A 104,080-nucleotide genomic window follows, 5' to 3' on the forward strand; every position below is an offset into this window, starting at 1 on the left:
AACTCAGGCCTTATCCGCTTAGTGTTTTACTGTCCAAGTTTTTGGGGTCAGTTCATTGTGCGGGGTTTTTGTCGTTTAACGCCCCGGGCAATGCCCACGCGTACCCGGCTTTAAAGCGTGGTACCATCAGCGCCTTTATTAGGCAGCTTTTAGGTCATCATTACCGTGCTTTCCAATATTCGCATTGTGCTCGTGCAAACCTTTCACCCTGGCAACATAGGCGCTGCCGCTCGCGCCATGAAAACCATGGGACTAACCAACCTGGTATTGGTTAATCCGCGAAGCTTCCCGGATGAAGAGGCCACCCGATTGGCAGCGGGCGCGACGGATGTGCTGGAAAACGCCCGTGTGGTTACTAGCCTTGAAGCAGCGGTGCAGGATTGCGTGCAAGTGATTGGTGCAAGCGCCAGATTACGCAGCCTGCCACTTCCCCACTTTGATGAGCCGGATGAAATGGCCGAACAGGTTATTTTAAACGCGGCCAATGCCCCCGTCGCACTCGTTTTTGGCCGTGAGCGTTCGGGCTTAACCAATGACGAGATTCGCTGCTGCACGCATCAAGTCAGCATACCGGCCAACCCTGAATACGGTATTTTAAACCTTTCTCAAGCCGTACAGATCCTCGCCTACGAAACCCACCGCGCTTGGCGAAAACGCGCCGGTAACGACTTTACTTACCAGCGCCCTCTTGACGCTACCCCACCCAGCCGCGAGCAGTTTGTGTATTTCCAGGACCACTTGGGCCGTTTGATGCAGCAAAGTGGTTTTCTTACCCAGCCGCATGCGCGCACCGAAGAGCAGCTTCAGGCGCTCTTTGCACGTGCCCAGCCAAGCCGAAAAGAGCTTTCTCTGTTGCGCGGGTTATTAAGCGCCTTTGAAGCTCACTTCCCGAAACAGCCATAAATGAGGCAGCCATAAGCGCTAAAACCAACAAGGGCAGCCATTGGCTGCCCTTGTTGTGACTGCTATTACCGTTTTGAGTGCTTAATGGTTGCTGTCATATAACACTATTAAAGCGTCATGGCCGCCAGCCAGCCAAAGGCGATTAATGGCAGGTTGTAATGCAGAAATGTCGGTACAACGCTATCCCAGATGTGGTCGTGTTGACCGTCCACGTTTAGGCCTGAGGTTGGCCCTAACGTCGAGTCAGATGCTGGTGAACCTGCATCGCCCAATGCCGCCGCCGTACCCACCAGTGCCACCGTTGCCATGGGGGAAAAGCCAAACTGCATCGCCAAGGGTACAAAGATCGCAGCAATAATCGGAATCGTCGAGAATGATGATCCAATGCCCAGGGTAATAAAAAGGCCTACCAGCAACATCACTAACGCTGCGACACCTCGGTTATCACCAAATATATCAAAAGCCCCCGTCACTAACGTATCGATATCGCCAGTGGATTTCATCACTTCGGCAAAACCTGACGCAGAGATCATGATAAAACCGATCAGCGCCATCATCCGCATGCCACTGGTGAACAGGTCGTCAGCTTCACGCCACTTAAAAATGCCGCCCAAGGAGAGCAAACCAATCCCGACCAGGCCACCCAAAATCATCGACCCGCTATAAAGCTGCAGGCCTAGCGCCGCCACAATAGCAACGCCAGACATTACCAACCCAAAGAGGTGAGGCTCTGCCGGTGTAGAATCCTGCTGATAAGGAGCCGCCGCCAACTCTTTATCCGCATATTCGCGATTACCGCGGTAGCTAAAGAACAGCGCCACTAATAAGCCAATGGCCATACCCCCAACAGGAATGGCCATCGCCATCGGCACCATGCCACGCGTAATCTCCAAGCCAAATGGCGTACCGGCGCTGTTTAAGTTAGCCAACAAAATATCGTTCAAGAAAATTGCGCCGAACCCAACGGGCAATAACATGTAAGGCGCGGTTAGGCCGAACGTTAATGCACAGGCAACAGCTCGACGATCCAACTTCAGACGATTCATAAGGGTAAGCAGTGGAGGAATCAGCACCGGAATAAACGCGATATGCACCGGAATCACGTTTTGCGATGCAATAGCCACTAACAATATGGCGGTGAGCAGCAGCGTTTTCACACGAGCCTGACGCGCGGCCGTCGCCTCCTTGCCCAGCATGGTAATCAATCGGTTCGCCAGCATATCGGGCAAGCCAGAACGAGAGATGGCAACCGCAAACGCACCGAGCGTTGCATAGGCTAGCGCTACTTGCGCTCCTCCGCCAACGCCGCTGTTGAAGGCCTCTAGTGTTTGGTCAAGCGTAAGCCCGCCCACCAGGCCACCCACCAGCGCACCTACAACCAATGCAAAAACAACTGAGACACGCACAAGAGACAGCACTACCATGACAAGCACGGCAAGAATAACTGCATTCATGAAGATTTCCAGACCGATGACAAGGTGATTAGGACGTGTACGAAAAACAAGCGAATGCCGGATGGCACACTCAAGAGCCACCATTTCGTACGCAGCCTAATATCGAAGGGTGCAAATTTTAGCAGATAGCGCGCTTACAAAAAGCATCCATCAGTTATTTCTCTGCTGTTGCTAATGTTTTGGCAAATAAAAGCATCTCTGTACGTTTGCTAGCCCCGCCAATGGCATCACTGGCCGTACTGCTTTTTGGCCAACTCATGGCGGACTCGGGTGCTCTGTTCGTAAACGAGCCGTTATCCCATCTTCCAATGACGCCACTGGCGCGGCACGATCCCCTGCTTGGGCGAAAAGAGCAGCGCCAAAATAAAGAAAGCGAAAGCCACCAACACGATTGAGCCACCCGATGCCACGTTAAATACTACCGAAAGCCAAAGCCCAATAACCGCAGACAATATGCCAATGGATACCGAAATCAACAGCATTATCGTGAAGCGGTCTGTCAGTAGATGTGCTGTCGCACCTGGCGTGATTAACATGGCAACGACCAGAATAATGCCGACAGTTTCAAGACTTGCAACAATCGTCAGCGTCAGCAAAAGAATGAGGCCATAGTGAATAATCTGCGTATTAAAGCCCAATGCTTGTGCCTGCTGGGGGTCGAAGGCATAGAGCAACAAGGGCCGATAAGCGAGCCATACCGTTAAAATGGCAATGATGCTGGCAACAAAGGTCAGCATTAATGCTGAGTGTTTAACGCCCAGTACATTGCCAAACAGAATGTGCATCAGATGGGTACTGGAAGCCAGTTTACTGATAATGACCACACCAAGGGCGAAGGAGGCGGTAAACATCAGCCCCATCGCAGCATCCGCTTTAATTCGTGTGTTCCTTTCAATCGCCCCGATGCCTACCGAGGTCAGCGCCCCGGTAATAAACGCCCCTACAAAGAAGGGCCAGCCAAGCAAATACGCAATGGCTACCCCCGGCAGCACAGCGTGAGAGATCGCATCACCCAGCAGCGACCAGCGCTTTAGCACGACATAACAGGAAAGCATCCCACAAATAGCGCCTACCAGCACCGAGGTGAGTAGCGCTCTTTGCATAAATGCATACTGAAAGGCGTCGGAAACGCTGTCAGGTAGCAGGTTAACTACCACCATTAACGCTGCGATTAAGCCATTTACCAGTGCATCGCTAAACGCTTCAATCATTAATATGCTATCAACCACGTAACTTACCCCTGCCCAGAACTATTGGAAGCCACTGGCATTATTTGGCGATCATTGACCGTTTGCTCAATTGAACTCACTGCAAGTTCGGCCAGTTTTGCTTCGCTTAGCATCTCTTCAGGCGTACCGGTACCCCGCACAAAGCGATTAATCAGCACGACGTGGTCCACATAGCGGCGAGCACCGGGCATATCATGTGTGACCATAATCACGGTTTTACCCGCTTCACGCTCGCGACGAAGTACCGACAAGATAAGCTTCTCGCTGGGCGGGTCAACGCCAGCCAGTGGCTCATCTAACAACAAAATGCTGGCCTGCTGCGCTAGTGCGCGTGCTAGCAACACACGTTTTTTTTGACCACCGGAAAGCGCGCCAATAGGTCGGTCAGCCAAGTCGAGCATATTGACTGCCACCAAGGCCTCGTGGACCGCTTCGCTATGCCGAGCGTGATGCCAGCGAGCTGGCAATAGCCGGCGCCATAACGCATCGCTGCGCATGTGTCCGTAGCGCCCGCCCATGACGGTGTCCCATACCGAGACAGGAAAATCCCACTCAATCGCCTCGCGCTGAGCCATATACGCGATACGCCCCGCCCGACGATGCTTTGCTATGGGCTCGTCAAAGGCTTTTACACTGCCTTGCAGCGGCTTCATGCTGCCGGTCAACACATGAAAAAGTGTCGATTTTCCGGCACCGTTAGGTCCGACAATGGCCGTCCATTTCCCAGCGGGAAATGTGAGGTGTATATCTTCCAGCACGGTTTGGCGCTGATAAGCAACGTACAGCCCAGTTACTTCAATGGCTGCCATCGTGCTCGGTAAACTGGTTGTCATGATGTACTACTCAACGGCTAAATACTGGCGCAGCAAATCGGCGTTATGCCTCAACATGGCAAAATAGTCTCCCGCCTCGCCCTCTGGCTCGCTTAACGAATCCACGTATAAAGGGCCTGCTATGGGAATCCCCGTATCTCTGGAAAGGCTACTAACGTAACGATCCGACGTTGTGCTTTCCCAAAAAAGCGCCGCAGGCTGGCGTGCGTTAATCAAGTCGATGATGCGCATTAACTGCTGCGGCGAACCTTCCGTTTCGGCGTTATTTCCCCAGATACCGTCATGTTCAAAGCCATAAGCATCGGAGAAATACAAAAATGCTGCTTCGCTTGAGAGCAAAACACGACGCTCTTTCGGAATATCGCTTAGCGTCTGTTGAAGCTCCAAGTGAAGGTCTTGAAGTTCTGCCACGACGTTATCGGCACGCGCCTGAATATCCTCTGCCTGCTCTGGCAGAAGGTCTTCCAACGCATTAGCTATCACGTGAACATAAGCCATTGCCGCACGCGGGTCTGTCCACATATGTGGGTCGACATCGCCCTGCATATCGCCAATCACAATATGCTGAGTGGGGTACTCTGAGGCTTCGGCAACGGCGACTAGCGGCACGTTGTCTTGGGTCGTCGCTTCCACCTGGCGCATCCACTGCTCTAGTTGATAGCCGTTATAAAACACAATATCGGCTTCTTCCAGGGCGGCAAAATTATTGGGCGTTAACTCCCACTCGTGCACCTCTGCATTAACAGGGCTCAGCACTGATACGTTGGCGTCGTCTCCTGCCACACGCGCCACTAAATCGCCCAATATCGTAAACGTCGCCACAACATTAATGGGCGGCGATAGCGCCTGAGCGGTGGCCGTCGTAACGCTACCCGCCGTCGCAAGCACAAAACTTATCGTCAACCATGCCTTTCGTTGACTCATGGACGCACCCCGTCATGTTGCAAATAGGATTGCTATAAAGACAACTTTAGCTCAACAAAAAAGCATTGTGCAAATAGTTTAGCCTTGGCTAACAATCATTCTACAATATGCGCTACCATGATCCATTAGAGTTTTCCATTCACCTCGATATAGTCTGCCAATGAGTGATAACGATAAGGCGCTTCCCCCTACCGCCAAAAGCTTGAAAAAAAGTTACTGCAATGACGCATTGCCGCCCATTGAAGAGCACACACGGCAATATGAAACCGTGCGTAACGCGCATGAAACCGAGCTAATCGAAGATTATGTTGAGCTGATTGGCGACCTGATTAGCCATCGGGGAGAAGCGCGCGCCGCCGACATCGCTAGCCGCATGGGGGTGAGTCAAGCAACCGTATCCAAGATGATCCGCCGCTTAAATGAGCTGGGGCTAGTGACCAGCAAGCCTTACCGCTCCCTGTTTCTAACGGCGGAAGGCCAAAAAATGGCAGAAACATCCCGGGCACGGCACGATATAGTGCTACATTTTTTACGCGCCTTGGGCGTTAATGATCATACGGCGCGCATTGATGCTGAAGGCATGGAGCACCATGTCAGCAATGAAACCCTGGCGATTATGCAGCGTTTTATTGACGAACAAACAAAGCGTTAATTACGCCCGATAGCCAGCCTGGTGCAATAACACCCCTCGCTACTCACTGCCCTTAGAGCTACTGTTTAAGAAGCACGGTGAGGAAGCTGGCTCTTGGTCGGCTCGGTCTTCTAGATCCAGCGCGCCCAGCACCGCTTCACGCAGAATTGGCAAATGTGAATGGTCCAGCTGGCGTGAGGCGGTTAATAACGTCAGTTTACCTTGCCTGGCATAACGCATCAGCGGTAGTAATGCGTCATCAGATTCCTTTAATTCCAAACGGTAGCGCGCCTGAAAAGAGGCCTCACTAATCTTGTCTTGATGGTAGTCACGCCTCAAAGATGAAGAAGGCGCAGCATCTCGGTACCAGTCCGTTAGCGCCAGCGAAGCGCGCTCTTTTCCACGCGGCCATAAACGGTCAACCAAGACGCGTGCTCCATCGTCTTCTTCAAACGCTGAATAGACGCGCTTAAGCACTATTTCGTAGTTCATATGACCTCCCTGATCAGATTTTTCACCAACACCCCATCCACCCCACCCATGCTATACAGGCTGCCAGGCAATTACCCTGCCCCATGTTAACGACATTAACGATGAGCAAAAATGATTAATAGCGCTCCCTTTCTATAATAAACGCCTTCCTTCTATTAACGAGGCCCGTAGCTGAATATTCCCCATCCTTTTGAAACACCGTACAATGCGGTGTTTAGCCCTCACTTGGCAAACTATGCACTTAACCCGCTTCACGGATTACTCTATTCGCGTTTTGATTTACCTGGCAGCCAAGGGAGAAGAGCGCGCAACAATCACGGAAATTGCCGAGACATTCTCGATCTCGCGCAATCACTTGATGAAAATTGTCCAGGAACTACATCAAAAAGAGTACCTCAAAGCCATCCGCGGCAAGCATGGCGGGCTTTGGCTAAACCGGGCACCCGAACACATCCGATTAGGGGCGTTGGTGAGAGATACCGAGCAGGAAATGGCGCTCGTCGAGTGCTTTCGAGACGATAACGCCTGCATCATTACACCCGCATGCCGCTTAAAGCCTATCCTTAACGATGCATTAGACGCCTTTTTGGGCGTTCTGGATCAATATACGCTGGCCGATTTGCTGCAAGGCCAGCACACCAGCCTGGCGTCGCTAATGAAAATCCCTGCCACCAACATGTAATTTTTTACATGCCCCCAGTCAGTAGAGCTTGACCATGTAGCCTAGCCATTTCCCCTAGCGTGGAGCATGCTGAGGCCAGAGCTACATCACCAAACAAGCGCAGGTAATGTTGCATACAGCTTCATTATTTCTACAAACCTCGGAGCCAAACATGGCCACCGCGCCCTTCTCGCCCAATCAAATCATGATCCGCAAACTAGAAAATATTTTCGTGCTTACTGGTGAAGAGAAGCAGGCGCTGATGGAACTACCGATTCACACAAAAGAAATTAAGAGCAATCAGGACATCGTTAAAGTGGGAGACCAGCCAAACCAGTGCTGCTTGATGATTGAGGGCTTTACGTGCGTCAATAAAGTATCCATTGAAGGCAAACGCCAAATCATGGCCCTCCATGTTCCTGGCGACATACCCGACCTGCAAAGCCTTCACTTGAGGGTAATAGATATTAACATTGCCTCTATCAGCCCCTGCAAGCTCGGCTTCATTCAGCATAAAGATCTGCATCAACTCTGCGAGCGCTATCCCAGGCTTGTCGCTGCTTTCTGGCGCGAGACACTTGTGTATGCCTCTATTTTCCGTGAATGGCTGTTAAATATTGGACAACGCGAGGCCTACTCCCGCATCGCGCATATTATTTGTGAATTAATGGTGCGCTTAAAGACAGTGGGCCTGACTGAGGGGAACACGTTCTATATGCCCACGACCCAAGCAGAAATAGCAGATGCGACAGGGATGACGCCCGTCCACGTAAACCGCGTTTTTCAGGCACTACGCGCAGATGGCTTGATCATCACCGAAAAAAGCCGGATGACCATACCTGACTGGGACAAGCTGCAGCAAGCTGGCGAGTTCGATCCACTCTACCTTCACCTTAAAAACGATGGGAACGCATAGCGGCAACGGCTTAGAAAAGACCGATCAAAGGCAAAGCAAAAACAAGTTGAAAGGAAAGTGCTAGGAATGTCGTTCTCAACAAAACTTGACATAAGCGCAACGCGAAAACAGACACTTATAGCCTGATTCTCAAGCAACCTGGCATAAATTCTCAACTTGATCTTGGCATAAATTCAAACGAGCGTATGCTGCCGTTTCTAAATTACGTAGTTTCATTGGCCGGGTTATTAGGGATATAGCGCTAATGAACCAAATACTCGCAATGCGCACCTTTATCCGCGTGAGCGGAAGGTACAGCGTATTACCAGGAGGCACAGAGACTAATCGCGGATATAGATGCAGTAGACAACGCGATGCGGCCTAACGGGAAGAAGACATAAGACCTGACATCAATGTTCATGAGTATGGATAATCCTCATGGCTCTTTTGTGATAAACAATAAGCCGGAAATAATTGAGGCGATTGACGACTTCAAAAGCGGACGGCTTGGTTCAATATCTGGCTAATAGTTATTTGAAGTAAGCTGACTGCCTGTGGCAGCCAGCTTCTTTGGGGCCTTATTTAGCAGGCTCTCCAGGAAAAGGAATGAACTCAGCATCGTCTCCAGGGGGGAGGCGAAAGCGGCCATTTTCGAAATCCGCTTCTATCCAAGCCTGTTTGGCGGCCTCTAGCTTTTCTCGCGAAGAGGCAACGAAGTTCCAGGATATATAACGGGGACCATTCAGGGTTTCACCGCCGAGCAGCATCAGTCGAGTGCCGGTTTCACCCGCCACAACCGTTATTGGGTCGCCTGGACGGAACACCATCATTCTGCCTGCATCAAATGACTCCCCTGCAATAATGACACTGCCGGACATGACATAAATGCCACGGTCCTCATGGCCATCCGGCAATGGGAGCTTTGCACCTGGCTGCAGTACCGCATCTGCATAAAACATTTCAGAGAAGGTTTGTACCGGTGCTCGCTCTCCCCAGGCCGTACCCAGGATCAGGCGCACTTCTTTGCCCTCGCCTTCCAACACCGGTAGCGCCTCCTCGCCATGATGCTCAAAGCTGGCAGGCTTGTCTTCATAAGCTTCAGGGAGCGCTACCCACGTCTGTATCCCCATCACCGAGTGCTTGTTCTGACGAGTGATAGCCCTGGTGCGCTCCGAATGGGTGACCCCATTGCCCGCCACCATCCAATTAACCGCGCCAGGACGGATTATTTGGTTAGTGCCCAGGCTATCACGGTGCTGAAATTCACCCTGATATAGATAAGTCACCGTGGCTAGCCCAATATGGGGGTGTGGGCGAACATCAATGCCTTCATCCTTAAGAAATTCAACGGGTCCCATCTGATCAAAAAAAATGAACGGCCCCACCATCTGCCGTTTCGGGGCAGGCAGTGCGCGGCGCACCTCAAAACCACCCAGATCTCTAGCCCGGGGAACAATCAGTGTTTCTATGTCATTCAAACTACCGGCAGATGGGCATTTGGGCTCTAAATCAGGCATCCAACTCATAGGTTTTCTCCAGAAATGAGAGACAAGAAAATTTGACGCGTACCTTAGAACAACACATCGTGCCACTCCGAGTGGCGTGCAAACTGTGCTTTCGCAAATGGGCATAACGGCATGATTTTCTTACCCGCAGAACGGGCATCTCCCACCGCTTGAGACACTAACGCAGCACCCACTTTTTGTCCGCGCATGACATCAGGCACTTCGGTGCTATCAATGATAATCATCGCATCACCTGCTTTCGAATAGGTCATTTCTGCTTTAGCACCATTGAGCTCGACCCTATAGTAGCCCTTGGTATCGCTGGTTTCATGTTCAATGGTAAATGAGGCTTCAGGTGCACCGGACATTGCCTTCTCCTTTCTGTATTACACGCTAAACAGCTCAGCATTTGTTTCTATAGTACTTAAGAGCATTACTCAGCTTAGTACTTATGCCTTTGAAGTACTTATGCCTTTGAAGTACTTAGCCCTTTGAATACGACCCTATGCTCTGCCTGCATTAGGATGATTAAAAGTCAGGAAATGGCGCACGACCGGGCCTCCCTCCCCTTGGTGGATCGGCCAGCGAGCGTACGCCGTCCCAGCGCAGTTTAAGGTTGTAGTTCAAGCCGCCGCGCGCATAAGGGCGGCCAGAGCCGCCCCATAACGGCCTAAATTTCAGCGTGAACGGGAGCCAGTGTAGGGCCGTGCTTTACCCGCTCATCGGCCTTATGCACCATGGTGTAGGCGTAATCAACACCCATGCCATAAGCGCCGGAATACTCTTGCACCACAGCCATCACCTCGTCGTAGGTATCCCTGTTTTTCCAGTCACGCTGCCACTCTAGCAAAACCTGCTGCCAGGTTACCGGCACTACCCCTGCCTGGATCATCCGCTGCATCGAGTAATCATGGGCCGCTAGGCTGGTGCCACCGGAAGCGTCAGCCACCATATAGATTTCGTACCCGGCATCGTGCATCGCCGAGAGGGCGAACGTGGTATTGCAGACTTCCGTCCAAAGACCCGAAACGATGACTTTGTTTCGCCCGTTTTGCTTGAGCGAATCGCGTACTTTTTGGTCATCCCAGGAGTTCATCGACGTACGTTCGAGGATGGGAGCATCAGGGAACACTTCCAGCAGTTCAGGGTAAGTGTGACCCGAAAAGCTTTCGGTCTCGACGGTTGTAATGATCGTCGGGATGCCGAACACTTTCGCGGCCTTGGCCAAGCCAACGACATTGTTCTTCAGCGCTTGGCGGTCAATCGACTGCACACCAAAAGCCATCTGCGGCTGTTGGTCGATGAAGATCAACTGTGAATTGCTGGGCGTAAGGACTTCAAGCTTAGGGTTCTGCATTAGGTTCACCTTTGACAAATAGGATGGATGTCGTGAAACGGCTATTAACTATCGCAATCCACCCCTGCTTATGATTGGACGACAATCTTGGCTTGGGATGATTGTGTGATACGTGTGCCCTGCAGCATCCTATCCGGCGAGTGGCCGATGCCCCCCAGCATTTGAGGGGCTGAACGATCTCGGCAAAAGCACCAACCAGCCTATCCCTAAGTCGTTACTCCGCACCCACGGTAAAGGGGGCTGTTTCCTCAGGTGTTTTCACAGTCCACGAGCCAGACTGCCGGAACGAACTGGCAGAAGCATAGGTATCTTCCATGAACTGGAAATACGTCATCTTTCCGTCACGGACCTTAGCGTGGATGGAAAACGGTGATGTGAACACATGGTCTAGCTCTAAGGACCGATAAGTGAACCTACCGAAAATCGCGACGTCCTCGCCGGAGGCAATTTGATCAGTGATGGTAAAGTCTTCAGTCTCCCAGTAATCCGCGAGCTGTAAGAATAAGCCGCTGAAGGCCCTCGGGCCATAGTTTGTGCCGGTCCAAGGTATGATTTTCTGGAGTTCCGGATTGTCAACGTTCAGAGAAATGTAGGTTGCGTCTGGAGCGACCAATCTCTCTGCAGCAGCTTCAACTTTATCAGGCGCGGTATTGGACAGGAATTCCATGACAACCGAAAGTGAGGCTTCAGACTGCGCGTCACTAATCGACTGAGCTGCGGCAGGGGTGACAGTTAAAATGGACGTGGCGGTCATACTAGCGGTGAGCGCAATTATTGCAGCAAGCGACTTAGCTTGAGTAATCGTGTTCATGAGTTTTCTCCGGATTTAGAGGTGCTATTGCTCTTCAGCGTCGGTTGATCAATAGACTGCACACCGAAAGTCCTGTGCGGCTGTTGGTCGATGAAGATCAACTGTGAATGGGTTCCGCGATGCCCGAACAGCATTAGACAGTGATGAGAATTCTAGCGAGCGCTGTCGTGCTCTACGTCGCCGATTCTGCTGAGACGGTGCCGATCTTGCGATTTGATGCGTGGAAGTCCTGTTAGCCGCAACTGCACAACATGTGCTGGATACCTTTGTAGAATTGCGCGCGGTTCCGAGACAGCGCCTCGCGAAATTCGTCGAAAACCTCCATCGGAATACCATCAGGGTTCGTGTCGGACTTGACCATCACGGGGGAACGGTGCCGATCAGCACGGCCTTGGCTACACGGCCGAACTCGGCCTAGGCGACATAGCGAGCGACCTCTTCCCCGCCGGTTGAATGGCCGATAACAGGGAAGTGTCAGTACGACGGTAGGCATCCTCGTAATAGATCGGCGAGGGGGTCAGCAGCACCCATCAGATCTTCGAAGAGATCAAAAGGACGCTACCGCACTGCTATTGACCGCAAGATCGGCAACTGAACCGCAGCTTCCGCGCCGCACTCCGTTTAAACGCTTGCTAGATTAATCAGGCTGAAACCATGTGGCACTAAGGCCGATCTGGCTGCGCTGCGCAACGCTTTTTTCGAGAGGGTACTGAAGATGACCAAAACACTACCGGTCGCAACACCGACGACTCCTTCCGTTTCCAGCGGAAACACACAGTTCACGCAAGAGGCTCCCGGCGCAGACCTGATCGTATTCAATGCGAATATTTTCACCGGCAATCTCGCACAGCCCGAAGCGTCTGCGTTCGCGGTCAAGAAAGGTCGCATCTATTCGGTCGGCATCGATACTGACATTCTTGGTCTGAAAAACGCCAGCACCCAGATCATCGACGCTGGCGGTCGCAGACTGATCCCGAGCATAAATGATGCCCATATGCACCTCCTGAATGAAGCCAACTACACCTACAATGTCAGGTGGGACGGGGTGCCTACGCTTAACCGAGCGCTGTCCATGCTGAGCGAGCAGGCAGAACGAACGCCAGAGGGGCATTGGGTCAAGGTGATTGGAGGCTGGTCACCCTACCAGTTCGAAGAAAATCGCTTCCCCACCATGGAGGAGCTACGCGAGGCGGTGCCTAACCGCCCTCTGCAAGTGCAATACGCCTACAACCACGCCTTTATGAATGAATTAGCGATGGAGGCATTGGGCGTGGGGACGGATCGCTTCCCTGACCTCCAGGTCATTGAGTTTGAGCAGGACGACAAGGGAAATTACACAGGTGTTTTGCATGGCGACACGTTCGGCTTTGTAGCCTTGGAAGCGCTGGTGCCCCAGCCTACGTTCGAGGAACAACTGAGCTCGTTGATCTACACAGTCCACGGTTTGAACCGTTTCGGCGTGACCTCGGTGTTTGATTGTGGCAGCAGGGGCTATCCCGACGCCCATGTCACAGCAGAAATGCTCATGCGCGAAAATCGTTTCAATCTGCGCCTGTCCTTCGTGGACATGCAATGGGGCAGTTCCAGCATGGTCGATGCAGAAATTAATGCCATTACGGCAATCTCACCTATGAGTCCCGGACAAAGCCTGAACCCATCCATGGCACACGGCCATGTATTTCGAGGCGCCAAGGCACTGGATACGGAAGTGCATGATCACGAGAATTTCGACCTCCCGGCAGTCCTTCTCGATCCGGAACGGATTCATCGGCACGTCGAGCAGGATATTGCCAAACTGGTTCAGCGGCGAATTCCGTTCCGCATGCATATCAGTTACAACGAAAACATCACGCCGTTCCTTGATGCCATGGAGAAGATGAACGAAACCACACCGCTAGATGGCCTGAAGTGGAGCATCGAGCACGCCGAAACGATCAGCCCTGAGAATATTATAAGAGTCAAAAACCTTGGCGGCGGAATTGCCCTTGATCCCAAAATGGCGATGCACGGCGATGCTTTCATCAAGACCTACAGCCGGGAGAAAGCTCTGGAAACGCCACGTCTTCGTGCGCTCGTCGATAGTAGGATCCCCCTGGCCATGACGACCGACGGGTTCCGTGCCAGCTCATTCAACCCTTGGGTCGCTGTCAGTTGGGTGGTCTCGGGAAAAGCGGTTTCCGGCACTGAAGTTCTTGCTGAACACAATCGTCTTTCCCGTGTCGAGGCGTTGAACCTGTTTACTCGGGGTGCTGCGTGGTTTACAGACGCAGAGGCCGAAATGGGCAGGATTGCCCCAGGCAACCTGGCTGACTTCGCTCTGCTGGACAGGGATTACTTCAGCGTGCCGGAAGATGAGATCAAGCACGTAACCTCCGTCCTGACGGTCTTGGACGGCCGGGTGGTGTTTGGAGCCGAAGACTTCAGTACCCTCGCACCGGTCCTGCCCGACATTCTGCCTGACTGGTCTCCCATCAAATATTACGGGGGCTACTACGGGGCCAAGTGAATTGCTCACCACGCCCAACAGATGGCGCCTTGGCCGCCTTCCTCTCCGATATCTGAAAGCCGTTTTTCCCGAGCCCGAATGCGGGCCTTCTACACTCATCTCAAAAAAAGGAATGAAGCATGCCTAATCTCAAGGGCAAGCGCGCGCTCGTCACTGGCGGATCCCGCGGCATCGGTGCAGCGATTGCGCTGGCATTGGCCGAAAGCGGCGCGGACGTCGCGATCACGTATCAAAACTCGACCAAGCGCGCGGACAGCGTCGTCACTTCGATCACGAAACTGGGCCGCCGTGGATTTTCCATTCAGGCCGACAGTGCCGATCCGGAAGCCATCAAACGGGCCGTCAGCGAAGCTGTCGAAACGCTTGGCGGCCTCGACATTCTGGTTAATAGTGCAGCCGTCGGACTTGCCGGACCGGTCGCGCAAGTCGACCTTGCGGAATTCCAGATGATGATGGACGTGAACGTGCGCGGACCGTTTGTTGCCGCACAGGCCGCCATACCGCACTTGCCCAAAGGTGGTCGCATCATCTCAATCGGGTCGGCCTTGGCAGAAAGCGTCCCTTTTCCAGGTGTAACGGCTTACGCGATGTCGAAGTCTGCGCTGCTCTCTTTTACGCGCGGCCTGTCGCGCGAACTTGGCCCGCAAGGCATTACGGTAAATCTTGTTCTACCAGGATCGACCAATACCGAGGCGAACCCGGCCGATGGTGAAGGTGCTGATTTCCAGCGAAGCCTTTCTTCGATCGGGCGCTATGCTGAGCCGCGAGAAATTGCGGACGCGGTCGTGTTTCTTGCAAGCCCTTCCGCAAACATGGTGACAGGTAGCACCCTTACCGTGGACGGAGGCGCGAACGCCTAGGTCGGTCGGGCAAAAATCTCGACAGAGTCTACCGTCGAACGGCCCGACGGTAGTCTGTTGGGCTCATGTGCCGATACTTGATAAAAATCCGAGCGAGAACCTGATTCGACGAGTACCCGACATCTTGGGCGATCTCAGTAACCGAAAGATCCGTCAGCTCTAGGAGTTCACAGGCTTTCTCCACTCTAAGTCGCGTCAGGTAGGCACGTGGCGGAACACCGACGCTCTGCTTGAACATGCGTGCGAAATGAAAAGGTGAGAGCCTCGCCTCAGCTGCCAACTCGTTGAGGCAGATATCTTCCGAAAGCCGCGTCCGCATCAATTCCAGACAACGCTTCTCTGCCCACGGGGCAAGACCACCGCTTGCCGACTCGAACGGAGTCCCGCCCTTGCGGCACAGCTCGGCCATGATTTCGCAGCCTGCAGCCTGAGCCAGCAGACGCGACGGCGTGCCCTCCTCATCACATAAAAGCCACAGACTCCGGAGCGCTGACTGGATGGCCAGCGAGTGAAACGGCCCTCCGTAGAGCTGCAGGCATTCCATGGAGAGTCGCCCGTCGGTGGCTTCATCGAGCACTTTCTGCCAGTGAGCTACAGGAAAGGACAAGCTACGAAGCTGATGACTGGAGTCGACCACCGCCTTATTAGCAAAGCTCGGCGCAGAGAGATAGAAAAAGCCCTTTTCACTCGCGACATTGTAATACCCGCCTCCCGAGTCGCCGCTAACACGACTGCCACCAAGCAGATCCTGATACAGGACAAGTTCCGGTAGAGCTGGGCGAGACATATCTCCGGCTGGGCGAGCCACCTCAAGCAGATCAAGGATACCGCCTGGGGATTTTCTTGTACGTACATAGGACGCTTCTTGGCCCTCGCGGTACCACTTGGAGAAAGACGAATTGGCAGGTACATTCATCGTAATGTCCTTTGAAATGGTCGCGCCGACTCGCGCAAAGAGGTTTCGACCCGCCATGCACCTCATATATCGCTCAAGCGCTATTAACCGTACCCGGCGCTACCATAGTAGACCACTTTTCTGCATATTATATTATGCAATGAACACTGCAAAGCTGCCCATATCCATCAGAAGAGGCCCCTATTCCGTGCCGACGGCATAGCTCCTTGATGGGCAGTCACGCTCCTGCTTCGCTCAGAAAACCCTGATCTGTTCTTCGCTGAAATGCTTCATGGCCAATCGCCTTACACAAGGATTGGACACTACAGTGTCGCGCTAACGCCCAGTGGCCCTCCAACCGGATTCGCGTGCAATCTATCGGGCGTTTGTACAAGCCAGCGCGGTTCAGTTTGTTTATCTTGCCTCCAAAGCCTTATGCGCGCCCTTCGATTGATACCCTGAGAACGCTCAAAGAACCGTCCTAAGGATATCGTTGGCAAAAATGAAAATAATGTTGGGCCAATAACTTTCTTCAAGCATACCGAGGAAGCCCAGCTCCGTTTATGCACTGGTCGATTCTATTATTTGGCACGACTACATCGCTTCTTCCCTTTGCATCGTCTGCCTTAATCCACGCATTTATTCGGTGACTGGTACTAATGGAAATTAACCCCATACTCATCAGGCTTGGCATTTTACCTCTTGTTCCCAGAGATCCTGCGGAACCTCACCGAGGGGCAACACCGCTTGAGCTGCTATTTGATCTGGTTTCGGTCATTGCGGTCGCCTCCGCTGCGTCAGGTCTTCATCATGCCATTTTAGCTTTCCACATAACGGAGGGCGTGCTGAAGTTCTCAGCGTCTTTCTTTGCCATTTGGTGGGCGTGGATGAACTTCACTTGGTACGCCTCTGCTTATGACAACAATGACAGTCTGCATAGAGTATTAACAATAGTGGCGATGGCAGGCTCGCTTATTATGGCCGCAGGTATCGATAGATTCTTTCAGACAAATAACATAGACATGATCGTCGCAGGTTTTGTCGTAATGCGCCTTGCAATGGTTTGCTTTTGGTTGAGGGCGGCAAGGCATGATCCGGAGCGTCGACTGACGGCCTACCGGTATGCAGTCGGCATCGCAATTGTTCAGGTTTATTGGGTGGGATTGATGCTCGCCCAGCCGATAGCAGTCAATCTATTGGTAGGTTTTTATGCTGTCGGTGCCTTGTTCGAATTAATAGTTCCGGCATACGCGGAGAGCAACAACACCACTCCTTGGCATCGACGTCATCTCATTGAAAGGTATGGCTTGCTAAATATTATTGTGCTGGGTGAAACACTTCTGGCTGGCAGCCTAGCCATTCAACGAGTTGCAAGCGACAACATGGGCAAGGAATTAATTGGCATTGCCATCTCTTCTTTGGTCCTGGTGTTTGCACTGTGGTGGGTTTATTTCTCACAAAAAGAGCACGTTGCACACCCACGTTTGTCGCTAGCATTGCTATGGGGGTACGGCCATCTATTGATCTATATGTCTGGGGCAGCCGTTGGTGTGGGTGTCGCGGTACTGATAGAGGTGGTCACCGGCTATTCAAGTTTATCCACATCAGTGGGTTTATACACCATAGCCGTTGCTATCAGTGGATATTTGTTCGGACTTTGGGTGATAAGAGAACGATTTGAACTGGAAGGAGCTGGGCGCTACATATTGTTATTAACAGCAATCGTGCTTCTTTTCTCCCCTCTAATACTACCCATCGAGGGCATCGCTGCGTTACTGGTTATTGGCGTTGCAATTCGAAATCAATACGCATGCAAATCCGTCAAGCAAGAAACCCCTCATGGAATTTGAGCAATGAACTCTTGCACCCACCATAGCTGCCTTAACCGTGGTGGATAAATGACACACATCACAAAGCCTGAAGCTCAACCAGACCACGCCCTCACGGACGTAAGAATAATTGCCCCCATGACTATCGCACGCATCACGGAGAACCACCATGAATGATAAAGCAGCAGAATCTGTACCCAGTGTGCATTACAACGACGGCAGATCGATCATTATTAAGCATACCGTCCGCCCGGAATTCAGAGAACGTTATGAGACTTGGTTAAAGCAAATAATTGCCGCAGCAGCTGAATTTCCGGGTCATTCAGGTGTTCACATACTTCGCCCCTCGGAAGGGAATGACACCTTTGAAATTGCCGTGCGATTTACCAGCAACTCCGCCGCAGAAGCATGGCTGAGCTCAAACATCCGAAAGGAGTTGTTATCATCCATTGTTTCCGCGCTCGCTTCTGATGAACAACTGGAAATCAAAAGTGGAATTGATTTCTGGTTCACACCCCCGGCCTCGAAAGCTAAGCAGCCGACTAGATGGAAACAATGGCTCATAACGACCGCTGTGATATGGCCTCTAACTATCATAGTTCCAGCGTTGTATCAGCCGCTATTCAACATAATTCCTGAGATATCCGTGTGGGGTGTTCGCCATGGAATTACCGCCGCGACCATCGTTGCACTCGTCGTCTACTTAATCATGCCGAGGGTAGTTCGCCTCGTGGCCGGCTGGCTGTTCCGCTAGGGCTTTGGCCGAACCCAAGGACGGGTCTAGATAATCCGCAGGGGGATTTTCAGTATGTAACTTTCGCCAGGTTTGCGGAGACAAGCCGGTTTCGCGCCTGAACACGCGGCAAAAGTGGGACTGGTCGCAAAATCCGTGGCTAAGCGCAATATCGCTCAAGGAATGTATTGAACATAGCATGTATTGCCGCGCTGCCTCCACACGCTTGGTGGTCACATACATTAGCGGAGTCATTCCGGTCGTCTGTTTGAACACATGCGAAAAATGACTTACGCTCAAACCCAGCAATAAAGCAAGTTCGGTCGTCCGTATGCACTGGTCGAGATGTTCATTTATGAATTCGTCAATACGCGATATCTGCCAGCGTGCCAATCCTCCCCTATTTCTATGCGGCGAAGGCCCACCCTGACTGTCGATTGCCAGCAAAGCGATCGCCTCATTAAGATACGTCGAAGCGATGTCGGAATTATGGTGAAGGGCTCGCTCCGTTTCCATCAGCAACGTCAACAGTTGCTTAGCCTGTTTTAAGCGGTCAGAACCACTGAAGGCGGTGTTGTCCAATGAGTAACCTGTGCTAACACTCCCGTTCATAGCTCTCGCTCCTTGGCCGGGGTCAGAACTTGGTGGCGTGCTCAGCTCGCTACCATGGGATACCCAGGTTAGCAGTGTGGCCGAGCCCGACACAGCCCTAAACAGGGGAGCATTTACCAACACTAAAGTGGGGGGCGAACTATTTATTGCGGAAGCTCGATGATCCCTCGCTGGAGGCCAATAGTGACCGCATGCGTCCGATTATAGGCTCCCAGCTTATCCATGATATTTCTCAGATGCCCTTTGACGGTATCTTCACCTATTGCTAATGCAACAGCCGTCTCCTTGTTCGACAACCCTTCGGCGACATGTTGCAGCACCTGAACCTCACGGCGAGTGAGACCGTCCTGATCAATATGGGCCGCCAACTCCGCCGCAATCTCCGGCGGAAAGCGTTGTTTGCCCGCGGCCAGATTGCGTATGGTTTCAATCAGTTCATGGCGTAGCGTGCTTTTCAAAAGATAGCCTCTCGCCCCCGCCTTGATTGCTTGTAACGCCCTTACATCGCCTCGGTAGGTGGTGAGTACAGCGATACATGCTTGCGGAAACTCCGACATGATAGCGCTAATGGCACCAAGGCCGTTGAGCTCAGGCATCTGAACATCCATGAGCGTAACGTCTGGCTGAGAAGCTCGGTATAGCCGGATCGCCTCCAGCCCATTGGAGGCTTCGCCGACCACGCTGATGTCCTCGTAACCGCCCACTACCGCCGAAATTCCCTCGCGTATCAGCGCATGGTCATCCACGATCAACACGGTGATGGGTTTCTTGTGAACAACCATAGCTTTATCCTGCACTGCTGGAGCGGTTTTGTTTACTATAGACTGCATGTTCATAGGCAACGGAGCCAGGTAGCGAAAGGCTGACCCGCGTACCGTTTCTGGCATTGCTGATGATCGCAAGCGTTGCGCCAATTCTCTCGGCGCGCTCATACATGCCCCTCAGACCGCCATGTTCAGGCCGGCCCTGCATTCTCTGGTAAAGTGGTTCAATGCCCATCCCGTCATCAACAACCAACATTTCAAACGTGCCCGCAGCGTATTTGAAGCTAACGGCAACCTGACTCGCCTGGGCATGACGAAGTGCATTTAAAACCGCTTCTCTGCCCACCTGATAGAAAGCATCGCGAACGTCATTCCGCAGCGGCACCGGTTCACCCATATTGCTAGCGCTGTAGGCAACTGAAGACGGAGGGCCTACATCCAGCGGTAACGCTTGAAATGCAACGGCCAGATCTTCCGTGGGTGCCATCTGGCCGCGTAGACCTGTGATCCTGTCGCGGCCCTCAGCAATCACCTGTTCGGCCCGGTCCAGCGCCCGCTCCATCGATTGATGAGCACGAGATTCTCTAGGCAGACTGTCGGCGACCGCCTGAAAGCTAAGCATCATCCCCTGCACGCTTTGCAGCAACGTGTCATGCAGCTCGCGCGCGATGCGCTCGCGCTCCTGAAAGCGCTCTTCCAGGCGTGTCCGGAGGGCTGCCTTTTCACGTCGCGTATAAAGGCGGGACATCCAGAGCGCGAGCGCCAGCAACGTTCCTGAAAAGACCAGCAGGAATCCTGGGCGCAGATAGAAAACCTGAGGAATGACGACCGCTAAAGCCGCATCAGGAAGAATGAAACTCTCATTCTCGCCAAGCGCACGAACCTGAAATTCGTAATTACCCGGGCGCAGGCGTGGAAACACCGCTTGCCTGGAGCGCCCAGCGTCGACCCATTCAGCATCATGACCATTGAGCCGGTATTGAAAGCGCATCGTCTCTGGTGCGGCGAGGTTCAATGCTGAATAGGTAATAATCAGCTTTTTCGGAACAGCTGATAACCGAACGGTGGCGGCGGAGATATCAAGTTCGGCTCCATCGGCTGTCAGCGACTTGATCATGACGACGGGAGATTGTGCCATACCCCTTAGTTGGTAAGGATCAACACGGACGACCCCGCTTTCGGTAGCGAACCATAGCAAACCTTCGGGCGTGTAGGCCGCAGTGGGCAATGGTAATACCTTGTATGGATCCATGGGTAGCTGACCAATGTGATCATGCGAGCTGTACAAGAGCGTGTCGCCATCGGCTATTACCCGCTCGATCTCTTCTGCTGGCAGTTTGAAGATACCTCCGCGACTGTGTACCCAGATATCCATCCCGGATTCGCTGGCATTTTTCTCAGCCGGTACAGCGACTAACCCGTAGATACTCTGAAATGGCCCAGCAGCTGGCAGATCCAGCCGATGAAAGCGTCCATCCTTGAGATACGCCAAGCCGTGCTGGCCACCTACCCAAGTGCGCCCAGGCAAATGCAGCATGGCGGTCACATGTCCGATATTCAGCCCTTCCTCATCACCCCAGCGTTCGATTTCCTGATCATCGAAGGACACTAGAAGATTATCCCGGTAGCCGAACCACAGCTTGCCCGCCAGGTCTCGGGAGGCGCTGACAGGCATCACCTGCCGTTCAGAATCACTGACTGACTCAATGTATCGCCATTGTTGATCAGCCCAGACGAAAAGCCCCACTCGGTTGACGGAGACCCATATATCGCCATCCTTCCCTACCGTCATCGCCCTTACGGCAGCCTCGCTGGCGGATTCAACAGGTAATGGTGCGATGCGCATCGGTCCGTCATCTGTAAGCGAGAAAATCCCCCGGTCCCCGCCAATCAACAAGCCGTGTTGCTGACTGTTTACCAATGTGGTGATCGGCATGTCCAACTCAAAAGTGGAACGGCTGTCGCCCCGGAGACCCATCAGTTGGCCGTTGCCGGAGCCGATCCATAATGAACCATCACCGCTCACTGCCAATGCGTGACTGCCCGCCTCGACAGGCAGAGCAAGGGGAGGCATTGTTGTACGCTTGAGTCGATCCAGGCCCGCATCAGTACCCACCCAAAGGGTGCCATCACGGTCGATAAGCTGCGCCAATATATTATCGGAGCTGAGTCCATCGTGAGTGGTGTATGAAGTGATTGTATCCTGATCCTCGGCAGAGCTGGGCCGCTGCCCGGCAGCCAGGTAATGCACGCCAGATCCCAGGGTGCCCAGCCAAGCGTCGCCCTGCTCGTCCAGAACGATACTCACCGAGCGTGATGCCGGTATCTCTTCCACTTTAATGCCGACATGGCCTGTTTTTTTCAGACGCAATAGGTGGTTTCTGGCACGATCCGTTATCCATATATCACCTGCAGAGGAAGATACTATTTCACTGATCGATTGGCTCTTGATGCCAATCTCCGTGAACGCCGATGCCCCAGGGGGAAGCATATATATTGCCTCTTCACTCGCAGCCCAAACATAACCATCTGCATCCACGTGCACCGCTCGGGCATGGCGGTCGAGAAAGCCCGTTTCCTTGCCAGCCAAATGCCAACCCGTGCCATCATGACGGGCAAGCCCACCACCCGTCGCGGCCCATACATGCCCTTGCGGGTCCTCGGCCATGTCGTACACCACCCCGCCCGGAAGGCCTGGGTCAACCGGTTGAATCACACCGTTCGTGCTGATTAAACGGGCTCCACCGGCACGAAAACCCACCCACAGGCCGTCGGTAGTGCTTAGAAGCGCCGAGACCACGCCCAGCGGCTCACCGTCAGCAGGCTCGAATTTCTCGAAGTCAAAACCATCGAAGCGATACAAGGAATCATGAGTTCCCAGCCACAGGTACCCATCAGCGGTTTGCGCAAGCGCTCCTACAGAACTGGGGCCCTGGTCGCTGGTAGTCCAACGACGATGGTCCATTTCGTCCGAGATGCGCGCCGCTGCACTTGAGCACGCAAGGTAGCCAAGCACGAGATTCAGCAACAAAATTACGAAAGTTCGCAAGGAATGTACCTAAAGCATGCGTCTTTGTATTGAGTACTACAGTCGGTGGGCGGCATCAAAACCAGCCCAATTGTTGCTGAAGCCATTCAATGATTCGGTCAGCGACGCGCTCCCAACCCAGCTGCGTAATAAGCAGATGCCCATATCCGGGAAACGAGATGTAATCTGTCGGCGCCAACGACTGTCTCTGATAGCAATAATTAGCTAAAACCACAGAACTGGCAACCATACGATCGTCGCCACCGGAAATCAGTAATAAGGGCCCGCGCTCTTGGTCGAAGAGCAACCTGCTACCCACCCCTAATGCTACCGTAGTCATCAGTATTTGCGGGACTCTACCAACAAACTTTTCATATAACGGGTCGGTTGTCTGCCGGGATGCCGGATGCCCTACGCGGCGAGAGAATTGCGCAGGCGTCATGCGCAGAAAACGCATGCCCTCGAGCCGCTCAGCTCTCGCCGTAAGTATCTGCAGTAGCGAACGAATACCAGGGAAGACGCACTGGGGTGGACGCGGGGCGATTGCGATACCAGCCACCCCCAGACCACGGTCCAGCAAAAGCTGAACGATCAACCCGCCCATCGCATGGCCAATCAGAATAGGCGGCACCGGGAAGGCTGCAATCTGCTTCGCGTAAAAATCCACGAGACGCCCAAGGGACGATGACCTAACATCTTTACCATGCAGAACTCGGTACCAGCCTTGCTCGCCGGGCGCTGGCAGCGACAGGACACTGCAGGCGTAGCCGCAAGCCTTGAAATGGCGCTGAAACTTGTCCCATACCGTCGGGATCAGCCAATCGCCTTGAATAAAACAGATATGGTAGCCCACGATCGACAATCAGTGGCCTGCTACGTGCATTGAATGATGCTTCATCGTTCTTCGGGGCTTATCGGTCAATAGACTGCACACCAAAAGCCATTTGCAGCTGTTGGTCGATAAGGATCAGTTGGGAGTTACTGGGGATCAGGACTTCAAGCCTAGCGTTCTGCATTGGGTTCACCTTATACAAATGTGATGGGTGTCGTGAAACGTCAGTTCACTGTCGCAAAGTCCCGCCGCTGACTCTTGGATAACTGCCTGAGATTGGGACAAGAGTGTGATGATCGACGCCCGACTAACTGCTCAAGCGTCGTAGAAGTTTCAGCTACGAATAAAAGCCAGCAAATCTGCGTTGAACTGGTCGGCATTAATCTGGGCAAGCCCATGTGAACCGTCGGGGTATACTTTCAGAATGGCGTCGTTGACGATCCCAGCAGCCAATTCAGCAGAAGTGGCGATCAGGACAATCTGATCATCGTCACCGTGGATAAACAATACCGGCTTGTTAAAGGCGCACCTTATGGTCGGCGAATTACCAGGTTGCGGATTTCGGTCATATCTTCCATCGCGAAACGCACGCCTTCGCGGCCCAGGCCCGAATCCTTGACGCCACCATAGGGCATGTTGTCGACGCGGTAACTAGGCACGTCGTTGATTACCACGCCCCCAACATCGAGATGATCCCAGGCATCGAACATCTTGAACAAGTCGCGGGTAAAGACGCCCGCCTGCAGCCCGAATTTAGAGGCATTGACCTCGGCGAGTGCAGCATTGAAATCAGTGAAGCGTGACAGCACAGCGACCGGGCCGAATGCCTCTTCAGTGACGATCTTGGTATCGGCAGGCACGGCTTCGAGCAGGGTGGCATCGAGCATCGCACCATCACGGTTGCCACCACAGAGCAGCGTACCACCAGCGGCGACGGCCTCATTGACCCAGGTTTCGAGCCGCGTCGCTTCCTTGACATGAATCATCGGGCCGATGAACGTGTCGCGCTGCTTGGGGTCGCCCGCCACCAGTGTCTTTGTCTTGGCGACCAGCATATCGCGGAAACGGTCGTAGACATCGGCATGGATGATGATGCGCTGCACCCCGATACAGCTCTGCCCTGACTGGTAGAAGGCGCCGAAAATGACACGCTCGAGCGCATCGTCGAGATTGGCATCCGCATCAACGATCACCGCGGCGTTGCCGCCAAGCTCGAGCACCACCTTCTTCTTGCCGCAGCGTGCCTTGAGGTCCCAACCGACATCGGGCGATCCGGTAAAGGAGAGCAACTTGAGCCGGTCGTCGGTGGTGAACAGATCGGCGCCGTCGCGGCTGGCGGGCAGGATCGAGAATGCGCCTTTGGGCAGGTCGGTCTCGGCAAGCACTTCACCGATGATGATCGCGCCCAAAGGGGTCCGGCTTGCCGGCTTCATCACGAACGGACAGCCCACCGCGAGCGCTGGGGCGATCTTATGCGCGGCCAGGTTGAGCGGGAAGTTGAACGGAGAGATGAACGAACAAGGCCCAATGGGCACGCGCTTCCACATGCTCTGATAGCCCTTGGCGCGCGGCGAGATATCGAGCGGCTGAACCTCGCCGGTCATCCGCACCGACTCCTCGGCGGCGATACGGAAGGTATCGATCAGCCGGCTGACCTCCCCCTCGCTGTCCTTAATCGGCTTGCCTGCCTCGACGCATAGTGCGTACGCGAGCTCGTCGAACCGCTCGGTGAAGCGAGCGACGCAATGGGCAAGCACCGCCTGGCGCTCATAGCTCGCCATACGCGCCATTGGTTCTGCCGCCTCGACCGCCCCCGCGATCGCCGCATCGATCGTCGCGGCATCGGCCCGCGCGACGCGAAACGCGACCTCGCCGGTGAACTTGTCGGTCACGGCGAGATCGGCGTTAGGCTGCTGCGCCACGTTGTTGAGATAGAGCGGATAGACGGACTTGAGCTTGGTCATTCGAAACTCCCGAACCGCATCCCGCTTTCCGGCGAAGCCGGGGAACGGGACAACGATTACAATTCTTTCGACAGCGTCTTGATGTCGACGTTAAGGATCTGGTCGTTCTCCGAATAGTCTACCGGGCACTCGATCAGATGGACGCCCAGCGTATCGCGGGTATGCGCGAGCAACTGCGTGAGATGCTCGGCGCTTTTGGCACGATGGCCGAACGCGCCATAGCTTTCCGCGTACTTGACGAAATCAGGGTTGCCATAGGTCAACCCCCAGTCCCTGAAGCCCATGTCCGCCTGCTTCCAACGGATCATGCCGTAGCTGTTGTCGTTGACGATCAGCACGGTGAGGTTGAGCTTCAAACGAACGGCGGTCTCCATTTCCTGGCTGTTCATCATGAAGCCGCCATCGCCGCAGATCGCCATCACCTTACGATCAGGATAGACCATCGCCGAGGCCATGGCCGAGGGCAGGCCTGCGCCCATCGTGGCGAGCGCATTGTCGAGCAGTACAGTATTGGGGCGGTAAGCCGTATAGCCGCGTGCGAACCAGATCTTGTACACCCCGTTGTCGAGACAGATGATGCCATCTTCGGGCATCGCCGCACGGACCTGTTCGACCAGATAGGGCGGAGAGATGGGGAAGCGTGTATCGTCCGAGATCGACGCGGTGTGCGCGATCTCACCCTTGCGCGCCGCCAGCATCGCGTCGAACCTCCAATCGCCGCTGGGGACGATGTCCTGCTTGATCTGCCAGATCGTGTTGGCAATATCTCCGACAACCTCGATCTGCGGGAAGTAGACCGGATCGACCTCGGCGGTCTTGGACGAGATATGGATCACCTGTGTGCCGCCCGGCTGCATGAAGAACGGCGGTTTTTCGATCACGTCATGGCCGATATTGACGATCAAGTCGGCGGCCTCGACGGCGCGGTGGACAAAGTCGCCTGCCGATAGGGCCGCGCAGCCGACAAAACTGGGGTGACGTTCGTCGATCACGCCCTTCCCAAGCTGAGTGGTAAGGAACGGAATGCCGGTCTTCTCGATAAACTGAAGCAGCATCCGACAGGTCATGGTGCGGTTAGCACCAGCACCGATCACCAGGATCGGCGATTTAGCGTTTTCCAGCGCATGCAGCGCAGCGCGGATCGACTTCACATCGGCAGTGGGCCGCCGTACGTGGCTGCGCTTGAGCGGCACTGATTCGGTCTTCTCGTCGGCGACATCCTCGGGAAACTCGATATGCGTCGCGCCGGGTTTCTCCTCTTCGGCGAGCCGGAACGCCTCACGCACCCGACTGGGAATGTTGTCGGCGCTGGCGAGTTGATGGGTGAACTTGGTCAATGGTTTCATCATGTCGACCACATCGAGGATCTGGAAGCGGCCTTGCTTCGACTTCTTGATCGGCTTTTGCCCGGTGACCATCAGGATCGGCATACCGCCAAGCTGTGCATAAGCGGCGGCGGTGACTAAATTCGTCGCGCCTGGCCCTAGCGTCGCCATGCACACCCCGGTTTTGCCGGTATGTCGACCATAAGTTGCAGCCATGAAGCCTGCCCCTTGTTCGTGCCGAGTAAGGATCAGTTGAATCTTGGTCGAGCGGCTGAGGCTGTCGAGCATGTCGAGATTCTCCTCGCCAGGGACCCCGAAAATATACTCCACCTCTTCTTCTTCCAGGCACTGGATAAACAGATCGGATGCTTTGGTCATGATAGAACTCTCCTGCTGCCGCCCAGGTTGCGACCGTAGTCTTGAACATTGGTGACTGTCACGCCGTTCTTCTCCTGCCAGTTGACCGCGAAAAGACGGTTGCCGAGTGGCACGACCTGAATATCAACGATCTGGGTCCGGGCTAACTCCCCTTCCTTGGTCTCGAACCTCAATTGGATGACACTCAATACGCCACTCGGCTTTCTCGCAACGTGCCAATGAAGAGCCTCGCCATCCTCGCTCAGATCATCCTGCGTTGTTGGGCACCGGTGTGTTGAGCAACTGTTGCTCCCACAGGAACGCGATACCGCTACCGCCGCTATGCTGCTTCATAACATCGATCATCCCTTCAAGGCTGCCAGTTCGGGCCCAATCACGCTGCCACTCGGCCGCCACCGCCAACCAGGTCATCACGTTCACGCCGGCCCCAATCATGCGCTGGATGGCAACCTCATGGGCCTCGACTGAGACGGCGCCAGACGCATCAGTGACTACCGTCACGTCCCAGCCTTCTCCAGCGGCTTGGATGGCTGGCATGGCGACGCATATTTCGGTCCACAGCCCGGCGATGATCAGCTGCTTTCGGCCTGTCGCCTTGACCACGTCCACCACCTTCGGGTCCTCCCAGGTATTGATGAATGTCCGATCGATTACCTCCTGGTCAGGGAACACGTCGGTGATCTGAGGGAAAATCACGCCACCCTGAGCAGCCAGCACGCTCGTCAGAATGGTGGGCACGTTGAACGCCTTGGCTGCCTTTGCGAGGCCCGTTGAGTTGTTGATCACCATCAGTGGCTCGTGGCTGTTCAAGTTCGCCAGCTGAAACGGCTGGTGGTCGATGAGTACGAGTACCGAGTCTTCGGGACGAAGAAGCGAAGCAAGGCCGTTACGGAAAGTCATGGGGTTATCCTCTTTAGTGTCATTGTAGACGAACCTGGCTCTTCGATAGATATGTGCCAGTGACTGAGCCGCCTCACCTTACGCCGTGGACGGGTGGTTCGTGGAATGCCCGTACACTGTCGCAAAGCACCGCCGCTTTTTATTGGATGACTGCCTGAAATTGGGATGACTGTGTGATCGGCAAAGACTCCTGCTCAATACAAGAAGAGAAAGACCCGCCGCGAAATCTTTCTGGAGCGGATGGACAAGCTGATCCCTTGGACGCTACTGGATTCCAATTATCTCCTCGATTATTTTTCGGGGGGTATTTCGCCACTTCTTCGGCAGCGCTGACCCAGGCCCATGGCATCAGCGCGTATTCTGGGGAGTCTCGGCATGATGTTCGCGCCGTACCGCGGCCTCTCCCACGAGGATCTCAGCTAAGTAAGGGTAGGCAGCCCAGGCAGGCAGAGTTGAAGCCGGAGGATTAGGAGATACAAGGCATGGGTCTGCGAGGAATCGCAGGCCCATGTCTTGAGGTGGGGAAGCAGTAAGTTAGAGTCAATAACCATGAGCTTAGAAGGCTTCTGTGACAACAGATTCCCAATAGTTTCGCAAACGGAAAAATATCTTACGAAACATATTGATGCATAACACTCAATGCGGTCTTGCAGCCATCTCTCAAGGTAATCTTGTCAGATACAAGAGGCATAAGTGGTATCAATTAACTGCTTCGATTGCGCTCTAGGGCGTTACGATAGATCGCCAGCAAGCGATAGAAACCGTGAACGAATTTGCCATAGGGCATGGTGATGAAGAGCGCCATTACTACGCCTAAATGTATCACCAGCATAACTCCCATGGCTGAAGTCTCACGTAGAAGCATTAGGGACAGGCCTGTTAAGCCGGTCAGCCATAGCAGCACTATGAAAGCCACATCCATTCCCATCTGACGCACATCAGCAGTGTCTTGATCACGCACCAGCTTGAGGTACAAAAGCCCCGCCGGGCCTATCAAAAGGCCGATGCCGCCCAAGGTACCGAACAGCTTGGGAAGACTGATAAAATCGTAGGGCGCCTGCCACCCAAATACATAGTGATAGATGGTGCCGGTCACGGTCGCTGCGAAGCTAAGCATGAACCCGTAAAAGGTAAAATGGTGGAAGCGTCGCCGCCAGTGCGAATGATAGGCATCTGGGTAAGTGCAACCAGCCTCCTCCTGACCGTGCAGATGCTTGAGTGAAAAGGTTTCTTTGAGTGCCTGCCGCCAGCTTTCGGCATCGCGTAGCCCAGCAACGCCCTCGCCGCTTTCTCGCCAAAAGCGCACCATTCCCATTACTAAAGCTAGTAGTACAAATAACGATACCGAGCCGAAGGTCACCACCAGCGTGTTGTGTGGCAATAGCTCGTAGAAGTTTCCACTATGCTGTGTGGTGACTAGAGCCGACAGATCACCGTTGAGTGCAATAGCAATCAACAGTATTAGCGTCAAACCTGCTGCCAACGCCAAGGCGGTAAGCAGGCCATTGCGGTCAAACAGTCTTGCCAACGGTTGTGGCCAAGCATACTGCCGATAAGACTCTACACGAAGCTTGGCCATTGACTGCGGTACGTTAACGGCAAACTCATGGGGCGGAGCGTACTGGCAAGCGTAGTAGCACTCACCACAGTTGTGGCATAGGTTAGCCAGATACTTAAGATCCTCGGGAGTGAACGTACGACGCCTCTCCATGGCCGGAAATACCGGGCAGAACCCTTCGCAGTACCGACAGGCATTGCAAATCGTCATGTTATTGCGGGTTTCTTCGATTATTGCATCAATCTTTTGCATAATTGCCTGCCTCTGTGCCTGCGATACGACCAAATACGGTGCCGATAGTCATACCAAAGCCAGCGACATAGCCCTGGCCTAGAATATTACCGGCCATGATTTCACCGGCCAGGAAAACATTGTCAGCCAACTCGCCGTTAGCCATGTACATACGCGCCTTTTCATCGACTTTGGCACCAAGGTAGGTGAAAGTAATACCAGTACGAAGCGGGTAGCCATAAAAAGGTGGCTCGTCGATACGTTGTGCCCAATGGGTCTTTTCGGGCGTAACACCCTGTGTATGGCAATCGTCGAGCACACTGTGATCGAAGTTGCCAGGCTGTACGCCAGCATTGAAGTCATCGACAGTTTTGAGCACGGCTTCAACCGGCAGATCGAGCTTAAGTGCCAATTCCTCCAGAGTATCGGCTTGCTCGGGTGGAAAAACTGAAGGCATAAAGCGCCCCTGAGCCTTGGAGTCGGTAATTGAATAGCCCATCTGCCCCGGCTGCTTGGCGATCAGCCGACCCCAGATGGCGTAGCGCTTGGGCCAGAAGTCCTCGCCCTCGTCATAGAAGCGCTGGCCATCGCGGTTAACCACAATACCCAGGGACACACAGTCGACACGGGTGACGATACCGCCATCGTACTTGGGCGCACGTGCATCAATAGCTACCGCATGTCCTTGCGTCGGATCCCCAATCACCATGGCGCTGTTATCAATCAGGCTGCGCAGCATCTTGCCCTGGTTGAAGCGTGTTCCGCGGATCAGGAAATTACGGGAGACCTCTCCCCATGCTTCTTCCAACCACGCTTGGTTGGACTCGAAGCCACCAGAAGCAATCACTACTGACTTAGCACTCACCTTGCGTGGCGAGCCATTGTAAGTCACCAACGCATGGTCAAAGCGGTTGTCATCAAAGACCAACTGTTCGGCTTCAGCCTCGTAGAGGATTGTCACCCCAAGTCGCTCAGCTGCCTGGTAGTAGGTATTGACGAGCGCTTTACCGCCTCCCAGGAAAAAGGCGTTGGTTCGCCCCAAGTGCAGAGTGCCACCCAGCGACGGTTGAAAGCGCACACCGTAACTTTTCATCCACTCGGTGCAGGTTTCTGAGGCTCGAATCACATGCTTCGCCAAAACTTCGTTGGTGATGCCGCCGGTAACACGCCAAACGTCATCGAAGAACTCATCCTCAAGGTAGGCGTCACTGAGCACGTCGGTAGGTTCGCGATGCATGCAACGTAAGTTGCGGGTATGGATACTATTACCACCACGCCATTGACGCGGAGCACTCTCCAACAATAAAACGGTTGCGCCTTGCTCACGCGCCGACAGCGCAGCACACAACGCGGCATTGCCTCCGCCGATCACTAATACATCATGGTCAATTAGATCGGCCTCGCTAAGCCGTTCTCCAGTCGATGACAACATTGAGACTCCTCATAATTATTATTGGGAAACATGCCGACGGTAAAATCATGCACCAGATTCCAATAAATACAAATGTATCCAATAGTGTTCAAAATGACAAGCGATGTTCTTTGGCATACCATAGCCAAATGCCACTATCGCAATTAAAGGCCCTAAGCTATGTCAGCATCCACAACACGCAAGAGTGCCTCTACGGCAGACAATCCTCGCGGTGAACCGCGCAGCGAGCAGGCATATCGATATATCATCGACGCTATAAAGGAAGGCAGCCTGCCGCCGGGTACACGGATTCGTGAAGTCGACCTATCAGAACGTGTAGGACTAAGTCGCACTCCTATCCGCGAGGCACTCAATCGACTACAGCTCGAAGGGTTGGTGGCTAATGACCCAATTCGCGGCACTATCATCACTGAACTTGACCACGGCATGATCAGCGAGCTGTATGCCATGCGCGAGATGTTGGAGGGCACTGCTGCTGGCTTTGCCGCACAGCACGCTTCGGAAGTAGAAATTGCTTTTTTACGAGAGATTAGCGAACGCGATGCGCAATTAAGTGAGACCCATGATCTGGTCAAGAATAACAAGCTATTTCATAGCACCCTGTACCGCTGCGCGCACAACCGCTACCTGCTTAAAATGCTGCACTCGCTGCAAGAATCAATGATGTTGCTCGGGCGTAGCACCCTAGCCAAACCAGGCCGTTCAGAATCAGCGCGCGGTGAACATCAGGCAATCATTAACGCGCTCGAAGCACGCGATCCAGAAGCCGCCGAAAAACTGGCACGGACCCATATCCGCGAAGCCTACAAGATCCGTCTAGAGGCTTTTTTTGAGAGTTATGACAACTAAATCAGGTACGGATCGCAAAAGGATCGCGGGCTTCGTTAGACAAGTCGATCATTAAGTTTTTAATCTCAAGGTACTCATCTAAAGCATGCAGTCCGCGCTCGCGGCCAGTACCACTGGCCTTAACCCCTCCGAATGGTGCTTGTGCGGCATTTGTGCGATAGGTATTGACCCATACCCCGCCAACCTGAAGCTGTCTGGCGACGCGATGAGCCCTTGCCAAATTCTGTGTCCATAGCCCGGCGACCAACCCGTAAGCGGTGCCGTTAGCGATGGCGATGGCCTGCTCCTCCGTCTCGAAGGGAATAATCGCTAACACTGGTCCAAACACTTCTTCTTGAGCCAGTTCAGAGTCCGATGCCACATCAGAGAATACCGTCGGCTCGACGAAGTAGCCGCGACCATATACGTCGCCCTGCGGCACCCCACCGCCCGCCGCCAACTTAGCACCCTGAGTGCGGGCACGATCAATGAAGTCGAGCACTCGTCGATGTTGGGCCTTGGTCGCTACCGGGCCCATCTCGGTGGACTCATCGCGGGGGTCGCCAACCCGAATTACTCGTGCGCGTTCACACACCTGCGCCACCACTTGATCGTAGATGTCGCGCTGCACCAACAACCGAGAGCCGGCAATGCAGGTCTGACCAGCGGCGGCAAAGATTCCCGCCACCGCTCCGGTCACAGCCTGCTTAAGGTCAGCGTCGGCGAACACGATGTTGGCCGATTTACCACCTAGTTCAAGGGTCACCGGTGTCAGATGCTCGGCGGCGATCCGAGAAATTGCCTTGCCTGTGGCGGTACCTCCGGTGAAACTAATTAAATCAATACCGGAATGAGCAGTGAGCGCCGCACCGACGCTGCCGTCCCCGGTCACCACGTTAATCACACCGGGAGGAAAGCCAGCTCTTTCGCTCAGCTCGGCGAAAGCCAAGGTGGTCACGCTGGCCATCTCCGAGGGCTTAATTACAACGGTGCAACCCGCCGCCAGCGCTGGCGCCAGCTTATTAGCCAGGATAGCCATGGGCGAATTCCAAGAAGTAATCAGGGCCGCTACGCCTCGGGGCTCGCGGGTGGTGAAGTCTACGAGTTCGGCGCGATCCAGCGGGATGCTATCGCCCTGAAGCTTGTCGGCCCAGCCAGCAAAATAGCGATAATTACGCGCAGCAAAGCGCATCTGAACGCGAGTCTCGCGGATTACCTTGCCGTTGTCGGTGGTCTCAAGCTGAGCCATGCGCTCAGCATCAGACTCCAGCAGCTCGGCGAGTCGTTGCATCAATGTTGCCCTAGTCAAGCCATTAGTGTCTTTCCAGCCACCATCGAAGGCCTCTCGTGCCGCGCTTACTGCAGCATCTACATCCTCTGCGTTGGCTTGTGGAAGATCAGCCCAAGCCTGCTGATTAACCGGATTGATGGCAGGAAATGTGGCACCACCCGTGGCATCGCGCCAGGCACCACCAATGTAAAGTTGATAGCAAGTTGTCATGTGGTATTTCTCCAAGGGTAGAGGCAATCAGCGGAATGGATCGAAGAAATAGCCCACCGGCCAATGCATATTGAATGCTTCTGCAAGGCCAAACAGTGCAGCCATCAGCAGTACTGTACCGATCAGAGTCGCAAACCAGCGCATCTTGCCGACTAGGCGACAGAATGCGACGGTAAAAATCGCTGCAGAGGCAATAAGACCAATCAGATAAATCCCAAGGTAAAGCGCCGCTAGCCAGGCCAGATAGGGGGCAGTACGGCGGAACTTGGCGCCCCAGATTGGCTCAATGCCAGCATTGCCAACATGCTCACCATTCACTTTAGTGTCATCGACAGAGTGCGGTGCACGAAAGCGTCGTATGGTCAGCACTCCCTCTACAATGAGTAGAAACATCACCGCGCTCGATACCACCTGGGGCATAAGCCGCGCGTTGAATGGATAGCCAGCGGCCATGAACAGGGCCATCCCCATAAGCCCTATCAGCACCACGATAAATAGTAGTTCTTCACGCAGTCGCTGTATCATCAAGTTTCTCCCAAGCCCTTGCGTTTAGCGCACACCCCTGCTGCTACCACAGCCACCGCTAGAACTCCGATAACGATGACGATTGGATCACTGAGCCAGGACCAGCCGTAGCGGGATGCCGAGATGGTCAGATACCGCTCGATGCTCGGCGCCAGCACGAAGCCGATCAGGATCGGCGCCCGAGGCCAGTCATAGGACTTGAGCAGCCAGCCAAACATGCCAATGACAATGAAGGCGACCAAGTCACCCCACTGATTGGTGTTTTGGAAGGCACCGACCAGCATTATGATGAGCAGGAAAGGCGCGAACTTTGCGGCTGGAATAGTACTAAGGCGGGCGATAGGCCTCGATAGCAGAAAGCAAGCGAAGGCACCCACTACATTGGCCAACGCCAATGTCCAGACGATGGTTAGGGTAATCGACAAATCCGTAGTCAGCATCGAAGGGCCGGGCTGTATTCCGAGCAGGATCAAGCCTCCAAGCAGTACCGCCGTGGTACCACTGCCAGGAATGCCAAACAGCATAGTTGGGATTAGCGCGCCCCCCTCCTTGGCATTGTTGGAGCTCTCAGGAGCAATAACACCGCGGACATCACCCTTCCCGAAGCCACTCTTGTCTTTAGAGCTCTGCACCGCCTGGCCGTAAGAGAGCCAATCGACCACCGAGCCACCAAGACCAGGGATCGCCCCAACAGCCACGCCCAGGGCTGCAGAGCGGAGTACTAGCCATCGATTGCGGATGGTATCGCGCACACCGTCCTTCCAGCCGCTGGAGATTTCTTTAACTTTGGAGACAGCTCGGTTATCAGCCAAAAGATCAATGATCTCAGGCACCGCGAACAGACCCATAGCCAGTATCGACAGAGGTATCCCATCCATCAGATAAACGCTGTCACCGACGAAACGGAAAGTAACCGATGAGGGTGCTGAACCAAGCATAGCGATCATGATGCCAATAAGGGTGGCGAGAATACCGCGGAACGGGTACTTACCTGCTAGCAGGCCAACCACGCATAGGCCCAGCACAGTGAGCATAAAAAGATGGGGCGACTTAAAAGCCAGCACTACCGGACGAGCGATGGGCAAGATAGCGAACAACACTAACGCACCGATCAGGCCGCCGATCAGGGAGGCGCTGAAGGCCGCACTAAGTGCACGGCCAGCTTTGCCCTGCTGCGCCATAGGATAACCATCGAGGATGGTTGCCTGAGAGCCCGCCGAGCCAGGCACCCCAATCAGGATACTCGGAAAGGTGTCGGCGGTTGCAATCACAGCGGCCATACCGATAAGCATCGCTGTAGCAGCATGGGGATCCATACCATAGATGAACGGCAACAACAGCGACATGCCCACAACCCCCCCTAACCCGGGGAGAATACCCACAACCAACCCCACACTGATACCCAAAAGCATGAATACCAAACGGGATGGATCCAGGATCAACGACAGTGCATCAAACGAAGCGGCTAACACGGCTACGAGCTCCTATCCTGCTTTTGGTAAAGGAGGGTACCCTGCTAATAAATCAACAGCGCACCCGAGCACTTCAAGTGAGAATCTAGTAGTTCTCTAGCGTTGTAAGTTATCTCAAAGGTCAGCGTCGTAGCGTTCCTTGAAGGTCTTGCGTAGGTAGTTGAGAGCCTCCTCAGAAACATCCAAGGTTGCGCTCATAGCAGTGTAAGCATCATCACCGACCAACCACTCGTAGGGGCCATTGGCTTCTACAGAGTCAGCCATAAAGTCTTCATCTTCACGTGCTTGCTCGAAGGCGTAGCGCAGATCATTAATTGAATCCTTTGGAGCGTCGGCCTTGGCCCACAGCATCTTGATACTGCCTGCAGAGAGCACCGCCCGATAGGCATCCCAGGCAACCCCGGACGGCGCTTCGCCGTGACGCTCCTCGTATACCTCAGCGACAGTTGGCATATCAGGGAAGGCCGGATCACGCACCAACTCACCGTCAGTGTCGATAACACCTAAGCTGAATAGCGGAACCGCAGTGCCCTCCTCGACCAGCGGCTCGACGTTGGAGGTGTAGGCGCTAGTGGTCTGGAAATCGAGATTGGTTTCACCTTGTTCCAGCGCCAGCCGGGTCGGCCCACGGCTCTGATAGCCGAAAATAGCGTCATGCGGTAGGTCAAGAAGTGCGAAGGCAGCTAGTGCCATCGAGCCAATTGCCTGGGGCGATACTTCTCCGTAAATCAGCTCGTCTACTTCCCACAACTCAAGTGGATCTTCTATTCCCAAATCAGCGCTAGCATAGACCACGCCGCTTTGAGCCATGGCAACAATTGGTTCGTAGTCACGGAAGTCATAGCGCACCGCATCAGAACCATACATGAAAGGAAAAACCTGACCGGCACTTTGCAGCAATACCGTCATGCCATCGCTGGCAGTTCTCAACTGGAACTCGTTGGAGCCCTGTACACCGCCAGCCCCTGGCCGATTGATAACCTGCACACTAACGTCTTCTCCCAAATAAGGGCCGATAGTTGCAGATACATAGCGCCCCCAGGTATCTGCCCCTCCGCCAGGTGTCCAGGGTGTCAGTATCTCTAACGTCTCGCCGTCGTAAAAACCGGTAAGTTCGGCGTGGCTATTGGCTACCACCCCGGAACTCAGTCCTGCTGCAACTGCAAGTGTCAGTGCACGGCGGGTAAAACATGAGGCATTGCGTGTAGTTTTATTCATTTCTTGAGAACTCCTTTCTGGATTTACGGCTGGTGCACGCTTGGCAAAAAAACGGTACCGCCGATGCTGCTAGTTGTTGTTGTGTACTTGAGTATGCAAATGAACTCAACGATATTCAATAATAAGGAAAGTAAATTCTACTGCCTACATTGCTTTAGTCTTAGTGAGTAATTCACCAAATACAGTCATCCTGTATTACAATGTAGACTCTTGCATACAATGCGTCGACATGCCTTATATCGTCCAAGGTATCTAAAATCAGGAGCAATCGAATGGACATGGCCCTCACCGATAAAGTGGCGTTAGTGACTGGCGCCAGCCAGGGTATCGGCTTCGAAACAGCACTACTGCTCGCCGAAGAAGGCGCCAAGGTAGTACTGGTCGCCCGACGTGAAAAACCACTGCAGCTAGCTGCCGAGCGCATCAACTCACTGACCGGCCAGCGTCCGATAACCATCGTTGCCGACATTGCCAGTGCCGACGGCCCCGTTGCGGCAGTGGAGCGTACTATTGAGGCCTGCGGCGGCCTGGATATCCTGATCAACAATGCCGGAAGCAGCGCCTCTGGACCTTTTCTGGAGGCCGATGACGCCGTGTGGCAGGCCGATATTGAACTCAAGCTGATGGGCGCAATACGTGGAATTCGTGCCGCTCTACCTTACCTTGCAGACTCGTCAGCGGCGGCGATCGTCAATGTCACTACAGTGTCGGGCAAAGCACCTCCGGCCAAGACCTTACCTACTTCGGCAACCCGCGCCGCCGGTATTGCTCTGACCAAATCACTAGCCAATGAGCTCGGCGCACAAGGTATTCGCGTCAATACCGTTTGCCTGGGTAGGGTCCGTTCGGCTCAGGTCGAGCGGCGCTGGCAGCGTGAAGCACCTGAGCTCAGCTGGGAGGACTACTCGGCGCGCCAGGGCCAAGGCATTCCTCTCGGTCGACTGGGCGATGCTAAAGACGTGGCCAATGCCATTGTGTTCTTAGTCTCATCCCGCGCAGGTTACGTGACCGGCGCCAGTCTCAACGTCGACGGCGGGCGCAGCGCCACTGTCTGAATCAACGCAATTCGCCACCACTCAACAGCCAACCCCAATAACAATTGTATAGGAGGCCCGCCATGCCAAGCGTTGCCCAGACCCTAATCGACGGCCTGCGTCGCGAAGGCGTCACCCATGTATTCGGCATTCCCGGCACCCAGAACCTGGCGCTGCTCGACGTCATTCGCGAGACCCCGGAGATGCGCTTCATCCTTACCCGTCACGAGCAGGGGGCAGCCTTCATGGCTTACGGCTATGCCCGCGCCGGCCAGCGTCCGGCGGTGGTCACCGCCACAGAGGGGCCCGGCGTGACCAACATGGCCACGCCGTTTGGTGCTGCCTATCGTGGCAACGTACCGCTGATAGGCATCAACGGCCTACAAGAGGAGTGGCTGCGCGAGAAGGATGCCAGCCAGGAGATGGATCAAATCACTTTCTTCAAGCCGATCACCAAGTGGGCCTATTCAATCACCGGCCCAAATAAAGCTCAGGAGGCGCTGCGCAAGGCGTTTCGCACCGCATTGGCTGAGCCACCGGGGCCGGTTCACATTGAAGCTTCTACCGCTATTTACCGCGCTGAAGTTGAGGCAGAGACACAGTTGCCTCAGCAATATCGCGCCAGCGTGCTTCCCGAAGTTGCCGGGCAGTGTCTCGACCAGGCCGCAGCATTGCTGGCTAAGGCAGAATGCCCGGTCATCTTGGCGGGCAGCGGCGTATTACGCGAACGCGCCAGCGCCGAACTGATCGCCTTCGCCGAACAGCACAATATCCCGGTCGCGCCGCTACAGTTCAGCCCCGATGCTTTCCCCACTTCGCATCAGCTGGCCCTTGGGCCGCTAGGGCGCAATGGGTGGAATAGTGCCAACCGGGTAGTCAAGCAGGCAGATGTAGTCATCGCCGTGGGCGCACGCATGGATCTGTTCTCGACTACCTTCAAGCACGGGTTGATTCACGATGACGTTATCCTTATCCACCAAGCAGCCAGCGTCGATCCGATCGGCACGGTATTTCCGGTGGACGTCGCTGCGGTGGGAAGCACGCAGAGCTTCCTAGCCGGACTGGCGACCCGCCTTGACGGACAACGCTGGGACTGGGTCGATGTGACTGCCGAGGTAGCGCTCTGGGAAGAGGAGCGTCAGGCACTAATCGACCCCAGTGCCGAGCCGATTCAACCCCCTTTCGTCGCCGATGTGCTCAGGCGCACTTTGCCCAAGGGCGGCATAATGGTGGTCGACGCTGGCAATGCTGGTAAGCACGTCCGCCAGCACTTTGTCAGTCATGCCCCCGATACCTATATATTCATCGATAACTGGGCGGCCGTCGGCGCCGGTTTCCCCACAGCGCTGGGGGCGGCATTAGCCCGACCTAATGTGCCGGTACTGGCAGTACAAGGCGATATGGGGTTTATGTGCAATATCGGCGAACTGGAAACCGCCGTGCGCGAGAAGATCAAATTGGTGGCTGTCGTCATCAACGATCAGGGCCTTGGCAATGAACGAGCCTTTCAAGACGCCTACTACGATGGTAAGCACTTCGCTGTCGACTATCAGAACCCCGACTTCGGTGTTTTGGCCCGTGCCTTCGGCGCTCACGGGGAGAAGGTCACTCGACCCGGCGACCTAGAGGCCGCTATGCAACGCGCCTTTGCAGCGGATGGCCCCGCGGTAGTCGACGTAATGATCGACAAGCTCAATCTCGCTCCGGTGCTTTTTAAAGCCTGAGCGTCACCACCCACTACCAAGGAACGTAATGGACGACAGCCCAAGCTCAACTCCCGATAAAAGCGCTATACGCAACCTAGTAATGGTCTGTATAGGACTAACGAGTGTATTCGTCTCACAGACGATGCTGCTGATTTCAGTCCCCTTGCGCGCTCTTGAGCTTGGTGCCAATCCATCGCTAGTGGGCTTTATCCTCTCTGCACCCTATTTACTACCGCTAGTTTTCGCGATTCCGCTGGGGGGTGTGGTCTCCCGGATTGGTCCACAGAAAATGTTCTTTATTGGCGCCACTGGCATGATCCTTGGTCCCTTGCTAAGTCTCTTGTCCCCAACCTTCCTCGGGCTGCTGGCAACCCAGGTAACCATCGGCCTTACGCATGTGGTGATGGTCATCGCCGCCCAATCAGTGGTCGCCGGATTAGGCCGAGGACGAACCTTAGAGCGTTATTTTGGCTGGTACACCATGTGCCTTTCAGGCGGCCAGTTAATTGGCCCACTGTTAGCTGGATATCTGATTGATACGCTATCGACAAACTGGGTTTTTGTAGTCATCAGCGTGGTCCCGGCGATAGGTCTAGTGAGCTCCTGCTTCTTTGTGGGCAATGCTCGTAGTGGCCATGCAACACCGCGTTCACTACTTGGTTACCGCGCCCAAGCTTCGTTGCTGCGCGAAAATGTCGGTGTGCAGATGTCGCTAACCGTCACTATCGCAGTGCTATTTGCATTGGGCGCACATGGTGCTTTCTTACCGGTCTATCTTGAGGAGTTAACTTTCTCAGCCACATTGATCGGGGTACTGGTGAGTCTGCGAGCACTAACAGCGATGCTAATAAGACCCGTCATGCCACAGATTATCCAGGCACTTGGCGGGCGCGCCAGGACAATGATTGCGTCGGTGGCGGCGGTGTCCATGGGGCTAATGTGGACGGGAATGACCGGCAGTGTTTTGGCGCTGGCAGTGCTTGCCATTATGGTGGGTCTAGGATCAGGAATTTCTCAACCACTGTCGATGGTTATCCTTGCCGAACACGTACATCCCGACCAACGCTCCAGCGCACTTGGTATGAGACTCATGGGCAACCGTGGAGCCCAGGTACTGGCGCCTTTGCTGTTGGGCATAATCGCCGAGCTGGCCGGCTTCACGCTAACCTTTCTGCTTACCGGAACCTTACTGCTGGCGATGCTCGTCATTGTGGTTCGCCTCAGACCGCGCTTTGACCAGGCTGAAGCGGCCAACGCTCAACAGCACTTTTAGACTAGCGCCAACAGTCCAGCTAACTCATTACAAACCCATGATATATAAGCATAAAAAATTTTAATCCATTAAGTTAGCTTGTGCTCAATCAAGACGCATCCACAGCTTCACTGCCTTAAATAAAGCATTCAGCACTACGCACTACGAGCACTTTACTGCCGCAAATACGGGGCAGCTATCTGTCAGCCTCTTTGCCGTAAAATGCCGGATGATAGATTAAGCCATAGGAGCTATCCTCTGTTGGCAGCACGTGACCTCATTGCTTACTTTATTCAGGAGCAGCGTTTAATTAATCATGAGGGACCCAACAGCTATAGGCCGTTGTTTAGCGTCATATTTTTGAAAAATACTGACAGATTTAATCTCGACAAGCGTAGCAATACCCAACGTATTAACTAAGCGAAAATCAGGTGTGTAAGGAAGAGCCTTGGCTTCATAGCAATAAGAAAAGCCTTCGGGCTGAGCTTCATATAATAAAACATCATCCGAGTATTCAAACTGAAAGCATGCATCAAATTCCAGCGACAACTCAACGGTTAGTACGCTATGATTTTTTGCGCTGGCAAATTTGTAGAGGTTTTTGACTCGGGAGTGACGGAGCTTGCGGCGATACATGGCATCACCATTTTCGTAGTAATGTTACTAAGAAATAGTCTATACCAAGTTTAGATGAAAACGACAGAAATGGAGGCGGCCCCAAAAGCCACATCCCGGCACACGCAGCCACCACTACCGTTGCTCCCTTCCGGGCCTGGCGGGGTTTGCAGTATAGCGTTGCGGGAGGACCTAAGGGGCCACCATAGCAATACACTTGAATATCCATGTACTGCGGCGCTGATTTGGTGGCTACGCCCTGATTTGAACAGGGGACCCCATCATTATGAGTGATGTGCTCTAACCAGCTGAGCTACGTAGCCTTTCCGACATCAGCGGGTGCAGATTATGCCTATTCTCGAAACAAAAGGCAAGCCGAAAACAGGCTTACCTTTCAATGAGACAATGACAGATTTACAGAGCGGTCTGAACCGCTGGCAGTGCAGGCTCGCCATCCAGGGTCGTCACACCTTCAAGCCACGTGGCTAATAAATCGTCGTGCTCTTTTAAATAACGATTGGCGGCAACGCGAGGGTCGACCCCCTCATTCATAATGGCGCCCATTAACTGGTTTTCCATTTCCAGCGTAAACGTCATATTGCCAAGTAGTGTACCCACGTTCGGGCACGCTTCGACAAACCCGGCGCGCGTATTGGTGTGCACCGTGGCGCCACCCAAGTCAGGTCCAAAGTAATCATCCGCATCGGATAAGTAGGCCATATCAAAGTTGGTATTCATGGGATGCGGCTCCCACCCCAGAAAGACCATCCACTCTTCATTGGGGACGCGTGTTGTCAACTCTGAAAGCATGCCTGCTTCACTGGAATCCACCACCTGCCAATCGCCCAGGTCGTAGGCATTATCATCAATCATTTGCTGGATAAGCTCATTGCCATCGTTACCCGCCTCGATGCCATGCACGCGATGGTTAAATTGATCAGCGTGAGCCGCTAAATCATTCACAGAGGTAACACCTGCATCGTACACGTATTGCGGTACGGCCAGCGTGTATTTGGCGCCTTCCAAATTAACAACTAACCGCTCAACATCGCCACTCTCAATATACGGGTCGCTGATGGACGCCATAGAGGGCATCCAGTTGCCTAAAAAGACATCAAAATCATTGTTACGCATACCCGCATAGGCAATCGGTACTGATACCGTATCGACGGTTGGCTCATAGCCTAGCGCCTCCAACACTTCGCTGGCCAACGCCGTTGTCGCGGTAATATCGGTCCAGCCTACTTCGGCAAAACGCACACGCGAACACTCATCGGCTTGAGCCATCATGGGCATAGCAGCCCCCAACATAAATGCGCTTAATCCCACCACCTGGACACGTTTCATTGCGACTCCCCTTCTATTTACGTCAATGGGCATGTTTATTCCTTTAACGCCAAGCGCAGCAACATGCACCAACGTTTATTGATTGAACGTTCAATAAACAACTACTAAGATATACAGGTAATCATGACTAACCGTATGTTTCAAGGTAGGCATTCAACGTCATCAGGAGATAGCTGTGCCGAAGGTGGGAATGGAACCGATACGCCGCCAGCAGTTAATTAACGCCACAATGGCGGCCATTGACGAAGTGGGATTGGCAGAAGCAACCATTATGCGGATTGCCCGTCACGCGGGCGTCTCAGCAGGTATCATCAGTCACTACTTTGGCGGGAAAGATGGCCTTCTTGAAGCCACTATGCGCCAGATATTGACCGACCTTAGTGACGCTATTTCGGCGCGACGCAGGGCGTTGAACGAGGACTCGCCTAAAGCGCACATCAGCGCGATTATCGAAGGCAACTTCGACCGTACTCAAGTAACCGGCCCCGCTGCTAAAACATGGCTTGCCTTTTGGGCCAGCAGCATGCACAAGCCGATGCTTCAGCGCCTACAGAATGTGAACGATAGACGCCTTTACGCCAATTTATGCTATCAGTTTCGACGCGTGCTCCCCCAAATTGAGGCACGCAATGCGGCCCGCGGCCTGGCCGCCATGATTGACGGTTTATGGCTACGCGGTGCATTAACGCCCGAAGGCCTTGATGCCGAAAAAGCCCGCCATCTAGCGCTCCACTATCTTGATCAGCTCTTAGCCCATCACGAATATCAACACTCAGCACCCGCTCATTAAGCTTATAAAGGAGCCCAACATGGCCGCTCAAGACGTACAGCCTCTCTATATTGATGGTCGCCTGGTCGCTGCCACTTCAGGTACTACCTTTACCGTTACCAACCCGTTTGATGGCAGCCTGCTTGCGACAATTGGCCAAGCAAGCCAACAGGACGTTGACACAGCCGTTAAAGCGGCCCAGCGCGGCCAGCGCGAATGGGCTGCCATGACCGGCATGGAGCGCTCCCGTATTATGCAGCGTGCGGTTGCGTTGCTGCGTGAGCGCACTGACGCGCTGGCAGCGCTTGAGACCCGCAACACCGGTAAGCCGATTAGCGAAACAGCAAATGTCGACATCGTGACCGGCGCTGATGCGATTGAGTATTACGCAGGCCTGGCCCCCGCTATTGAAGGCAGCCAAATTCCACTACGCGAAAACTCCTTTGTGTATACCCGCCGCGAGCCGCTGGGCGTCATTGGTGCCATCGGCGCGTGGAACTACCCCCTTCAAATCGCCTGCTGGAAAGCCGCGCCAGCGCTGGCGGCAGGTAATGCCGTTGTCTTTAAACCCAGTGAAGTGACACCGCTGAGCGCAATTAAACTGGCTGAGATTTTTACTGAAGCTGGCCTGCCAGACGGTGTTTTCAACGTGGTGCAAGGCAATGGCGACGTAGGCGAGATGCTGACCCAACACCCAGGCATCGCCAAAGTGTCGTTTACCGGTGAAGCAGGCACCGGCAAAAAAGTGATGGCCGCAGCCGCTAGCTCATCGCTTAAAGACGTCACGATGGAACTGGGTGGAAAATCACCGCTGATCATCTTTGCCGATGCCGACCTGGACCGCGCCGCCGATGCGGCCATGATGGCCAATTTCTACTCTAGCGGCCAAATTTGCACCAACGGTACACGAGTATTTATCGAACGCAGTGTGAAAGACACATTTGAAGCCAAGCTGGTAGAGCGTGTTAAGCGCATCAAAGCCGGTGATCCCATGGATCCCAGCGTGAACTTCGGCCCGTTAGTCAGTTTTGAGCATCAAGCGAAGGTGCTTTCCTACATTGCGCTGGGTAAACAGCAAGGCGCCCGCCTGCTGATTGGTGGTGATGAGTGGAAAAGCGGCGACTGGGCCAACGGCGCTTGGGCAGCGCCTACCGTATTTACCGATTGCACAGACGACATGCGCATTGTGCAGGAAGAAATTTTCGGCCCGGTGATGTCGGTGCTGGCCTTTGATGATGAAGCTGACGTCATTCGTCGCGCCAACGACACCCGGTATGGCTTGGCAGCTGGCGTATTTAGCAAAAGTTTAAACCAGGCGCATCGCGTTATTCATCAGTTGGAAGCGGGGATTTGCTGGATTAATACGTGGGGTGAATCGCCTTCTGAAATGCCGGTTGGTGGCTATAAAGAGTCCGGCATTGGCCGTGAAAACGGTATCGAAACGCTTAACCACTATACCCAAACCAAGTCGGTGCAGATTGAGATGGGGCCTTTTGAATCCGTCTTTTAACAAGACAAACCGCCCTTTGGCAGGAGCGCTTGCGGTACCTGAAGCAAGTGCTTCTGTCATCACCGGAAAGGTTTACACCATTTTCACAAAGTGACACCCCGCTACCACCTCATCGCTCTACTCCATCAACCTTCTCCATCAACCTATGCCACTTTCAGGCTCGGTAATTTGCCATGTCTCAACCACGAGAATTTGATTACATTATTATCGGCGCGGGCTCAGCGGGAAGCGTGCTGGCTATGCGTTTAACGGAAGACAGCGACGTCCGCGTTCTCTTGTTAGAGGCCGGCGGGCCGGACTACCGGCTAGATTTTCGTACCCAAATGCCAGCAGCCCTCGCCTTTCCACTTCAGGGAAAGCGTTACAACTGGGCATTTGAAACGGACCCGGAACCGCATATGGATGGCCGCCGCATGGAGTGCGGGCGCGGGAAAGGGTTGGGCGGCTCTTCGTTGATTAATGGCATGTGCTATATCCGCGGCAATGCACTGGATTACGATAACTGGGCTCAACAGCCAGGCTTGGAAGATTGGGATTACTTAAGCTGCCTGCCCTACTTTAAAAAGTCAGAAACCCGCGACACCGGGGCCAATGACTACCACGGTGGCAGCGGCCCGGTCAGTGTCACTACTCCTAAAAACGGTAACAACCCGCTGTATCGCATCTTTATTGAAGCAGGCAAACAGGCAGGTTACTCCGAAACAGACGATGTTAACGGCTATCAGCAGGAAGGCTTTGGCCCCATGGACCGGTTCGTTACGCCCAAGGGGCGACGTGCCTCTACCGCCCGGGGTTACCTGGACACCGCTAAACAGCGCGACAACCTGACCATAGAAACCCACGCCGTTACCGACATCATTGAGTTTGACGGCAAGCGCGCTGTGGGTGTGCGCTACGAGCGCAAAGGGCAACAGCAGACCGCCCGCGCCAAGCGGGAAGTGCTGCTGTGCGGTGGTGCTATTGCGTCACCACAAATTTTGCAGCGCTCGGGCATCGGCCATCCTGAAGTGCTCGAGCCGCTAGGTATCAAGACCGTTCATGCCCTGCCGGGTGTCGGCGAAAACCTGCAAGACCATTTAGAGATGTACATTCAGTACGCGTGTAAAGAACCTATCTCACTCTACCCCGCCCTGAAATGGTACAACCAGCCCATGATAGGCGCTGAGTGGCTACTCAAGGGTACGGGCATTGGCGCCAGCAATCAGTTTGAAGCGTGTGCGTTTATTCGCAGCCGTGATGAGGAAGAGTGGCCCAACCTGCAGTATCACTTTTTACCCATCGCGATTAGCTATAATGGCAAAAGCGCGGTTCAAGCGCATGGCTTCCAAGCTCACGTGGGCTCGATGCGCTCCAAAAGCCGAGGCCGCATTCGGCTAACCTCAAAAGACCCGCACGCGGCACCCAGTATTTTGTTCAACTACATGTCGCATGAGAAAGACTGGGAAGAGTTCCGTGATGCAATTCGCTTAACGCGTAACATTATCGAACAACCCGCATTCGATAAGTACCGAGGCCATGAAATTTCTCCGGGCCCTGATGTGCAAAGCGATGAAGCGCTGGATCAGTTTATTAAGACAAACGCGGAAACGGCATATCACCCCTGTGGCAGTTGCCGTATGGGAGACGATACGCTGGCCGTGACAGATGGCCAGGGCCGCGTTCATGGCGTAGAAGGTTTAAGGGTGGTTGACGCCTCACTGTTTCCCCTAATTCCTACCGGCAACCTGAATGCGCCAACCATCATGTTGGCCGAAAAGATTGCCGACCACATCCGTGGACGTGCACCGCTGCCTCGTGCGCAGGTTACCTATTATGTAGCCAACGGCGTGCCTGCCCAACATGGGTGAATGACGTCTTCACATATGAATCCCCGTTCATCCAGGTGCCACGGCTAACTGCCGTGGCTTTTTTTTTACTAAGCTACTATTAATAAGCAGGATAAAAAGACGTAACGACTTGCGCGGGATAGCGTACGTCTGCCAATATTCAAACATCTGTTCGAATGCCTATGGTTTGCGTTCTAATCATCACTTCAAGCGTTACACACGAAAGCAAGGCTGCATTGATTGATCAGAAATCAACGTTCTGAGCCAAGGGCAATGCAGACCAGAACCGGACAGCGCCTAATAATACATGGAGACGTTCTATGCTCACCCTACTACTGATTATCCTGGCTGTGGTTGGCCTGCTGATTATTATGCGCCGCGAAGCAGGCGCCCCAGCAGCCCTGACACTGTTAGGTATATTAGGGCTTGTTGGCCTACTCTTTGACGCCGCCGTTATAGGAGTATTGCTGCTAATCGCTGCTGCGGTTGTTGCTGTGACGGGCCTTGAGACATTGCGCAAACAGTGGCTGACACCGCGGATTTTTAAAATTTTCAAAAAGGTCGCGCCAAAGGTCTCCGCCACCGAGCGCACGGCACTAGAAGCCGGTAGCGTTTCCTGGGACGGGGAGCTTTTCTCCGGCAAGCCACAGTGGAACAAGCTACTGGCCTACAAGGATGAAGGCCTGCGTGAAGATGAACAGGCCTTTCTCGATAATCAGTGCGCTAAAGCAGCTGGCATGTGTAACGCCTGGGATATTGCTCAAGAGCGTGCCGACCTGCCCCAGCAGTTATGGGACTATCTGAAAAAAGAAGGCTTCTTTGGGATGATTATTCCCAAGGAGTACGGTGGCCTGGGTTTCTCAGCAAAAGCCCAATCAATGGCATTGCAAAAACTTTCCGCCAACGAAACGTTAATGGTGACCGTTGGAGTACCCAACTCCCTCGGCCCGGGCGAGCTTCTGCTTAAATATGGTACTGAGGAACAACAAGACCACTACCTGCCCCGCTTGGCCGATGGTCGCGAAATTCCCTGCTTCGGCTTAACAGGCCCGCGGGCTGGCTCTGACGCAACGTCACTGCCTGATACCGGCATAGTATGTAAAGAAATTATTGATGGAAAAGAGACGCTAGGCCTGCGCCTAACGTTTGAAAAACGCTGGATCACGCTGGCACCCATTGCCACTGTTGTGGGTTTAGCCTTCCGTTTATTCGACCCTGAAAAGCTGTTGGGCGACGAAGAAGACCGAGGCATTACCCTGGCGCTCATACCGCGCGACACGCAAGGTATGGACATTGGCCGTCGCCATCACCCCATCGGCAGCCCGTTTATGAACGGCCCGATTAAAGGTGTGGATGTCTTTGTGCCGCTGGATACCATCATCGGCGGGCAGGAGATGATTGGCCAAGGCTGGCGCATGCTGGTTGAGTGCCTATCGATTGGTCGTTGTATCACACTGCCCTCAGGCGCGACCGGCACCGCCCGCTACGCGCTGGGCTGGAGCGGTGGCTTTACGCGTGTTCGTCGTCAGTTCAACGTACCTGTGGCCGAAATGGAAGGCGTTCAAGAGCCGTTGGCACGTATGGCAGCGATGGCTTACATCTCCCAGGCAACCGTTTATCAAACGGCTAACCTGATTGACCATGGCGAGAAACCAGCGGTTCCCTCGGCCATTCTGAAGAGCCAACTAACCGAGTTCCAACGTGTTCTGTTAAGCGATGCGATGGATGTGCATGGTGGTAAAGCGGTCACATTGGGCCCGCGTAACTATTTAGGCATTGGCTATAGCGCCAACCCGGTAGCGATTACCGTTGAAGGCGCCAACATCATGACGCGGAACCTGATGATCTTTGGTCAAGGGGCGATCCGCTGTCATCCCTATGTACTGGAAGAGCTAGCCGCTAAAGATGCCAACGACATCAATGCGTTTGATAAAGCCTTCTTCAGCCATGCAGGCCTGATTTTTGGTAATGCCGCACGTGCGTTCACCATGGGATTAGGGTTTGGTAAAGAGAGCGTTCCGTTTGATGGGCCAGCTGCGGCTTATGCGCAAGATATTGCCCGCCTCTCTGCAGGCTTTGGGCTATGTGCGGATGCCGCCATGGCCAGCCTGGGTTCCGCGCTGAAAAAACGCGAAATGCTCTCCGCCCGTTTGGGTGATGTACTCTCTAATCTGTATCTCGCATCCATGGTACTCAAACAGTGGCAAGCAGGCGACAAAGTGGAAGGCGAAGACGCCCTGCTTCATTACAGCTGCCGCTTCCTGTTGCATCGCGCAGAACAAGCCTTTGTGGAGATTTTCGACAACTTGCCTAATCGGGCAATAGGCCGTGTGCTTAACGCCGTCGTAATGCCAACCGGACGCCGTTGGGACAAGCCCCATGATGACCTGGCACGCGACATTGCCAAACGGGTTTCCACCCACAGTGCATTGCGCACCAAACTGCTTTCCAACACCTGGGATACCGACGACGGCGAACAGCCCAACCCGCTGGCGCGCTACAATGCACTGCTGGTTGATTATGACCGTGCTGAAGTCATTTATCGCACGGTTAACAAAGCCTACGCCAAAGGTGAGCTGCCTCAAACGGCCCTCCACCCTGAAGCCAGGGTGGAGGTAGCATTTGAGAAAGGCCTGATTAGTGAAGAAGAAACGGTCTTTATGCGCGAATTCGAAAAGAACGTACTGGAAATGCTAACGGTCGATGACTTTGCCTACGATGCGTTTGCAAAGGATAAAGACACGCTCATTAACCATAATGCTACGCAGGCAGCACCGATTAATCCTGAGGAAGCCCGCGTTGAGTAACACATTATAGAAACATGAGTGCCATAAACCGGCTCCACGATGGAGTCGGTTTTTTTATAGCCACTCAATGTTCGTTTTCAAACTTGAAAGATCGCAAACGATCACATATTCTTCATAAATGAAAATAACTGTGTTTTGCTTTGGTTATCAAACCTAATTTCCCATTAATGAGGCTATCATGACCCTGCGTGAACAAAACGTTAGTCAATTGACAAGTACCACCTTTGACGCGCTGGTGATTGGTGGCGGTATTAATGGCGCGGCCAGCGCGGCTGCGCTGGCGGGCAAAGGTGCCAAGGTTGCCTTGATTGACCGTGGCGACTTTGCGGGCAGCACCAGCATGCAATCCTCCAACCTGGTTTGGGGAGGCATCAAATATATGGAAAGCAATGACTTTGGCTTGGTGCGTAAACTCTGTAAGAGCCGCAATCATCTGATCAAGAGCTACCCTTCCACGGTTGAAGAAATACGCTTTCTCACCACGATTACTAAAGGCTTTCGGCACTCCCCTCGCTATCTCTGGGCAGGCACCTGGCTTTATTGGTTAATGGGTAATGGATTTACCAAAAAACCCCGCCTGCTTTCGCCAAAAAACATCAAGCAAGAAGAGTCGATCATTAATGTCGATACATCGGTGGGCGGCTTTGAGTATTCGGATGCCTACCTGCACGACAATGATGCCCGGTTTGTGTTTAATTTTATCCGCCACGCACTCGATTTCGGCGCGACAGCCGCCAACTATGTGGAGTCGCTGGGCGCTGAGCGCAAAGACGGCATTTGGGTAACGAAAGCCCGCAATACAATGGATGGCAGCACCTTTGAGATACGTGCCAAGGTATTGATTAACGCGGCAGGCCCATGGGTTGATCATCACAACAAACTGACCAACCAGCAGACATCGCACCAGCACCTTTACTCAAAGGGCATCCACTTAATCGTGCCGCAGTTAACACAATCAAAGCGGGTACTGGCGTTTTTTGCCGATGATGGACGGCTTTTCTTTGTTATACCCATGGGTAATCGTACCTGTATCGGCACCACCGATACCCACATGGACCACCCTAATGCGGTGGTGACCGATGAAGACGTAAGCTTCGTGCTGGAGAACATCAACAAGCGCTTAACGCTTGAGAAGCCCCTGACGCCTAGCGATATTATTTCAACACGCTGTGGTGTGCGCCCCTTGGCCATTGAGGCCAACCAGGGCAGTGACCGAGACTTCCTGCAGCTTTCACGCAAACACATTATTGATACACATGACGATACGGCACATATCAGTATCTTTGGTGGCAAGCTCACCGACTGTTTAAACGTCGGTGATGAAATTGCGGATGCGGTAACCCAGCTAGGCGTGACGTTAACCAAACCCAAGTTCCAATGGTACGGCGAACCTTCTGATTCTGTTAAGCAGCAATTTATGGCTCAGGCCGAGCGTATCGGCCTTGACGCGATGACGCCCAGCACCTCTTCAGAGCTACTGACAAAACGCCTGTGGCGCCGCTACGCGAATAAAGCGTTTGCAATGCTTGAAAAAATCGAAGCAGACCATGACCAGGCCGCCTTGCTTATTGAAGGTACCGAATATATTCGCGTTGAGCTTGAACACGCCCGCGATTATGAAATGATCACTGAACTGGAAGACTTCCTACGGCGCCGGGCCAAAATATCGCTAGTGGTGCATCATGATCAGCTACGCCACTCGGAAGGGCTTAAAGAGGCTTGCCGGATGCTTTTCGGTGACCAGGCCGATGAACGATTTAATGCCTACTTTGAAAATAATTCTGGCGAGGCGATTCAACAAGCAATGGCAGATGCTTAGTGCTTGCTCAAAGCATGTCATCACAAGTACGTCATCAAAAAACACATAGTCAGAAGTACTTATCCAAACGTAGTTAGCCTACGTTCATAGCCAGACCACTGTGATAAAAAAAGCCCTCTTAAAAAATGTTTAAGAGGGCTTTGTGTGCGTCAATATAAGCGTTTAACGCCTTACTCCTCGTTGGCAACCTGCAGCTGCGAGTCGCCTGCCAACACTTCATCCCAGGCTTCATCTAGCGTACAGCCAGACCGACTATCGAGCGTATCGATCACTTCTACGGCACATTGAAGCGACCTAGGGCTATCTTTAAGAGCAAGTACCAGCTTAGCCAGATCCTGCTTGCTAAATGTACTGGCAATCTGGTCAGCTTGCTGGCTTAGTTCAATACAGTTCATATTCAGTACCTCATGGTATGGTCATCCGCTGCCGGTCTCACAAAGGGCTTTCGCTGATAAAGGCAGCCGCCCTATACGTATGGTGACATTGCTACTCATGCCAGGTCGGATAAGCACCTGGTTCGGTGACTGCGAACGGTCAAAAAAACAGATAAGATCTTCACTCTTTAGCGCCTGCTGTATGCACGCACAAAGGTTATATGGCAAGGCATAGTGCGATGTGTCGGGGTAACGAGGCATCACTCCATCCCATGCCCTGACTATGGTCCATGAACGATTAACCAACAATGCATCATTGGACGCACGCCCCGTTGTAGCTTGACGACATCGGCCGCTGCCCATGGTTAAACGTGTTAAAAGCTTACAACAAGAAGAGAATCAAGAAGTGCACGCAGCCACCTTGCGATGGCTACGTGATGGCCTTATTCGCCGGAACGTACGCGCGACACGGCATCCAGCCAGCCTTGGTACAGCTGCTCGCGAGGCGCATCCTCCATGGTCGGCATAAAGCTCTTTTCACAGTTCCAGAGCTGTTCAATTTCTTCCAAAGAGTCATACCAGCCTAAACGTAAGCCTGCCAGGTACGCTGCTCCCAGTGCAGTGGTTTCTAAAATAGTGGGACGATCCACCTCAACATCCAGCATGTCGGACAAAAACTGCATCAGCCAGCTGTTTTTAACCATGCCGCCATCCACACGCAGTTTGCTTGGTGTGGCGTCCATATCGTCGTTCATGCAGTGCTGTAAATCGCGGGTTTGGTAACAGACTGCCTGCAAGCCTGCCGCAACGATTTCTGCAATACCGGTGTCCCGTGTCAGGCCAAAGATTGCTCCCCGCGCTTTAGGGTCCCAGTGCGGCGCCCCAAGCCCCGTAAATGCAGGTACCAAATAGACGCTATGGCCCAGTCGGGTCTCCTTGGCAAGCGCCTCGGTTTCAGCCGCATCCGCAAACAGGTTCAAGCCATCCCGCAGCCACTGTACGGTTGCACCTGCAACAAAAATGCTGCCTTCCAGCGCATAGGTGGGCTTACCGTTAAGCCGATAGCCGATGGTGGTCAACAAGCGATTACGCGAAAGCGCAGGTGTGTCACCGGTGTTTACAATCATAAAGCAGCCGGTGCCGTAGGTGCTTTTTCCCATCCCCGGCGTAAAACATGCCTGCCCTACTAGCGCTGCCTGCTGATCGCCCGCCACACCAGCTATCGGTAGCTCAGCCCCTAACCACTCTGCCTCCATCATGCCGAAATCATCGCTGGAGTCTTTCACACTGGGCAGCAGGTTGGCAGGTATGTTGAACAGCGCCAGCAAATCCTCATCCCATTGCTGGGTGTGTATGTTAAAGAGCGCCGTGCGTGAGGCATTGGTGGCATCGGTGACATGCTGCTTACCGTTTGTCAGCCGCCAAATCAGAAAGCTATCTACGGTTCCAAATGCCAGTTCGCCACGCTCAGCGCGTTCACGGGCACCCTCCACGTTCTCAAGCAACCATGCCAGTTTCGTCGCCGAAAAGTAGGGATCAATTAACAGGCCGGTTTTTGCTTGAACGCTATCGGTATGCCCAGCTTCACGCAGCGTTTGGCAGGTATCAGACGTTCGCCGATCCTGCCATACAATCGCGTTATAAAGTGGCTTACCTGTTGCGCGGTCCCACAACAGCGTGGTTTCGCGCTGATTGGTAATACCCACACCCGCCACTTGACCTGCAGAAACACTGGCCTTCACCAGCACTTCTTTGCAGGTCGCAACTACTGATTCCCAAATATCTTCAGGATCATGCTCAATCCAGCCATCACGGGGAAAGTGCTGGGTAAACTCTTGCTGGGCAACGGCCGCAATTTCCCCTTGTCGGTTAAACAAGATGGCACGGGAGCTGGTGGTACCTTGATCAATAGAAAGTAGATAACGGGACATTAGATGTTCGCTTTGAGGTGAATATTTTCGCTTTATTATGAATAAGGCTACGCTAAGCCTTATTGATGCTCAAGTACGAAAATACCCCTACAAAGCAGCCTTGGCCCGTTTAGGCGATATAGAGCGCCACATCATATTGGGTAAGCAACTGCTGGATAGACTCGGGAGGCTTGCGGTCAGTGAACAACGCATCCAGCTGGGAAAGATTCCCTTGACGTACCACAGGGTTGCGATGGAACTTGGAGTAATCCGCAGCTAGATACACGCGTCGCGAATTAGCAATGATCGCTTGGGCCACACGTACTTCCTGGTAATCGAACTCCAACAAAGAGCCATCTTCATCAATACCGCTGATACCAATAATACCGTAGTCGACCTTAAACTGATTAATAAAGTCGATGGTTGCTTCACCGATGATGCCGCCATCCCGAGAGCGCACTTGGCCGCCCGCAATGATGACGTTAAAGTCTTCTTTATGCTGCAAAATAGCGGCGACGTTCAGGTTGTTGGTGATCACTTCCAACCCTTGATGCTCTAGCAATGCCTGGGCAATGATTTCATTGCTGGTACCAATATTGATAAACAGCGATGAGTGATTAGGAATATGCTGTGCCAGACAATGAGCAATACGCTCTTTCTCTTCAAGATGCAGTGTTTTACGGGTGCTATAGGCCGTATTAACGGTGCTTGACTCAATGCCCACGCCACCATGTACCCGCCTCACTCTGCCCTCGTTCGCCAACGTGTTGAGATCGCGCCGAATCGTTTGAGGCGTTACTGCGAAATGATCAGTCAGTTGCTCAATGCTCATATAACCGTGCTGACGAACCAGCTCGACAATCGCATCCTGACGGTATTGTTGATTCATAGGCTTAGCCTGTTCACTTTTGTTTATCGCCAAGCGTAATAGGATAACAAAATCTGATAGCCCTGATCCACACGACGAAACTCAACAAAGCTCGGTGGCCAACGGAGGGCCACCGAGCACTATCTCTTGCTGTCGTTACTTACAGCGGCCATACCCACAAAATAACCGGCAGGGCAACCACCAGCACAATGATCGAAAGCGGCAAGCCTAGCTTCCAATAATCACCAAACCGATAGCCGCCTGGCCCCAGCACCAGTGTATTGGACTGATGGCCGATGGGGGTTAAAAACGCGCATGAAGCACTCACCGCGACCACCATTAAAAACGGATCAAGAGAGGCATTAAAGCCTTGGGCTAAACTGGCGGAAATCGGTGCCATTAACAATGCGGCGGCGGCATTATTGACCACATTTGAAAGTAGCATGGTGAGCACGAAAAGGCCGATTAAGGAAATAAAGATGGGCCACTGCGCGCCAAAGCTAAGCAAGGCATTCGCCACAATCGTAGCCCCACCGCTGGTTTCCAAAGCCTCCCCTACGGGTATCATGGCGGCTAACAGTACAATCACAGGGCCATCAATGGCCTGATAGCCATCCCGCAGCGGTAATACCCCAATTAATAGCGAAATAAGCGCGGCACAGCCCATTGCGACCGCTGCGGGCAGAAGGTCCAGCAACATCGCGACAATGGCCAGCGCAAAAATCCCGATTGAGATAACCAACTTACGCGGCTGGCCTAACTGCAGCTCTCGATTAGCCAACGGCAAACAGCCTAAGGTAGAAAGGCTATCGCTAATTTCGTTCTCGCTGCCCTGAAGCAGTAGTACATCGCCGGTTTGAAAACGAATATCTCGCAAGCGCTGTTTCAAACGACTACCGTCACGAGCAACTGCCACCAGATGTAGACCAAACTGTTGATTTAATCGCAGCTGTCGGACACTGCGATTATTCATCATCGAATCATTACGCACGACGGCTTCGATCAGTTGCAGCCCTTCGGTATCCACCGGCTGCCGGCCCTCACTGCTGTCTGCTTCGCCCTCATCCTCTTTTGAGGCATCTTCATCCTTCTCCTCAGGCTCCGCAACCGCACTCAACCCTACTTTATCTTCAAGCAGCTTTAGATCATCCGGGCCCGCCTCAAGCAGTAAAATATCGCCCTCTTGCAAGATTCCGTGAAAGGAGTAGCCCGCCCGGCGATTATCATCGCGCACTACGGCCAATACAGGAATGGTTTCCTCAAGTTCATCGCGTAACTGCGGCAGCGTTAAGCCGTTGGCTTTAGAGTCCTTGGTAACGTTAAGCTCTACCAGATAATTGGCGGTATCAAACATCTCTTCAGCTGACGACTTCGCATTGCGTTTAGGCGTTAAGCGCCAGCCAATTAACACGATAAACGCAAGACCTACGACGGCCACCGCAACCCCGACAGGGGAAAAGCTGAACATGCCAAAATTTTCTCCGGTCACACTGCCACGGTAGCTGGAGATAATAATATTGGGCGGTGTGCCAATCAGGGTGGTTAAGCCCCCCAACAACGAACCAAACGCGAGCGGCATTAAAAGTAGTGAAGGAGACGTGTTATGTTCGCGGGCAAGCCGCATGGCAACGGGTAGCAATAGCGCTAACGCCCCCACATTATTCATAATGCCGGACAACACCACCACGGTTCCTACTAGCGCTAAAAGCTGGAGCATCAGCCGGTCACCCACCTTGAGCACTTGGTTGGAGATAATATCCACTACGCCAGAACGCTCAAAACCACGGCTTAACACCAGTACGGCAGCCACCGTAATAACGGCTGGATGACCAAACCCGGCAAACGCTGAATCAGCCGGAACAAGCCCTAGCATAACTGATGCAAAAAGCGCCGTTAATGCCACTAAATCATAGCGGAAACGTCCCCATACGAACGCTACCAACGTTAATCCCAGCACGATGAATATCAGTGTACTGGGTGCTAAGCCGATTGCTTCCATCGCCATGCCACCTACCTCATTGTAACGCTTTTGGATCAGAGCAAGGCGAACTCACTACCCTACCTGCTTAACCCTACCTACCGACTTGTTTCTCCGAACCTTAACCCATGTAAACAGTCGGGTAACCTTCCTACATTAGACGGTATCTATACAACCGTATAGGGTACGCAAACGCCTTAACGTGACAAGGTGCTACCTCATCGCTGGCCGCTTACTTGTGTGCGACGCGAAGGCTGAACTTGGCTGCGCGAGTCGCTAAGATGCTTCTTTGAAGTTTGGCTTTAACCTACTGGAGATCCTATGGATTTATGTCATCGCTTACGCGAAGCTGCCCAGCCTCACTGGAACGCCTCGGTTAATCATCGCTTTGTTGACCAGTTACTGGCCGGAGAAGTCGAGGATGCTGTGTTCGCCCGCTATCTGGTCCAGGATTTTCGCTTCTGCGATAGCTTTGTGCGCTTATTGGGTGCTGCCGTTTGCGTCGCCGACGACCCGGAAGCACGCCTGACCCACGCACGTCAGCTATCGGTACTGGCGGGAAGCGAATACCGCTATTTTATTGATTCGTTTAATGCCTTAAACATTCCCGAATACCAGTGGAAAACCCCGGAGCTGACTGAACCGACACAGGCGTTTATCAGCTTGATGGAAAAAGCCTGCATGTCGCAGGACTACGCCTACATTTTGGTCGTGCTGGTCGTGGCAGAGTGGCTTTATCTTGAATGGGCTCAGCGCGCTTATGACCCACTTCCTACACGAGCAGAACATCGCGACTGGATCGTATTACACAACGAGCCCGACTTTGTTCGCTGGGTTGGCTTTTTATGCAATGAGCTTAATCGGGTGGGCGCCACGCGCGATTTTGCTGAGCTTAGTCAGCCATTTATAGAAGCCAGCCAAATTGAGCAACGGTTTTTTGATATGGCATTTGAGACCGTTGTTTAAGCGATAAAACGTTTAAGGATTAAATCGTCAAAAGCCTGAAACAACAAAAGCCGCATTTGCGGCTTTTGTTACTCACTACCGATCAGGGCAGCAGTACGGTTGAACCGGTTGTTTTACGGCTCTGAAGTGCATCCTGGGCTTTACCCGCATCGGCCAGCGGATAGCGGTTGGCAACATCAATTTTGATTTTGCCACTCTCGATCATGCTAAAGAAATCTTTGCACATCATTTCCAGACGCTCGCGCGTGTCGGCATAACCGTTCAGGCTGGGGCGGGTAACAAATAGCGACCCTTTCTGATTCAAAATTCCAATATTAACGCCATCAACCGGGCCGGAGGCATTACCGAAGCTGACCATTAACGCGCGGGGCTTCAGGCAGTTTAACGACATTTCCCACGTGTCCTTGCCCACAGAATCATAAACCACATCGCACATTTCGCCGTTAGTAAGCTCACGGATGCGTTCAACGACATCTTCTTCGGTGTAATTAATGGTCGCCCATGCGCCATTTGCCAGAGCCAAGTCGGATTTCTCTTTAGAGCTAACTGTACCAATCAACTTCACACCTAACGCCTTGGCCCACTGGCAGGCAATCGAGCCTACACCACCCGCCGCGGCATGGAACAAGATGGTCTCGCCGCCTTTGAGTTCATACGTTTGACGTAACAGATACTGCACGGTTAAGCCTTTAAGCATGCTCGCCGCGGCGGTTTCAAAATCGATAAAGTCAGGCAGTTTGACGACTTTTTCAGCCGGCAGCGTATGATGCGCCGCATAAGCGCCTAACGGGCCTTGCGCATAGGCAACGCGGTCCCCAACACTTAGATGAGTAACCCCTTCGCCAACCGCATCGACAATCCCCGCGCCTTCGGTACCCAAGCCCGCAGGTAGCGACGGTGCTGGGTAAAGGCCGGTACGAAAATAAATATCAATAAAGTTGAGGCCAACGGCTTTATTGGCAACCCGCACTTCACCCGACTTCGGCGCTGCCGGAGTAACCGTCGCTAATTCAAGCACCTCGGAACCGCCGGTACGGGCAAACTCGATACGCTGAGACATATAAACTCCTTGTACTCTATTTTGATAAACAGACATTTTGTAAACGAGCTAGCGGCTATCCAAACGCTTTAGGCATCAGAAATCAAGCCGTTAGTCCTAAGCGAGCGGCATTCGCTGCGATTGACCTGACACGCTGATGTCACTTGCGCATGCTAGACTGATTTTACTTAATCTGTGACGCCTTATGGATGTGCGATGACCCACCCTGCTATTACCCTCCCTACCCTAATTGCTCACCGCGGCTATTCCGCCGCCGCCCCTGAAAACACGCTAGCCGCCGTACGAGCCGCGCATGAGGCAGGTGCCCGCTGGGTTGAGCTGGATGTTCAATTACTGGGCGACGGTACCCCCGTGATTTGGCATGACGCGGAAGTGGACCGTTGCTCTGATGGGCGGGGGAACCTCAATACGCTCACTTGGCCACAGGCCAAAGTTCTGGATGTAGGCAGTTGGTTTGGCGATGCCTTTGCGGATGAAAAAATGGCAAGCCTGGAGGCTATGCTGGCGCTGCTCAATGAGCTGGAGATGGGCGTCAATATGGAAATAAAAGTCAATAAAGGCCGCGACCCAATCGAACTGGTTAATCGCGTACTACCAGAAATGCTCGATGCTCTATCGCCAGAACGCCTGATTGTATCTTCGTTTGATGTAGATGCACTTAAACACTGCCGCACATTGGCACCAAAAGAAGAACTCGCGCTGGGAGTCTTGTTTGGCAACACGCCCAGGGAGTGGCGCGCCCTCTGCGAGGCGGTTGATGCGTTCAGCATTCACCCCCACTGGCCACGTTTAAAGCGCGACCAGGCCGATGCCATGCACCAGGCGGGCTATCAACTTTTGTGTTACACCGCGAATGACCCAAGCGCTTTTAATAACCGCTGGGAATGGGGTATTGCTAGCGTGATTACCGACGAACCTGCTATTTTTAAACGTTTTTTGGATAACCAGCGTTCAAAATAGAGTCATCAGGGGGATGTCATGAAATACAAGGGGGGTTCATGAAATACATAGGTGCACACGTTAGCGCAGCGGGCGGAGCCGACCAGGCCGTGCAACGTGCGGTGGAAATAGGCGCTAATGCCTTTGCGCTATTCACTAAAAACCAGCGCCAGTGGAAAGGCAAGCCGTTAACCGATAAGGCAATTGAGGCCTTTAAAGCCGCCTGTCGCCAGCATGGCTTTGGCCCAGAGCAAATTCTTCCCCACGATAGCTACCTGATTAACCTGGGGCACCCGGAAGCCGAGGGGCTTGAGAAATCCCGTGCGGCTTTTTTGGATGAAATGCAGCGCTGCGAACAACTAGGCCTGACGCTACTTAACTTTCACCCCGGCAGCCATCTAAACAAAATCAGCGAGGCGGATTGCTTAAAACGTATTGCGGAATCGGTTAACGAAGCGCTGGTACATACCCAAGGCGTGGCGGCCGTTATCGAGAATACTGCCGGGCAAGGCACTAACCTTGGCTGGCACTTCGAGCACTTGGCGGAAATCATTCGCCATGTTGATGACAAGTCACGCGTTGGCGTATGTATCGACACCTGCCATGCGTTTGCGGCGGGGTATGATTTACGAACCGCCGAAGCGACACAGGCAACCTTAAATGAGCTTGGCAGCATCGTAGGCTTTGAGTATTTGCGCGGCATGCATTTAAACGATGCAAAAAGTGCGTTTGCCAGCCGGGTTGACCGCCACCACAGTTTGGGAAAAGGCAATATTGGCCTGCCTGCCTTTACCACCATCATGCAGGATGCCCGCATTGATGGAATCCCGATGATTTTAGAAACCGTAGAGCCTGACATCTGGCCTGAAGAGATCAGCTGGCTGCGCACTCAAGCAGAAGAAGCCGCCCCCGGCAAATAGTGAATCACATCATGAAAGCGTAAGCGCGTGGCCGTGGCATTACGCATTGCGTGGGGGCGGTCAGCAAAAAAGCGCAGCCCCTCGCCTACCTTTAGCGTTTGCCAACGGTCATCAAGGCGCAGCTCCATCTCTCCTTCCACAACCACAATATGTTCTACCACGCCCTCAGCATGCGGCGCTGACTCGCTGATCGCGCCGGGCGCCAGCTCAATCATGAACATTTCAAAGCCCAACAATGGATCATAAGGGAAAATCAGCCGTGCCTGCATGCCTGCACTGTCATCTCCCCATACCGACTCACCGCTATCCCGGCGTAGCTCGCCCTGAACCGGTTTTTGGCTGTCGAATAGGGTAGAAAATGACACTCGAAAGCCACTGGCGATTTTCCACAACGTTGATACGGTCGGGCTCGACTCACCGCGCTCAATTTGCCCTAACATGGCTTTGCTTACGCCTGTTTCACCCGCCGTGCGGTCCAGGCTCCAGCCATGTTTATTACGTAACTGCTTAACCGTGCTGGCTATATGTTCAGCAATGGTGTGAACTTCATTCGCCATAGGGCTCCCCTTTAACACCATAAAAGAAGTTTACTGACTCACTCGTCAAAGCGACACACGCATTTAATCGGCACCGCGATGAGTGTCTGTCCGTGCTGATAATTACTTTCACTTCGCCAGCCCTTTGGGTCGGTATGTTCTGCTGTTTTTTAGCCACGTATCGCCGCTCAAACTCATGAGCAAGGGTTCCTTAAACTGCGCATATCTCTTTAGGGTAAGGCCTTCTTAATGGCGTTGTGCGCTATAGCGCACGGTGGTAGCCTACACAACTGTGCGCTATAACGCACATTTAATAATAAGCGTTAGCGAGGAGATACCATGGAGGCGCCATCCAGCGAAGGGCATGCCACCTCGCCACGGCCACACTACTCGGCCTGGCGGGACGTTAGCCTATCAACGGTGACGGCTGGGTTTGTTGCCGTCGTCATTGGCTATACCAGTTCAGCAGCGATTATTTTTCAAGCCGCAGAGGCTAGCGGCGCATCCGCAGCGCAAATCAGCTCTTGGCTTTGGGCATTGGGCATGGGTATGGGCGTTACCTCCTTCGGGCTTTCGCTGCGTTACCGCATGCCCCTGCTAACCGCTTGGTCGACGCCAGGCGCCGCCTTTCTGGCCACTAGTTTGCCGGGTATTCCGCTTGATGAAGCCATTGGCGCTTTTCTATTCTCAGCGCTGCTTATTACACTATGCGGCGTAACGGGGCTGTTTGATCGTTTAATGCGCTATATACCAAGCGCGATAGCGGCCGCCATGTTGGCCGGCATTCTGCTGCGCTTTGGGTTGGGGCTGTTTAACGTGATCGAGACACAGTGGCTAATCCCACTCGTTATGCTGGCCGCCTGGATAGCAGGTCGCCGCTTATGGCCCACCCTTGCGGTACCCGGCGTGCTCGTCACCGGGCTTGGGCTTGCATTTGTGCAGGGGCAAATCAATTTAAACGATATTCCACTCACCCCGGCCATGCCCGTTTTTACTGCGCCTGCATTTTCCTTAACGACCCTGATTGGCGTGGGTATTCCACTTTTTATTATTACCATGGCGACCCAAAATCTACCGGGCGTGGCGGTATTACGCGCTGCAGGCTATCAGCCAAACAGCTCACCGCTTATCAGCTGGACAGGCGGCGCAAGCCTGCTGCTTGCGCCATTTGGTGGCTTTGCGCTCAATATGGCGGCGATCAGTGCCGCTGTCTGCATAGGCCCTGATGCCCACGCAGACCCACGGCGCCGCTACACGGCAGGCATGGCCGCCGGCATTTTTTATACCATTATGGGGATTTTTGGCGCTACGGTAACCGGCGTGTTTAACGCCCTACCCAACGTACTGGTGATTGCCCTGGCGGGTATCGCCCTGCTTGGCACACTGGCAGGCGGGCTAGCCAGTGCCTTTGCCGATAGCCGACATCGTGATGCCGCCATCGTCACTTTCTTGTTGACCGGTTCAGGCATTACGCTACTGGGTATTGCTGGGCCATTTTGGGGGTTAATCGCGGGTTTAATCACCTTAAAGCTGACGACGCCCAATCAATAACTAATAACCAACAACCAATAAAAAACGAGATCCCCAAGCAGGCTTACAGAGCAGCCCATGGGATCTCGTTTTTTCAATGAAGGTCTGTTGATGCAGGCCTTTAAACGTTACATCGTCGCCAGACGCTCTTCATCCATCACACCCGACATCCGCACCATTGCCAGCGCTTCTTCAAGGTTGCTCATTTCTTCAATCATCACCAGCTCGCTTTCCAGGCTAACCGGCTGGCCCGCCTTGTCGGACAACAACTTTTCCAGTGATGCCAGATTTAAGTCACGATCAAGGTGTAGAACATCGACAGAAGCGCTGTTATTGCTGGGCAGATAGATTGTGCCATTTGAAAAGTCGACCGCGTAGGCAATAACACCGGGAACAATGAAAAACAGAAGACCCACACCGTTGGCAATGGCCACTACCGGGTCAATTTGGCCGCTTAATTGGCCTTTCCGCTCTGGATGAAACAGGGTACCGCAACCAGTCAATGCAATAATGGAGGCGCCCACAACGGCTCCCGATAACCAACGGCGTACAGTTTGCTTCATCAAGATTCTCTCAAAAATTCAAAAAAGCGCGCAGGCAAAAAGATACCTTTAAAAGATAGCTTTACAGGAAAACTGCCCGCGAGCACATGTGAAAACGCGTTCATATTAACACAAACAGCCACCTGGATAACGGGCATGCTGGCGGCACTATTTTGCCGCGCTAACCGCTAAGCCGTACAATAGCCTCATTCAACGCTAAACCAGCGGCTTTTATACTATTAAGGAATGTTATCTCCCATGCGCGCCAGCCAATTATTAATCGCTACGTTAAAAGAAACCCCGGCCGACGCCGAAGTCATTAGCCATCAGTTAATGTTGCGTGCCGGGATGATTCGCCGCCTGACCTCTGGCCTGTACACCTGGCTTCCGCTGGGTCTGCGTACACTGCGTAAAGTAGAAGCGATTGTTCGCGAAGAAATGAACCGTGCCGGTGGTCAGGAAGTACTGATGCCCGCCGTTCAGCCGGCAGAACTATGGCAGGAGTCTGGTCGCTGGGAGCAGTACGGCCCTGAGTTACTACGCGTAAAAGACCGCCATGATCGTGACTACTGCGTAGGCCCGACCCATGAAGAAGTCATTACGGACCTGGTGCGCAAAGAGATAGCAAGCTATAAGCAGCTGCCGGTTAACTTCTACCAGATCCAAACCAAATTCCGTGATGAGATCCGCCCACGCTTTGGAGTGATGCGTTCGCGCGAGTTCATCATGAAAGATGCCTACTCTTTCCATTTGGATGAAGCGTCGCTGAAAGAGACATACCAGGCCATGTACGACGCCTACACGCGAATCTTTACCCGTTTGGGGCTGGACTTCCGCCCGGTGATTGCGGATAACGGCTCTATCGGTGGCACCGGCTCTCACGAATTCCATGTACTGGCAAGCTCCGGCGAAGACGATATCGTGTTCTCGAATGCCTCTGACTACGCCGCCAACATGGAAAAAGCCGAAGCCTTACCGGCACCGTTAGGTAGCGATATACAGCGCGCAGCACCCAGTGAAGAAATGCGCATTGTAGAGACGCCAAACGCCAAAACCATCGCAGCACTGGTTGAGCAGTTTAAGCTCCCTATCGAAAAAACCGTAAAAACATTGATGGTTCATGCTGCTGAAGGCGGTTTGATTACGCTGTTGGTGCGCGGCGACCACGAGCTTAATGAAGTCAAGGCAGAAAACCTTCCTCAGGTAGCGACGCCGCTCACCATGGCAAACGAAGAAGAAATTCGTGCTGCTGTAGGCGCGGGGCCTGGCTCACTAGGCCCTATCGGCCTTAAAATGCCGGTCATCATTGACCGCAGCGTTGCCTTGATGAGTGACTTTGGCGCGGGCGCGAATATTGATGGCAAGCACTACTTTGGCATTAACTGGGAGCGGGATGTTGCCCTGCCCCAGGTCGCCGATTTACGCAAAGTGGTTGAAGGCGACCCGTCACCGGATGGTGAAGGCACGCTGTCGATCAAGCGCGGCATTGAAGTCGGCCACGTGTTCCAGCTAGGTCAAAAATACTCTGAAGCCATGAACGCGAGCGTGCTGGGCGACAACGGCAAAACCAGCCATCCGTGGATGGGCTGCTACGGCATTGGCATTACTCGTGTGGTGGCAGCAGCGATTGAACAAAACCACGACGAGTCCGGTATTATTTGGCCTAACGCAATTGCTCCTTTCCAGGTCGCGCTGGTGCCCATGAATGCGCATAAATCCCAGCGCGTTCGCGAAGAGTCAGAGCATCTTTACCAAGCGTTAACAGCCGCAGGCCTGGACGTACTGCTTGATGACCGCGATACACGCCCAGGCGTTAAGTTTGCTGATTTGGAACTGATGGGCGTTCCGCACCGCTTGGTGATTGGTGACCGTAGCCTGGATAACGGCGAGCTTGAATACAAGGGCCGTCGTGACAGTGAAGCGACCATGATTCCAGCAGATGACATTGTCGATTTCCTGCTCGAAAAAGCCAGCGCGCACCCCACAGCTCAGTAAAGCAGCATCTCGTCCCGCCGCCGTGTCTTAACACGGCGGTGATCCTCGCGACTTAACAACCGCTCAGGCTTAACAACGCTTGTACGTACTCACCGTTATGTCGCAGACAAAAAAAACCGGCCCAGTGGGCCGGTAAAAAGGAAGTTTACTTCTTAAAGTAAACCCCCTCCCCTGACGCAAGGCTTAGCAGGCATTTGCTTTCGTGGCACGTTGCATCAACAACGGGCGTCGCCACGCGCCTACTAACCAAGAAAATGAGTGCCAACACTCGCATTTTGGTCACTGACACACCGCTTGGGACTCCCCAGTCTAAAGCGGCTTATGTGCGCTAACTGGTCATCATCTTATCGAGCCGCAGTATATCAGTCACTGATCTGGGTCAAATTTTAAGAAGGTGCCACGAACCTTTTTGAATCATTTTAATACAGCCTTTAAACATCCACGATGAGACGGGCTTAACGCAGCTCAACTTAAAGCACTTTACGATCCTCTACCTTGGCATGCTCGGTTCCCGGCGGAAGCGGATGCCCTTTTGCCAGTTCAGCCCGCGTTGCTTCACGCTGCTCCAGAATTTTTACCTGGTAGCTCAGCGTACGCCCTGCCAGCGGATGATTGGTATCTACGGTAACTCGGTCTCCTGCCACGCTCACTACCGTTACAATTTGCGGCCCGGCCTCGCCTTCGGTTTGAAAGCGGCTGCCCGGCGTTAAGTCGGCGTTACCAAACGAGCCACGGCCGACTTCTTGTACCAGGCCTTCATTGCGCAGGCCATAGGCCTCTTCAGGTAAAAGCATCACCGTTACTTCATCACCGGCCTTTAGGCCAGCTAATGCCCGCTCAAGCCCAAGCACGATATTGTCGTGGCCATGCAGATACTCAAGGGGCTTATTGCGGGCCCGTGAATCATCCAATACCTGCTCACTTTTATCGCTTAAAACATCGCTAAGCACATAGTGCAACGTAACGACCTGATGTGCCGTGATCGACATGGAAAACTCCTCTCCGGTAAGCTATCGACATTGTCATAAACATTGATGCAGTTTATCACTTGGCTTAAGCCAACGTCTTTTCTGGAGTTGAACGATATGCCCACCCCTTTACCCCGGCGTAGCTGGCTAGCCGCGCTGGCGATTTACTTTAGGGCACCTGTTATTACCATGCTGTTTCTGGGGTTTTCCGCTGGCTTACCGTTCTTACTGGTTTTTTCTACGCTGTCTGCCTGGCTACGTAGCGACGGGATTGACGTCGCCGCCATCGGCTTTTTCGCGTGGATAGGAATGCTCTACTCGATCAAGTTTTTCTGGGCACCCGTGGTAGACAGGCTCGCCCTGCCAATCCTCACACGCATGTTCGGGCAGCGACGAGGCTGGATGCTGCTGGCCCAAGCGATGATTGCAGCGGGGCTTGTGGGTCTTGCAGGCGTTAATCCCCAAGGTAATCTTGGAGTGGTAGCCGCATTTGCGCTATTGGTGGCGTTTGGCTCAGCCACCCAGGATATTGCGATTGATGCCTACCGCATTGAGTCCGCCGATGACGACGTACAGGCCGCCATGGCATCTACCTACATTATTGGCTACCGGGGTGGCCTGCTGGCCGCAGGCGCCGGGGCGCTCTATGTAGCGTCATCCATTTCCTGGGACGTGGCCTATTTAACCATGGCGGCGTTGGTGGGCGTGGGTGTACTCACCGTGCTGATTCGCCCCGAGCCCAAGCGGGCGTCCCTCTCGGTGCAGTTAATTCATGAACCCAAAGTACGTGCGTTTATTCGCGCTAGCCGTGGCCAACCTAAAGCGCTACGCCGCATGGGCGCCTGGTTTATCGGCGCCATCGTATGCCCCTTTACCGATTTCTTTCGTCGTTATGGGGTAAAAGCGCTCGGCATTCTGGTATTCATTGCAGTGTTTAGAATAAGCGATCTTGCCATGGCGTCGATGGCTAACCCGCTTTACATCGATCTTGGCTTTTCACTAGCAACGATTGCCAATGTGACCAATATCTTCGGTATTGCCATGAGTATTGGCGGCGGTCTTCTGGGCGGGTTATTGGTCGCACGTTACGGTATTGGGCCGGTGCTGATACTAGGGGCCGTTGCCGCCACCTTCACCAATTTGCTGTTCTCGGTACTTGCATTGATCGGCAATCAGGTACCCATGCTGGTGGTCACCATCATCGGCGATAACCTGGCCAATGGCTTGGCAAGCGCCGTGTTTATTGCGTTTCTCTCTACGCTCACATCGCGTGCATATACGGCAACGCAGTACGCGTTGTTTTCATCATTGATGACGCTACCGGGGAAGTTTTTAAGCGGCTTTGGCGGGCTAGTGGTTAGCGCCCAAGGGTATGTCACGTTCTTTATAGTGGCTACGCTGCTGGGGTTACCCGCCATTCTGCTGGCTATCTGGATTAGCCGTGACAAGCAGTTGGTGCCCGCCCCACAGCCGCGCTGAGCGGCTGTGGAAAGAGTAAGCTTTCGTGCATAAGAAGAGGGTTAGCGGTGGCTATCCAGCCACTCAAGCGCACCTGGCGTGGTACGCCACTGATCACGCATCAGCGTACGGTACTGCCACGCCTCAGCACGTGAACCTGGGTCCACCTGGCCATCGGCATAGGGTGTCGCTGGGCGCGGTTTTTCCGCACAGATCATCTCAAGCGCGTGACGATTATGAGCGGTGACGTCGCCAAGCGCCTCCTCGGCCGCCTCATGCTCGTTTAAGCGATAAAGCGCCAACGTGCGTCCCATTAGTAACCCAAGCACCAGTGAGCCATCATCGTCTTCCGACTCCTCAGTGAGTGCCAGCGCTTCCTGGTTGCGGTCATCGCGCAGTAGCTGGTCAAGCACCAACTCTTTAAGGCCCAGGCTATCTTCCTGGTCGATGGATAACAACTCTTCAGCCAGCTCTCGTGAATGCTGGCGTGCACCGCGCTCCATGCCGACCACTAGCGCCAACCCTGTACGCAGCAGCATGGCATTATCAGCATCATCCCAGCACAGGCTGCCGTTACCTGCGGCTCGGGCTTGTTCCAGCCAACGTGAAAGACGCACCGCCAGCGGCTCCAGCAGGCTTGGCGCCATCCACGGAAGGCTTCCAAAACGGCTGGTAAGCGCGAGGGTGACATCCTGAACGACCTGAGGCGCATCCAGCCACTCAGGGTGCGCGCAGAGCGCTGACATCCACTCCTCTGCATTGCCCCACGGGTCATCGCGAAAGCCCAGCGCCACATCTTCATCGACCATTACCTGGAACTGCTCATGCCAAGCGGCGAACAGGGTCGCTTCACGGGCGGTGGTCACATAATGCAAATGCCCGCTTTCCGAGTCGGTGCTAATATCAAGCTTGGGCGCTGTAGGAAGTACAGCAAGCAGTGCTTGCAGGGATACCAGCGGCGTGGCCAGGTCCTCTTCAGCGCTTAACAGCTGATCCGCAAGCGTCGCCCCGGGGTTATCAGCAAGTGCTGCAAGAAAATCCAACTGCTCTTCGTCAAGATCACCCTGGCGCACCAGGCGCCGATACCAGAAATTAGCCCGCTCTTTGGCTTCTTCTTCATGGCCTTCATGAAGCAGCAACATCGCCTCAATATAAGCAAGCGTGGGCGAATCAGGCAGGGCCTGCTGGGCTTTGACAAAGGCTGCCCGGGCGCTGTCCAAATCATCATTATCCAAATGCATTAAACAGAGCCGCTCAAGGGCAACACCGCGTAAAAACAGCGGCCCGCGCTCCATCACTTCATCTAGTAGGTCTGCCCGTTTGCGGGTAAAGCCACGCTCCTGATAGATATCCAGCAGGATTTCAAAGGCGGGCTCGGCCTGCTCTGGCAGCCGCGACCAGTCACTGCCATCAAACAGTGACTCTAGAATCTGCATCGCCCGGCCCGTTTGGCCGCTTTCTGCGGCAATCAGCCCGGCTTCCAGCAGTGCCTGCGGCGGCGCCTGACGGCTCTCCAATGCAGACTTCAGCGTGGCGCCCTTCCATTCACGCAGCGACAACATCCACATCATCTGCTCTGGAATGTCGGTGGGGAAATCAACGCGATAACAGCACTGCTTATACTTGCGCCCAGAGTCGCACCAGCACGCCTCGTTACGCCCTGGCGTTGCCAGCGGTTCACTGGCAAAATCCAGCCTGGCCAACGGCGTTTGTGACCATAAAATAGGGGCCAGCGCTTGGGCGGTGGCGACATCACCGTTAAATGACTTGGCGCCCTCATCGCGTGCCCAGGTCATAAAATCGGGGTAGTGTTCTTGCTGCCTGATTGCCGAGAGTGCCCTGGAGGCAAATCCCAGCAGCTGATCGACCCATACCGCTAGCATTGCCGTCTCCACTGTGTTTAAAAGCGCAATAGCTTACCATGAAGGTGCACATGGCCGCAGCGGTAAACTCTTTATCGTCGGGCTACGCACTCAAACAGCGCCGCGGTCCGTACGTGCATATCCAGTCGCGCTTTTAAACGCACCAGATTCCAGTAGTGGCCATTCAGCGCTCGGGAGAGTAGCAGCGTATCCGCAGGGGGCTGCAAGCGGTCCATCGCCGCCCACACTTTGGGCGACAGTTCACGCAGGCGGCGGTGCACGCGCACATCGCTGAAATCCTGCTCACCCGGCTCAAACAGTGGAGAGACACTTTCAGCAGTCTCGCGGTAAAGCGCCAACGGTGCGCCTTGGCCTTGGCGGCCGCCCAAATTGACGAGTGCGTCATCCATGGCCATGGGGTCATGATCAAGCGTGGCGCTGAGCAAATGCATCATCGCCTCAATACGTGCTTCGGGCACAGCAATCACAGCACCAAAATCGTAAATAATCAGCCGACCTTGCTCATCTGCCGCAAAATTACCTGCATGCGGGTCAGCATGCAGTTCACCGTGGGTAAACAGCTCCTGGGTAATCCAGTCGGCAAGCGTGGTGGCTACCTTCTGGCGCACTGTATCATCGGCGCCTTCCAGCTCACGTAGCGGCGTACCTGGCACGTAAGACATGGCCAGAACATGCTGGCCCGAAAGCTCAAACAGCGGCTTGGGTATGATGATTCGCGAATCGCTCTGATAACGCTCTCGGTACCGCGCCAAGGCATTTGCTTCCGCCTGATAATCCAGCTCATCGCGAAGCCCCGCCGCCAGCTCTTCAAACAGCGCATCCAGGCGCGCCTGAGGTACCTTGAACCAACGCCCCAACCCGATAATGCGGCGCACCTGTTTTAAATCACTTTCCAGCACGTCCGCCAAACCGGGGTACTGCACTTTCAGCACCACCGTTTCGCCCTCAAGGGTGACCGCCTTGTGCACCTGACCCATGGAAGCGCTGGCAAAAGGCCGCTCCTCAATTCCGGTAAAATACTCATGGATATCGCCGTACTGAAGCACCAAGGCTTCATGGATACGCGGCCAAGGCATTGGCTCTGCCTGGCGCTGCAAGCGCGCCAGCTCATCGGCTAAATCTGGCGGCAGCAGGTCGTCCCACTGCGACATCATTTGGGCAAGCTTCATTGCTGGGCCTTTAAGCTCGGAAAGCCCTTCGAACAGCGCCTCACCTAACGCACGCCAATCCGCCTGGCCGCCCAAGCGCGTTTTAAGCAGCGCACCGCCCGTGCGTGCACCCAGGCCCATTAACCTGCGTGTTCTACCGCGTTCGCGCATATCAATCCCCTCTGCCCTGCCCTATAAGTCACCGCTACTGTTACCATAGGCGCATTTCGAACAGACGTTAAGGCCACGCTTCGCATGCGCTTGATTATTGCCGAAAAACCCAGCCTTGCCCGGGCTATTGCTGAAGCGCTGCCGGGAAGTCCCAAACGCCAGGAAGGCGCTATTGTGTGCGGTGATACCACCGTGACCTGGTGTTTGGGTCACCTGCTTGAGCAGTCCCCACCCGAGGCCTACGACCCCGCCGATAAACAGTGGCGTCTGGACCGTTTGCCCATCGTGCCCGGCATCTGGAAGTTGGCACCGCGTTATAAAGCGCGTGGGCAGCTAGCGGTGATTCGCAAGTTAATCAAGCAGGCCACTGATGTTGTTCATGCTGGCGATCCGGATCGCGAAGGCCAACTACTGGTGCAGGAAGTGATCGAGCACTTGAAGTACCGCGGCCCGGTTCAACGCCTGTTGATCAGCGATTTGAACCGCCCAGCGGTGAGCCGTGCCCTCGCAAAACTGCGCTCCAATCAAGAATTCCAGCCACTTTTTCAGGCAGCGCAAGCGCGTTCACGCGCTGACTGGCTATATGGCATCAACTTGACTCGTGCCTGGACGCTCACCGGCCGCCAGGCGGGCCACGATGGTGTGCTTTCCGTTGGCCGCGTGCAAACCCCGGTACTTGGGCTGATTGTGCGTCGAGATAACGCCATTCGAGATTTCAAGCCGCACTCGTTCTATCCGCTCTGGGTGGACTTACAGGTTGAAAAAGGCCAGCTACGCGCCTGGTGGGCGCCCCAGGAAAACCAGCCGCTGGACGATCAAGGCCGCTTGATTGACCGCACGCCTGCCGATGCGCTGGCCGCCCAATTGCCGGGTGCTACCGGCCAGCTCACCAAGCTCGACCAGCAGGAAAAACGCCAAGCACCGCCGCTGCCCTACTCGCTTTCCGCACTTCAGGTAGATGCCGCCCGACGCTTTGGGCTTTCCGCACAAATGGTGCTGGATATTTGCCAGCGCCTTTACGAGCAGCACAAGCTGATCACCTACCCGCGCTCCGACTGTCGCTATCTGCCCGAAGAGCACTTGGCCCTTGCCCAGCGCAGCTTAACCGGCGCCTGCCAAAATGATGACACGCTCAGCCAGTGGCTAAACGGTGCCGATTTCTCACTGCGCTCCAAAGCCTGGAACGACAAGCAGGTAGGCGCCCACCACGCATTGGCGCCTACCGGCAAGCCTGCTGATTTCAGTCAGCTCTCGGCCACCGAAGGCCACGTGTTTCGGTTGGTGGTGCGCAACGTGATGGCCCAGTTCTATCGCCCTTTGCGCACCTTTGAAGTGAAAGCCGAGTTCACCCTGTTAAACGAGGCGTTCCGTGCCCGCGGTCAAAGCATTCTCGACTCTGGCTGGAAACCGCTTTTCACCACAAAAGAAGAAGCGCCGCCGCTGCCACCGCTTACCCAAAATGAACACTGCAAAGCACTGGGTGCAGGCGTAGAGGAAAAAGAAACCCGTCCACCCGAGCCGTTTACCGATGCCAGCCTAATCAAGGCGATGATGAACATCGGCCGCTATGTGGATGACCCGAACGTTCGCAAGACCTTACGGGACACCGATGGCCTGGGTACCGAAGCCACCCGCGCCGGTATCATCGAAACCTTGGTACAGCGCGGCTACCTGGTGCGTCAACAAAAAGCCCTACGTGCCACCAAACTGGGGAGCGCGTTAATCACCGCCCTACCCAGCGCCGTCAGCACGCCGGAACGCACCGCCCTTTGGGAGCAGCGCCTGCGGGCCATTTCCGAACAACAGGATGATGCAGGCGCTTTTCAGCATGCACTGCTGGATGACCTTCGCGCCCTGCTTAATCAAAGCGACGCGGGAAAGCTCAGGCAGAGTTTGCAAACGGCCCAGGGCGCAACCGGCGGCCCGGCGAAGCACACGAGTAAGCCAAAAAAGCGTTATACAAAAAGAAAAAGTACCGCCGGAAAGCAAACAAAAAGCTAAGTTAAAATAAGCAAGGGGGCACTCTATCCAGCTCGCTTCTATCTAGCTTGATATGTATAAGTAGGCACAGCCGTGGCTTCGCTCTAAAAACCTCATCAAGATAACGGTATAAATACAGAATGTTATCAAGCCGAAGACGTTGATAGCCTGCCAGGCACTGCCATCACCCAGTCGCGAAGCGCCAACATCGTTGGATCGTTTCGGCGGCTTTCGGGGTAGGCCAAAAAGAAGGCGCGGTCTTCAAGTTCAGGGCCAAAAGGTTGTACCAGGCGTCCTTCGGCCAACTCATCTTCAATCAGCTGACGGCTCATCAGCATGACGCCCTGCCCTCCCACAGCCGCTGAAATAGCGTGGCTTTCGTCAGAGAAAGCCAGCCCGGCGCCGACATTCAACCCTGGAATCTGGGCGGTTTTCTGGTAACCCGGCCAATCCATTGGCGATATACATACTCCCTGAGGTCGAAAGTGAATCAGCGGATACTTCGATAGATCCTCCCCTAAATGCTGAGCAAGCTGAGGGCTACACGCCGGAATCAATGTGGTATCAAACAGCTTCTCAGCGACCAGTCCTGGCCAACGTCCATCGCCATGCCGAATGGCAAGGTCGGCGGTTATCCCATCTAGCGCAATGGGCTCGTGGGACGCATGGATTCGCAGGTCAATGTCTGGATGAGATTCGCGCAGTATGCAAACCCAGGGCAGCAACCAACGCACGGCTACCACCGGTGTGGTCGTCAGCGTGATACCCCGCCGCTCGGGCATGGCGCTCAAGCGTTCAATGGTATTACTGATATTGTCGAACGAGGATTCCAGCACCTGCTGCAGCTCGCGGCCTTGCGGCGTCAATTCAAGCTGCCTGGGCCTGCGCACAAACAGCACAATGCCTAGCGCCTCTTCAAGCCCACGAATCTGGTGACTAATGGCCGTGGCGGTAACTGAAAGCTCCAGCGCCGCCTGCTTGGCACTTTCATGGCGAGCAGCGGCTTCAAAAGCGCGAAGTGCCGAAAGCGAGGGTAATCGTCGAGAATTCATGAATGAGTTTTACTCATCTATACCTGCAAGAAAAGGTCGTTTGTTACGGCTCATAAGCCAAGTCTAAGCTACGCCTGTTGTTAATCATAGATGAACTCAGCTCAAAACAGGAGACTATCCATGCCGCATATCCTACATATAGACGCCAGCGCTCGCCCGGGGATTGCAGGAACAGACAATCATGGCTCTCACAGCCGTCACCTTACCGATCAGTTTGCCAAACAATGGCAATCACGCCGCCCGCAAGACATGATCACCTATCGCGATATAGGCCAACACCCGCCATCCTTTCTTAACCACGACTGGATCGCGTCGGCTTTCACGCCTGAAGAACAGCGGGCACCTTGGATGAAGGATGCACTAGCAGAAAGCGACCAGCTGGTTGATGAATTAATCGCCGCGGATGTCGTAGTGATCGGCACGCCGTTCTACAACTTCGGCATGCCTGCCGCCCTCAAAGCGTGGATCGACCAAGTAGTACGCCCCGGTCGAACGGTGGATATCGATGAGAGTAACCCGACTGATCCTTACGTTCCAAAGCTTTCTGACCGGCCAAGGCATGCGGTTGTTCTTACCGCCAGAGGCGGGATAGGATTTGATTTCGGTGGAAAGATGGCGCACATCAACCACCTGGAGCCCAATTTAGCCACTGCACTGGCGTTTATTGGCATCACTCAAATTCACTATATCGCCATTGAGGGGCAGGAAGTGGGCGGGGAGGTATTGGCGAAGTCAGTTGCTGACGCAATAAGTAAAGTCGAACGGCTTGTTGATGAGTTGCAGGTGATGACATGGCGAGACACACAAATATCTGAACCGGCTTAAAAGCAGGAAGCAGCATTCTTACTATCAAGGTCGGCGCGTGAGGTGCGGGTATCACTAGCCCAAGATATCCGCACCTTTGTGCCCCTCTGGCACGCCCTGAACCAACAGCACATCGCCCTCGGTATGCTGGGTACGAAATGGGCGAATCGCCTTATAAGCATCGGAGTCATACCACCCTTGAGCTTGTTCCATAGTAGGAAACTCAATGACGACCAGATCGCCAGCCCACGCGCCCTCAAGTGGCGTGTATGGCCCACCATGAACAAGGTATTTACCTGAAAAAGGAGCGAGCGTTGCGTCGATACGCTCTAAATATTGTTTAACCTCAGGATCGAATCGAGTTTCTCGAATGAGAGCAACAGCGTAGGCAGGCATCATCCCCCCCTTGATTAGACGAAATAATTTTCTAAACAACGAAAGCCTAGAGCAAACACTTTAAATAACGAACCCACTTATCACTATATCGATTTAACTGACAATAACTCTCCATAAATTTAATTTTTATTAAACCAATGACGCTTCATTGCTGTATTGGTTAGAGGCCACCATTCAGGGTTTCGCAAATAAAGTCCCTTTTTGCTGCTGTATACGCTTCTCTATCCAACCTATATTTCGCCGCCCAACGCCTATCGATCAGAGAGGCGTTATATTCCATGGAAGTTGAAAAGATGTAGCAGCCGAGCCCGTTCCTCTTCAAACAGAGTTGGCCAATCAGTACTGTATGAGCAGAGTACTATCTTCTCGTTAATCGCTCGGCTCAAGGACTCTGCCTCATTCATACTATGGATACTCCCCGCCTTGAGAATGGCGACGCTCAATCACTCTCTATCAACAGCGGCGGCATAGGGCATTCCAGCATATCGGCGATGACGCGAAACAGCTCGGCCTCTGCGGGCTTTATTTGCCCGCTATGCTCAATACAGCGGGCCATTGCCTGCAGAACAGCAGGCTTTTGTTGCGGTCGTAAACGACCCAAGCGGCTGACTGCGGGGCCCAGCGCTTTGATATCAGGGGCCTCTCTTTTTACGTTCAGTGCAAACGGCAGCTCTTTTTCAGCAGCATCCAACGCGGCGTTTACCTTGTCAGGATCACTCTGCCCTGCCCTGGCCAGCACGTTGAGCAGTAGCTGGCACTCCTGCTGTAGATCGCTCAGCTTACGAACAGCAGGGCCACTATCTTTCTTGCCCAGGCCCAAGTGATGAACCAGCCAGTGATACAGCGTCCATTCAAACAGGCTGACCTGACTATCCGCATTGATCAGCTCTACCATGCAGTGTCGAAAATGCGTCGCCTGACCCACCGATAGGTTTTTTAATGCAGGCAACGCCAATTCCATCAGTGGCAGACGAAGCTGGTCTCTAAGCATTAATACGTCCCCGGCATGATTCATGACTTCACGATACACATCGGGCAAGGCTGTCTGCTGAAGTGATGCCAGCTGCTGCTTACGCACCTCAATATTCTGGCTCAGCAGCAGTGCGTACATTAATGCTCGCACTGCATAAGGATCGTGGGCGGCATCGACGAGCCGCGTAGGCAATGCACTGAGCATGGTACGTGCTTGGGCCAAATGGCGTGGGCCGGGTTGCCCCATTGAGGCAATCGCCATGCGGGCCGAGGCGCCGTTCATGGTTGCTGCGCTGGAGTGGGCGTGAGCGGAGGGGGTGTCTGCAAAGCCAACCGTTGACTCACCTCCCGCTTTTTCCACGTCACCGTCAAAAGGCGCACTGAGCGGCGCGTTAAATTCACCGTTCCAGCTTGGCATAACGCGTTTGATGCGCTGGCGTATCGGCGGGTGGGTCGCCAATAAGCGAGTGAAACCAAGCTTCATGCCCTGGCCGAAAAACAGGTGACTATATTCGCTCGCTTGGGAGGCCTCGATTCTGGCCCCCTGCGTAAGGGAGCCTATCTTAATTAACGCTTGGCCGATGCCATTGGGGTTACGCGTATATTGAACGGCAGAGGCATCGGCCAGGTATTCTCGCTGGCGGCTAACTGCCGCCTTGATCCAGTTGCCAAAAAACGTGCCCGCATAGCCAATGACGGCCAAAGCAACGCCAAGGGCAAGTACGACGACAGCGCCTTTGCCATTTTGGTTATTGCGCCGCACAGCTCGACCACGTGATGCCGTACTGCGAAGCAGAATATAGCCTAAAAGACCGATCAAAAGCACACCGTGAAGTACGCTGATCAAGCGCATATTTAAGCGCATATCGCCATGCAGGATGTGGCTAAATTCATGGGCAACCACGCCTTGCAGTTCCTCGCGGTTGAGGTGATCGATCGCCCCTTGGGTGATCCCGATCACGGCATCGCTGGTATCATACCCGGCGGCGAAAGCGTTAATACCCGCTTCCTGAAGCAGGTAAACCGGTGGAACCGGCGTGCCCGAGGCAATTGCCATTTCTTCCACCACGTTGAGAATACGGCGCTCGTTAGCGTTTTCGGTGCTGGGGCTGATTTCTCGTCCGCCCAGCGCCTCGGCCACTACTTTACCGCCGCCGCGACGCAGCTGAGATCGCTTGAAAAGCCCGCCGAGACCCACTAACGCCACCACGCCAAGCGCAACCACGGCTACCAGTTCTGGGGATAGCGCAGCCAACAGGTTATTCGTTGTCACGCTGCCTCGGTCATCTCTCATGAAATGCACGACGATTGCGACCACGACAGTGGTGACCGCTATCAGGGCTATTACCGCCGCTACCAATAAAACAACCAGCTGCCCGGTTTTACGCCGGGCATTGTCCTGAGCCGTAAAGAAATCCATACACACCTATCCTTGTGGGTTCAAGAACGCCTCAAAACGATATTTTAGGCGCTGACTGAATCTGGGCGCTGTCCTCGAATTCCAGGAAGGAAGCGTCCTCGCCATGCCCCAACAGGCCAGCTACGGCCACCGGAGGGAAGCTCTGGCGGTAAGTGTTATATTGCATGACGGCATCGTTGAACGCTTGGCGGGCGAAAGCGACCTTGTTCTCAGTACTGGTAAGCTCCTCAGAGAGCTGCTGCATGTTTTCAGAGGCCTTGAGGTCCGGGTAAGCTTCCATCACCACATTAAGCCGCCCCATCGCTTGGCTTAGCGCACCTTCTGCCCCGCCCAATTCAGCCATTGCTTTGGCGCTCCCTGGGTTGGCAGCCGCCGCTTTGAGCCCCGCCGCCGCTGAATTGCGCGCTTCAATCACCGACTGAAGCGTTTCGCGTTCGTGGCTAAGATAGCCTTTGGCGGTTTCAACCAGGTTAGGTATCAAGTCGTGACGGCGCTTTAGCTGCACTTCAATTTGAGCAAAGGCGTTTTGAAATCGGTTTCGCAATGAGACAAGTCGGTTGTACACACCGATAAGGTAGAACGCGATAACCGCTATTATCGCTATTATCGCTACGATAATGATAGTTAAAACCATAATTGATCCTTCCTGTGGTTAATAAAAAAACTATTACTTATCACGGCCTGACGGCTTTACTTGGCGAGTTTAGGCAAAAACTCTATATCCATGTGATATTTCTGGGGATCATTCTGCTCGATAAAGACAGCAATCATATCCGTATTGATATAAGGCGAGGGATCAAACCAGATGTTCTGGCTTTTAAACACATGTACTTGCATGGTAGCGGGATTCAACCACTGCGTTATCGCCTGATAAGGATGTTTTCCATTGACCGAAAGTTTCAATACGGTACAAATTTGTTTAGTGCAGTGATCTTTATACCATTGATTTAGCATCCTTGATTTAACACTACGCCAGCCCCTATGGCGTAGTGTTAAAACACAAGCCTTGCTTACATCACTTCTTCACCATTAACCGTCAGGACACCGCCTTGCCAGGTCAGCGTCTGCTCTTCAAAGTCCGGATCGATTAACAGAGCATAAGGCATGGGAATGAGTGAAAGTACCATCTGGGGAGGTGTCGTTACGCCAATATCCAGGCTCAAGCGGTTTTGGAGGTACTCTTGTGCCTCCAGTGTGCTCATCCTATCTTGCGATGTCTGAAGCTGCTCGGGTAACGGCAAACGGTTATCCCATAAAGCGCTATATAACGCCTCCTTGGAAAATTCGTCACCGTTAAAGCGGATATCCGCCGTAATGCGGGGATTAAAATCGATACCCAGCATGGGCAGCGTGACGTGTGCTTCCAATGGTTGGAACGCGATCGAGGGGCTCGCAATCAGGACATCATAGCCACGTTCGATAGACTGGATCAGTAGTTCACGCTCTTCCTGCTCATCACCGCGTACGCCGGTCTCTTCATACTCTGCACGCATGGCTTCCAGCGGTGCATAGGCTTCCTGAAGCGCCTGAAATGCTGGCATATCCCAGCTCTTGGCATCCATATCAAGTGACAGGCTGCCCATTGAGGTGCCATCGGCGCCGATATCGGCCATCTTAAAACGGCCGCCTGAATTGACGATCTGGCTATCACCCACGGATTCAGACTCGGCTTCAAGCTCAATGCCATCCATGTAAACATTGACGCCCTGCGCCAAAAACTCAATTTTGGGTATTTCCAGGCGTTGATGGATCAGGCTAGACGCTTCCTGGGAGCTATTTTCAAAGCGTGGCGAGACAATCCGAAACGAGTCGTTCTCGTTATTGACAACAATTTCACGGGCCTGACCGTCTACCTTCCAAATGTCTTCATCTTCCAGGTCAAGATCCACTACCAGGTCGTGCAGAGTGCCGTCAAACTCAACGCCGCTTAACGAACCGGCCGTCAGCTGCCCCGTGACGGCGCTGCGAGTAGCAACCAGATCAACGTCGATATCCCCGCGTAGAAACTGCTCGTTGGGATGAATCGTGCCGGTAACCGGGCTATTGATAATGCCGTGATCCACCAGCAGATTCACCTGGGCATTGGCGTTTTCAACACCTTCCACACCGATCGTTGCCGTCGCCGCTGTATTGAACAACGATTTATCAATCGTTACGTCGCTTGCGTACCAGGAAACAGAATCATCCAACTGCGCAAAGGTTTGGGCTAGCGCTTTTTCCACCTCATTACCCACCACCGCTTGGGCGCCTATATATCCCCCTGCCCCGAGCACTACAACGCCAGCAGCAGTCAAAATTAACGTCTTGGAAGTTGCGGGCATATCACTATCCTTAATAAAAATGATTATTAATTATCCTGTATTTAAAAACAAAAACCCACTCCTAATTCAGTTCATGGCTAGATATTAAAGAAAGAAAAAGCGAGGCGTAGACTCATATTCTTCGTCATTAAACCGCATGGTCATAACATTGCGCTGCTTGCAGTTATTTGCCATCAGGAGGCAAGAAGCACCATGTTACCCATCAACCCAAGCAGAAACCCAGCGACAGCACCGATCGCCGGCATTCCCTGGTGTTCGAGTTTGGACCCGGGGGCAATATCCTGAAAAACAAGATACAAAATTCCTGCACTAGCAAATAGCATTAATGCTCCCATTAACACATCGTACTGTGCCAATACGTAATAGCCGGTTGCTGCTGAAATAGGCCCCACTAATGCCAAACCGCTAAATGCCAGTATGATTTTCTTGGAAGATAGTTGAGCATTACTGCTCAGTTCTTCGTAAGCATTAAACCCCTCGGGCAGATTTTGTAAAATCATTAATAGTGCAAGCAGCAACCCTGTGCCTTCGCCTACTGCAAAGGCGGCACCCAAGGCAATCGCTTCAGGGATAAAATCAGATAACATTGCCACCAGTTGGCCTACCGAGCTATTGAGTTTTTTTAAGTAGGCATCAAGGAAGTAAAAACATATCCCACCAGCAGCAAAACACAAGGCGGCCGGTACAAGCGGTAACTTACTAGCACCTTCAGGTACCAGTACCAGAGCGACCGCTGACATTAGCGCTCCACCGCCAAAAGCAATAATGAAATGTCGCCAGGAATCCCCTAACAGGGAGGGATGAACCAAGTCAAACTTAGCTAATAATGCCCCGATGGGCATTGCGGCCCCTGCCATTAATGATAAAAGAAGGATAGTGATAATTTCAGCCATAAAATGTCAGATTAGCCTCTTTTTCAACCATCGTTGGTTCACCGGTTTGTCCGGCATTTCTCGCTGCCTCCTAAGCGTTTTCAGAGGACCGAGCCGTGTCTTTTCGCCCCCTGCGTTTGTTCAGCTTATGAAGGCCCATAAAGCCATGAATGCCGCAAATTAACGGGTAACGTCTCACGCTTATTTATTACCAGAGTCATCTTCTTTCGATCCTGAGCATACAGGCTTTTTCTTGGTTCTTGCGCGTGAGAAGAAAGGCACCACATACAGCACTGTCCAGGCCAGCACGGTACACAAAACGGCCGTTTGCTCACGCCCAAGACCAACGGCGACACCTATAGCCGCTGTAAACCAAATGCCAGCCGCCGTGGTAAGTCCGGTAGCAAATAGATCATTCTTACGGGTGATAATACTTCCAGCACATAAAAAACCAATGCCGCTAATAACACCTTGAATGACTCGGCTCATCTCTGCATCTGAAATGCCTGCTTGCTGCGGAATTAATATAAATAACGCCGCCCCCATGCACACAAGCATGTGGGTACGTATTCCAGCTGGCTTACCGCTCTGTTCACGCTCAAGCCCCAAGAGGCCGCCGAGAAAAGCAGCCATCAGCAATCGAGTCACTACAATGATAAATTCACTTAAGTCATTAAAATCAGAAAATTCAGAAATAATAATAGTGCTAACTGACTCCATTGCCTCAGCCCTGTCGTTAACGCGCGATGGGTAAACATCTTTTATCTAATTCAACCGTTACGTGCTGCCTCAATGGTGGCGATATCGATTTTTTTCATCTGCATCATCGCTGCAAACGCGCGCTTAGCAGCAGCAGGGTCCGAGGCAGTGATCGCTTCAATCAGCACCACAGGCGTTACCTGCCAAGACACGCCCCATTTATCTTTACACCAACCACATGCGCTTTCTTGCCCGCCATTACCCACTATCGCGTTCCAATAGCGATCCGTTTCGGCCTGATCACTGGTTGAGACCTGAAAAGAAAACGCTTCGCTATGCGTAAACTCAGGCCCAACGTTAAGCCCCAGGCATGGAATGCCCAGCACGGTAAACTCAACGGTCAACACATCCCCTTCCTTACCGGATGGAAAGTCTCCCGGCGCGCGGTGAACGGCACTAACAAACGAATCAGGAAAGGTATCTGCATAAAAGCGCGCGGCTTCTTCTGCGCTACCATCAAACCAAAGACAAACCGTATTCTTTGCGGGTGTTGCCATGACACTTCTCCAGTGAAAACGAAACAGCCAATAATGGGTATGACATTTTAATGCGGCGCACCCAGTCTCCTTTAACAGCTCCTTCCAAGGTGGTTGCTGAGGAATCACCAAGTCTTATCAGCACCTGGCGGGCCTATATCGAGCTGCATATCAGGGGCAATATCCACCACTCCGTTGACCTTTTTAAGCCGCTCAACGGTAACGTCATCTGCCGCCCCGGTGATGCACCCAATCTCCTCAAATACATCTCTGATCGTGAGTCCTTCATCACTAAGGCGCGAAGCTATTTCATTGATCGATTGATCTTCAGAAATCGTGATTATCCAAAGCGCTATTGTCGGCATCGACCATCCTCATCTAAGGTGCCTGTACCAACCCGGCCCCAACACGGGAACCGGAGGATGGTAAAGGCTTTGCAGAATCCAGCAGGCGTTGCCAAAGCTTCATACCGCGCAGCGAGGCATCTGACTCAGCCCAAAGGGCGGCGCAGCCTGCAACGTGGGGCGTCGCCATACTGGTTCCGCTAATCGTTTTATGGTGTACCGGCCGGGGCCAGGACGAAAAAATGTCGCCGCCAGGCGCAGCAATTTCGATTTTGCCTGCGTTAGAAAAGCTCGAAGGCTTTAAGTTGGCATCAATAGATGCAACCGACATGATAGTAGGTGAGTTGGCAGGCGCTCCCGTATGAGCAGAAGAGTTTCCTGCGGCAGCAATAATCAGACACCCTTTACGCAGAGCCGCGGCACCCGCGTGGGTGTAGGCGGCTTGCACAGGACTTTGACTGCCCAGCGACATCGAAATGACGTCACATCGATTAGCGATCGCCCAATTCATGCCCGCAAGCACTCCCGCCCCTGTACTGCTACCCGAGTTGGTGAGCACCTTTCCAACGAACACCTGTGAATCGGATGCAATACCGTAGCGCGGAGCGTTCTCGAAAGGCACCCTGGGGCCGCAGGCCGTGCCGATACAGTGCGTTCCGTGGCCATTGATATCTTGAACCGGCTCTCCTACGAATGAGCGGGTAATAAACTCTCTACCTACAAAGTCAGGATGGCCAAGGTCCATCCCGGTATCCAGCACGGCCACTTTAATGCCAGCCCCACTCCACCGGCTTTGCAAAACGTTGCATTGAATCAATCCCCAGGTCGTTTCTGGCTTGCCTGGTTCAAGCTTGTCTTGGGCTTCATCCAGATCAAAATCTGCGCCAAGATCGCGAGCAATCGTACTCGCGGCCCGCAAAAAACCTCGCAGATACTCTGAATTTTCGGAAAAGGCAAAATACTCAGGCTCAATAATTTCTATTGGGCTATCTGCTGAAATAGGGTCATTGAGGCTCATCCCATGTAGCTGTAAAGCGTCACTGCCAACAAGCGCAACCCCAAGCTCTGGGAACACCACAACCTCCGCATCGCCAGCGTCTTCCAAACTGACGGCTTGGTCAGCAAAGTCACGCGCGTCGGCCACTCGAAACTTTTGAGCCTTGAGAGACTTAATGCCCTCTTCCATTCGCCCTTCACGATAACTGATAAGAAAACGCCCGGTTTCAAGACAATTAACGCCTCGCTCGAGAGCAGCCACAAGCAGCTGTTCAGCCCCGCACGAAATTGTGGCTAATGATTCACTCTTGCCAGAGGGATTGCTTTCGCTTCCGTTGCTTTTAGATTTATTAGCCATCATCGCTTCCTTTCTGTTTGTTTGGCCGCACTAAAAACCAGCTGCACAACACCAGGCTACCAAAAACCGTATAAAGCAGCACAAATACCCACTCCGGCGCCGTGTAGTAAAGCAGGCTTTGCAACCAGTACTGAATGAAGGACCCCGTATAGGTTGCTGTACCGGCCTCTGCTCTCAAGGCCATTTCCCACGTAGTAAGCGGGCAAACCGCGCCCAACCAGGACTGCACCACTACATACCCAATAGCGGACAAATGCAGAATACGAAACCTCTTATTTCGCACCCATCGCCACCTTAAAAAATAACCGACATAAATAGCCAGCAACCCGAAGACGACAAAGACAACAAACAGCACATGAACGACTAATATCGCATCTGCCATGAGTAGAAGTCGTGAAGGGGCCATATCTCTCCTAAGTGAAGCATAGGCAGAGGAGGTAGCCAGTGTTTGCGATGGCCACGAAACCTCTTAATTGCCAGTATGTTGAGCAAAAATCTCCTCGCCGGTTAAATCTCTGGTAGCTTGAGAAAACGAGTAAAACGCTGGTTTTTGCTCAATAAATATCTGCTCCTCAAGCTGCCACTGGTCGTTATCCTCCAGAAGCCCCACTGGGATAGCATAGTGCCCGCCCTCTTTTAACCGATAAAACAGATGCGTCCCACACTGCTTGCAAAAACCGCGCTCGGCCCACTCTGAGGAACTGAAGATAGCAATATGCTCAGTCCCCTGGAAATCCACCTCGTTTTTGGACTCAACCGCAAACAGTGGCCCTCCACCCCACTTTCTACAAAGGCTGCAGTGGCAAACCGCTACATGATGACTGTCTAAATTAGTTAAAAGCTGCACTTCACCGCAGAGACAGCTACCCCGATGCTCAATGTTGGATTGCATATTATCCTCCGTTAGATGCGTAACTCCGTCTATACATGCTTAATAGAGCGAACCCTAAACCCCACCTTTTCTATATAGACAGTAGCAGGTTCTATATAGACAGTAGCAGGCCGCTTGGCTATGCGCTGTTAACGCGTAAAATTACGCGATATGGCCTGCAGAGCTGTTATCTACGGCAGTGTAAAACATCGTTGAGCGGGCATTTTGAACCGACCATTTAGCGGCTTTATTTGGTTGCTCGGATACTTCCTTCTGGCTGCCAAGAGCGCTTGCCTAAAATAGAAAACACATTTGATAAATTCACAATTGTTAGCCATGGGCTTCCTTGGTAGGTTGATTTTAAACAACACTAAAGGTGGCCCTTTCACCACGTGCGAGCCAAGCACTATGGACCTTCTAAGCCATTACCTGGAAGTACGTAGGGCTCACGCGTCAAGGTGAGAAAAAACACCACCACCTGATGCTACGCCTCACACTAAACCGCTTCGGCCCACCTACCCCCTCGGCCATGCACACGGTTTACTTGTCGTTGAGCGTTTGAGTCGCACATACTGCCTAGAGCAGCGCCACCAATAAAACGATAACCCTCTGACCGCGAAGACGAATATGACAACGAAGCTGAGTAAAGGCGCGCCAGAAAAGGCACAAACAATGAAGAAAAAACGCCCTATGCCGGATGTGTTCATCATCCTGTTTAGCTTTATGGTACTGGTACTGCTCGCCTCTTATATAATCCCCGCAGGAAGCTACGAAAGAACCACCAACAATGGCCTGACGCAGGTCGCCACCGATAGCTTTCAGTACATTACTGCAGCGCCCCTGAACGTTATGGACCTGTTCACCGCTATTCAAAAAGGCCTCGTGGCGGCGGCTCCGCTGATCTTTTTAATCATGATGGTCGGCGGCGTGCTTAAGGTGATTGAGTCAACAGGGGCCATCAGCGCAGGCATTCACCAACTCATCAGTAAGGCCAATGGCCGTCGAAACGTCCTTATTTTTATCTTTTGCGCTACGTTCTCAACGCTTGCATCGGTTGGGGTAGGTGCCAACCTGGCCATTGCCTTTATACCTATCGGACTGTTTCTTGCCCGCTCAATGAAGCTTGACCCCATTGTAGGCGTAGCCATTATCTTTTTAGGCTCCTACGCTGGCTTCGGTGCAGGTGTTTTTGACCCTACCGTTACCGTTGCCGGGCAAACCATTGCCGAGCTACCGCTGTTTTCCGGGTTTATTTACCGGGGCGTTATTTTTATTGTCTTTTTGGCCGTAACCACGGCGTACATCTGCCGCTATGCCAAACGTATCAAGCAGAACCCGGCCCATAGCGTGATGGGTGCAGACGCCTTTGATAACACCGAAGCCACACACGAGCCAGGCGCCCTACCGCCATTTACCTTCGCCCATAAGTTGGTACTGCTGATATTTGCCGCTTCATTTGTGTTTTTCCTGTACGGCGGTTTTAACTTCGGATGGGGAATCACTGAACTCTCTGCCACGTTTTTAATGGTGGGAATCGCCACGGCGCTGATCGGCAGAATGTCCCCCAATGATTTTGTAAAACGCCTGATGAATGGCGCTAGCGAAGTCATGTACGGTGCATTAGTGGTGGGTGTAGCCGCTGCTGTCATCGTACTGCTTAGACAAGCACAGCTCATCGACACCCTCGTGCATAGCGTCGCAAGCTCTTTGGATGGCCATGGAAAAATTGTCGCCATGGAGCTTTTATACGTCTTTAACCTGGTATTTAACGGATTGATTACTTCGGGTACCGGCCAGGCCGCTATCGTGATGCCAATTATGGTTCCCATTGGCGATATGCTAGAAGTCACCCGCCAAGCGACCTTCATCACCTTCAAGCTGGGCGATGCCGTTACCAATATTATCACTCCGCTTTCTGGCACCTTGATGGCGTGCCTGGCGATCGCCCGCGTTTCTTACGTGGAGTGGTTCAAATTCGTGCTACCACTGGTATTGATTTGGATTGTCATCGGCGGCGCGTTTGTCGGGGTTGCCGTCGCGATTAACTACGGTCCGTTTTAAGCAGGGTTTTAATAGGATTGTTTAAGCTTTTTAACGTTCGCTTCCAAGCCACCTATAATGGGTGGCTTAACGTCTAACAGGCATGCGTTCAACAGACAACGGCCGTCAGCTTCTCTTCCAGAACAACTAAAAACGCCTCGATATGAGCAGGCAGGTAGCGTTCAGCCATCACCTGTACCTGAAGGCTTCGCTGAGAAAGCTGGGGCTCGTGTAGCGGCTTTAAAACCAGCCCATCCTTATGCATTTTACCGCTTACCGCCACGGCACTACACAACCCGATCATATTGGGATGCTCGCTGACCATGGTATAGGTCGCGCCAAGTGAATCGCAGGAGAAGCTTGGGAATACCTTAATACCGGACAAGCTACAGGCTACATCAAACAGATAGCGCATTGTCGAGCCATTAAGCGACATGGTAAGCGGGTAGTCGCATAAATCCTTTACATACAAAACGTCATTGCCCGCCAATGGGTGCTCACTCGACATAAGGGCACTAATCGCGGCGTTATGGCTTGAAACCACCTTTACGCCAATATCCGGCGAGAGGCTAAAGGTTAAGGCGATATCGGCACTGCCTTCTTTTACCAATTCAGAAGCACGCGCTGAATCGACCATCTGAAGATCAAACCGAATATCAGGATGCTGGGTGATAAAGTGCGAAATAACGCTGGGGAGAAAGTGCCACGCCATGCCATCAGGGCAAGCCACCACAATGGTTTGGCGTTGGCGCGTCATTACATCCTGCATCTCATCGATAACGCTATTAACTTCTAACTGGTTACGCAGTGCATAGGCGTTCAGCAGTTTGCCTGCTTCGGTTAACTGCATACCTCGCGGCTGGCGGTTGAACAGCTTGATATCCAGGCGCTGCTCAAGGTTGGTGATTTGGCGGCTAACCGCTGAAACAGCGACGTGCAGCTCTTCAGCGGCAGCGGATAGCGAGCCCGTTTTCGCAACGCTTTGAAAGTAGCGCAAGTGGAGTTCCTGCATAACGGCCTCATTGATGACCTGCCTGTTAGCAGGTGAATAGCGCTATCGGCAGCGATTCAAACATCTACCGATGATTTCTAATAGTTAGAAAGGTACTTTGAAATCTTAATGATTGCTGCAAACAAGAGCAAGGGCTAGGCTCACCTCAACGACCACTAAAAGCCCAATGATAAAAAGGCACACCATGACAACACCGCAGCGTTCAAAACGGGAACAGGCGATTCAGCTAGCGAGTGATGAGCTTTCAAACGGTAATTTTTATAAGACGCTGGCAAAACGTATTGCCATGCGCACAGTCAGCCAGGACCCCGCCTGTGCCGATACACTCAACGCGTACCTTGAACAAGAAATTGGCCCGCTGCTTTCAAGGCTGGGCTTCACCTGCCAGATTATCGAGAACCCGAAACCCGGCTTTCCTCCCCTGCTGATGGGGGAGCGCATTGAAGACTCCGCCTACTCTACGCTGCTGCTTTATGGCCATGGTGACGTTACCGATGGCCAGGAAGACCAATGGGCGAACGGTATTGCCCCCTGGGCGCTAACCTTTAAAGAAGGCCGAGTTTATGGCCGCGGCACCGCCGACAACAAGGGCCAGCACAGCGTCAATTTAACCGCGCTGGAAGCTGTGATTAACGCTCGTAAGGGTCGGTTAGGCTACAACGTAAAAATGCTGTTTGAAATGAGCGAGGAGATAGGCTCACCGGGATTGGAAGAGACCTGCACTGCCTATCAGAAAGCGCTTAAATCCGACCTTTTTCTGGCCTCTGATGGCCCCAGAATCCGCCACGACATGCCCACCCTTTTCCTGGGCTCTCGCGGCGTTGTTCAACTCAAGTTGTCGCTTAACACTGGCAACGGTGGCCGCCATTCCGGCAACTGGGGAGGTGTTATTACCAACCCGGCGGTGGTGCTGTGTAATGCGCTCGCCACGCTACTTTCCCCGAGCGGCAAAATTCTGGCCGACTTTCTCAAGGCACCGACGATGACAGAAGACGTCTCCCGGTTAGTGCGCGACTTGCCGGTAGGCGGCGGTGCCTCCGACCCCACGATTAACCCAGCGTGGGGCGAAGAAACCCTAGCGGATGGCGAGCGTTTATATGGGGCCAACACGTTTGAAATTCTTGGGTTGAGTGCGGGTAGAACCGACAAAACCGTAGGCGCGATTCCAGAGCACGCGGAAGCGGTATTACAGCTGCGTTTTGTAAAAGGCACCGACTGGCAAGCGGTGGAGAGTAACCTGCGCCAGCACCTGGACACCCACGGCTTTAACGATATCCAACTGACGTTTCTAGGCGGCTACGCGGCTACTCGGTTGGACCCCAATCACCCTTGGGTGAATTTTGTTGCTCAGTCGACCGAAAACAGCCTGGACGAAGCGACCTATATTTTACCCAACCTGGGCGGCACGATTCCCAATCACTGCTTTTCAGACGTGCTTAATCTACCCACCGTTTGGCTGCCCCACTCCTATCCGTCATGTAATCAGCACGCCCCCGATGAACACTTGCTGGAAACCATTGTCGAGCAAGGGCTAAAACTAGCCGCCGGGATCTTCTGGGATTTAGGCGAACCTCAAGCACAAGCGCTAACCACTCATGACGCGGCAAAGGCATATTAAGTGATGGAAACTCCAAAAAAGAACAGCGTTGATAACGAAGCCATCCACTGGGACCAGGATATCAGCTACGGCCAATACCTTGACCTTGAGCCCTTGCTGGCTTGCCAGAACCCGGCCTCTGACGAGCACGATGAACTACTCTTTATCATGATTCACCAGGTGTCGGAGCTATGGATCAAGCTCTGCTTGCACGAAGCCCACGCAGCGGCCAAGCATATTGCCGATGACAACCTGAGCCCAGCGTTCAAAATGCTCTCACGCGTATCCCGCATCCAGGAACAGCTCATCAACGCCTGGGAAGTGCTGGTAACGATGACGCCCGCCGATTACTTGAGCTTTCGTGACAGCCTTGGGCAAAGCTCGGGCTTTCAGTCCTATCAATACCGGGAAATTGAGTTTTTGCTGGGCAACAAGAACGCCAAATTGATTGAAGCACACCGCTCAAAGCCCAAGCACTACCAAAAACTCCAGCATGCGCTTAATTCGCCCAGCCTTTACGATGTCTCGCTGCAGCTACTGGCCCGCCGGGGTTTTGATATTCCAGAAAACATCACCCATCGTGACTGGAGCATTCCCTACACCGCGAGTAGCGACGTCGAAGCGGTGTGGATGGAGATCTATCGCAACAGCGAAAAGTACTGGGATCTATACGAACTGGCCGAAAAGCTGGTGGATGTCGAGTTTAACTTCCAGCGCTGGCGCTTTAACCACATGAAAACAGTGGAGCGCATTATTGGCTACCGACGTGGCACCGGAGGCTCATCGGGCGTGAGCTACCTGGTCAAGGCACTCGACCTGCAGTTCTTCCCGGAACTTTGGAGCGTAAGGACATCTATTTAACGGCAAGCGCCCAATAAGCCTTACCCCACTTTTCACCTGTGTGACGACATTTTTTGCTGGAGTACCGATATGCGCGTGAGCCTGGATACCGTTCGTGAGCTGGACCGCCAAGACCCACTGGCAGATTTCAAACGCCACTTTTCCCTGCCAGAAGGTGTTCTCTACCTGGATGGCAACTCGCTTGGTGCGCAACCGGTCGCGGCCAAGCAAGCGGTTGATGACTCTATGGAGCAGTGGCGTACCCAGCTTATTAAAGGCTGGAACCAGGGCTGGTTTGATGCGCCCGAACGGCTGGGAAACCTGCTCGCCCCGGTGATTGGTGCTCAGCACGGTGAAGTGGTGGTCACGGACAACATCACGCTCAATATTTTCAAACTGTTGGGCTATATCCTCGACAAGCGCCAGGATGATTGCCGCACGGTACTCAGTGAGGGCGGCAACTTCCCCACTGACGGCTATATCGCCCAAGGCTACTGTCGGGTTAGCGGCTGTGAGCACCGCTTTATGCCCGAAGGTGACGACCTTGCCACGCACCTGGAAGGCGTGGCCGTGGTGGTGCTTAGCCAGGTCAACTATCGCACGGGCAAACTGCGCGACATGGCAGCCACTACTCAACTGGTTCATGAACATGGTGCCGAGGTCATTTGGGATTTAGCCCACTCTGCTGGCGCATTGCCTGTCGAACTTAACGGTGTGGGCGCACGCTATGCCGTAGGTTGTACCTATAAATACCTGAATGGCGGCCCTGGTGCGCCCGCTTTTCTTTACGTGCACCGCGACCACCTGGACAGCACGTGGCAACCGCTCTCTGGCTGGCATGGCCATACCTCACCTTTCGCCTTTCAGGCCGACTACGCACCCGCCGATGACATCTCGCGTTTTCGTACCGGCACACACTCAGCGATTATTTACGCAGCCCTTGAAGCGTCTTTAGCCATCTGGGCTGAGGTCGATATGCAGGTCGTGCGCGATAAAAGCCTGGCCATGAGCAATCTGTTCCGCGAGTGCCTGGCAGATATTTTTGAGTCCCACGGCATCGAAGATATTACTCCGGCAGTCGACCAGCGTGGCAGCCAGGTATCGTTGATAGATGCCCAGAACGGCTATGCCATTGTGCAAGCGCTGATTGCGCGTGGTGTAATTGGTGATTATCGGGAGCCGGGCTTAATGCGCTTCGGCTTCACCCCACTCTATTTAAGCTACGAAGATGTGTGGCAGGCCGCGCAGCACTTCCGCGAGGTGGTCGAAAGCGGTGAGTATCAAAATCCTGAATTTCACGTGCTTAGCGCCGTTACCTGATAGAGAGCACGCATGACAGAGCTAACGCCGGATCTGGCCTACTCACCGAGCCATTTTGCGTCAGAGTTTGAATCCACTCTTACACGTCAGGCAGATGCCGGACGCACGCTAAGGGACCTCCATCCACCGATAACGGTCGCCTATGGCGACCATCCGGCGGCGTGCCTTAACCTGTTTATTCCGCCGGGAGAAGGCCCGTGGCCTTTGATGGTATTCATTCACGGTGGCTACTGGCAGGAGCTTGACCACACTGCCACGGATTTTCTGGCCGAGCGCTATCTGGCACGGGGAATGGCCTTCGCCTCAATAGGCTATGGCTTAGCCCCAACCCACACCATTGAAAACATGATTACTCAGTGCATTCAGGGGCTAGAAGCGGCCTACCACGCGCTGGCAGAAAGCGGCGGCGTGTGGTCCATCACCCTGGGAGGCCATAGCGCGGGCGCCCAACTGGCTTACTGGGTAGCTGTTAGCGGCCGGGTTCCTATTGATAAGCTGGTGCTGGTCAGCGGTGTTTATGACCTTACGCCGCTGGTAGAAACCTACGTTAACGCTCCCCTAAAGCTGACCAAAGCACAGGCACGCGCACTTAGCCCTCAGTTTGGCGAGCTGACCGCACTGCCCACCTGCCAGATTGTGGTTGCCGAAAACGACCCGCCCGCGTTTCATCAGCAGGGACACAATTTTATAGCGCTGCTACGCGCAGCCAACGTCCAAGCAGAGCTGATTGAGCTGCCGGGGTGCGATCACTTTGATGTGCTGGAGTATTTGTAAGCGATAGCCGAGCTCACAATAACCACGCCGTTACTTTCTAGCGACGGCATGGAGTTTTTAATACCACAGTCTCTCAAAAACCTGCTTTAACGTCCGCCCGGCTAGTTTTCAGATGACTTGTCATAGGTCACCTTGCATCGCCTAACTGGTTAAAGATTAAACACGCTCTTCATCGCGCAGCGTTAGCACCTCAACACCCTCGGCCGTCACTGCCACCGTATGCTCCCACTGCGCGGATAAGGACTTGTCGCTGGTCACGACTGTCCAGCCATCTTTTTTGATTTTTACCTTGGCTTTGCCTTGGTTAATCATGGGTTCGATGGTGAATACCATGCCCTCTTTCAATACCACGCCGTGCCCTGGCTTTCCGTAGTGCACGACTTCAGGCTCTTCATGCATTTCCTGGCCGATGCCGTGGCCGCAATATTCACGCACCACCGAGTAGCCGTTCTGTTCCGCATGCCGCTGGATCGCATGGCCTACATCACCCAGTGTTGCCCCCGGTTTAACCGCGTGGATGCCCTTCCACAGCGCCTCATAGGTTTTATCGACCAGGCGCTTGGCAATAGGCTTTACCTCACCCAACATGTACATCTTGCTTGAATCGGCAATATAGCCGTTCTTCTCAAGCGTGATATCAATGTTAACGATATCGCCTGATTTTAGCGTGAGTGTCTCGGAGGGAGCGCCATGACACACCACCTGGTTCACAGACGCATTCAGCACATATTGATAATCGTATTGCCCTTTGCTGGCCGGGCGAGCCTTTAGCTCATCTACGATATAACGCTCGGCCCAGTCGTTGATCTGCATGGTGGTGACACCCGGCTCGATTAACGTATCAAGATAACCAAACACCTGCGCCAGCAAGCGTCCTGCTTCGCGCATCAGCGTCAACTCTTCTGCACTTTTCAGCGGTACGTTATCCACCGATCACCTGCCTTACTTCAATGTCTGCCTGTTGCATCTGCTCGCGCATAATGTCGGTGAAGGTCATGCCTGGATTAGCCTCTGCCAGCATACCCACCTTAATCCAATACTCCGCCTGTGCGTTGATCGAACGCACCATGACCGAGCTGGCTTTACGAATATCTTCGTGTAGCTGGTCGTTGATTTTTACGATACCCATGGAATGCCTTGATATATGAAACGTATATAAAGCATATATTAGAATAAGAATACCCAGCAAGCGACCTGGTTAAGCCGACGTTCTATAGGAGTGATTTTTCAGTTGCAGATACACTATTAGCGATGACGAGCGACAAGCGCGGCCAACGGCGGATAGCCTTCTTCAAGCGCAGGGCTCGATAGGTTAGTGACGCCCAAGAGCAATCCTTTTCGCGCATTGGCTTGTGTGGCGTACCAGGGAGATAACGGCGCCGGTGCAAGGTTAAAGGCCGCCGCCGCTTCGGCAATGCCAACATCGTCGGTATCATCAGCCAGGGCGAGCAACAGCGACAAGCCCGCCATATGATTGACTGAAGCCGTGCTATCCATGAGTGCAAGCAGCGCATTCCGGCGCTGTATATACAAACGTTTCATACGCCGAATATGGCGCAAGTAATGCCCGTCGCGCAAAAACTCCGCAACGGCTAGCTGGCTAGGCAGTGCAGACGCGGGTGACAATGCGGCTGCCGTATCTCCCGCGCGCTCCGACAATCTCGCAGGTACCACCATGAAACCGAGCCGCAATCGTGGGCTGATGGTTTTACTGAAAGTACCCATGTGAATCACTCTTTCGTCATGGTCCAGCGAGGCCAGTGCGGGCGCTGCCTGGCCGCTTAACTGCAGCTCACTTAAATAATCATCTTCGATGACCCAGCTATCGTTTTCTTGAGCCCATGCTAATAACGCCTGGCGGCGAGCCAGCGACAACTGCATACCCAGCGGTGCTTGTTGGCTTGGCGTCACAATCGCCAACCGGGCATCCGCAGCAAGCGCTATCCCTTGCTCCACACAAATCCCCTGGTCATCTACCGGAACAGGAACCGAGGTAAAGCCTGCCAGAGACAAAGCGTGCCTATTGAGTGGATAACAAGGGTCTTCAACCCACACCCGCTGTGAACCCGGGCGCAACAAGTGCAATGCCAAGCCCAGCGCACCCGCATATCCATTGGTGATGATGATCTGGTCTGCAGAACAAAGGAGACCGCGAGCCACGGCCAGATAGGCAGCAATTTCCTTGCGTAGTATCTGCTCTCCGCGTGGGTCAGGGTAACGCAGTGACTCGGCCACCGCCTGTCGTGAACCGCGCAGCATGATGCGCGACCACTGCTTAAAGGGAAAGCCATCTTGCGCAGGCACCCCCACTTGAAAAAGCTTGGGTGCGCTTTCCAGATCCTGATAGAGATCAGGCAGTGGCAGCCGAGAGGCCTCAGCTACCACTTTTGGTGCTGCGGGTAGCACGGAGCTAACAAAGGTGCCGGCGGCCCCTTTTGAGATGACTAAATGATCATCGCTCAGCCGATCATAAGCCGTTTTAATAGTGCCTCGCGAAACGCCCAGTTGCGTGGCAAGATCACGCCATGAAGGCAGCCGTGCGCCCTCATATAAATGCCCTTGTCGAATGGCATCAGCAATGCTGGACCGCACCTGCTCTGATAGAGATTGCTCGCCTTGGCGATTAAGTGAAAAACGAAGTTTACTCATCACTCCATGGTACATAGAAATCTATCAGACTTGGTGCTTTTTTTAGACCATAGAGTCTTTCACAATCACTACCTATCCTACTTTATTGTTCTAAATCTTTGTGCTAGTTCTTGAGTCAGCTCTTTGTGTTATCTCAGAACGATTTGCCAAAAGGATGAAATCAATGCGTATAGCAAACACGAAACTTTCAGCGGCGATACTGCTCGCCATGTTGGTCGGCTGCTTCGGTCCGGCACAAGCCACCGAGACCACTGAGCAACAAGACGCCGATCAAGCTTATGATCAAGATGCCGATGGTGAACAGCGTGCCAAAGCGGCTGGCGAATCCTTAATTGGCCAGCCAGGCCCCGAGCTGAGCATTACCACGCTGGATGGTGAGACTATTGATCTAGGCGCGCTATATGGCGAAAAACCCGTGTATATAAAGTTCTGGGCAACCTGGTGCGTGCCCTGCCGCCAGCAGATGCCCGGGTTCCAGGCATTTCAAGAAGCGCATGGTGATGATATCCAAGTCATCGCCGTGAACACCGGCTACGCTGACACCGAAGAGTCCGCACGTGTCTATCGCGAGGAAATGGGCCTGACCATGCCCATCACGGTAGATGACGGCACGCTAGCCGAAGCGCTGAATCTACGCGTTACCCCGCAGCACGTTCTGATTGATCGCAGTGGTCACATCACTCACATTGGCCATCGTGACGATCAAGCCCTGGAACAGGCGCTACAGGCAGTTCTTGAACCCGCTGATCCCGACTCAGCAGCGACCGAAGGAGCCGCCGTCAAGGATATCGACGCCAACGCTTTAACGGTGGGCGATGCGGTGACTCACCTTGATGTCACCACGCGTGACGGCAATACCATCGACCTGACTCGGAAGACGACAGACAAGCCACTGGGTGTGGTGTTTTTTGCCACGTGGTGTGAGCCTTATCTTGCCGAGAGCCAGCCAGAAACCTCCACCGCCTGCCGCCGCGTACGCGAAACCGTCAACCAGCTGAGCGAAGACCAAAGCGTACAGTGGGTAGGCATTATTTCTGGCCTCTGGACTCAAGAGTCCGATGTCGAAAGTTATCTTGATACCACCGAGACGGCGATACCGGTGTTGCTTGACGCCGAGGGCGATATACACCGTGCATTCGGCGTTCAGCAGATACCCACCGTTGTGTTAATTGATGCTGACGGCAAGATAACCGACAAGCTTGGACCACAAGACACCGCATTAGGCGAAGCTGTCGAGCGCCTCAGCCAATAAGCGTAAGCCACTCCGCGCAAGCCATAGCGCGGCCCCCCCCCCTTTCTTTACTGGAGCAGCCCGCCTCACGCGGGCTGATAGCCAATGCCCACGTTCCTTTATCGCTATTTTGTCCTTTTCTGCCTAGTGTTAATGCTGACTCCCCAGATCGGCGCTGCACAGGAGTTTCCCGGCATCTCGGGCGAAGTACTGATTAAGAGCACTTTGGTAGCGGAAACAGATCAACCGGCACCTGGCACCTCCAGCACGTTAGCCGTTTTCATGGAGCCGCAATCAGGTTGGCATGGGTATTGGAAACAGCCGGGTAGCATTGGCCTACCACCGCAGTTCAATTGGCAATTGCCGGAAGGTGTCAGCGTAGGCGATGCCGCTTACCCAGTACCGCAGACGCTAATGACTGGCGATCTGATGAACCATGTCTACGAACATCCTTATGCACTATTGTTGCCCATTGAAATTGATGCCTCTGTGCCCGCAGGGACCTCACTACCGATTAGCGTTGACTTCAACTACTTGGCTTGTCGCGCTGATGCTTGCATTCCAGAGGAAGCATCGCTTGCCACTACGCTGGTCGCAGGCGATGGCCACATTACGCCTGAGCGCAAAGCACGCTTCGATGAATGGCGACGCGAGCTTCCCAGGCCTCTCGGTTCGCAAGCCAGCTTTGTGACGACCGACGATAACCAGCTGCGTTTAAGCATCCCCTTGCCCACCAGCGTGGAACTAAACGATCCACACTTGTTTGTTGCCACCGACAACGTGGTTGATCCCGCGTCTGAGCAGGTTTTTAGTCGTGAAGGCGACACATTGATTATTGAAACCCAGTTGGCAAAATACTGGCAGACAGACAATCCACCTGACGAGTTCGAAGCACTTCTGTCACTGGGCAATGGAACCGGTTTAGCATTGGTTAGCCGTAGTGATGGTGCGCCAACGCCAAACGCAAGCACAGCTGGCGTACAAAGTAGTTCTACATTACTACTGACCGCATTTCTCGGTGCCATCCTCGGCGGCGTTCTGCTCAATATCATGCCCTGCGTTTTCCCTATTCTCAGCCTTAAGGTCCTTAGCCTTGCACGCCTGTCCGGTGGTCAACGCGAAGTCCGGCGTGAGGCGCTAGCCTATACCGCCGGTGTGGTCCTCGTTTGCTTGATACTGGGCGCAACGATTATTGCTCTGCGCGCAGCCGGTACTCACGTTGGCTGGGCATTCCAGTTGCAAGACCCACGGGTCATTGTGGTGCTTACGCTGTTGACTGCCGCGATTGGCTTTAACCTGGCAGGCCTTTTTGAACTAGGCTCCATCAATGCTGGCTCCAAACTGGCTAGCCAGGATGGCATGTCCGGCGCTTTCTGGACGGGCGTACTTGCCGCCTTTGTCGCAACACCTTGCTCCGGCCCATTTATGGCCACAGCGCTTGGCGCTGCCTTGGTACTCCCTACGGTTGCCGCACTGATGGTTTTCGTGGGCTTGGGCTTGGGCATTGCCTTACCGTTTTTGCTGCTTGGTTTCATACCGATACTTCGTCGCCGCCTTCCTCGGCCGGGCCCTTGGCTTGCAACCTTTCGGCATATCATGGCCATCCCAATGTTCCTAACCGCTTTAGCGTTAGCTTGGGTGCTTGGCCGCCAGCTCAGCAATAACGGCATGATTGCAAGCCTCGCTCTGATCTTACTACTGGCGATAGGACTTTGGTTCACCGGCCTGCGCCAACGCAATGGCAAGCGCTTGAGCTGGGTGCCGGCAGGACTCGCGGCCGTACTCACGCTGACGGGAAGCATCCTCGTTCCGGGCTCTTTTGCAGGGCACGAAGCGCCCATTAATGCAGCCGCAAATTCCCCCGCCACACGCACACTCGACTTTGACGCGGACCGCCTGGCCGAACTTCGGCAACAGGAGCAAACCATCTTTGTCTACTTTTCCGCAGACTGGTGCGTCACTTGCCATATGAACGAACAGCGAGCCATTGATATAGCCAGCACGCAACAAGCATTTGAGCAGGCGGATGTGATCACTATGAAAGGTGACTGGACCAATGGTGACCCAGCCATCACCGCTTTTTTGGAACAACACGGCCGCTCAGGAGTACCTCTCTACTTGTGGTACACGCCAGACCAAAAAGAGCCTGAAGTCCTTTCACAGATTCTTGCGCCAAATGTGTTATCGACGTTAGCGGGCAAGTCTGGTTAACCCGCACGGTTAACAGGTGCTGAACAGTTAGCAGGAGAACCGTGCGTAAGGCCGCCGTGGCGTCTTCCAAGCCTTGTTGTAATGCCTTGATACGAGAGGCTTCGGAGGCGGCGATGAGGCGGCCACGTAGAGCGATGGCGTTAGCCAACATACTGCTTTGTTGTAGTGACCGTACCGTAAGCAAATGCCAAGGCTGCCATTATCGTTGCGTGAACCTGAGGCGCTGGCACCGTCACGCCATCGAATTCAAGATCCAGCGTGGCGCAGGCATCGTGGATAATCGTTGTCTTGTAACCCAAATCCGACGCTGCACGGCTGGTGGCATCAATGCACATGTGGCTCATTGCGCCAATAATGACGACCTCCTCAATATTTTGCTGGTCCAACAGCTCTTGCAAACCGGTCTCACGAAACGAGTTAGGAAAATGCTTCACTAATACCGTTTCCTCGCCCAACGGCGCGACCATGGGGTGGATGGCTACCCCTTGCGTGCCGGGGGTGAAGAAAGGGATGTCTGGATCGGAAGATTCATGCTGAAAATAGACGACAAGATCGTTTGCCGACCGGGCATGTTCAATGACGTTAGCTGCATTCGTGGCAGCCTCTTCAATACCGTTCAGCAACAGCTTACCGCCGGGGAAATATTCATTCTGGATATCGACGACGATGATTGCGCGATTATTCATACTATCAATCCTTTTAGTAGCGTTTGCCAATAGGCTGGCAAGAAGAAGCAGGCCGCTATATAAAGAAGCGGCCCTTGGGATTAGAAGGAAATGACGTCACCATCGGCGGGAATCAATACGTGCTTTTGTATTCCCTCTTTCTGCACGTAATCGGCCAGTTCGTCACGGCTTAGCGTCATATGGTTTACGGCATCCATATGCACCGCGATGATGGTGGCATTCGGGGCCTTCTGATGGGTACGCAGCGTATCTTCTTTACCCATAATGATGGGATCACCTTCGAAACCGTCTACCTCGGCAGCACCGGTATTCAGCACGATCATCTCTGGGTTGTAGCGCTCCATTGCCTGCTCGACCTCATCGCGCCATACGCTATCGCCGACTAAATACGTCGTTTTCTGCCCCGGAGCTTCGAAGACGACACCCATGATGTCACCTAACGATTGCGCCAGTTCAGGCACAGCATAGAGAGCATCGGAGCCATGCTGGCCGCCCGTCTTGTGAAGCTGTACGCCGCCGAACTCGGCGCTGTCCTCAAGGATGCGCACATCGCTGAATCCCTGAGAGCGAATCAGCTCGGCATCAGCGGTATTCTGAGCGAACAAGGGAATGTCCTTTGGCAATTGCTCCTGCGCGGCGGCATCCCAGTGGTCGAGGTGCGTGTGAGTGACGATAACGGCGTCTATATCGCCGATCACATCTTCCACCGGCATTGGCAGCCCAACCAGCGGATTACGCAACTCGCTACGGTAGGTATCTTCAAAGCCCGGATAGGCGCCCTGCTCGGCCAGCATAGGATCAATCAGGAAAGTGGTGTCCCCATAGGTGATTTTCACCGTCGCATTGCGGATCTGCTGCACCTGCTGCGTTGCTTCCTGAGAGAGCGAGTCCGCGGATGCGCTATGGGCGATAAGAGCCGTGGCGATGGCGAGAGAACTAGCGAGGGTCTTGATTAGCATCTGTGTACTTCCTTCAATTTGTTGCTGGGTTAATGGAAAGTAGTTTAGAGAAGCTCAACCAACAAAAGAATTGGCCTGAAAGACATTTATCGAAACTTTCGGGCCATGGTGCTATCGTTTAAAAAAACACATAGCAGGAGTCGCGCTTTGTCTCTACCCAATGTCGGCCTGATCCTTCACCCACACTTCAGCCCCTTCCACTTCTCCGTGCCCTATATGGTGTTTGGTATAGCGTTGTCTGATCGCACGCTGTTCAATCTTTCCATTGTGGCACCTGGGGGGAATTCCATCGAAGGCGAACGGGCGATGACGGTGAAGCCCGATGGCGGTTTAGAACTGTTGGATAACATGGATATTGCGATAGTGCCTGGATGGCACGACCTGAATGAAGCACCGCCGCCAGAGTTGTGTGAGGCGCTCGTCCGCTGTCATGAGCGTGGCGCTCACGTCGTGGGGCTGTGTTACGGCACCTATGCGCTGGCTTACGCCGGGCTGTTGGATGGCAGACGGGCGTCGACCCACTGGATGGCCGAGCAAGATTTTAGTGGCCGCTTTCCCAACGTTAAGCTAGACACCAATGCGCTCTATGTGGAGGAAGACCGTCTAGTGACGTCGGCCGGTACCGCTGCTGGTCTGGATTGTTGCTTATTCCTGGTACGCGAATACTATGGCGCGCAGGTTGCCAACAAGGTGGCCCGTGCCATGATCGTTCCGCCCCACCGGGAAGGTGGGCAAGCGCAGTTCATAGAGCAACCTGTTGCCGCCTCAACTCAAGATGCGCATATCAATCGCCTGCTCGACTACCTGCGAGAAAACCTATCGGCATCGCATACTATCGACGAGCTTGCTGAGCGCACCGCCATGAGCCGGCGTACCTTTACGCGAAATTTCCACAAAGCCACCGGCATGACCGTCGTGGCGTGGCTAGTGAGCGAGCGGTTGCGGCGTGGACGCGAGCTTTTGGAAACCACCTCTTTGTCGGTAGAAGCGATTGCAGAAAAGGCGGGCTTTCACACGGCGACGTCTTTCCGCCAACATTTCCGGCAGCGCCATCAAGTTAGCCCACGCGATTGGCGCAAAACCTTTGGCGGCAACGCCTGATGATCAACGCTTACATCTAACATTCCAAGCAATGCACACAACATAATGTGGTTGCTATTTCCTAATATGTCTACAATACTGGACATATGGAAATTAAAAACGTCACGGCCAGTTTTAGTGCCCTTTCTCAGGAAACGCGTCTCGAAGCCTTTCGGCTTCTGGTACGCCATGAGCCCGAAGGTCTTCCTGCGGGGGAAATTGCACGTCAGTTATCGGTGCCACATAACACGATGTCGGCGCACCTTTCAGTGCTTTCACGGGCAGGATGGGTCAACTCTCGCCGGCAGAGCCGTTCCATTATCTATCGCGCTAATCTCGGCCATATGCAACAAACCCTAAGCTTTTTGATTCGCGATTGCTGTGCAGGCCACCCCGAGGTTTGTGAGCCGCTTTTGACGGCCTTCACTGACTGTTCTCTCAATACAGAGAAGGAATAACTCTTTTGAAAACGACTATTTATTACAACCCAGCCTGCGGAACATCACGCAATACATTAGCGATCATCGAAGCATCCGGTGAGACACCGCACGTCATCGAGTATCTAAAAACACCACTTGGTCGCGAGCGGCTGGTCGAACTGATCTCGATGATGGCGATTACCCCAAGAGAGTTACTGCGCCGCAAGGGCACGCCCTTTGAAGAGCTCAATCTAGATGATCCAGCATTAAGCGATGATCAACTGATAGACGCCATGATCGCGCACCCCATCCTGATCAATCGCCCCATTGTGGTAACAGAAAAAGGCGCACGCCTGTGCCGCCCTTCAGAGCGTGTACTCGAGTTATTGGCCAACCCAGTAACGATGTTTACCAAAGAAGATGGTGATGTAGTGCACCTTAAGGGCAGTCACCAATGAACGAACCTATCAGTTTCAACGACCTGCCCAACATTGATCTCCAAAAGCTCCAGCCGATTGACGTGGACGTATTGACGGGGCCCGATGCGCCGCGTCATTCCCCCAGGATTCTGGTGCTTTACGGCTCTCTGCGCGAACGCTCTTTTTCACGCTTGGCGTCCGAAGAAGCGGCGAGGTTGCTGCGCTGGTACGGCTGTGAAGTACGTACCTTTAACCCTTCTGGCTTACCGCTGCCAGATGATTCAGAGGCCGATCACCCGAAGGTAAAAGAGCTGCGCGACCTTGCCCAGTGGTCCGAAGGCATGCTGTGGGTCAGCCCCGAACGGCATGGTGCGATGACGGGGATTATGAAAACGCAAATAGACTGGATACCGCTATCGCTGGGCGGTGTTCGCCCTACTCAGGGTAAAACGCTGGCGGTGATGGAAGTGTCTGGCGGCAGCCAAAGCTTTAACGCCGTTAACCAGATGCGAATCCTCGGGCGTTGGATGCGCATGATCACCATCCCTAACCAATCCTCTGTCCCCAAAGCGTTCACCGAATTTGACGATGCCGGGCGCATGAAGCCCTCGCCTCTCTATATGCGTCTCGTCGATGTGTGCGAAGAACTTGTGAAATTCACCTGGTTGACGCGGGACAGGTCCGCCTATCTTACCGATCGCTATTCAGAGCGTGTCGAGAGCGCTGAAGAACTCTCTCGCCGCGTTAACCAAAACACTCACTGACGTAAGGTCCTTTCATGTTGGCACTGGCCATTTTTGTCGTCACCCTGGTTCTGGTGATCTGGCAGCCTAAAGGTTTGGGTATCGGGTGGAGCGCACTGGGCGGCGCTTTAGTGGCACTACTCATGGGCGTGGTGCATTTGGCTGATATCGTGGTGGTGTGGGACATCGTCTGGGATGCCACCTTTACGTTCGTTGCCCTGATTATCATTTCCCTGATTTTAGACGAAGCGGGATTCTTCGCCTGGGCAGCGCTGCACGTGGCGCGCTGGGGCAACGGACGCGGGCATCTGCTTTTCCCGCTGGTCGTGTTACTCGGCGCGGTCATTGCCGCCTTCTTCGCTAACGATGGTGCTGCCCTACTGCTGACGCCCATCGTTATCGCTATTCTTCTGCGCCTGAAGTTTGAACCGCCTGCGGCGCTGGCCTTCATTATTGCGACGGGGTTTATCGCCGATACCGCAAGCCTGCCCCTGGTGATCTCTAACCTCGTTAATATCGTCAGTGCCAACTACTTTGATATTGGCTTTGATCGCTATGCGGCAGTCATGGTGCCGGTGAACTTGGTGTCAATAACGGCCACGCTGGCCGTGCTGTGGATAGCCTTTGGCCGCCGCATTCCCAAACACTACGCCGTCGAAAACCTCGACCCACCGCGCTCGGCTATAAAGGACCCGCTCATCTTTCGAGTGGCGTTTCCGTTGCTGGCGACACTTCTGATCGCCTACTTCGTGACTGCCCCGCTGGGCATTCCCATCGCCTTTGTAACGGGAACAGCCGCCGTGCTGCTAATGGCAATTGCCGGACGCTGGTGGCAAGCAGGCCGCGGTGCCATCGTCTCCGTATCAGATGCGCTACGCGGTGCCCCTTGGCAAATAGTGCTGTTCTCAATCGGCATGTATCTCGTCGTCTACGGGCTGGGTAATGCAGGGCTGACGAACTATGGCGCGTTGGCGCTTGAGTGGCTGGCACAACAAGATAACTTTATCGCCACGCTGGGCACCGGCTTTCTATCGGCCATCGTGGCCTCAATAATGAACAATATGCCCTCGACACTGGTCGGCGCGCTGGCGATTGATCAAGCGAACGTGCCTGCAGTAACGCAGGAGCTGATGATCTACGCTAACGTCATTGGTAATGACCTGGGACCTAAGTTCACCCCGATTGGCAGCCTCGCCACCCTGCTCTGGCTACACGTGCTAGCGGGCAAGGGATACAAAATTGGCTGGGGCCAGTATATGAAAATCGGCCTGCTGATCACGCCGCCGGTGCTATTGGCAACGCTGGTTGCTTTGGCGCTTTGGTTGCCGGTGTTGTCTGCGGGGTGAGCTGACTAGGGATGTAGGTTGGATGGAAGCTAGGCAGGGTTTCTGGCTAGCTTCTGGTATCGGCCGAGGTTGTGTGAAAACCTAAAAATCAGCTGCCGATAACAGTATCCAGTCGT

General features: G+C 53.6%; 91 protein-coding genes, 1 tRNA gene, 1 other RNA gene and 1 pseudogene. 37 read left to right on the plus strand and 57 right to left on the minus strand.

All coding sequences use genetic code 11. From position 1 onward, the window contains the following. The first annotated feature begins 165 nt into the window (after positions 1-165). Positions 166-903: an RNA methyltransferase gene (locus tag CZ787_RS01600; RefSeq protein WP_087105586.1), complete on the plus strand. Its 738-nt coding sequence runs from the start codon at positions 166-168 to the stop codon at positions 901-903. A 107-nt stretch (positions 904-1,010) separates the two neighbouring features. Here the strand turns inward: CZ787_RS01600 and CZ787_RS01605 are convergent, their stop codons facing one another. From CZ787_RS01605 to CZ787_RS01620, 4 genes are all read right to left on the minus strand, one after another. Continuing rightward, complete coding sequence (locus CZ787_RS01605; RefSeq protein WP_087105670.1) at positions 1,011-2,357, minus strand: Na+/H+ antiporter family protein; 1,347 nt, start codon at positions 2,355-2,357, stop codon at positions 1,011-1,013. Positions 2,358-2,650: 293 nt separating this feature from the next. Next, positions 2,651-3,568 carry a metal ABC transporter permease gene (locus CZ787_RS01610; protein WP_087105671.1) on the minus strand — a complete coding sequence of 306 codons (918 nt, stop codon included), beginning with the start codon at positions 3,566-3,568 and terminating at the stop codon, positions 2,651-2,653. A 23-nt stretch (positions 3,569-3,591) separates the two neighbouring features. After that, positions 3,592-4,419 carry a metal ABC transporter ATP-binding protein gene (locus tag CZ787_RS01615; protein WP_087105587.1) on the minus strand — a complete coding sequence of 276 codons (828 nt, stop codon included), beginning with the start codon at positions 4,417-4,419 and terminating at the stop codon, positions 3,592-3,594. A gap of 6 nt (positions 4,420-4,425) precedes the next feature. Beyond that, on the minus strand, positions 4,426-5,343 hold the full coding sequence (locus CZ787_RS01620; protein ID WP_087105588.1) for a metal ABC transporter solute-binding protein, Zn/Mn family: 918 nt from the start codon (positions 5,341-5,343) through the stop codon (positions 4,426-4,428). 160 nt (positions 5,344-5,503) lie between these two features. On the opposite strand from CZ787_RS01620, the gene mntR reads away from it, so the two are divergent. Beyond that, on the plus strand, positions 5,504-5,995 hold the full coding sequence (gene mntR / locus CZ787_RS01625; RefSeq protein ID WP_087105589.1) for a manganese-binding transcriptional regulator MntR: 492 nt from the start codon (positions 5,504-5,506) through the stop codon (positions 5,993-5,995). A 39-nt stretch (positions 5,996-6,034) separates the two neighbouring features. Here the strand turns inward: mntR and CZ787_RS01630 are convergent, their stop codons facing one another. Continuing rightward, a complete protein-coding gene (locus tag CZ787_RS01630; protein WP_087105590.1) occupies positions 6,035-6,466 on the minus strand; it encodes a DUF488 domain-containing protein in 432 nt (143 codons plus the stop codon). Positions 6,467-6,701: 235 nt separating this feature from the next. On the opposite strand from CZ787_RS01630, the gene CZ787_RS01635 reads away from it, so the two are divergent. Next, positions 6,702-7,148, plus strand: coding sequence for an Rrf2 family transcriptional regulator (locus CZ787_RS01635; RefSeq protein WP_087105591.1), 447 nt, complete (start codon positions 6,702-6,704; stop codon positions 7,146-7,148). A gap of 151 nt (positions 7,149-7,299) precedes the next feature. Further along, a complete protein-coding gene (locus CZ787_RS01640) occupies positions 7,300-8,043 on the plus strand; it encodes a Crp/Fnr family transcriptional regulator (RefSeq protein WP_087105592.1) in 744 nt (247 codons plus the stop codon). 557 nt (positions 8,044-8,600) lie between these two features. Here the strand turns inward: CZ787_RS01640 and CZ787_RS01645 are convergent. The 4 genes from CZ787_RS01645 to CZ787_RS01660 form a co-directional block, all read right to left on the minus strand. Continuing rightward, positions 8,601-9,548 (minus strand): pirin family protein, encoded by a 948-nt coding sequence (locus CZ787_RS01645; protein ID WP_087105593.1) that lies wholly within the window; start codon positions 9,546-9,548, stop codon positions 8,601-8,603. Positions 9,549-9,592: 44 nt separating this feature from the next. Next, positions 9,593-9,895 (minus strand): GNAT family N-acetyltransferase, encoded by a 303-nt coding sequence (locus tag CZ787_RS01650; RefSeq protein ID WP_087105594.1) that lies wholly within the window; start codon positions 9,893-9,895, stop codon positions 9,593-9,595. 302 nt (positions 9,896-10,197) lie between these two features. Beyond that, a complete protein-coding gene (locus CZ787_RS01655; RefSeq protein ID WP_087105595.1) occupies positions 10,198-10,884 on the minus strand; it encodes a hydrolase in 687 nt (228 codons plus the stop codon). A 214-nt stretch (positions 10,885-11,098) separates the two neighbouring features. Next, positions 11,099-11,695, minus strand: a complete 597-nt coding sequence (locus tag CZ787_RS01660; RefSeq protein WP_217883828.1) for a nuclear transport factor 2 family protein — start codon at positions 11,693-11,695, stop codon at positions 11,099-11,101. A gap of 715 nt (positions 11,696-12,410) precedes the next feature. Between CZ787_RS01660 and CZ787_RS01670 the strand changes: the two genes are divergently transcribed. Next, positions 12,411-14,201, plus strand: a complete 1,791-nt coding sequence (locus CZ787_RS01670) for an amidohydrolase (protein WP_087105596.1) — start codon at positions 12,411-12,413, stop codon at positions 14,199-14,201. A 119-nt stretch (positions 14,202-14,320) separates the two neighbouring features. Next, positions 14,321-15,061, plus strand: a complete 741-nt coding sequence (locus CZ787_RS01675) for an SDR family NAD(P)-dependent oxidoreductase (protein WP_087105597.1) — start codon at positions 14,321-14,323, stop codon at positions 15,059-15,061. A gap of 28 nt (positions 15,062-15,089) precedes the next feature. On the opposite strand, the gene CZ787_RS01680 is transcribed toward CZ787_RS01675, so the two are convergent. Next, positions 15,090-15,977, minus strand: a complete 888-nt coding sequence (locus CZ787_RS01680; protein WP_087105673.1) for a helix-turn-helix domain-containing protein — start codon at positions 15,975-15,977, stop codon at positions 15,090-15,092. A 638-nt stretch (positions 15,978-16,615) separates the two neighbouring features. Between CZ787_RS01680 and CZ787_RS01685 the strand changes: the two genes are divergently transcribed. After that, entirely contained in the window at positions 16,616-17,806 is a 1,191-nt protein-coding gene (locus CZ787_RS01685) for a low temperature requirement protein A (RefSeq protein ID WP_087105598.1), read from the plus strand. A gap of 148 nt (positions 17,807-17,954) precedes the next feature. Then, the gene (locus tag CZ787_RS01690; protein WP_087105599.1) at positions 17,955-18,539 is read left to right on the plus strand and encodes an antibiotic biosynthesis monooxygenase; all 585 of its coding nucleotides are present in this window, start codon (positions 17,955-17,957) and stop codon (positions 18,537-18,539) included. Here CZ787_RS01690 and CZ787_RS01695 read toward each other — a convergent pair. The 11 genes from CZ787_RS01695 to tcuA all read right to left on the minus strand — a co-directional run bounded on the left by CZ787_RS01695 (position 18,489) and on the right by tcuA (position 31,542). Then, on the minus strand, positions 18,489-19,130 hold the full coding sequence (locus tag CZ787_RS01695; protein WP_087105600.1) for a helix-turn-helix domain-containing protein: 642 nt from the start codon (positions 19,128-19,130) through the stop codon (positions 18,489-18,491). The two genes, CZ787_RS01690 and CZ787_RS01695, sit on opposite strands and share 51 nt — an antisense overlap. 143 nt (positions 19,131-19,273) lie before the next feature. Then, positions 19,274-19,912 (minus strand): response regulator transcription factor, encoded by a 639-nt coding sequence (locus tag CZ787_RS01700; protein ID WP_087105601.1) that lies wholly within the window; start codon positions 19,910-19,912, stop codon positions 19,274-19,276. Positions 19,913-19,916: 4 nt separating this feature from the next. Further along, complete coding sequence (locus CZ787_RS01705) at positions 19,917-22,943, minus strand: sensor histidine kinase (protein WP_087105602.1); 3,027 nt, start codon at positions 22,941-22,943, stop codon at positions 19,917-19,919. A gap of 55 nt (positions 22,944-22,998) precedes the next feature. Next, entirely contained in the window at positions 22,999-23,775 is a 777-nt protein-coding gene (locus CZ787_RS01710) for an alpha/beta hydrolase (RefSeq protein WP_254908534.1), read from the minus strand. Positions 23,776-24,087: 312 nt separating this feature from the next. Then, complete coding sequence (locus CZ787_RS01715; protein WP_176372152.1) at positions 24,088-24,261, minus strand: alpha/beta fold hydrolase; 174 nt, start codon at positions 24,259-24,261, stop codon at positions 24,088-24,090. A gap of 23 nt (positions 24,262-24,284) precedes the next feature. After that, positions 24,285-25,718: an aldehyde dehydrogenase family protein gene (locus tag CZ787_RS01720; RefSeq protein ID WP_087105604.1), complete on the minus strand. Its 1,434-nt coding sequence runs from the start codon at positions 25,716-25,718 to the stop codon at positions 24,285-24,287. Positions 25,719-25,774: 56 nt separating this feature from the next. After that, positions 25,775-27,421 (minus strand): acetolactate synthase large subunit, encoded by a 1,647-nt coding sequence (locus CZ787_RS01725; RefSeq protein WP_087105605.1) that lies wholly within the window; start codon positions 27,419-27,421, stop codon positions 25,775-25,777. Next, positions 27,418-27,609, minus strand: coding sequence for a MoaF-related domain-containing protein (locus tag CZ787_RS19255; protein WP_419866530.1), 192 nt, complete (start codon positions 27,607-27,609; stop codon positions 27,418-27,420). The genes CZ787_RS01725 and CZ787_RS19255 overlap by 4 nt, the downstream gene beginning before the upstream one ends. A 58-nt stretch (positions 27,610-27,667) precedes the next feature. After that, the gene (locus CZ787_RS01730; protein WP_087105606.1) at positions 27,668-28,321 is read right to left on the minus strand and encodes a hydrolase; all 654 of its coding nucleotides are present in this window, start codon (positions 28,319-28,321) and stop codon (positions 27,668-27,670) included. A 703-nt stretch (positions 28,322-29,024) separates the two neighbouring features. Next, positions 29,025-30,131 (minus strand): tricarballylate utilization 4Fe-4S protein TcuB, encoded by a 1,107-nt coding sequence (gene tcuB, locus CZ787_RS01735; protein WP_087105607.1) that lies wholly within the window; start codon positions 30,129-30,131, stop codon positions 29,025-29,027. Then, entirely contained in the window at positions 30,118-31,542 is a 1,425-nt protein-coding gene (gene tcuA / locus CZ787_RS01740; RefSeq protein ID WP_087105608.1) for an FAD-dependent tricarballylate dehydrogenase TcuA, read from the minus strand. Before tcuA ends, tcuB begins: the two co-directional genes overlap by 14 nt. A gap of 159 nt (positions 31,543-31,701) precedes the next feature. Between tcuA and CZ787_RS01745 the strand changes: the two genes are divergently transcribed. Next, on the plus strand, positions 31,702-32,391 hold the full coding sequence (locus CZ787_RS01745) for a GntR family transcriptional regulator (protein WP_087105609.1): 690 nt from the start codon (positions 31,702-31,704) through the stop codon (positions 32,389-32,391). A gap of 1 nt (position 32,392) precedes the next feature. On the opposite strand, the gene CZ787_RS01750 is transcribed toward CZ787_RS01745, so the two are convergent. The 4 genes from CZ787_RS01750 to CZ787_RS01765 form a co-directional block, all read right to left on the minus strand. Further along, the gene (locus tag CZ787_RS01750) at positions 32,393-33,871 is read right to left on the minus strand and encodes an aldehyde dehydrogenase (protein WP_087105610.1); all 1,479 of its coding nucleotides are present in this window, start codon (positions 33,869-33,871) and stop codon (positions 32,393-32,395) included. Between the two features lie 27 nt (positions 33,872-33,898). Beyond that, positions 33,899-34,396, minus strand: a complete 498-nt coding sequence (locus tag CZ787_RS01755) for a hypothetical protein (protein WP_087105611.1) — start codon at positions 34,394-34,396, stop codon at positions 33,899-33,901. After that, entirely contained in the window at positions 34,396-35,868 is a 1,473-nt protein-coding gene (locus CZ787_RS01760) for a tripartite tricarboxylate transporter permease (RefSeq protein WP_087105612.1), read from the minus strand. The genes CZ787_RS01755 and CZ787_RS01760 overlap by 1 nt, the downstream gene beginning before the upstream one ends. 114 nt (positions 35,869-35,982) lie before the next feature. After that, complete coding sequence (locus CZ787_RS01765; protein WP_087105613.1) at positions 35,983-37,086, minus strand: Bug family tripartite tricarboxylate transporter substrate binding protein; 1,104 nt, start codon at positions 37,084-37,086, stop codon at positions 35,983-35,985. Positions 37,087-37,358: 272 nt separating this feature from the next. Here CZ787_RS01765 and CZ787_RS01770 point away from each other — a divergent pair, with 272 nt between their 5' ends. The 3 genes from CZ787_RS01770 (at position 37,359) to CZ787_RS01780 (ending at position 41,099) form a co-directional block, all read left to right on the plus strand. Continuing rightward, on the plus strand, positions 37,359-38,141 hold the full coding sequence (locus CZ787_RS01770) for an SDR family NAD(P)-dependent oxidoreductase (RefSeq protein ID WP_087105614.1): 783 nt from the start codon (positions 37,359-37,361) through the stop codon (positions 38,139-38,141). 62 nt (positions 38,142-38,203) lie between these two features. Then, complete coding sequence (locus CZ787_RS01775) at positions 38,204-39,844, plus strand: thiamine pyrophosphate-binding protein (protein WP_087105615.1); 1,641 nt, start codon at positions 38,204-38,206, stop codon at positions 39,842-39,844. A 28-nt stretch (positions 39,845-39,872) separates the two neighbouring features. Next, positions 39,873-41,099, plus strand: a complete 1,227-nt coding sequence (locus CZ787_RS01780; protein ID WP_087105616.1) for an MFS transporter — start codon at positions 39,873-39,875, stop codon at positions 41,097-41,099. Positions 41,100-41,384: 285 nt separating this feature from the next. Here the strand turns inward: CZ787_RS01780 and CZ787_RS01785 are convergent, their stop codons facing one another. The 4 genes from CZ787_RS01785 to CZ787_RS01800 form a co-directional block, all read right to left on the minus strand. Further along, positions 41,385-41,714, minus strand: a complete 330-nt coding sequence (locus CZ787_RS01785) for a hypothetical protein (protein ID WP_087105617.1) — start codon at positions 41,712-41,714, stop codon at positions 41,385-41,387. A gap of 79 nt (positions 41,715-41,793) precedes the next feature. Next, positions 41,794-41,890, minus strand: an RNA gene (gene ffs / locus CZ787_RS01790) — signal recognition particle sRNA small type. A gap of 49 nt (positions 41,891-41,939) precedes the next feature. Further along, a tRNA-Met gene (locus CZ787_RS01795) sits at positions 41,940-42,016 on the minus strand. 91 nt (positions 42,017-42,107) lie between these two features. Continuing rightward, positions 42,108-43,040 carry a choline ABC transporter substrate-binding protein gene (locus CZ787_RS01800; RefSeq protein WP_140398959.1) on the minus strand — a complete coding sequence of 311 codons (933 nt, stop codon included), beginning with the start codon at positions 43,038-43,040 and terminating at the stop codon, positions 42,108-42,110. Between the two features lie 175 nt (positions 43,041-43,215). On the opposite strand from CZ787_RS01800, the gene betI reads away from it, so the two are divergent. The 5 genes and pseudogenes from betI (at position 43,216) to CZ787_RS01825 (ending at position 51,771) form a co-directional block, all read left to right on the plus strand. Then, positions 43,216-43,830 (plus strand): transcriptional regulator BetI, encoded by a 615-nt coding sequence (gene betI, locus CZ787_RS01805; protein ID WP_176372153.1) that lies wholly within the window; start codon positions 43,216-43,218, stop codon positions 43,828-43,830. A 19-nt stretch (positions 43,831-43,849) separates the two neighbouring features. Further along, entirely contained in the window at positions 43,850-45,319 is a 1,470-nt protein-coding gene (gene betB / locus CZ787_RS01810; protein WP_087105619.1) for a betaine-aldehyde dehydrogenase, read from the plus strand. A 173-nt stretch (positions 45,320-45,492) separates the two neighbouring features. Continuing rightward, complete coding sequence (gene betA / locus CZ787_RS01815; RefSeq protein ID WP_087105620.1) at positions 45,493-47,166, plus strand: choline dehydrogenase; 1,674 nt, start codon at positions 45,493-45,495, stop codon at positions 47,164-47,166. Between the two features lie 350 nt (positions 47,167-47,516). After that, positions 47,517-49,829: pseudogene (locus CZ787_RS01820) on the plus strand (acyl-CoA dehydrogenase); the annotation flags it as partial. A 301-nt stretch (positions 49,830-50,130) separates the two neighbouring features. Continuing rightward, entirely contained in the window at positions 50,131-51,771 is a 1,641-nt protein-coding gene (locus CZ787_RS01825; protein ID WP_087105622.1) for a glycerol-3-phosphate dehydrogenase/oxidase, read from the plus strand. Between the two features lie 170 nt (positions 51,772-51,941). Here CZ787_RS01825 and CZ787_RS01830 read toward each other — a convergent pair whose 3' ends face one another. The 4 genes from CZ787_RS01830 to CZ787_RS01845 all read right to left on the minus strand — a co-directional run bounded on the left by CZ787_RS01830 (position 51,942) and on the right by CZ787_RS01845 (position 56,928). Continuing rightward, positions 51,942-52,166, minus strand: coding sequence for a hypothetical protein (locus CZ787_RS01830; protein WP_087105623.1), 225 nt, complete (start codon positions 52,164-52,166; stop codon positions 51,942-51,944). A 422-nt stretch (positions 52,167-52,588) separates the two neighbouring features. After that, a complete protein-coding gene (glpK, locus tag CZ787_RS01835) occupies positions 52,589-54,076 on the minus strand; it encodes a glycerol kinase GlpK (RefSeq protein WP_087105624.1) in 1,488 nt (495 codons plus the stop codon). A 109-nt stretch (positions 54,077-54,185) separates the two neighbouring features. Further along, positions 54,186-54,944: a DeoR/GlpR family transcriptional regulator gene (locus CZ787_RS01840; RefSeq protein WP_087105625.1), complete on the minus strand. Its 759-nt coding sequence runs from the start codon at positions 54,942-54,944 to the stop codon at positions 54,186-54,188. 139 nt (positions 54,945-55,083) lie between these two features. Continuing rightward, positions 55,084-56,928: an SLC13 family permease gene (locus CZ787_RS01845; protein WP_087105626.1), complete on the minus strand. Its 1,845-nt coding sequence runs from the start codon at positions 56,926-56,928 to the stop codon at positions 55,084-55,086. A 294-nt stretch (positions 56,929-57,222) separates the two neighbouring features. Here CZ787_RS01845 and CZ787_RS01850 point away from each other — a divergent pair, with 294 nt between their 5' ends. Further along, the gene (locus CZ787_RS01850; protein ID WP_087105627.1) at positions 57,223-57,867 is read left to right on the plus strand and encodes a TenA family protein; all 645 of its coding nucleotides are present in this window, start codon (positions 57,223-57,225) and stop codon (positions 57,865-57,867) included. 82 nt (positions 57,868-57,949) lie between these two features. Here CZ787_RS01850 and CZ787_RS01855 read toward each other — a convergent pair whose 3' ends face one another. Continuing rightward, positions 57,950-58,927, minus strand: a complete 978-nt coding sequence (locus CZ787_RS01855) for an NADPH:quinone reductase (RefSeq protein WP_087105628.1) — start codon at positions 58,925-58,927, stop codon at positions 57,950-57,952. A 195-nt stretch (positions 58,928-59,122) separates the two neighbouring features. On the opposite strand from CZ787_RS01855, the gene CZ787_RS01860 reads away from it, so the two are divergent. Both CZ787_RS01860 and nfo read left to right on the plus strand, forming a co-directional pair. Further along, positions 59,123-59,887 carry a glycerophosphoryl diester phosphodiesterase gene (locus CZ787_RS01860; RefSeq protein ID WP_087105629.1) on the plus strand — a complete coding sequence of 255 codons (765 nt, stop codon included), beginning with the start codon at positions 59,123-59,125 and terminating at the stop codon, positions 59,885-59,887. 38 nt (positions 59,888-59,925) lie between these two features. After that, positions 59,926-60,786, plus strand: a complete 861-nt coding sequence (gene nfo, locus CZ787_RS01865) for a deoxyribonuclease IV (RefSeq protein ID WP_087105630.1) — start codon at positions 59,926-59,928, stop codon at positions 60,784-60,786. Here nfo and CZ787_RS01870 read toward each other — a convergent pair. Further along, positions 60,756-61,343 (minus strand): helix-turn-helix domain-containing protein, encoded by a 588-nt coding sequence (locus CZ787_RS01870; protein WP_087105631.1) that lies wholly within the window; start codon positions 61,341-61,343, stop codon positions 60,756-60,758. The two genes, nfo and CZ787_RS01870, sit on opposite strands and share 31 nt — an antisense overlap. 318 nt (positions 61,344-61,661) lie before the next feature. Between CZ787_RS01870 and CZ787_RS01875 the strand changes: the two genes are divergently transcribed. Then, the gene (locus CZ787_RS01875; protein ID WP_087105632.1) at positions 61,662-62,873 is read left to right on the plus strand and encodes a benzoate/H(+) symporter BenE family transporter; all 1,212 of its coding nucleotides are present in this window, start codon (positions 61,662-61,664) and stop codon (positions 62,871-62,873) included. 107 nt (positions 62,874-62,980) lie between these two features. Here the strand turns inward: CZ787_RS01875 and CZ787_RS01880 are convergent, their stop codons facing one another. After that, entirely contained in the window at positions 62,981-63,415 is a 435-nt protein-coding gene (locus CZ787_RS01880) for a hypothetical protein (protein WP_087105633.1), read from the minus strand. 237 nt (positions 63,416-63,652) lie between these two features. Between CZ787_RS01880 and CZ787_RS01885 the strand changes: the two genes are divergently transcribed. Continuing rightward, positions 63,653-65,389, plus strand: a complete 1,737-nt coding sequence (locus CZ787_RS01885) for a proline--tRNA ligase (protein WP_087105634.1) — start codon at positions 63,653-63,655, stop codon at positions 65,387-65,389. A 470-nt stretch (positions 65,390-65,859) separates the two neighbouring features. Here the strand turns inward: CZ787_RS01885 and CZ787_RS01890 are convergent, their stop codons facing one another. Further along, the gene (locus CZ787_RS01890; RefSeq protein ID WP_087105635.1) at positions 65,860-66,378 is read right to left on the minus strand and encodes an FKBP-type peptidyl-prolyl cis-trans isomerase; all 519 of its coding nucleotides are present in this window, start codon (positions 66,376-66,378) and stop codon (positions 65,860-65,862) included. A 96-nt stretch (positions 66,379-66,474) separates the two neighbouring features. Between CZ787_RS01890 and CZ787_RS01895 the strand changes: the two genes are divergently transcribed. Next, entirely contained in the window at positions 66,475-67,836 is a 1,362-nt protein-coding gene (locus CZ787_RS01895) for an AmpG family muropeptide MFS transporter (protein WP_087105636.1), read from the plus strand. Positions 67,837-67,877: 41 nt separating this feature from the next. On the opposite strand, the gene CZ787_RS01900 is transcribed toward CZ787_RS01895, so the two are convergent. Both CZ787_RS01900 and CZ787_RS01905 read right to left on the minus strand, forming a co-directional pair. Next, entirely contained in the window at positions 67,878-69,698 is a 1,821-nt protein-coding gene (locus CZ787_RS01900) for an SEC-C domain-containing protein (protein WP_087105637.1), read from the minus strand. Between the two features lie 71 nt (positions 69,699-69,769). Then, positions 69,770-71,017 carry an ABC1 kinase family protein gene (locus tag CZ787_RS01905; RefSeq protein WP_087105638.1) on the minus strand — a complete coding sequence of 416 codons (1,248 nt, stop codon included), beginning with the start codon at positions 71,015-71,017 and terminating at the stop codon, positions 69,770-69,772. An 84-nt stretch (positions 71,018-71,101) separates the two neighbouring features. On the opposite strand from CZ787_RS01905, the gene CZ787_RS01910 reads away from it, so the two are divergent. Continuing rightward, positions 71,102-73,018, plus strand: coding sequence for a DNA topoisomerase III (locus tag CZ787_RS01910; RefSeq protein ID WP_087105639.1), 1,917 nt, complete (start codon positions 71,102-71,104; stop codon positions 73,016-73,018). Between the two features lie 125 nt (positions 73,019-73,143). On the opposite strand, the gene CZ787_RS01915 is transcribed toward CZ787_RS01910, so the two are convergent. Then, positions 73,144-74,049, minus strand: coding sequence for a LysR substrate-binding domain-containing protein (locus CZ787_RS01915; protein WP_087105640.1), 906 nt, complete (start codon positions 74,047-74,049; stop codon positions 73,144-73,146). 120 nt (positions 74,050-74,169) lie between these two features. On the opposite strand from CZ787_RS01915, the gene CZ787_RS01920 reads away from it, so the two are divergent. Then, positions 74,170-74,874 (plus strand): FMN-dependent NADH-azoreductase, encoded by a 705-nt coding sequence (locus CZ787_RS01920; RefSeq protein ID WP_087105641.1) that lies wholly within the window; start codon positions 74,170-74,172, stop codon positions 74,872-74,874. 54 nt (positions 74,875-74,928) lie between these two features. Here CZ787_RS01920 and CZ787_RS01925 read toward each other — a convergent pair whose 3' ends face one another. The 11 genes from CZ787_RS01925 to CZ787_RS01985 all read right to left on the minus strand — a co-directional run bounded on the left by CZ787_RS01925 (position 74,929) and on the right by CZ787_RS01985 (position 84,659). Next, positions 74,929-75,249 (minus strand): DUF1330 domain-containing protein, encoded by a 321-nt coding sequence (locus tag CZ787_RS01925; RefSeq protein WP_087105642.1) that lies wholly within the window; start codon positions 75,247-75,249, stop codon positions 74,929-74,931. A gap of 439 nt (positions 75,250-75,688) precedes the next feature. Continuing rightward, positions 75,689-77,641: a M48 family metallopeptidase gene (locus CZ787_RS01935; protein ID WP_087105643.1), complete on the minus strand. Its 1,953-nt coding sequence runs from the start codon at positions 77,639-77,641 to the stop codon at positions 75,689-75,691. Positions 77,642-77,672: 31 nt separating this feature from the next. Further along, positions 77,673-78,275: a LemA family protein gene (locus CZ787_RS01940; RefSeq protein WP_087105644.1), complete on the minus strand. Its 603-nt coding sequence runs from the start codon at positions 78,273-78,275 to the stop codon at positions 77,673-77,675. A gap of 376 nt (positions 78,276-78,651) precedes the next feature. After that, complete coding sequence (locus CZ787_RS01950) at positions 78,652-79,962, minus strand: DUF945 family protein (RefSeq protein ID WP_087105645.1); 1,311 nt, start codon at positions 79,960-79,962, stop codon at positions 78,652-78,654. 173 nt (positions 79,963-80,135) lie between these two features. After that, a complete protein-coding gene (locus CZ787_RS01955) occupies positions 80,136-80,855 on the minus strand; it encodes a ZIP family metal transporter (protein ID WP_087105646.1) in 720 nt (239 codons plus the stop codon). A 180-nt stretch (positions 80,856-81,035) separates the two neighbouring features. Beyond that, entirely contained in the window at positions 81,036-81,554 is a 519-nt protein-coding gene (locus tag CZ787_RS01960) for an MgtC/SapB family protein (protein WP_087105647.1), read from the minus strand. A gap of 50 nt (positions 81,555-81,604) precedes the next feature. Continuing rightward, on the minus strand, positions 81,605-82,090 hold the full coding sequence (locus CZ787_RS01965) for a VOC family protein (protein WP_087105648.1): 486 nt from the start codon (positions 82,088-82,090) through the stop codon (positions 81,605-81,607). Positions 82,091-82,194: 104 nt separating this feature from the next. After that, complete coding sequence (locus tag CZ787_RS01970; protein WP_087105649.1) at positions 82,195-82,434, minus strand: hypothetical protein; 240 nt, start codon at positions 82,432-82,434, stop codon at positions 82,195-82,197. A 13-nt stretch (positions 82,435-82,447) separates the two neighbouring features. Further along, positions 82,448-83,767: a S8 family serine peptidase gene (locus CZ787_RS01975; protein ID WP_087105650.1), complete on the minus strand. Its 1,320-nt coding sequence runs from the start codon at positions 83,765-83,767 to the stop codon at positions 82,448-82,450. Beyond that, positions 83,760-84,173: a DUF2784 domain-containing protein gene (locus CZ787_RS01980; RefSeq protein WP_087105651.1), complete on the minus strand. Its 414-nt coding sequence runs from the start codon at positions 84,171-84,173 to the stop codon at positions 83,760-83,762. The genes CZ787_RS01975 and CZ787_RS01980 overlap by 8 nt, the downstream gene beginning before the upstream one ends. Positions 84,174-84,236: 63 nt before the next feature. Then, positions 84,237-84,659: a GFA family protein gene (locus CZ787_RS01985; protein ID WP_087105652.1), complete on the minus strand. Its 423-nt coding sequence runs from the start codon at positions 84,657-84,659 to the stop codon at positions 84,237-84,239. A 651-nt stretch (positions 84,660-85,310) separates the two neighbouring features. Here CZ787_RS01985 and CZ787_RS01990 point away from each other — a divergent pair. After that, positions 85,311-86,699: a YfcC family protein gene (locus tag CZ787_RS01990; protein WP_087105653.1), complete on the plus strand. Its 1,389-nt coding sequence runs from the start codon at positions 85,311-85,313 to the stop codon at positions 86,697-86,699. Between the two features lie 88 nt (positions 86,700-86,787). Here CZ787_RS01990 and CZ787_RS01995 read toward each other — a convergent pair whose 3' ends face one another. After that, positions 86,788-87,690, minus strand: a complete 903-nt coding sequence (locus CZ787_RS01995; protein WP_087105654.1) for a LysR family transcriptional regulator — start codon at positions 87,688-87,690, stop codon at positions 86,788-86,790. Between the two features lie 184 nt (positions 87,691-87,874). Between CZ787_RS01995 and CZ787_RS02000 the strand changes: the two genes are divergently transcribed. From CZ787_RS02000 to CZ787_RS02015, 4 genes are all read left to right on the plus strand, one after another. Beyond that, positions 87,875-89,308 (plus strand): M20 family metallopeptidase, encoded by a 1,434-nt coding sequence (locus CZ787_RS02000; RefSeq protein ID WP_087105655.1) that lies wholly within the window; start codon positions 87,875-87,877, stop codon positions 89,306-89,308. 3 nt (positions 89,309-89,311) lie between these two features. Beyond that, positions 89,312-90,148, plus strand: coding sequence for a tryptophan 2,3-dioxygenase (gene kynA, locus CZ787_RS02005; RefSeq protein ID WP_087105656.1), 837 nt, complete (start codon positions 89,312-89,314; stop codon positions 90,146-90,148). A 69-nt stretch (positions 90,149-90,217) separates the two neighbouring features. Next, on the plus strand, positions 90,218-91,447 hold the full coding sequence (kynU, locus tag CZ787_RS02010; protein ID WP_087105657.1) for a kynureninase: 1,230 nt from the start codon (positions 90,218-90,220) through the stop codon (positions 91,445-91,447). A 12-nt stretch (positions 91,448-91,459) separates the two neighbouring features. Next, positions 91,460-92,221 carry an alpha/beta hydrolase gene (locus CZ787_RS02015; protein WP_087105658.1) on the plus strand — a complete coding sequence of 254 codons (762 nt, stop codon included), beginning with the start codon at positions 91,460-91,462 and terminating at the stop codon, positions 92,219-92,221. Positions 92,222-92,377: 156 nt separating this feature from the next. On the opposite strand, the gene map is transcribed toward CZ787_RS02015, so the two are convergent. The 3 genes from map to CZ787_RS02030 form a co-directional block, all read right to left on the minus strand. Beyond that, the gene (map, locus tag CZ787_RS02020) at positions 92,378-93,151 is read right to left on the minus strand and encodes a type I methionyl aminopeptidase (protein WP_087105659.1); all 774 of its coding nucleotides are present in this window, start codon (positions 93,149-93,151) and stop codon (positions 92,378-92,380) included. Beyond that, entirely contained in the window at positions 93,144-93,350 is a 207-nt protein-coding gene (locus tag CZ787_RS02025) for a ParD-like family protein (protein ID WP_087105660.1), read from the minus strand. The genes map and CZ787_RS02025 overlap by 8 nt, the downstream gene beginning before the upstream one ends. 116 nt (positions 93,351-93,466) lie before the next feature. Further along, positions 93,467-94,870, minus strand: coding sequence for a PLP-dependent aminotransferase family protein (locus CZ787_RS02030; RefSeq protein ID WP_087105661.1), 1,404 nt, complete (start codon positions 94,868-94,870; stop codon positions 93,467-93,469). Positions 94,871-95,033: 163 nt separating this feature from the next. On the opposite strand from CZ787_RS02030, the gene CZ787_RS02035 reads away from it, so the two are divergent. Further along, positions 95,034-96,122 (plus strand): TlpA family protein disulfide reductase, encoded by a 1,089-nt coding sequence (locus CZ787_RS02035; protein ID WP_176372154.1) that lies wholly within the window; start codon positions 95,034-95,036, stop codon positions 96,120-96,122. An 84-nt stretch (positions 96,123-96,206) separates the two neighbouring features. After that, entirely contained in the window at positions 96,207-98,312 is a 2,106-nt protein-coding gene (locus CZ787_RS02040; protein WP_217883829.1) for a protein-disulfide reductase DsbD family protein, read from the plus strand. A gap of 140 nt (positions 98,313-98,452) precedes the next feature. On the opposite strand, the gene CZ787_RS02045 is transcribed toward CZ787_RS02040, so the two are convergent. Together CZ787_RS02045 and CZ787_RS02050 are read right to left on the minus strand one after the other, a co-directional pair. Beyond that, entirely contained in the window at positions 98,453-98,998 is a 546-nt protein-coding gene (locus CZ787_RS02045; protein WP_087105663.1) for a cysteine hydrolase family protein, read from the minus strand. Positions 98,999-99,078: 80 nt separating this feature from the next. Beyond that, a complete protein-coding gene (locus CZ787_RS02050) occupies positions 99,079-99,957 on the minus strand; it encodes an MBL fold metallo-hydrolase (protein WP_087105664.1) in 879 nt (292 codons plus the stop codon). A gap of 147 nt (positions 99,958-100,104) precedes the next feature. Here CZ787_RS02050 and CZ787_RS02055 point away from each other — a divergent pair, with 147 nt between their 5' ends. From CZ787_RS02055 to CZ787_RS02075, 5 genes are all read left to right on the plus strand, one after another. Beyond that, entirely contained in the window at positions 100,105-101,058 is a 954-nt protein-coding gene (locus CZ787_RS02055; protein ID WP_087105665.1) for a GlxA family transcriptional regulator, read from the plus strand. An 86-nt stretch (positions 101,059-101,144) separates the two neighbouring features. Beyond that, on the plus strand, positions 101,145-101,495 hold the full coding sequence (locus tag CZ787_RS02060; protein WP_087105666.1) for an ArsR/SmtB family transcription factor: 351 nt from the start codon (positions 101,145-101,147) through the stop codon (positions 101,493-101,495). 5 nt (positions 101,496-101,500) lie between these two features. Then, positions 101,501-101,914, plus strand: a complete 414-nt coding sequence (gene arsC, locus CZ787_RS02065; protein ID WP_087105667.1) for an arsenate reductase (glutaredoxin) — start codon at positions 101,501-101,503, stop codon at positions 101,912-101,914. Beyond that, positions 101,911-102,639, plus strand: coding sequence for an arsenical resistance protein ArsH (gene arsH, locus CZ787_RS02070; protein ID WP_087105668.1), 729 nt, complete (start codon positions 101,911-101,913; stop codon positions 102,637-102,639). Before arsC ends, arsH begins: the two co-directional genes overlap by 4 nt. A 14-nt stretch (positions 102,640-102,653) precedes the next feature. Then, a complete protein-coding gene (locus tag CZ787_RS02075; protein ID WP_087105669.1) occupies positions 102,654-103,964 on the plus strand; it encodes an arsenic transporter in 1,311 nt (436 codons plus the stop codon). Positions 103,965-104,080 lie beyond the last annotated feature (116 nt).

This window comes from Halomonas citrativorans, from assembly GCF_900163645.1.
Classification (GTDB): domain Bacteria; phylum Pseudomonadota; class Gammaproteobacteria; order Pseudomonadales; family Halomonadaceae; genus Vreelandella; species Vreelandella citrativorans.

Bases quoted from the DNA above. Each gene is read 5' to 3' on its own strand.
- CZ787_RS01605 (WP_087105670.1), bottom strand. From the start codon at position 2,357: ATGAATGCAGTTATTCTTGCCGTGCTTGTCATGGTAGTGCTGTCTCTT.
- CZ787_RS01610 (WP_087105671.1), bottom strand. From the start codon at position 3,568: ATGATTGAAGCGTTTAGCGATGCACTGGTAAATGGCTTAATCGCAGCG.
- CZ787_RS01615 (WP_087105587.1), bottom strand. From the start codon at position 4,419: ATGACAACCAGTTTACCGAGCACGATGGCAGCCATTGAAGTAACTGGG.
- CZ787_RS01620 (WP_087105588.1), bottom strand. From the start codon at position 5,343: ATGAGTCAACGAAAGGCATGGTTGACGATAAGTTTTGTGCTTGCGACG.
- mntR (WP_087105589.1), top strand. From the start codon at position 5,504: ATGAGTGATAACGATAAGGCGCTTCCCCCTACCGCCAAAAGCTTGAAA.
- CZ787_RS01630 (WP_087105590.1), bottom strand. From the start codon at position 6,466: ATGAACTACGAAATAGTGCTTAAGCGCGTCTATTCAGCGTTTGAAGAA.
- CZ787_RS01635 (WP_087105591.1), top strand. From the start codon at position 6,702: ATGCACTTAACCCGCTTCACGGATTACTCTATTCGCGTTTTGATTTAC.
- CZ787_RS01640 (WP_087105592.1), top strand. From the start codon at position 7,300: ATGGCCACCGCGCCCTTCTCGCCCAATCAAATCATGATCCGCAAACTA.
- CZ787_RS01645 (WP_087105593.1), bottom strand. From the start codon at position 9,548: ATGAGTTGGATGCCTGATTTAGAGCCCAAATGCCCATCTGCCGGTAGT.
- CZ787_RS01650 (WP_087105594.1), bottom strand. From the start codon at position 9,895: ATGTCCGGTGCACCTGAAGCCTCATTTACCATTGAACATGAAACCAGC.
- CZ787_RS01655 (WP_087105595.1), bottom strand. From the start codon at position 10,884: ATGCAGAACCCTAAGCTTGAAGTCCTTACGCCCAGCAATTCACAGTTG.
- CZ787_RS01660 (WP_217883828.1), bottom strand. From the start codon at position 11,695: ATGAACACGATTACTCAAGCTAAGTCGCTTGCTGCAATAATTGCGCTC.
- CZ787_RS01670 (WP_087105596.1), top strand. From the start codon at position 12,411: ATGACCAAAACACTACCGGTCGCAACACCGACGACTCCTTCCGTTTCC.
- CZ787_RS01675 (WP_087105597.1), top strand. From the start codon at position 14,321: ATGCCTAATCTCAAGGGCAAGCGCGCGCTCGTCACTGGCGGATCCCGC.
- CZ787_RS01680 (WP_087105673.1), bottom strand. From the start codon at position 15,977: ATGAATGTACCTGCCAATTCGTCTTTCTCCAAGTGGTACCGCGAGGGC.
- CZ787_RS01685 (WP_087105598.1), top strand. From the start codon at position 16,616: ATGGAAATTAACCCCATACTCATCAGGCTTGGCATTTTACCTCTTGTT.
- CZ787_RS01690 (WP_087105599.1), top strand. From the start codon at position 17,955: ATGAATGATAAAGCAGCAGAATCTGTACCCAGTGTGCATTACAACGAC.
- CZ787_RS01695 (WP_087105600.1), bottom strand. From the start codon at position 19,130: ATGAACGGGAGTGTTAGCACAGGTTACTCATTGGACAACACCGCCTTC.
- CZ787_RS01700 (WP_087105601.1), bottom strand. From the start codon at position 19,912: ATGGTTGTTCACAAGAAACCCATCACCGTGTTGATCGTGGATGACCAT.
- CZ787_RS01720 (WP_087105604.1), bottom strand. From the start codon at position 25,718: ATGACCAAGCTCAAGTCCGTCTATCCGCTCTATCTCAACAACGTGGCG.
- CZ787_RS01725 (WP_087105605.1), bottom strand. From the start codon at position 27,421: ATGACCAAAGCATCCGATCTGTTTATCCAGTGCCTGGAAGAAGAAGAG.
- CZ787_RS01730 (WP_087105606.1), bottom strand. From the start codon at position 28,321: ATGACTTTCCGTAACGGCCTTGCTTCGCTTCTTCGTCCCGAAGACTCG.
- tcuB (WP_087105607.1), bottom strand. From the start codon at position 30,131: ATGCAAAAGATTGATGCAATAATCGAAGAAACCCGCAATAACATGACG.
- tcuA (WP_087105608.1), bottom strand. From the start codon at position 31,542: ATGTTGTCATCGACTGGAGAACGGCTTAGCGAGGCCGATCTAATTGAC.
- CZ787_RS01745 (WP_087105609.1), top strand. From the start codon at position 31,702: ATGTCAGCATCCACAACACGCAAGAGTGCCTCTACGGCAGACAATCCT.
- CZ787_RS01750 (WP_087105610.1), bottom strand. From the start codon at position 33,871: ATGACAACTTGCTATCAACTTTACATTGGTGGTGCCTGGCGCGATGCC.
- CZ787_RS01755 (WP_087105611.1), bottom strand. From the start codon at position 34,396: ATGATACAGCGACTGCGTGAAGAACTACTATTTATCGTGGTGCTGATA.
- CZ787_RS01765 (WP_087105613.1), bottom strand. From the start codon at position 37,086: ATGAATAAAACTACACGCAATGCCTCATGTTTTACCCGCCGTGCACTG.
- CZ787_RS01770 (WP_087105614.1), top strand. From the start codon at position 37,359: ATGGACATGGCCCTCACCGATAAAGTGGCGTTAGTGACTGGCGCCAGC.
- CZ787_RS01775 (WP_087105615.1), top strand. From the start codon at position 38,204: ATGCCAAGCGTTGCCCAGACCCTAATCGACGGCCTGCGTCGCGAAGGC.
- CZ787_RS01780 (WP_087105616.1), top strand. From the start codon at position 39,873: ATGGACGACAGCCCAAGCTCAACTCCCGATAAAAGCGCTATACGCAAC.
- CZ787_RS01785 (WP_087105617.1), bottom strand. From the start codon at position 41,714: ATGTATCGCCGCAAGCTCCGTCACTCCCGAGTCAAAAACCTCTACAAA.
- CZ787_RS01800 (WP_140398959.1), bottom strand. From the start codon at position 43,040: ATGAAACGTGTCCAGGTGGTGGGATTAAGCGCATTTATGTTGGGGGCT.
- betB (WP_087105619.1), top strand. From the start codon at position 43,850: ATGGCCGCTCAAGACGTACAGCCTCTCTATATTGATGGTCGCCTGGTC.
- betA (WP_087105620.1), top strand. From the start codon at position 45,493: ATGTCTCAACCACGAGAATTTGATTACATTATTATCGGCGCGGGCTCA.
- CZ787_RS01825 (WP_087105622.1), top strand. From the start codon at position 50,131: ATGACCCTGCGTGAACAAAACGTTAGTCAATTGACAAGTACCACCTTT.
- CZ787_RS01830 (WP_087105623.1), bottom strand. From the start codon at position 52,166: ATGAACTGTATTGAACTAAGCCAGCAAGCTGACCAGATTGCCAGTACA.
- glpK (WP_087105624.1), bottom strand. From the start codon at position 54,076: ATGTCCCGTTATCTACTTTCTATTGATCAAGGTACCACCAGCTCCCGT.
- CZ787_RS01840 (WP_087105625.1), bottom strand. From the start codon at position 54,944: ATGAATCAACAATACCGTCAGGATGCGATTGTCGAGCTGGTTCGTCAG.
- CZ787_RS01845 (WP_087105626.1), bottom strand. From the start codon at position 56,928: ATGGCGATGGAAGCAATCGGCTTAGCACCCAGTACACTGATATTCATC.
- CZ787_RS01850 (WP_087105627.1), top strand. From the start codon at position 57,223: ATGGATTTATGTCATCGCTTACGCGAAGCTGCCCAGCCTCACTGGAAC.
- CZ787_RS01855 (WP_087105628.1), bottom strand. From the start codon at position 58,927: ATGTCTCAGCGTATCGAGTTTGCCCGTACCGGCGGTTCCGAGGTGCTT.
- CZ787_RS01860 (WP_087105629.1), top strand. From the start codon at position 59,123: ATGACCCACCCTGCTATTACCCTCCCTACCCTAATTGCTCACCGCGGC.
- nfo (WP_087105630.1), top strand. From the start codon at position 59,926: ATGAAATACATAGGTGCACACGTTAGCGCAGCGGGCGGAGCCGACCAG.
- CZ787_RS01870 (WP_087105631.1), bottom strand. From the start codon at position 61,343: ATGGCGAATGAAGTTCACACCATTGCTGAACATATAGCCAGCACGGTT.
- CZ787_RS01875 (WP_087105632.1), top strand. From the start codon at position 61,662: ATGGAGGCGCCATCCAGCGAAGGGCATGCCACCTCGCCACGGCCACAC.
- CZ787_RS01880 (WP_087105633.1), bottom strand. From the start codon at position 63,415: ATGAAGCAAACTGTACGCCGTTGGTTATCGGGAGCCGTTGTGGGCGCC.
- CZ787_RS01885 (WP_087105634.1), top strand. From the start codon at position 63,653: ATGCGCGCCAGCCAATTATTAATCGCTACGTTAAAAGAAACCCCGGCC.
- CZ787_RS01890 (WP_087105635.1), bottom strand. From the start codon at position 66,378: ATGTCGATCACGGCACATCAGGTCGTTACGTTGCACTATGTGCTTAGC.
- CZ787_RS01895 (WP_087105636.1), top strand. From the start codon at position 66,475: ATGCCCACCCCTTTACCCCGGCGTAGCTGGCTAGCCGCGCTGGCGATT.
- CZ787_RS01900 (WP_087105637.1), bottom strand. From the start codon at position 69,698: ATGCTAGCGGTATGGGTCGATCAGCTGCTGGGATTTGCCTCCAGGGCA.
- CZ787_RS01905 (WP_087105638.1), bottom strand. From the start codon at position 71,017: ATGCGCGAACGCGGTAGAACACGCAGGTTAATGGGCCTGGGTGCACGC.
- CZ787_RS01910 (WP_087105639.1), top strand. From the start codon at position 71,102: ATGCGCTTGATTATTGCCGAAAAACCCAGCCTTGCCCGGGCTATTGCT.
- CZ787_RS01915 (WP_087105640.1), bottom strand. From the start codon at position 74,049: ATGAATTCTCGACGATTACCCTCGCTTTCGGCACTTCGCGCTTTTGAA.
- CZ787_RS01920 (WP_087105641.1), top strand. From the start codon at position 74,170: ATGCCGCATATCCTACATATAGACGCCAGCGCTCGCCCGGGGATTGCA.
- CZ787_RS01925 (WP_087105642.1), bottom strand. From the start codon at position 75,249: ATGCCTGCCTACGCTGTTGCTCTCATTCGAGAAACTCGATTCGATCCT.
- CZ787_RS01935 (WP_087105643.1), bottom strand. From the start codon at position 77,641: ATGGATTTCTTTACGGCTCAGGACAATGCCCGGCGTAAAACCGGGCAG.
- CZ787_RS01940 (WP_087105644.1), bottom strand. From the start codon at position 78,275: ATGGTTTTAACTATCATTATCGTAGCGATAATAGCGATAATAGCGGTT.
- CZ787_RS01950 (WP_087105645.1), bottom strand. From the start codon at position 79,962: ATGCCCGCAACTTCCAAGACGTTAATTTTGACTGCTGCTGGCGTTGTA.
- CZ787_RS01955 (WP_087105646.1), bottom strand. From the start codon at position 80,855: ATGGCTGAAATTATCACTATCCTTCTTTTATCATTAATGGCAGGGGCC.
- CZ787_RS01960 (WP_087105647.1), bottom strand. From the start codon at position 81,554: ATGGAGTCAGTTAGCACTATTATTATTTCTGAATTTTCTGATTTTAAT.
- CZ787_RS01965 (WP_087105648.1), bottom strand. From the start codon at position 82,090: ATGGCAACACCCGCAAAGAATACGGTTTGTCTTTGGTTTGATGGTAGC.
- CZ787_RS01970 (WP_087105649.1), bottom strand. From the start codon at position 82,434: ATGCCGACAATAGCGCTTTGGATAATCACGATTTCTGAAGATCAATCG.
- CZ787_RS01975 (WP_087105650.1), bottom strand. From the start codon at position 83,767: ATGGCTAATAAATCTAAAAGCAACGGAAGCGAAAGCAATCCCTCTGGC.
- CZ787_RS01980 (WP_087105651.1), bottom strand. From the start codon at position 84,173: ATGGCCCCTTCACGACTTCTACTCATGGCAGATGCGATATTAGTCGTT.
- CZ787_RS01985 (WP_087105652.1), bottom strand. From the start codon at position 84,659: ATGCAATCCAACATTGAGCATCGGGGTAGCTGTCTCTGCGGTGAAGTG.
- CZ787_RS01990 (WP_087105653.1), top strand. From the start codon at position 85,311: ATGAAGAAAAAACGCCCTATGCCGGATGTGTTCATCATCCTGTTTAGC.
- CZ787_RS01995 (WP_087105654.1), bottom strand. From the start codon at position 87,690: ATGCAGGAACTCCACTTGCGCTACTTTCAAAGCGTTGCGAAAACGGGC.
- CZ787_RS02000 (WP_087105655.1), top strand. From the start codon at position 87,875: ATGACAACACCGCAGCGTTCAAAACGGGAACAGGCGATTCAGCTAGCG.
- kynA (WP_087105656.1), top strand. From the start codon at position 89,312: ATGGAAACTCCAAAAAAGAACAGCGTTGATAACGAAGCCATCCACTGG.
- kynU (WP_087105657.1), top strand. From the start codon at position 90,218: ATGCGCGTGAGCCTGGATACCGTTCGTGAGCTGGACCGCCAAGACCCA.
- CZ787_RS02015 (WP_087105658.1), top strand. From the start codon at position 91,460: ATGACAGAGCTAACGCCGGATCTGGCCTACTCACCGAGCCATTTTGCG.
- CZ787_RS02025 (WP_087105660.1), bottom strand. From the start codon at position 93,350: ATGGGTATCGTAAAAATCAACGACCAGCTACACGAAGATATTCGTAAA.
- CZ787_RS02030 (WP_087105661.1), bottom strand. From the start codon at position 94,870: ATGAGTAAACTTCGTTTTTCACTTAATCGCCAAGGCGAGCAATCTCTA.
- CZ787_RS02035 (WP_176372154.1), top strand. From the start codon at position 95,034: ATGCGTATAGCAAACACGAAACTTTCAGCGGCGATACTGCTCGCCATG.
- CZ787_RS02040 (WP_217883829.1), top strand. From the start codon at position 96,207: ATGCCCACGTTCCTTTATCGCTATTTTGTCCTTTTCTGCCTAGTGTTA.
- CZ787_RS02045 (WP_087105663.1), bottom strand. From the start codon at position 98,998: ATGAATAATCGCGCAATCATCGTCGTCGATATCCAGAATGAATATTTC.
- CZ787_RS02050 (WP_087105664.1), bottom strand. From the start codon at position 99,957: ATGCTAATCAAGACCCTCGCTAGTTCTCTCGCCATCGCCACGGCTCTT.
- CZ787_RS02060 (WP_087105666.1), top strand. From the start codon at position 101,145: ATGGAAATTAAAAACGTCACGGCCAGTTTTAGTGCCCTTTCTCAGGAA.
- arsH (WP_087105668.1), top strand. From the start codon at position 101,911: ATGAACGAACCTATCAGTTTCAACGACCTGCCCAACATTGATCTCCAA.
- CZ787_RS02075 (WP_087105669.1), top strand. From the start codon at position 102,654: ATGTTGGCACTGGCCATTTTTGTCGTCACCCTGGTTCTGGTGATCTGG.